This window comes from Streptomyces sp. NPDC088116 (genome assembly GCF_044741745.1).
In the GTDB taxonomy this organism is placed as follows: Bacteria; Actinomycetota; Actinomycetes; order Streptomycetales; family Streptomycetaceae; genus Streptomyces.
The window spans coordinates 1-115,343 of sequence record NZ_JBIUTF010000001.1; the positions used below are offsets into that span (position 1 = coordinate 1).

Genomic DNA, 115,343 nt, shown 5'->3' on the forward strand with positions numbered 1-115,343 from the left:
TCTTGCGTTTCCGACTCTATCAGACTCTTTCGTGTCCGATTCCCCGTCGGAGCGGGGCTTGCTTTCCAGTTCTTCGCTTTCGCGTTTCCCTTTCCGGCGGTTCCGACTTTATCAGAGTTATCTGAGTCGGATTTCCCCCTCTCCGGAGCGCTCCAGGCTTTTGATCAGCCAGGGCTTCCCCGCGAGGTGGAGCCGTAAACGTACTGGAGCGGAGGGCTTCGATGCAAATCGAGAGCCCCCCGCTCCGGACACGGGGTCAGGTGTCCACCGTCAGACGGCAGTTGCCGGCGTCAGACCTCTACGACGACGGGGAGGATCATCGGGCGTCGGCGGTAGGTGTCCGATACCCACTTGCCCACCGAGCGGCGGACGAGTTGCTGGAGCTGGTGCGGTTCGGCGACGCCGTCCGCGGCGGACTTGGCGATGGCGTCCACGACCTTGGGGAGCACGGCGGAGAACGCCGAGTCCTCGATACCGGAGCCGCGGGCCTGGAAGTGCGGGCCTCCGACGACCTTTCCGGTGGTGGAGTCGACCACCACGAAGACCGAGATGATGCCCTCGTCGCCGAGGATGCGGCGGTCCTTCAGGGACGACTCGGTGACATCGCCGACCGAGAGGCCGTCGACATAGACGTAGCCCGCCTGGACCTTGCCCACGATTCTGGCCTTGCCGTCGACGAGGTCGACGACCACGCCGTCCTCCGCGATGACGATGTGGTCCTTGGGGACGCCTGTCAGCGCGCCCAGTTCGGCGTTGGCACGCAGATGGCGCCATTCGCCGTGGACCGGCATCAGGTTCTTCGGCTTGCAGATGTTGTAGAAGTACAGCAGCTCACCCGCCGAGGCATGGCCCGAGACGTGAACCTTGGCGTTGCCCTTGTGGATGACGTTCGCGCCCCACCGGGTCAGGCCGTTGATCACGCGGTAGACCGCGTTCTCGTTGCCCGGGATGAGGGACGACGCCAGGATCACCGTGTCGCCCTGGACGATCCGGATCTGGTGATCGCGGTTGGCCATGCGCGAGAGCGCGGCCATCGGTTCGCCCTGGGAGCCGGTGCAGACGAGGACGACCTCGTGGTCCGGGAGGTCGTCGAGCGTCTTGACGTCGACGACCAGACCCGCCGGCACCTTGAGGTAGCCCAGGTCACGGGCGATACCCATGTTGCGGACCATCGAGCGGCCGACGAAGGCGACTCTGCGGCCGTACTCATGGGCGGCGTCGAGGATCTGCTGGATGCGGTGGACGTGGCTGGCGAAACTCGCCACGATGATCCGCTTCTGGGCGTTGGCGAAGACCTGCCGCAGGACATTGGAGATGTCCCGCTCCGGCGGGACGAAGCCCGGAACCTCGGCATTGGTGGAGTCCGACAACAGCAGGTCGATGCCCTCCTCGCCGAGCTTGGCGAAGGTGGGCAGGTCGGTCAGCCTGCGGTCCAGCGGGAGCTGGTCCATCTTGAAGTCGCCCGTGTGGACCGCCATGCCCGCGGGTGTGCGGATGGCGACGGCCAGGGCGTCCGGGATGGAGTGGTTGACCGCGACGAACTCGCAGTCGAACGGGCCGATCCGCTCGCGGTGCCCCTCGGTGACCTCAAGGGTGTACGGGCGGATGCGGTGCTCCTGGAGCTTCGCCTCGATCAGCGCGAGGGTCAGTTTGGAGCCGATCAGCGGGATGTCCGCCTTCAGCCGGAGCAGGAAGGGGACACCACCGATGTGGTCCTCGTGGCCGTGCGTGAGCACGATGCCGTCGATGTCGTCGAGGCGGTCCCGGATGGTGGTGAAGTCCGGCAGGATCAGGTCGATGCCGGGCTGCTCCTCCTCGGGGAAGAGGACGCCGCAGTCGACGATGAGCAGACGGCCGTTGTACTCGAAGACCGTCATGTTGCGGCCGATCTCGCCCAAGCCGCCGAGCGGTGTGACACGCAGGCCGTTCTTGGGAAGCTTCGGCGGGGCGCCGAGTTCTGGATGCGGATGACTCAAAAGACTCTCCTCACCACACGCGCCACGTACCGCTGAGGCACGTGGCGCGCATGACATTCGTGCACTTGCTGTTGTCTGTGTGGACCGATTTCTCGGTGTTGCTCTGCCTTCTCGTATTCAGTTGTGAAGTCTGTGGTTAGAGCTGTACCCCACCAGCCGAGAGATCGATCTTGAGCTGTGCCGTTTCGTGCTCCGTCAGCTCGACGAGCGGGAGGCGCAGCGGTCCGGCCGGCAGCTTCTGCAGGGCGAGCGCAGCCTTCGAGGTGATGACACCCTGCGTACGGAACATTCCGGTGAAGACCGGGAGCAGCTTCTGGTGGATCTCGGTGGCCTTCTGGACGTCACCGGTGAGGTGGGCGTCGAGGAGCTCACGCAGCTCCGGCGTGACCACATGGCCGACGACGGAGACAAAGCCGACGGCGCCGACCGAGAGCAGCGGGAGGTTGAGCATGTCGTCGCCCGAGTACCACGCGAGGCCGGAATTGGCGATGGCCCAGCTGGCCCGGCCGAGGTCACCCTTGGCGTCCTTGTTGGCGACGATGCGTGGGTGCTGCGCGAGACGGACGATCGTCTCGGTGTCGATGGGGACGCCGCTTCGGCCGGGGATGTCGTAGAGCATGACCGGCAGGCCGGTCGCGTCCGCGATGGCGGAGAAATGCCGGAAGAGGCCTTCCTGTGGCGGCTTGTTGTAGTACGGCGTGACCGCGAGCAGGCCGTGTGCGCCGGCGCGCTCGGCCGCGCGGGCCAGTTCCAGGCTGTGCCGGGTGTCATTGGTGCCGACACCGGCGACGATGTGGGCCCGGTCTCCGACCGCTTCCAGGACAGCCCGTACGAGCTGGTCTTTCTCCGCGTCACTGGTGGTCGGCGACTCACCGGTGGTGCCGTTGAGTACGAGGCCGTCGTTGCCTGCGTTCACCAGATGGACGGCGAGCTGCTGAGCACCGTCGAGGTCGAGTGCGCCGTCCGCCGTGAAGGGCGTGACCATGGCAGTGAGGACCCGGCCGAAGGGGGTCTGCGGAGTGGAGATCGGAGCCATGGGTAACACGCTACTCGCTGCTCAGCCCGCCGCGCCCCTTTGGGGGACTGGACAAAAGGAGCCCGGCACTGCCTGCTCGGGGGTTCAAGCAGTGCCGGGTCCGTTTGATCAGCCTAGATGAACTTCTCGAAACGCCGCAATACGGACACCTGGCTCGGCTGACCGTACATCTGTACCCGAGGGCCGCCCACAGCGGCCCTGAACAGCCCTTGCGAGCAGCCCTGATGCCGCGGCCGGGAGGCGGCTCCGGGGGCTCAGGGAGCGATGCGGCCGTTGGCGTTGAAGGCCGCGTGGGTGAGGGGCATGAGCCCTGCCCAGTGCTCCTCCATCCGCTCCCCGACCATCTCGATCTCCCGCTGCGGGAAGGACGGGACCTTCGCCTGTTCATGCTGGGTGCGCAGGCCGAGGAAGTGCATCAGCGAGCGCGCGTTGCATGTGGCGTACATCGACGAGAAGAGGCCGACCGGCAGGACCGCGCGGGCCACCTCGCGGGCCACGCCCGCGGCCAGCATCTCCTGATAGGCCTCGTACGCCTGTCGGTAGGAGTCCTCCATCGCGCGGCCGGTCAGCTCCTGCTGCTCCGGGGTGCCGTCGACGAACACGTACTTCCCCGGGCGGCCCTCCTGGACGAGCTTGCGCGAGGCGTCGGGCACGTAGAAGACCGGCTGCAACTCACGGTAACGGCCCGATTCCTCGTTGTAGGACCAGCCGGCGCGGTGCCTCATGAACTCGCGGAACACGAAAATCGGGGCGCTGACGAAGAAGGTCATCGAATTGTGCTCGAAGGGACTTCCATGGCGATCCCTCATCAGGAAATTGATGAGGCCCTTCGACCGCTCGGGGTCCTTCGACAGTTCTTCCAGGGACTGCTCGCCTGCGGTGGAGACGCGCGCGGCCCACAGCACATCGGAGTCTCCAGCAGCGTGTTTCACCAGGTCGACGGTGACATCGCTGCGGAAGCTCGGCTTGGTCTCGGTGGGGGTGTCGCTCACCGGCGGGGTCCTTCCATTTCACATCGCTCGGGCGGCGCCCACTCTACGGCGCGGCACTGACAGCACAGGACCGGACAAGCCCACGGCGTTTATCGGTCAGTTCCGGGAATGCGGGCACCGAACGGCGCTGTTGTTCGTCTCACTGAGTAGCAGCTGGCACCCCAGCAGCGTTCCATCACGAGATCGCAAGGAGAGCCGCTCCATGTTCCGCCGGCGAGAGGCCGTCCCGTTCGCATTCGTCGCCGAGGCCGACAGCTTCCGCAGTAACGTCACTCCCCCGCCCAAACACCGCGCCAGCAGGACCGACGTCGTCGGCCGGACGCTGATCGGGCTGGTCATCGCGGCCGGATTCGCGGGCTCGCTCCTCTTCGGGCTGCCGGCACTGGACACGAGCCAGTCGTCCGGTCACGCGCAGCAGTCCGAGGCATCCCAGGACCGCTGACTCGTCCGGCCCCCCTCGGGTGGTCCGGGCGGGGCCTGATCGGTAGCCTCACCGGGCACAGCAATCGAGCGTGCTTGTGAGTGAGGATCAGTCGTGCCCCTGCCCTTCCTGACGGCCGACCGGCCTTTTGACGCGACCACCGATGATGTCGCGTTGCCGTTCGACGATCACGACAATTGGCGGCGTCCGTACCGCCCCGGCCCCTGGCGGGTGGCGGCGGCCGCGCTGCTTCTGCTGCTCGCCTCGTTCATTCTGATCACGGCGATGATCATCGCCTTCGCGGGCGCCCTGCCCGGCGCCGCCGCGTGTCTGACCGCCGCCGTGCTGGCGATCGCCGCCTCGCTGCGGATGCTGCGCATGGGCGCCTGGGTGAGCCGCCACGGAGTCCGGCGGGTGGGACTGCTCCGGACCGGTACCACGCCCTGGGACCGGATCACGGCCGTCCGTACCGTCCAGCAGCCCGTGCGCTGGCTCGGGCTGCCGCGCACCGTACAGGGGCAGGCGCTCGTGCTCGTACTCCGGCAGGGTGAGCCGTTGCCGCTGCTCACCGATCACAACGCGGACTTCCTGTCGCGTGCCGAGGCCTTCGCGCGGGCCGCCGACGCGGTCGAGGTCTGGGGCGACGAGTACCGCACCGACTGACACCCGGCCGGCACATTCGGGTGCCGGTACGTACATGAGTGGGGCCCAGCCGAAGGATGGCTGGGCCCCACTCATGTACGTACCGCTGTCAGACCCGTACGGGCTTGCCGTCGTGGAGCGCGATGGCCCGCTGCATCGCCTTCCGTGCCCGCGGGGTGTCCCGGGCGTCGTGGTACGCGATCGCCAGCCGGAACCAGCAGCGCCAGTCGTCGGGGGAATCCTCCGTCTGCGCCCGGCGCTCGGCGAACACGGCGTCCGCGGAGGCCCGGTCGATGCGGCCGCCGGGTGTACGGGCCAACTCGTCGACCGGCAGGCCGCCTTCGGCGTCCAGTTCTGTGGCGAGCCGGTTGGCACGCTGGACGAATTGGGTGTTCTTCCAGAGGAACCAGACGCCGATGACCGGCAGGATCAGCACGGCGACACCGAACGTGACGGTGAGCGCCGTGCCGTGCTGGATCAGCAGCACGCCCCGGCTGCCGACCAGGACGAAATAGAGGACCAGGACGGCGGCCGTGACACAGTAAGTGATCTTCGCGCGCATGGATGTCAGCTCAGATCGAGGAAGTGTTCCAGGCCGAAGGTGAGGCCGGGGGCGGTGACCACGCGGCGCACACCGAGCAGGATGCCCGGCATGAAGCTGCTGTGGTGCAGGGAGTCGTGGCGGACGGTGAGGGTCTCGCCCTCGCCGCCGAGGATGACTTCCTGGTGGGCGAGGAGGCCTCGAAGGCGTACGGAGTGCACCGGCACGCCGTCGACGTCGGCGCCCCGGGCGCCGTCCAGCGCGGTGACCGTGGCGTCGGGCTGCGGGGCGCTGCCCGCAGCCTCGCGTGCCGCGGCGATCAGTTGGGCGGTGCGGTGGGCGGTCCCGGAAGGCGCGTCGGCCTTGTTCGGGTGGTGCAGTTCGATGATCTCGACCGACTCGAAGTAACGGGCCGCGGTCTCGGCGAACTTCATGGTGAGGACCGCGCCGATGGAGAAGTTCGGTGCGATCAGCACGCCCGTCTGCGGGGAGGCGGCCAGCGAGGTGTGCAGCTGCGCGAGCCGTTCGTCGGTCCAGCCCGTGGTGCCGACGACCGCGTGGATGCCGTGGCGTACGCAGAAGTCGAGGTTGCCCATCACCGAGGCGGGGGTGGTCAGTTCCACCGCGACCTGGGCGCCGGCGTCCACGAGGGTCTCCAGCTTGTCGCCCCGGCCGAGGGTCGCGACCAGTTCCAGGTCGTCGGCGGCCTCGACGGCTCGTACGGCCTCGGAGCCGATACGGCCGCCTGCTCCGAGAACGGCCACGCGCAGCTTGCTCATTGCTCTGTTTCCTTCAGCGTCGGGGTGCGGCGTCGGGGGTGCGGCCCGGTCAGCGGGAGACCGCTTCGTCGAGGCGGGCCGCCTGCTTGTCCTTGAGCGGTCCGATGACTGACAGCGAGGGACGCTGTCCCAGTACATCGCGGGCGACCGCGCGTACGTCGTCCGGGGTGACGGCGGATATCCGCGCCAGCATCTCGTCGACGGACATCTGGGCGCCCCAGCACAGCTCGCTCTTGCCGATCCGGTTCATCAGCGCGCCGGTGTCCTCCAGGCCGAGGACGGTGGAGCCGGAGAGCTGGCCGACGGCGCGGCCGATCTCCTCGTCGCTGAGGCCTTCGGTGGCGGCGCGGTCGAGTTCGTCGCGGCAGATCTTCAGGACGTCGTGGACCTGGCTGGGCCGGCAGCCGGCGTAGACGCCGAAGAGCCCGCAGTCGGCGAAGCCCGAGGTGTACGAGTACACGCTGTAGGCCAGGCCGCGCTTCTCCCGTACCTCCTGGAAGAGCCGGGAGCTCATCCCGCCGCCGAGCGCGGTGTTCAGCACGCCGAGTGCCCAGCGGCGCTCGTCGGTGCGGGCCAGGCCCGGCATGCCGAGGACGACATGCGCCTGCTCGGTCTTGCGGTTGAGCAGTTCGACACGGCCCGCGGCGCGGACGGAGCGGCTGCCCTCGCGGGGCGCGACGGGGGTGGCGTCCGTACGGGAGAGGGCGCCGGCCTTCTCGAAGGCCCGCCGGACCTGGCGTACCACCGTGGCGTGGTCGACGTTGCCCGCGGCCGCGACGATCAGGTGCGTCGGGTCGTAGTGCTTCTTGTAGAAGCGGGCGATCTGGTCACGGTCCAGGGCGTTGATGGTGTCGACGGTGCCGAGGACCGGCCGGCCCAGGGGGGTGTCGCCGAGCATGGTCTCCGCGAACAGGTCGTGCACGCAGTCGCCCGGGTCGTCCTCGGTCATGGCGATCTCTTCGAGGATGACGCCGCGCTCCGCGTCGACGTCCGCGGCCTCGATGAGCGACCCGGTGAGCATGTCGCAGACGACATCGATGGCCAGCGGCAGATCGGTGTCGAGCACCCGGGCGTAGTAGCAGGTGTACTCCTTCGCCGTGAAGGCGTTCATCTCGCCGCCGACCGCGTCGATGGCGGAGGAGATGTCGAGAGCGCTGCGCTGCCGCGTGCCCTTGAAGAGGAGGTGTTCCAGATAGTGGGTGGCGCCGTTGAGGGTGGGCGTCTCGTCACGGGAGCCGACCTGCACCCAGATGCCGAAGGTCGCGGAGCGCACCGACGGCAGGGTCTCCGTGACGACGCGCAGGCCGCCGGGGAGGGTCGTACGGCGTACCGTGCCGATCCCGTTCTCGCCCTTGAGCAGGGTTTGGGTACGGGCGACGGCCCGCGCCTCCGAGGAGGTGCGGGCCGTCGTCCTGGAGCTGGATGTCACTTCGCGGCTTCGTCCTTCGCCTCTTCGGACTCCGAGGCCTCTTCGCCCTCGATCACGGGGATGAGGGAGAGCTTGCCGCGCTGGTCGATCTCGGCGATCTCGACCTGGACCTTCTGGCCCACGCCGAGCACGTCCTCGACGTTCTCCACGCGCTTGCCGCCGGCGAGCTTGCGGATCTGCGAGATGTGCAGCAGTCCGTCCTTGCCCGGGAGCAGCGACACGAACGCACCGAAGGTGGTGGTCTTGACGACCGTACCCAGGTAACGCTCGCCGACCTCCGGCATGGTCGGGTTGGCGATGCCGTTGATCGTGGCGCGGGCGGCCTCGGCGGCCGGTCCGTCGGCGGCACCGATGTAGATGGTGCCGTCGTCCTCGATCGTGATGTCGGCGCCGGTGTCCTCCTGGATCTGGTTGATCATCTTGCCCTTGGGGCCGATGACCTCACCGATCTTGTCCACCGGGATCTTGACGGTGATGATCCGCGGGGCGTTCGGGGACATCTCGTCCGGGACGTCGATGGCCTCGTTCATCACATCGAGGATGTGGAGGCGGGCGTCGCGGGCCTGCTTCAGCGCGGCGGCCAGGACCGAGGCGGGGATGCCGTCGAGCTTGGTGTCGAGCTGGAGCGCGGTGACGAAGGTCTTCGTACCGGCGACCTTGAAGTCCATGTCGCCGTACGCGTCCTCCGCACCGAGGATGTCGGTGAGGGCGACGTAGTGCGTCTTGCCGTCGATCTCCTGGGAGATCAGACCCATGGCGATACCGGCGACGGGGGCCTTGAGCGGCACACCGGCGTTCAGCAGCGACATGGTGGAGGCGCAGACCGAGCCCATGGACGTCGAGCCGTTGGAGCCCAGCGCCTCGGAGACCTGGCGGATGGCGTACGGGAACTCCTCGCGCGTCGGCAGCACCGGCACGATGGCGCGCTCGGCGAGCGCTCCGTGGCCGATCTCGCGGCGCTTCGGCGAACCGACGCGGCCGGTCTCACCGACCGAGTACGGCGGGAAGTTGTAGTTGTGCATGTAGCGCTTGCGGGTCACCGGGGAGAGGGTGTCCAGCTGCTGCTCCATGCGGAGCATGTTGAGGGTGGTGACGCCCAGGATCTGGGTCTCGCCACGCTCGAACAGCGCCGAGCCGTGCACGCGCGGGATGGCCTCGACCTCGGCGGCGAGCGTACGGATGTCCGTGACGCCACGGCCGTCGATGCGGACCTTGTCCTTGATGACGCGCTCGCGGACCAGGGACTTCGTCAGCGCGCGGTACGCGCCGGAGATCTCCTTCTCGCGGCCTTCGAACTGCGGGAGCAGCTTCTCGGCGGCGAGCTCCTTGACGCGGTCCAGCTCGGCCTCGCGGTCCTGCTTGCCGGCGATGGTCAGCGCCTGGGCCAGCTCGGAACGCACGGCAGCGGTCAGCGCCTCCAGGACGTCGTCCTGGTAGTCGAGGAAGACCGGGAACTCGCCGGTGGGCTTGGCGGCCTTGGCGGCGAGGTCGGCCTGGGCCTTGCAGAGCGCCTTGATGAAGGGCTTCGCGGCTTCCAGACCGGCGGCGACGATCTCCTCGGTGGGAGCCTCGGCGCCGTCCTTGACGAGCTGGATGGTCTTCTCGGTGGCCTCGGCCTCGACCATCATGATCGCGACGTCGCCGTCCTCCAGGACGCGGCCCGCGACGACCATGTCGAAGACGGCGTCCTCAAGCTCGGTGTGCGTCGGGAAGCCGACCCACTGGCCCTTGATCAGGGCGACACGGGTGCCGCCGATCGGGCCGGAGAAGGGCAGGCCCGCCAGCTGCGTGGAGCAGGAGGCGGCGTTGATGGCGACCACGTCGTACAGGTGGTCGGGGTTGAGCGCCATGATCGTCTCGACGATCTGGATCTCGTTGCGCAGGCCCTTCTTGAAGGAGGGGCGCAGCGGGCGGTCGATCAGGCGGCAGGTGAGGATCGCGTCCTCGGAGGGCCGGCCCTCACGGCGGAAGAAGGAGCCGGGGATCTTGCCGGCCGCGTACATCCGCTCCTCGACGTCCACCGTCAGGGGGAAGAAGTCGAGCTGGTCCTTGGGCTTCTTGGAAGCGGTGGTGGCCGACAGCACCATGGTGTCGTCGTCCAGGTACGCCACGGCGGAACCGGCGGCCTGCTTGGCCAGCCGGCCCGTCTCGAAGCGGATGGTGCGGGTGCCGAAGGTTCCGTTGTCGATAACGGCCTCGGCGTAGTGGGTCTCGTTCTCCACTAGTGATTTCTCCTCGTCTTCGTCCGGTGCCCGTGTGGCAGGGGACGTGGCGGAGAAGCGCTCCTTGGTGCGGGCCGGTCTTCGATCGAAGCACCCGGGTCGGCCTGCGTGGGCCGCGCCTTTCCGGGCGCCACTACCGAGGACCGGCGGCGGCGGAGGTCGCTCCTCCTCTTCAGTTGTGCTCTTCAGTGCACGTCAGTTGTGCTCTTCAGTTCTTCGCACGTCGGTTGTGCTCTTCAGTTGTCCCTGTGCGACCAGGTTACTGAGCTTCGCCTCAGGATGACATTCCGGTCGTCCCGGGCGGGGCGCCCGATACCCGCATACGCGAAAGGAGCGGCCCCCTGGAGGTGGGAACCGCTCCCTTCACGGTGTCTTACTTGGCACCGCCGGCCGCACCGCGGCGGATGCCCAGGCGGTCGACCAGCGCACGGAAGCGCTGGATGTCCTTCTTGGCCAGGTACTGCAGCAGCCGGCGGCGCTGACCGACCAGGATCAGCAGACCACGACGGGAGTGGTGGTCGTGCTTGTGGGTCTTGAGGTGCTCGGTCAGGTCCGTGATCCGGCGCGACAGCATGGCGACCTGGACCTCGGGGGAGCCGGTGTCACCTTCCTTGGTGCCGAAGTCGGTCATGATCTGCTTCTTCGTAGCGGCGTCGAGCGACACGCGTACTCCTCGTGAGTCTTCTTGGCCACCGAGTGCCCCAGGTCGAATACTCTGGGGAGCTTCCGTTACTCGGGAGGCGGGGATCCGCTGGGCGCTGACCGCAGAGCCGATGGCTCCGGGATCACGTACACAAACGGCCGTCGCCCAGGGTACCAGCCGCCAGGTGGGCGACCGACCGCGCTGAGCGCGGGCACCTAGCTGGTCATCGCGCGGGCCTTGCTGAAGACGTCGAGTACGGCGAGGCAGAGCGGCACCAGGGAGAGCAGCACCGCGCCCTCGGTGAGATCGAGCAGCCTGCCCCAGAAGGGCGAGAGGCCCTTGCGCGGGATGACCAGGCCGATCGCCGTGATCAGGGCCGCACCCGCGGCGATGCTCGCGGCGAGCCAGATCGTACGGATGTCGAGGCCGCCGCGGTCGCCGTAGATCAGGAGTTCCCTGACCAGGTCCGCGGGCGGGTTCAGGGAGAGGCCGAGGATCAGCAGCGCGACCGCGGAGATGCCCGCCACCAGGACGGAGGCGACCTGCGAGGTGTAGCGGAAGAGACGGGCGCGCATCAGCATGGCGAGGCCCGCGGTCAGGGCGAGGATCTGGCCCCAGATGTTGTCCGAGAAGCCGAGGACGGCGGCGGCGCCGATGACGACCGCCGAGCAGCCGGCGACCAGGCCGAGGAGCATCTCGTGGCCGCGGCGTGCCTGCGCGGCGATGCGCTCGGCGTCGACGGGCTCGGCGTCGGGGCCGGCGTTCGGGTCGTCGAAGTCGTCGTACTCGCCGTTCGCGGCGGAGCGCGGGGAGGCGTAGCCGATGGGCAGCCGGGCGAAGCGGGCCGAGAGGCCGGGCAGGAAGGCGACGATGCCGATGGCGACCGGGGCGCAGACGGCGGCGGTGCCGGTGGCCGAGGCCTCCGTGAGGATCATCACGAAGGTCGCGAGGGTGCCGACGGTGGCCAGGAAGGTGGCGGCGACGAAGGGCGCGTCACCGCTCGGGGTGAGGGCGACCAGGGCGACGGACGCGATCAGCACGACGACGCAGCCGAGCAGGAACTGGAGCCGGCCGGGGCCCTGGCCCGCGTCGGGGCCGATGATCCCGGAGCCGCCGATCAGCAGCAGCGGCAGCGCGCCGAGGCCGAGGCCGACGGCGGTGGCGCGGTCCCCGTACACCCGGGCCCGTACTCCCGCGAAGGCCGTCAGCAGCAGACCGCCCGCGCCCGCGATGATGCCGGGCAGGCTGTGCATGTCGTGGCGGACCGGGTCGGCGAACCACAGGACGAAGCCCATGAGGACCAGCAGCAGCACACCGCCGACGAGACCGGCGCCGCGCAGCAGTTCGTCGCTCCACAGGTGACGGTCGCGTTTGACGGCGGAGGCGACGGCGTCCGAGACGTCGTCGAATACCGCGGGCGGCAGGGACTCGGCGAAGGGGCGCAGGCTGAGCACTTCGCCGTCGAGCACCTGCTGGGCGGAGAGCGTACGGGCGCCTTCGAGGACGGTGCCGTCGCGTCGTACCAGGTGGTAGCCGGTGGGTGTGCCCGCCGACTGGGTCTGGCCGGTGAGCCGCAGGATCTCCGGGTAGACGTCGGCTACGGCGATGTCCTCCGGGAGAGCGACATCGATCCTGCTGTCCGGCGCCACGACGGTGACGCGGCAGAAGCCGGTCGCTGCGGTCGTACTCACGTGTCTGGTCCCCCTGATTCGCGGTTGCGCACGATGCGCGCGTCACCCTACCGGGATGCGTGGGGCAGGGCTGCAAGTAGGATCGCCGTCGCGCGGAGGGAGACCGTCGCCACGGGGGCGTCGGTACGGAATTGCCCGTCCGGCTTGAGGGATTGATGCGCCGGTGAGCCAGATTGTCGTCAAACGCCCACCACGGTCCCTTCCGCCGGAAGTGCCCACGGATGCGCTGACCTTGGAGGCCCCGCCCGAACTGCCCCGCGGGCAGCAGGAGGGCATGCTGATGCAGGTCCTGCCGGTTCTCGGCATGGGCTCGTCGGTGGTCTTCTTCTTCTCGCCGACAGCGCCTCCGATCATGCGGATCATGGGCGTGCTGATGCTGGTCTCGACGCTCGCGATGGTCATCGCGCAGGTCGTCAGGTTCCGTCGCGGTACGCAGGGGCAAATTGCCGATGTGCGGCGGGACTACCTCAAGTACCTCGCTCAGTCGCGGCGTACGGTCCGCAGGACGGCGCGTGCGCAGCGCGACGCCCAGCTGTATCTGCACCCCTCGCCCGAGCAGTTGTGGTCGGTGGTGGCCGAGGGCTCGCGGGTGTGGGAACGGCGCGTCGGTGACAAGGACTTCGGTCAGTTGCGGATCGGGCTGGGCGCGCAGCAGCTGGCGACACCGCTGGTCGCTCCGGAAACCGCGCCGGTCGACGAGCTGGAGCCGCTGTGCGCCGGGGCGATGCAGCAGTTCCTGGCGGTGCACGGCTCGTTGGACGGGCTGCCGATGGCCGTGTCGATGCGCGCCTTCTACCACGTGACGGTCTCCGGCGAGCAGGAGTCCGCGCAGTCCGCGGCGCGTGCGATGGTCGCCCAGCTGGTGACGCTGCACTCCCCCGAGGACCTGATGGTCGCGGTGGTGGCGTCGCGGCGCTCGGCCGCGCGCTGGGACTGGACGAAGTGGCTGCCGCACACCCAGGTGCCGGGGCAGGTCGACGGCGCCGGTACGAAGCGGCTGTTCGGGGACGACCTCGGGGAGCTGGAGCTGCTGCTGCACAGCAGGCTGGACGGGCGGCCGCGGTTCGGCCGGGACACCCAGCCGGTGCTGGACCAGCCGCACATCGTCGTCGTACTGGACGGCGGGATGGTGCCGCCGGACTCACTGTTCGCGGCGGCCGAGGGCCTTCAGGGCGTGACGATCGTGGAGGTCGTGTCCGGGGAACTGGACGAGCCGCGGGGCGGTCTGTCGGTGGTCGTCCGGCCGGGCAGGCTGTGGCTGGAGTCCGGTGCGGGCCTGGCGTACGAAGGTGTCCCCGACGGGATCTCCCTGCCGGCCGCCGAGGCGCTCGCGCGGCAGCTGGCGCCGCTGCGGACGGGCGGCGGCGACGAGGACGAACCGCTGCTCGCCAACCTCGACTTCACGGATCTGCTGAATCTGGGCGACGCCGCGGCGGTCGATGTGGCGCGTACCTGGCGGCCGCGGTCGACGGCCGAGCGGCTGCGGGTGCCGATCGGTGTCGGCGAGGACGGCCAGCCGGTGATGCTGGACCTCAAGGAGGCCGCGCAGGAGGGCATGGGGCCGCACGGGCTGTGTGTCGGAGCGACCGGTTCCGGAAAGTCGGAGCTGCTGCGCACCCTGGTGCTCGGGCTCGCGGTCACCCACTCCTCGGAGACGCTGAACTTCGTCCTCGCCGACTTCAAGGGCGGCGCGACCTTCGCCGGCATGTCGCAGATGCCGCACGTGGCGGCGGTCATCACCAACCTCTCGGACGACCTGACCCTGGTCGACCGCATGGGAGACGCGATCCGCGGTGAGCTCCAGCGCCGCCAGGAGCTGCTGCGCTCGGCGGGCAACTACGCCAATGTGCACGACTACGAGAAGGCGCGGGCGGCCGGTGCCGCGCTGGAGCCGCTCGCCTCGCTCGTTCTCGTGATCGACGAGTTCTCCGAACTGCTCACCGCGAAGCCCGACTTCATCGACATGTTCATCCAGATCGGCCGGATCGGCCGTTCCCTGGGTGTGCATCTGCTGCTCGCCTCGCAGCGCCTGGAGGAGGGCAAGCTGCGCGGGCTGGACACGTACCTCTCGTACCGGGTCGGTCTGCGGACGTTCTCGGCGGCGGAGTCGCGCACGGCGCTGGGCGTGCCGGACGCGTACCACCTGCCGTCGGTGCCCGGTTCGGGCTACCTCAAGTTCGGCACGGAGGAGATGACCCGCTTCAAGGCGGCGTACGTCTCGGGCACGTACCGCACAGGCGGTCCCGACCTGTCGATCGGGGCGCTGAACATCGAGCGGCGGCCCGCGCTGTTCACGGCCGTGCCGGTGCCGGTGGTGTACGCGGCGCCGGACCCGCTGGCCGGGGCCGCGCCCCGCCCCTCGGAGGACGACGCGCTCGCGGACACCGTGCTGGATGTCATCGTGCGCCGGCTCGACGGGCAGGGGGTGCCCGCGCACCAGGTGTGGCTGCCGCCGCTGGACGAGGCGCCGACGCTGGACCAGTTGCTGCCCGGTATCGCGATGACCGCGGACCGCGGGCTGAGCGCGACCGAGTACAGCCGTCCCGGCGGGCTCACCGTGCCGCTGGGCCTGATCGACAAGCCCTTCGAGCAGCGCCGTGAGGTGCTGTACCGGGACTTCTCGGGCGCGGCCGGCCATATGCTCGTCGTGGGTGGCCCGCAGTCCGGCAAGTCGACGCTGATGCGGACGCTGATCTCGTCGTTCGCGCTCACCCACACCCCGCACGAAGTGCAGTTCTACGCGCTGGACTTCGGCGGTGGCGGCCTCTCCTCGCTGTCGGACCTGCCGCATGTCGGCGGTGTCGCGTCCCGGCTCGACCCCGAACGGGTGCGGCGCGCGGTCGCGGAGGTGCTGGGGGTGCTGAACCGGCGCGAGGAGTTCTTCCGCGCGAACGGCATCGACTCCATCGGCACCTACCGGCGCAAGCGCGCGGCCGGTGAACTGCCCGGCGAGGCCTGGGGAGATGTCTTCCTGGTCATCGACGGCTGGGGCGGTTTCAAGAACGACTACGACATGCTGGAGCCGGTGATCTCCGACATCGCGGCGCGCGGTCTCGGTTACGGCGTCCATGTCGTCATCACCGCCGCCCGGTACATGGAGGCGCGCGCGGCGCTCAAGGACCAGATGCTCGGCCGGCTCGAACTGCGGCTCGGTGACGTCATGGACTCCGAGTTCGACCGCAAGGTCGCCGCGAACGTCCCGCCGGGTGTGCCGGGCCGCGGCCAGGTGCCCGAGAAGCTGCACTTCATGGGCGCGCTTCCGCGTATCGACTCGGTGAGCCGGGCCGCGGATCTCTCCGACGGTACGGCGTCGTTCGTCGGGGCGGCCAGGGAGAGCTGGACGGGCCCGGCGGCTCCGACCGTACGGCTGCTGCCGCGCAAGCTGCCCTTCGAGCAGCTGCCCAAGGGGTTCGAGTACCCGCAGCACGGCATCGCGATCGGTATCGACGAGACCAACCTGGAGCCGGTGTTCGTCGACTTCGAGACCGACCCGTTCTTCATGATCTTCGGCGAGAGCGAGTCGGGGAAGACGGGGCTGCTGCGCCTCATCGCCAAGCAGATCTCCGAGCGCTACACGCCGGAGCAGGCGCGGATCGTGGTCGGTGACTACCGGCGCTCGATGCTGGAGGCCGTACCGTCCTCGCATCTGCTGGAGTACGCGCCGATGGCGTCGGCCATGCAGATGCACATGGACGCCATCGGCACGGTGATGGAGAAGCGGGCGCCCAAGCCGGACATCACTCCGCAGCAGCTGCGCGACCGCAGCTGGTGGAGCGGTCCGCAGCTGTTCGTGCTCATCGACGACTACGAGCTGGTCGCGACCAACTCCGCGAACCCGCTGGCCGTTCTGGTGGAGAACCTGCCGTTCGCCCGTGATGTCGGTATCCGCTTCATCGTCGCGCGCAACGCGGCCGGTGCCTCGCGTGCGATGTATGAACCGTTCATGCAGAGGATGAAGGAACTCGGTGCACAAGGTGTGATCTTGTCCGGAGATCCCGGAGAGGGTGACATTCTGGGCAACGTCCGGGCCCGCCCGATGCCCCCGGGACGAGGCACATTCGTCTCCCGCAAGCGCGGTGCACCCCTGGTGCAGCTGGGTTGGATGCCGGACCGGTAGACGGCGTACGTACCGATGGCCACGTGGACGACCTGCACGAAGGTCCGCGTGGCCGCGGCGTATGCGCGCTGTGTACGCGCCGTATGAACAACGAGCACGACTGAACGACAACACGCACGGCAGCGGGGAAACATGAACTTCAGCGAGGAGTGGGGGCGGCTGCGCGCCGAATCCACCGAGCGAATAACCAGGGGCGCCGTACCGGCCGCTTCCACCAACGGACCGGCAGCGCCCACGAGGCCACCGGAGCGGGGGACGGGCCCGACAACAACGGGCGCGGGGCCGGAAATGGACGCCGAGGCCGTCGAGGAAGCCCGCGAGGCCGTCCTGGAGCGCCTGGCCCATTTCCGCAGCACGCCGGTGCTGGTGCCGCTGGACGCCGGAGGCGGTCTGTGGACCGCCGACTTCGGCGGGCTCGGCTGGATCTGCGCTTTCGCCGACGAGCCGGCGCTGGCGAGATTCGCCGAGGCGCGGGGCGATACGGAACGGGCGTGGCCGTACCGCACCGTACTGGGGTCGCGGCTGCTCGACGAGGTCGTACCGGCGGTCGCGTTCCCCTGCGGGGTGGCGCTGAACGCCGCGGGTCCGGACGGGGCGGTGTTCCCGCCGGTCCGGGGGATCGTGCCGGACACGGCGGCGGTCGACAGCGACGCGTACCGGGGGTACGCGGCATGACGGGGACGGATCCGGACCTCCAGGCGTCCAAGGACGCACTGGGGCAGATCACCAAGGGCATCACCGGCACCCTGGCCGAGCTCAAGGAACTCGGCATGGTCGGCGAGGCCAGCATGGGACGGGGCTTCTCCGATCTGACGCTCTCCGGCATGGAGACGGGGCACGAAGGGCTGACGTCGACACTGAAGAGCTTCTGCGAGCGCTGGGAGTGGGGTGTGCGGGCGCTGGTGCAGGAGGGCAACGTGTTCGCCGAGGACGTCGGCCTGTCGGCGGGCGTCTTCCACGAACAGGAGCAGTACCTCCAGGGCAGCTTCAAGATTCTGACGAACTCGGCGATGGGCAATCCGTACGCGTCCGAGGACGAGATCCTGAAGAAGGACTGGGGCGAGGTGCTCTCCGACAACGCGTACACGCAGATACGCGACGCCGACTACAGCGCCGAGTCCTTCGAGCAGGCCCGCGACAACAGCCTCCAGGCGTGGAAGAACACCGCGTGGGACGTCAGTACGGCCACCACGTCGCCGGCGTCCAACATCGTCGACGCCGCCGGACTGCGCGATGAGCTGAACGACTCGATGCGTGACACCTTCGGTCCGTCGCCCGAGGAGCAGAAGAAGGCCGCCGAGCGGCAGGGAGGCCAGGGCTGATGGGCCTCGGAGATCTCGTCGACGGCGGCAAGGACCTGCTCAACAAGGGCCTGGGCAAGCTGGAAGAGGGCGTCGACGCCGGAAAGAAGGCGCTCGGCGAGGGCATCGACTGGACCACCGACCGGGTCGGTGACGGGCTGGATCACGTCGGCGCGGACGACTGGGCGGACAGCGTCGAGGACTGGGGCGACGACGCCGCGTCCGACCTCGGTGCCTCGGTGAGCGAACAGCAGTTGGGGCAGACCGAGGAGCCGAACGAGCTCATCCACGGCAAGCCCGACAAGATCCGCGAGAGTGCCGGTCATATGAAGGACTTCTTCACCTCGCTCGACAGTGTCGGACAGGGGATGAAGAAGCTCGACTCGGCGCACTGGAAGGGCGAGTCGGCCGAGGCGTTCCGCGAGAAGTTCGCGATGCACCCTCCCAAGTGGCTGCACGCCGCGGACGCGTGCGAGGCGGCGGGCAAGGCCCTGACGGCCTACGCGTCGACGGTGACCTGGGCCCAGGGCCAGGCCAAGGAGGCGGTCGCCCTGTACAAGAGGGGCGAGGAGGCGTCACGGAAGGCCGCCGACACCTACAACAAGCAGGTCGACACGTACAACGCGGACGTCAGGGCCGACCGGGATCCCGGTCCGAAGCCGGAGCCGTTCAGCGATCCCGGCAAGAAGGACCGCGAGGACGCGCACAACCTCCTCAAAGAGGCCCGCAGGCAGCGTGACGAGGCGGCCGACAGGGCGAAGAAGGCCGTCGACGACGCGATGGCGCACGCGCCGAAGGAGCCGCCGCCGCTGGACCGGGCCGGCGCCATGTACCTGGACGGCATGGGCGCGCTGACCGTGGAGACGGGCCATGTGGTGGGCGGCGTCGTCAAGGGGGCGGCGGGCATCGTCAACTTCGCCCGCGGTCTCAACCCGATGGACATCTACAACATCACGCACCCGGCCCAGTACGCGCAGAACGTCAACATGACGCTGGCCGGACTCGTCTCGACGGCCGCGCATCCGGAGCGCATACCGGCGGCGCTGATCGACAGTTTCAAGAAGGACCCGAGCGAGGGTCTGGGCCGGCTCCTTCCCGAACTGATCGGAACGAAGGGGCTGGGCACCGTACGCGCCGGTGTGCGCGTCGCCGCCAAGGAGGGCGTCGAGGGAGGCCTGGAGAGCGGTCTGCGCAGGAGCGCCGACGATATTCCGCAGCCGCGTGAGCCCGAGGGCACCCCCAGAACGCCTGACGCGCCGGCGGACGCCCACGATCCGTTGCACGTCGCGGCCGACCGGTCCGTGGACGTGTCCCGGCTTCCGGAGGACGCCGTGTGGCGCCGGACGGACGAACCGCTGTGGCGCAACGACGACCGGTCACCGGACGAGATCTTCAGGGACGGCTTCCAGCCCTGGGACACGTCGAGAACGGATCTCGACAGATACGTCCGGTACAACGAGCACTCCTCCTACGTCGGGACCACCCGCGACCCGGACCTGGGATGGGGCTCGAAATACCGGTACGACGTCGACGCACCCGGCGGGATCGACGTCAATCAGTCCATCCCGGACAACCCGTTCGCCCGCGAGCAGGAGATCGCGTTCCCTGGCGGCGTACGCTCGGAGAACATCAAGGGCGTCCAGGAACGACTGCCGGACGGTTCGCTCGGGGAGTACATACCGAATCCCCGCTACCAGCCCGGGGCTCCGCCCGTGCCTTCCGGACCTCCCCCGGCACCGAGCGGCCCCAGCAACTTTCTGCCCCCAGGATGGACACAATGAGTCAAAGGCTTCTCGGAAGCCGCATCGACGCGGTCGCTGTCCGGCGGGAGGAGCGCTCGGCACACGCACGGTGCACGCTGTCCTGGTGGATCGACAGCCCGGCGGCCATGCCCTACGGCGTCCGTACGGAGGGTCCGTGGGGCACGGTGGAGGGGCGCGACCGTGACTTGTACGGCGCGTTGAACGAGGTACGGCGGCAGGTGGAAGCCGCGGGGTGGCTGCTGGCCATCAACGGGGCACGGCCCGATGTGCACCAGAGCGGGATGCTCCGCAGCAGCGGCAGTTCCCGCGCGTACCAGCTGCGGCCGGGCGCTCCCGCCGACGACGACACCATGGTCGACCTCTTCGCGGACGCGCCCGGCGAGACGGTCACGAGCGTCGAGGCGCAGGCCACGGCATACACACAATGGTTGGAGTCACTGTGAACGAGGAGAAGGACGGCCGTCCGGTCCCCGCGCTCACCGAGGAACTGCGCGCACAGGCCCGGCGATCCCCGGGAACCTGGCTCTACTCGATCGACCCCGCGTACGATCCCGCCGGTTCCGTACCGCCCCACGCCGTCATCGGGGCCTGGCAGGTCGACGAGCACGGTGAGCCCGGTGCCTTCCAGCACAACCCCAACTACCGCCCCTCACCGGTGACTCTGGGGCTTCCGGAGCCCACCGACGCGGCCGACGCCGCGTTGCAGCTGGCGGCCACCGGGCACGGGCCGGACGACGCGGTGCTGGACGCGCTGGTCGAGGGCGTGCTGTATCTCGTACCGGACGAGGGGACGGACCTCGCGGTGTACACGGACGCGCAGGGCCCGTTCGTACCGGTGCTGACCGACCCGCGCCACGCGCCGCCCACGGTGCCGCAGCTGCGACCGGTGGGCTGTGCGGATCTGCTGCGGGTCCTCCCGGCCGATATGACGGTCAAGATCAACCCGGGCAGCCGGGTCTCCGTGCGTATTCCCAGCGCCGACCTGCGGGCCGCGCTGGCGCGGCGCGGCTGACGGGCGGAACGGAAGGGAGAGGGCATCGCTGTGCTCTCCAGGAACGACGCTGTCGAGGCGGCCCGCCCGTATCTCACTCAGATTTTCGCCCATGAGTCGTACACGATCGTCGTGCGGCCGGAGACGAACAGGAGCCGGTGAACGGTGTTCGACCCTCAGCAGGCGGCGTGGCGATGGCTCGACGCCACCTACCGCGGTCTCGTCGAGCTGGCCTCCCCCGGCCCGGTCGCCCAGGACGCGCACACCTGGCTCTTCGCCTGCCGGACCCGGCCTCAGCCCGGCTATCCCCGGACACCGATGCTCGCCGCGTCCGTCGCCGTGCCGAAGAACGGCATGCCGCCGTTCCATCCGGCCGCGAACGACCCGTGGGGTGACCTGACCGCGTTCGGTCAGGCGCCCGCGCCGCGTGACCCCGCCGGGCAGTCCCGCCGGCTCAACGCGCGCGGCTGTGCGGTGACCGTGGCGGCCACGCTGAACGGCGCTCCCGCGAGCCCGCTTCCCTGGTCGCCCGCGCACGAGGCACCGGGCTGGTGGGAGCTGCTGCTGAAGCACTATTTCCCCGGTGCCGAGCAGCTGTCCTGCGCGAGCTGGGACGAGGTGATCGTCGCCGCTCGCGAGCCGGGGCCCGGGACCGGGGGTGTGGTGTGGGTACGGCGTGAGATCGCCGGTCAGGAGGTCAGCGGTCATCTGCTGTACGCGCACAACAAGGACGGCCAGGTCGTCCTCCTGGACGGCATGACGGGTGGCCTCGCCCGGCTGGACACCGTGGGCGTACGCTCGCTCGTCTTCGCCCGGACCCGGCCTGTCGGCACAGAGGCCGCCCCCGACCCCGTACAGCGGCCCGCGGAGGACCTCCGTACGGCCGTCGAGAAGGCTCGGGCGTGGGTGCTGCGCACCTATGACGAGCCGGTGGAGCTGGTGGATCCCGATCCGGCCGACGAGATGGCACGGGGGTGGCTGTTCGCCTGCGAGACCCGGGAGTTCCGTCACGGGGGCGACTGGTCGCGGGCCATGCTCGACGCGGCGGTGGTCGTGCCCAAGGACCGGGGCGAGCCGTTCTGTCTGCCCAACTCCGCGCCCTGGTCCTGGCTCGACGCGTGGAACGGCGGCGCTGAGCCGGGCGACGGGTCGCTGTCGCTCCCGCCGCGTCCCGGCGCCGCGTCCTGGCTGACGCCGACCCTGCGTGAGCTGGGGAAGCCGGTCTCGGTCTCGGAACACACCGGCTGGGACACGCTGCTGGAGGAGCTGTCCGCGATGCCTGTCGGGGCCCGCGCCCTGGTCTGGGTGCGCCGGAAGGACGCGCGGGGGCGGGAGTCGGTGGGGCTGCTCCTGACCGGATTCCGCTCGGAGCAGGGAACCGGACTGGTCGACGGCGGGGCGGATCCGATCACCGATCTCCAGGCCGTCGGCGCGCACGGTTTCCGGTTCATCCGTTATCGCTGACACGCCTTCCGGCAGGTCGGCGCCCCAGTACTCTGAGGGCTGTAGCTCGTTCGTAACACCCCGGGAGGGACCGCGCCGATGGCTGACGCAAGCGAGAAGGAACGTCAGAAGGAAGAGTTGTACGCGCTCGACATCAGCGGCGTCGAGTGGCAGGGCGCACCCGGCACGAGCCCGGACGAGGAGCGTGTCGAGATCGCCTATCTGCCGGACGGGGCCGTCGCGATGCGGTCGTCGATCGACAAGGAAACGGTCCTGCGCTACACGAAGGCGGAGTGGGACGCGTTCGTACTGGGCGCGCGGGACGGCGAGTTCGACCTGAAGTAGCCGGGCGGGAGCAGACGTGCCGAAGGGGGTGCCCGCGACTGCGGGCACCCCCTTCGGCATGAACGGACAACAGAACCGACCGGGTCAGCCCATCTGCATGCGGAAGCGCGCGGCGTTGCCCTTGTCGGTGTCGCGGTAGCCGATGACCGACTCGTCGAGCAGCTGGGCGATACGGCTCAGGTCCTGGTTCATGCCCTGCATGTCCCTGGTCAGCCGCTCCTGGCTCTCCAGGTACGCGGTCTTGGCCTCACCGTCCCAGTTCCCGGCGACGTTCTTGACCTGGGTCATCAGGGTTTCCAGGTCGGTGGTGAGGTCCGTGGACGTCTTACGGACGTCACCGGCCGCGGTGGTCACGGTGTCGTAATTGACGGCAGTCGTCATGTGATGCTCCTCAGACGGTGTTCAGCGGAGGGTGGTGGACGGTGGCTCAGGCCATGCCGAGAATGGCGCTCTTGCCCGAAGAGCTGTCGTCCATCTTCCGGAAGGACTGGATGCGCTCCTCCTCCTGCTGGGTGAAGCCGCCGGCGCTCATCCGCATGATCTCCTCGAGCTTGACCAGCTCCACGCGCATGTTGCGAAGGCGCAGGTTCAAGTCGCTCTGAACGCGGTTGAACTCGTTGCTGGCCGCACCCTTCCAGCCCGCCTGGATAGTGTCCACCACTCCGTTGAGGGAGGTGATACGCCTCTGAAGCTCGTCGTGGAAGCCCTGGATCTTTCCAGCGAGACCAACCTGATCATCACTGGTTACATTCAGGTCTGTGTTCGACATCTTGCTCCTTCTTCCTGTCGTGCAGCGTCTGCGTCCCGGGGGACGCGATGGACGGGAAGCATCTGGATGCCGCCCCCGTGTGGGTCCACTCCCATGGTCCCGCTTGTCACTTTAGCCAGTTGGTACGACAGTTCCAACTGCAAAGTCAGCTGGGGAGACTTGATTCACGAGCCTCCCGGCGGACTGCCTTGCGCCGGTTGTCCCGGATGACCGTCGCCGTACCAGCGACAACCGCGACCAGTACTCCCGCGATACCCAGAGCGTAGGTGGCATAGCGCTCCGAGCGCTCCTGCGGAGTCTCGGACATCGCCAGATGCGCGGGCTCGGGAGCCGGCGCTCTGGGCGGGCCCGGGTCGGGGCGCGGGGACTCGGGCGGGGTGCCGTCCTCGCTGAGGGCGCGGACCGGGTCGATCACGCCCCAGCCGACGTAGTTGTCACGGCCGTTGATGCTGCGCTCGGCGGTCTGCTCGATCTGGGCGACGATCTGGTGTGCTTTCCAGGTGGGGTGTTTGGCGCGCAGCAGCGCGGCGACCCCGGCGACGTACGGGGCGGAGAAGCTGGTGCCGTCGTCGGAGCACTGGCCGTTGCCGGGAACGGTGGAGACCATGTCCACGCCCGGGGCGGCCACCCCGACGAACGTCCCGGCCTGGGAGAAGGCGGCGCGTTCGTTGTTCCGGTCGGAGGAGGCGACGGCGAGGACGCCCTCGAAGGCGGCCGGATAGGTGTTCTTCAGCTTGCCGTCCATGCCGTCGTTGCCGGCGGAGGCGACGACGACGATCTGCCGGTCGAGCGCCCGCCGCACAGCCTGGCCCAGGTCGGAGTCCGGTGCCAGGGGCTTCGTCGTGTCCTGGGAGATGTTGATGACGTCGGCGCGCTCGGCGATCGCGTGATCGATCCCGTCGGCCATCGTCCTGTCGTTGCCGCTGTTCTTCTCGTCGTTCTGCCGGATCGGAATGATCGTGGCCTCGGGGGCGATCCCCACGAATCCGGTGCCGGCGCGCGGGCGCGCGGCGATGATCCCGGCGACCTTGGTTCCGTGGCCGACCCTGTCGTCGGTGCCGTCGGCGGGCTTGCCCTTCTCCATCTTCTTGGTCAGGATCTCGGTCCCGGCGGAGGTGTCGACCGCCCCCTTGAGCTGGGGGTTGGCGTTGTCGACCCCGGTGTCGATGACGGCGACACGTACGCCCTTGCCCTTGGTGTCCTGCCACAACTCGTCGAACAGCACACGCTGAAGGGCCCACGGGATGCCCGCTATCTGTTTCTCCATGGGGAAGGTGCACTCGCCGCTGCCGTCCGTCACCAGGGCCGGGACGGGCGACCGGCGCGGCTCGTGGGCGTACGCGGCCGGGGGCAGGGCCGTGAGGGCGGTCAGAGCTGTCGCACAGGCCAGCAGAGTGGTTCCACGGGTCGCGGACCTGCGGGTGATGGCTTTACGGGTCACGGACTTGACGCTCGGCATCATCGCGCTCCCCTACGAACCCTGGGGCTGGCGGGCGCCGTTGGTGTCGAGCCGGGGGCCCTTGGACAGGAACTCCGACCAGGCGATCGGGATCACGCGAGGCGTGACCTTCTCGTAGCCGAGCCGTATCTGTGCGGCGCTGGGCTCGGGACGGCCGTCCTGCTGCTTCTCCTGGTCGCCGGTACCGATGTCCGAACGGGCCGTGTCGCTGTCGCCGTTGGTCTGGACCGCGTACCGCAGTCCGGTGTCCGTGACCAGGAAGAGCGATCCGTCGGGCCTGGACTGATTGCCCTGGACCTGGGTGTAGAGCAGTCCGCTGCCGGGTGTGACATACGTGCTCGTACCGCCGGCGGTGATGTCAGCGGGGTAGGTCGTGCCGGCCCAGGTGGACAGGGTCGTACGGCCCTTGTCGTCGACCTTGCGCAGCACGCTGCACACCGTGTCCCGGGCGCCTTCGCCCTCGATGGCGTTGATCTGGAGCGGCTTCTCCTCGGGCCAGTCGGTCGTCCCGTTGAAGGCGTCCGTCTCGGGCGCGAACGACTGCGCGTCCACCGTGGTCGCTTCGCCCTCCATGTTCAGGACGTCGGTCTGCGGGGAGTTGATCAGCAGCCAGGCGGTGAAGTCCGACACCGGCTGGACCTTGCCCCGCAGGACGACGTAGTGCTGCGGTCCCGATCCCGTCTGGGCGCGCAGGACCATGCCGACGCGGTCCTGCTCCGGGGCGAGGCCGCCGCCGACACCCGCGTCCTCGCCGACCGTGCCGGGGACCGCCGGGAAGTCGACGGGGTCGCCGGTGTGCAGAGTGGCCAGCCAGTCGTCGGTGACCGACTGCGGCTCGGTCTTGACCAGCGCCCGGGTCAGGTTGTCGCTCGACGTGTCGGGCAGCTGGTACTTCTTGCCGTCCGCGTCGACCAGGAAACGGTCGCCCTTCTGGCCCTTGACGTACAGCATGTGGCCACCGGTCAGCCGCTGCTTCCCGTCCGTCTTGGAGAAGTCGCGGTCGGCGAGGACGAAGGCGGCCTTCTGGACGCTGCTGCCCTTGCCTCCGCCCGGCTGCTCGCAGACGGCCCACCGCTTGAACGTGCCGGCGTCCTTGTCGGCGGGCAGCCGGTCGGGAGCGTAGGGAATGCCGAGGATCGGGCCGCGCGGAGGCTTGCCCGCGTCGAGGATCTTGTCCGGGACCTGAATGACCTTGCCCTGCTGCGGAGTCAGCAGCAGCCGGGCGGAGGCGAGGTTCAGCACCGGGTGGAGAAGGGTCTCCTTCTTCTTGCCCTTGCCGGAGGACAGCACGACATAGCGGGTGGTGGAGTCCTTGGCCACGATGACGTTGGTGTTCGGCTTGGCCCACTCCTTGGGCGCGGTGGGCTTGAACATGCCCCAGGCGCCGAAGCCGGCCAGAATGATCGCGCCGACGATCAGACTCGGAACGACCGCGCGCAACGGTCTGGGCGCCCCCTCCTCCGTGCCCGTGGGCGAGGGTTGAAGGAAAGCCGCCACCGTGCGCTTCTTCGCGAAGGTGTACGCGTTGAGCTCATCCCGCCGTGATGCCATGAGTCCCCATCGGTGAAAAAAGGCTCGGTCTCCCCCCAGGGGCAGGGCAGGGTCGTGGCGACCCCCGGGCCCTGCCGACTGTCGGACCGGCCCCCTACTATGCCTGTAGGTCGGGTGCGTTTGTGGGGCGGGTAGGGTGATCCAGCTGCCAAAGCCCTGGCCGGCCAGGGTGATCGGGACAAACTGGGGGGTTCTCCATCATGGCATCCGCGACGCAGACGCGGCCCGCCGCGGCCGCGCCGTCCTCCGCTGCCTCCCGGGCTCCGGCGGCACCCGGACTCACGGCACGCCCAGGGCACTTCGGGCCGTTCCAGATGCAACAACTCGTACTGATCGAGGTCGCCGCGGCTCTGCTGCTGGTGGCATGGGTGATCGACCCGCTGATGCTCGTCCCGGCCGGGATCCTCGCCGCGCTGCTGGTGCTGCTGGCCGTGCTGCGCAGACACCGGCGCTCGCTGCCCGAGTGGCTCTCCAGCCTCCTCGCTCTGCGCGCACGCGTGCGCAGAGCGGCCTCGCTGACGCTTCCCGCCGGTACGGAACCGGGCCTCGCGCCCGTCGTCGAATGCGATCCGGCCTTGCGTACGTACGCGTACAGCGACCGTGACCGGCGCCCGGTCGGGATGATCGGCGACGGTACGTTCCTGACGGCGGTGCTCCAGGTCGAGTCGGAGGGCACGGCGCTGCGTCCCGACCGCTCCACCCGGCCGCTGCCCCTCACGCTCGTACGGGACGCGCTCGACGTGGACGGCATCCGGCTGGAGTCGGCGCAGATCGTGCAGCACACCCAGCCCGCGCCCGCCCCGCACCTGCCGCAGCAGTCGGTGGCCGCGCGCAACTACGCGCCGCTCCAGGCGCAGACCGGGTCGCCCGCCCTCAGGATCACCTGGATCGCGCTCAAGCTCGACCCGGAGCTCTGTCCGGAGGCGGTGGCGGCGCGGGGCGACGGCCTGCTGGGAGCCCAGAAGTGTGTGGTGCGGGCGGCGGACCAGCTGGCGAGCCGGCTGACCGGTGCCGGTTTCCGTACGACGGTCCTGACCGAGGAGGAGCTGACGGCGGCCGTCGCGATCTCGTCCTGCGCCAACCCGATGGCGATCGCCCAGGCGGGACGGGCGGAGACGCAGCACCGGCGCACCAAGGAGACCTCGCGCACCTGGCGCATCGACGACCGCAGGCACACGACGTACTGGGTGGGCCGCTGGCCGCAGTTGGGCGGCGGCGGGGCCTCGATGCCGCAGCTGATAGCGCTGCTGACGTCGATCCCGGCCCTCGCCACCACCTTCAGCCTCACCCTGGGACGCGGCGACCGGCAGGGGGTGACGGTCAGCGGACACGTCCGGATCACGGGGCGCAGCGACGAGGAGCTGGTGACCGCCCGCCATGAACTGGAGCGCGCGGCCCGCGGGGTGAAGACCGGGCTGGTGCGCCTGGACCGCGAACAGGTGCCCGCGATGCTCGCCACTCTGCCGCTCGGGGGTACCCGCTGATGTCCGTACCGACCTCGCACGCCGCCACGCCCGGAGCACCGGTGCAGGGCGGCATGCCACCGGCCACCGGTACGCCGGTGCCCTCGCGTTCGTCCGCGCCCGCGTCCTCGCCGTCCTCCTCGTCGGCGGCGCCGGTCATGAGCGGCGGCAAGCCGCGGATCGGCTTCGGGCTGCGCGGGCCGCGGCGCGAACGCCACTCCCTGTCGGCGGACCAGTTGGAAGCGCTCACACTGCCGGTCGGTGACGACGGCGTGGTGATCGGTGTCGACGCCGGCAACAAACCCGCCGTGCTCGGCATCAACCGGCCCACGCCGTACGACATCACGCTGATCGGCGGCCTGTGGACGGCCCAGGTGCTGGCGCTGCGCGCGGCGGCCACGGGAGCCCGGATCGCCGTCGAGACGGGCCGGGCCCAGGCATGGACCGCGCTCGCGCAGACGGCGGGCGGCGGCCAGCCGTGCGTCACGCTGCACGATGTGGGACGGGTGCCGCCGCAGGGCGCCTCGGCCGGCAGTCCGGTGGTCGTGGTGCGGGACTGCGGAATGCGGCCGCCGCGCGGGCGTGTGGTGTCGGCTCCCTGGCAGTCGGTGATGACGCTGCTGCCGTATCTCAGTCCGGTGGCGCCGCGGTTGATGGAGAAGTCGGGGCTCGTCGGCATCCAGCGGGTGTCGCCCGACGAGGCTCTCCAGATCGGCCGGATCATGAATCTGCCGCAGGCCGAGACCGAGGCGCTGTCCACGCTGTCCGACGGGGTCACCCTGTGGTGCACCGCGCGGGACCGGCAGTTCGTGATGACCCAGGCGACGGACTCCGAGACCGGATTGTTGGGTAGCGCACGCCGGATGGACTGACACCGGACCGACGGGCCGCGCGCGCCCGTCCTGTGTGGATTCTGGCAGGATCTCGTAGCGAGATATGCGGATTTGACCACTCCGCACCCGCACGCTCCGCACTGTCCCGTGCACATGGGGACGGGATGTGTCCTACGGGCGGGCTGTTGACGGACCGTCCCGCCCTGACGTACCCGCGCCGTTGGCGATTAGGGTGGGTGTGGGCGCGGAAGCACAGACCTGCGGGCAAGCTGACCGCGTCGTCAAGGGAAGAGCCGGGCGGACCGGACGTACAGATTCGGTCGCCCCCACCCACCACGGCACAAGGGTGCTCGACCACACCAGGAGGCAAAGTGAACGGCGATCGGGACGAGAACCGCGGAGGCTGGAACCGGCCGCCCGCGGACGATCAGTCCGACGCGGAGCCCGAGATGACGGGTGAGTTCACCATCGACTACACCCCGCCCGCCTGGTACACGCAGAACGCGCCGGGGGACTCGTCCGGTGGTGGTACGCCGGTGCCACCGGCCTTCACGAACGCTCCCCCACCGCCGAACGGCGCGCCTGTCGCCGTGCCGGGTCTGCCCGCGGGCAGTGGTTACGAACCGAACTGGGCGCCTGCGCAGTCCACTCCCCCGTCGTCGTCCGATCAGGCCGACCCGGCCGCTCACGCGCCTCAGGCCCCTCAGGCCGCGCAGACACCTCAAGCTCCTCAGTCGCCTCACCCCGCTCAGGCGCCGGAGACGTATCAGATGGCGCCGCCGGCCGCTCCGGCTCCTTCCCCGGCTCCGCCGGTCACCGGGACCTCGGACACCACGTCCGCAGGACCGCGGCCGTTCGGTGGCGGCGATGTGGAGAGCGGAGCGACCATGCGGTTCTCCCCCGCCGAGCTCAAGCGGGAGATCGAGGAGCGCGAGGCGGCGACGAACAGCGGGACGGGGACAGAGACAACCGGCACCGGTGGCTCCGGCGAGAGCGGGAGCGGCGCCGGCGCGGCGGCGCACGGCACGGGGACCCCGTCCGCACCGCTGCCCCTGTCGACGGACGGCGCGGCGGTGGCCGAGCCGCCCGCGTCCGCCGAACCCGCCCCGTCCGCCGAGCCCGTGACACCCGTCACGTCCGCCGACGGTACGGACACGGACACCGCCGCGGGTGCGGGTACGGCTGAGGACGAGGCACCCGTCACACCGGAGCCCGAGGCCGGTCCGGTCTCCGAGGCCGACGGTCCCGACCGGGCCGAGGACGCCGAAGCCGTCCCGGGCTCGACCGCGACGGTGCGGGGCGACGACGAAGGCGAGGGCGACGAAGCCGCTGCGGGGGCCCCGTCCGACTCCGTACCCGTACAACCGGCCCCGGACGCCGTGCCCCAGGGCAGCACGCCCCAGGACTCCGGGCCCGCCGAGGAGTCCCAGGACGCCGCCCCGGCCCCCGCGCCGGCGCAGCCCTGGTCGCCTCAGCCGCCCGCGCCCCAGAGCCCCGGTCCCGGCTCCGCGCTGCCTCCGTTGCCACCCGCCTACCAGCCGGTCGCGCCGACGCCCGCGCCGCAGTGGCCCGTACAGGCACAGGGGGACGCCGAGCAGTCCGCTCCCCCTCAGGGCGACCCCCAGGCCCAGCCGCCGGTCCAGCACCAGCCGACGCCGCCGAACGCGCCTCAGTCGCCTCAGGCACCTCAGGCACCGAACACCTGGCCGCCGCAGGGCGGCTACGGCTTCCCGCAGCAGCAGGGGCCGCCGCACCAGCAGGGCCCCTCGGCGGGTCCCCTGCCGCCTGTCGCCCCCGGGCCGGGCGCGTCCGCCACACCCCCGGGTTACGGCTTCCCGCACCAGCAGCAGGGCCCCGGCGGGCAGCCGCCCGCCCCTCAGAGCGGTTACGGCTTCCCGCAGCAGGCGCAGCCCGGTCCGTACACACCGGCGCCTCAGCCGCCCGCCCAGCAGGGCGGTTACGGCTTCCCGCAGCAGCAGGGGCTCCAGAACCACCAGGCGCAGCCGGGCCGGCAGGGCCCCGACGCGGCCGCCCCGCTGCCTCCGCAGGCGCCCCATCAGCCCGGTCCCGCCTCCCCCGGTCTCCCCGCGCAGCAGGGCCAGCAGGGGCATCAGCCCCCGCAGGCTCCCCACGCGCCGCAGTCCCCGCAGCAGCCGGGGCCCGCGGGCCCGCCCACGGATCCCCGCACCGGTGCCGCCTGGCCCTCCGCCGTCTCGCACGACCAGCGCGAGCGTTCCGTTCCGGGTGCCCCGCTCGGTTACACGGCCGCCGTGGAGCTGTCCTCCGACCGTCTGCTGCGCAACAACAAGCAGAAGGCCAAGAGCAGCCGCGAGCCGAAGGGCAGCGCGCGCTTCAAGATCGGTGGAAAGGCCGCCGAGGCCGAGCGCCTGCGCAAGCTCGAACTGATCCGTACGCCGGTGCTCTCCTGCTACCGGATCGCGGTCATCAGCCTCAAGGGCGGTGTCGGCAAGACCACGACGACCACCGCGCTGGGGTCCACGCTGGCCACCGAACGTCAGGACAAGATCCTCGCGATCGACGCCAACCCGGACGCCGGTACGCTCGGCCGCCGTGTGCGGCGCGAGACCGGGGCGACCATCCGGGACCTGGTCCAGGCGATCCCGTATCTGCACAGCTACATGGACATCCGCCGGTTCACCTCGCAGGCGCCGTCCGGGCTGGAGATCATCGCCAACGACGTGGACCCGGCCGTCTCCACCTCGTTCAACGACGAGGACTACCGGCGGGCGATCGAGGTCCTGGGCAAGCAGTACCCGATCATCCTCACGGACTCGGGCACCGGCCTGCTCTACAGCGCGATGCGCGGAGTGCTGGACCTCGCCGATCAGCTGATCATCATCTCCACGCCCTCCGTGGACGGCGCGAGCAGTGCGTCGACCACGCTGGACTGGCTGTCCGCGCACGGATACGCCGATCTGGTGCAGCGGTCCCTCACGGTCATCTCCGGGGTCCGCGAGACCGGCAAGATGATCAAGGTCGATGACATCGTGCACCACTTCGAGACCCGCTGCCGCGGAGTGGTCGTCGTACCGTTCGACGAACACCTCGCGGCCGGTGCCGAGGTGGACCTCGACATGATGCGCCCCAAGACACGCGAGGCGTATTTCAACCTGTCCGCGCTGGTGGCCGAGGACTTCGTACGCGCCCAGCAGGCACAGGGGCTGTGGACCGCGGACGGCCAGCAGCAGCCGCCGCACCTCGCGCCGCCGATGCCCGGCCCCGGCCAGCAGCCGGCGCAGGGTCAGCCGCCGTACGGACAACAGCCGTACGGGCAGCCGGGGCAGGGACAGCCGTACCCGCCCCAGCAGCACCAGCCCGGACATCCACAGCAGTACCCGCACCCCGGACACCCGCAGCAGCCCGGTCCGTACCCCTACCCGCCGCAGCAGGCCGGGCCGGGGGCGCACCCCGGACTCCAACAGGGCTGGCAGCAGTCGCCGCCGTCCCAGGCGCAGTCCCCCGCGAGCCCGGCCGGCCCGCCGCCGGGACAGACCGGCCAGGGCGGGTACCCCGGGCAGCCGGGGCCGTACGGTCAGCAGCCAGCGCCGGGGGCGCAGCCGGACCGGCCCGATTCGCAAGGTTCTGTCCCACCCCCCGGATGGCCGCAGCAGCAGCCCCCACCAGCACCGCCAGCGCCTCAGCAGTAGGGCATCAGAGGTAGAGACCAATGAGGGGCCGCACCGTCTTCACGGTGCGGCCCCTCAGCGCATTCCCGCAGACCACAAGCGGTTTGACAACCGTTGACTCGTCCGGCGCGCGCTGATAAACCTTCGCTTCACCGGTTCGTGAATCAGTGTCAACCTGGCTTCTCCGTGCGAGTGATAACACGAGGTCACCGTCCCATGGTCGAAAGAGTCTTCCCGCGCACTCCGAGCCCCCGCCGACAGGCCGCCCGGCAACGCCCTCGCCTCCGGCTGCTCCTGGCCTCCGGAGCCGCCTCCGCCGCGCTCGTGGCGGGAACCGTGGTCCCGCTCGGTCCGCTGCTCCCCGCCCCCCAGGAGGCCCAGGCCGCCGTGGGCAAGGCCGCCGACGGCAAGAGGGTCCTCACCGTCGCGGTCAGCCAGAGCATCGACTCGCTCAGCCCGTTCCTGGCGCAGTCATTGGTCAGTACCAGTGTCCACCGGCTGGCGTACGAATACCTGACCAATTACGACCCCAAGGACGCGCACGCGATCCCCGGCCTCGCCACCGCGTGGAAGCCGTCCCCGGACAAGCTCACCTGGACCTTCACCATCCGCGAGGACTCCACCTGGTCGGACGGCCGGAGGGCGACGGCCGCGGACGCCGCCTGGACCTTCAACAAGATGATGACGGACCCGAACGCCGCCACCGCCAACGGCAGCTTCACCGCCAACTTCAAGAAGGTCACCGCGCCGGACCCGCAGACGCTGGTCGTCGAGCTGAAGAAGCCTCAGGCCACCATGACCGCCCTCGATGTGCCGATCGTGCCCCGGCACATCTGGGAGAAGGTCGGTGACTTCTCCACGTTCAACAACGACAAGAAGTTCCCGATCGTCGGCAACGGGCCGTTCGTCATCACGGACTTCAAGGTCGACCAGTACGTCAAGCTCAAGCCGAACAAGAGCTTCTGGCGTGGTGCGCCCAAGTTCGACGAGCTGGTCCTGAAGTACTACAAGGACGGGGACGCGGCCGTCGCGGCGCTCCAGAAGGGCGAGGTGTCCTTCGCCTCGAACCTCACCCCGGCCCAGGCCGCCGCGTTGAAGAACACCCCCGGCATCAAGGTCAACGACGCGCCGGGCCGGCGCTTCTACGCCCTCGCCCTCAACCCGGGCGCGCGGTCGAAGGACGGCAAGAAGTTCGGCAACGGCAATGCCGCGCTGAAGGACCCCGCCGTACGCAAGGCCCTCTTCCAGGCCGTCGACCGGAAGACCGTCATCGACAAGGTCTTCCAGGGACACGCCGTCGAGGGCCAGGGCTACATCCCGCCGCGTTTCGACTCGTACTTCTGGCAGCCCTCGGACACCCAGCGGATCGCGTACGACCCGGCCGGGGCGGCCCGGACGCTCGACCGGGCCGGCTACCGGAAGAACGGGGGCGGAAAACGCCTCGGCAAGGACGGCAAGCCGCTCGACCTCCGGATCCTCTGCCACGCCACCGACCCGAACGACAAGGCCGTCGGGAAGTACCTCCAGGAATGGTGGGGCAAGCTCGGTATCGGGCTGAAGGTCGAATGCCTCGACAACGTCTCCGATCCCTGGCTCGCTGGCGACTACGACCTGGCCTTCGACGGCTGGTCCGTCAACCCCGACCCCGACTTCGTCCTCTCCCTTCAAACGTGCGGTGCGCTGCCCGCGACACCCAAGGACACCGGCACCACCGACAACTTCATCTGCGACAAGAAGTACGACGACCTGTACGCGCGGCAGTCGCAGGAGTACGACACCGGCAAGCGCGCGGCACTCGTCAAGCGGATGGAATCGCGTCTCTACGACACCGGATACATGAATGTCATGGCCTATCCGAACGCGGTCGAGGCGTACCGTACCGACCAGATCAAGTCGATCACGACGATGCCGCAGGCCGCCGGCAACCTCTGGGGCCAGGACGGCTACTGGAGCTGGTGGTCCGCGGTGCCGGCCGACAGCGACGTCAGATCCGACAGTTCCTCCTCGACCGGTGTGGTGATCGGGATCGGGGCCGCCGTCGTGGTCGTCGCCGCACTCGGCCTCTTCGTCATGATGCGGCGCCGTTCCACCGCGGAAGACCGTGAATAACCCATGAGCACCGCAGACACCCCCGGTGTGGTGCGGGACGCCGTCGACGGCCCGGCGAAATCCGGGCCGTCCGGCGCCACCACCCGTACCGGATCCGGAAACAGAACCGCCTATCTCGTCTATGTGGCGGGCAAGTTGGGCGGCGCGGCCGTCTCGCTGTTCGCCGTCCTCGTCACCAGCTTCTTCCTCTTCCGGATCATCCCCGGTGACCCGGTCAAGGCCATGACCCATGGCGTACCGACATCGGCCGAGCAACTGGCCACACTGCGCAGGCAGTTCGGGCTCGATCTGCCGCTGTGGCAGCAGTTCACCGACTACTGCGGCAAGGCGCTTACCGGTGATCTGGGCACCTCGTACCAGTTCCACGCACCGGTCGGGGAGCTGATCGCCCAGAAGGTGCCGGCAACGCTGCTGCTCACGGGCGCCGCCGTGGTGATCTACTCGGCGCTCGGCCTCTGGCTCGGCACCCGCTCCGCCTGGCACAACGGCGGGCTGGGCGACCGGCTCAGCACCGGTGTGGCGCTGACGCTCTGGTCGGTGCCCGCCTTCTGGCTCGGGCTGCTGCTGATCATCGTCTTCTCGGTGGGCATCGGCCCCATCCCCGGCATGTTCCCCACCGGCGGGATGGAGTCCGGTGATTCGTCGGGCTTCGGCTACGTCATCGATGTGGCGCACCACATGGTGCTGCCGGTGCTGACCCTGGTCGCGGTGGGGTACGCGCAGACGCTGCTCGTCATGCGGTCCTCGCTGCTGGACGAGATGGGCAGCGACTATCTGACGACGGCGCGCGCCAAGGGGCTGCGGGACGACCTCGTACGCCGCCGGCACGCCGTGCCCAACGCGCTGCTGCCCACCGTCACCATGGTCTTCATCAATCTGGGCCATGTGGCGGGCGGTTCGATCCTGGTCGAGACGGTGTTCTCCTGGCCGGGACTCGGCGGTCTGTTCTACCAGGGGCTGAGCGTGCCCGATCTGCCCCTGGTCCAGGGGCTGTTCCTGGTCTTCGCCGGCACGATGATCGTGATGAACCTGCTGGCCGACCTGATCTATCCGCTGCTCGACCCCCGGGTGGGCCGATGACCTTCGCGAAGACCCCGGAATCGCTGCCCGAGAGGCCCGAGGGTCCTGAGGCACCTGAGGGACCCGAGGGGGGACCTGCGGGACCACTGCCAGCAGAGCCACTGTCCGGGAAGCCGCCCCCGTCCGCGTCCTCGTACGCCTGGGCCCGCCGGCGTGGCTCGGTAGCCCGCTTCTGGACGAACTACCGCGCACACCGTGCCGGGCTCTTCGGCCTCGCCTCACTCGGCCTCGTCGCCCTGATGGCCGTCTTCGCGCCGCTGCTCGTCGGCGGCGACGTGCAGAGCGTGACCAACGCGCCGGGCAAGGCCCTTCAGCCGCCCAGCGGCGCGTTCCCGCTCGGTACGGACCAGTTCGGGCGGTCGCTGCTGGGACTGCTGATCTGGGGCTCCCGGATCTCACTGACCGTGGGGCTGCTGGCCGCCGCGCTGTCGGTGGCCATCGGCACGCTGGTCGGCATCATCGCCGGGCACTACGGCGGGTGGTTCGCGACGGTGGTCATGCGGATCACCGACTGGTTCCTGGTGATGCCGACGCTCGTCCTGGCGATCGTGCTCGCGACGGTCATGTCCCGTTCCATCTGGACGGTGATCGTGGCCATCGGTGTCACCAGCTGGCCCACGACGGCACGGCTGGTGCGGGCGCAGACCATCGCCGTGGAGTCCCGCCCGTACATCGAACGGGCGCGGGCGCTCGGCGGCGGCCACGGCCACATCATGGGCCGCCACGTGCTGCCCAACGTGATGCCGCTGGTCCTCGCCCAGACGACGCTCGGTATCTCCAGCGCGATCCTGACCGAGGCGACGCTCGCCTTCCTCGGCCTCGGTGATCCGACCATCGTCTCCTGGGGCGGCATGCTCCAGGACGCGCGCGAGGCGGGCGCGGTGTCCTCCGGGCACTGGTGGTATCTCGCGCCGCCCGGCCTCGCGATCGCGTTCGTCGCGCTCGCCTTCACACTCTGCGGCCGTGCCATCGAGGCCGTGCTCAACCCGAAGCTGGGGGTGTCCCGTTGAGCCGGCAACCGAGCCTGCTGGAGGTCAAGGACCTGCGCGTGACCTACGGCTCCGGGGCATCCGCCGTCCCCGCCGTACGGGGAGTCAGCCTGGCCGTCGAGTCCGGCCGCAAGCTGGGCATCGCCGGCGAGTCGGGCTGCGGCAAGTCCACCCTGGCGCTGGCACTGCTCCGGCTGCTGCCGTCCTCCGCGCGGCTGACCGGCGAGATCCTGCTCGACGGTGAGGACGTCCTCACCATGAAATGGGGCCGGCTGCGCGCCGTACGGTGGGCGGGAGCCTCGATCGTCTTCCAGGGCGCGATGCACTCGCTCAACGCGGTGCACCGGATCGGGGACCAGATCGCCGAACCGGTCCTGCTGCACCGGCGCACCACCCCCGCGGCCGCCCGCGAACGGGCCGGGGAACTCCTGGAACAGGTCGGTCTCCCGGCCGCCCGCGCCGACGCCTATCCGCATGAACTCTCCGGCGGCCAGCGCCAGCGCGTGATGATCGCGATGGCGCTGGCCTGTGATCCCCGACTGATCGTCGCGGACGAGCCGACCACCGCGCTCGATGTGATGATCCAGGCGCAGATCCTGCGGCTCATCGAGCGGCTGGTCGCCGATCAGGGCATCAGCCTGCTGATGATCAGCCACGACCTGGCGGTGCTCTCCGACACCTGCGACCGGCTGGCCGTCATGTACGCCGGCCGGATCGTCGAGGAGGGCCCCGCGCGGGAGGTGTACGACGCGGCGGAACATCCGTACGGCCAGGCGCTGTCCGCCGCCTTCCCCCGCATCGGCGACCTCGCCTCGCGCCGCGCCCCGCGCGGGCTGCCCGGCGACCCGCCGGACCCCTCCGCGCTGCCGCCCGGCTGTACGTTCCACCCGCGCTGCCCGGTCGCGCTGGACGGCTGCTCGCGGGAGGACCAGGAACTACGGGACGCGGGCCCCGGCAGGCGCGCGGCCTGCGTACGGATCGGCCCGACGGTCCTGACGCAACCGGCGCCGGCGGCTTCCCCGGCCGCGGAGCCGCAGCCGTGACGACCGCGCGAGGTACGCACCACAGCCCCGGTACGGCCGACGGCCCGCCACGCCCCAGGAGCCACCCATGACGACCACTCCCCCGGCCCCCCTGCTGTCGGCCGCCGAACTCAACGTCACCTTCCCCGGCCGACGCGGCGGCCCGCCCGCCCGTGCCGTCGACGGCGTCGATCTCGACATCGCCGCCGGGGAGATCGTCGCCCTGGTCGGCGAGTCCGGCTGCGGCAAGACCACACTGGCACGGGCGCTGCTCGGTCTCGTACCGCCCACGGCCGGACGCGTCACCTTCGACGGCGAGCCCCTGGGATACGGCTCCCGCGCCCTCAAGGCGTACCGCAAACGCGTCCAGTTGGTGCTCCAGGATCCCAGCGGCTCCCTCAACCCGCGCCACACCGTGTACGACGCGGTGGCCGAGGGGCTAAGGATCCACGGCTACCGGGGCAACGAGCGCGAGGCCGTCGCGGAAGCCCTGTCCCGCGCCGGACTGCGACCGCCGGAGCGGTTCTTCCTGCGCTACCCGCACGAACTGTCCGGCGGCCAGCGCCAGCGCGTCGTCATCGCGGGCGCGCTCGTCCTCGAACCCGAACTCGTCGTCGCCGACGAGCCGGTGGCCTCCCTGGACGCGTCCGTACGCGGCGAGATCCTGGCGCTGCTGCTGTCCCTGCGGGACGAACTCGGCCTGTCCGCGCTGGTGGTGACGCACGACCTGGGTCTCGCGTGGAACATCGCGGACCGGGTGGCGGTGATGTACCTCGGCCGGATCGTGGAGACGGGCCCGGTCGAGGATGTCCTGATGGCGCCTCAGCATCCCTACACCCAGGCGCTGTTGTCCGTCCTCCCGGAATCCGCCGACTCCCCGGTCGTCCTCACCGGCGAACCCCCGGACCCGTCCCGCATCCCGAGCGGCTGCCGCTTCCACGCGCGATGCCAGGTACTGGCGTCGGGGGAGGCGGAGCGGGCGGGGGTCGCGGAACAGTGCCGTACGGGGGAACTGCCGGTGCTGGGAGGCGGGGCGGGGGCGGGGGTGGCGTGCCATGTCGCGTCGTCGCGGGCGGGCGCCTGAACGATGCGGGGTCGCCGTCCGGCGTGGCGCCGGGTGCGGGTGCGGTGCGTTGGTGGGTGCGGGGGCCGGGGCCTCCGGAGGCGCATGTCCGGACTGCATGATTTACGCCGCGTGCGGGTGTGTTCTTCGAGCGCGGGTCCGTGAGCGGCACACATCACGCTCTACGTCCGGACACGTCACCTCCTGCGACCCCGACCCCCTCCCGCCGGTTCCCCGCCTGCGGCCCGGTGGGGGGGCTGTGGCGGGCAGTGGAGGGGGTCGCGCAGGGGGCGTGTCCGGAACGTAAAGCGTGATTTGTGGCGCACAACAACCAGGACGCCGGGATCCGGTCCGCACGTGCCATAAATCATGCAGTGCAGGACATGGCCCCGGAGCGGCACCCGGCAACAACCCGCACCCGAAAAACCGGCCCCAGCCAACAACGCACCCCCAAGAGGCGCGCTACGCGTCGTACGAGTCCGTCAGAGCCCGCGACCTCTTCACGTCGTCCCCGATCGCTTCCAGCAGCCCCTCGATCGAATCGAACTTCCGCTGCCCCCGCACATACGCCAGGAAATCGACCGTCACATGGAGCCCGTACAGGTCCAGCCCGACCCGGTCGATCGCATACGCCTCAACCGTCCGCTCGACCCCCTCGAACTGCGGGTTCGTGCCGACCGAGATCGCCGACGGCATCCGTTCGCCGTCGGCCGTCAGCCAGCCCGCGTACACGCCGTCCGCCGGGATCGCGGTGTGCGGCAGGGTCTCCACGTTGGCTGTGGGGAAGCCGAGTTCGCGTCCTCGTTGCGCGCCGCGTACCACCACGCCCTCGACGCGGTGCGGCCGGCCGAGGATCTCCGCCGCGCCCGCGACGTCGCCCTCGGCGACCAGCCTGCGGGTCAGGGTGGACGAGAAGGGCTCGCCGCCGCCCGCCTCGCCGGTCACGTACAGGTCGACGACCTCGACCTCGTAGTCGTAGGTGGCACCCAGGTCGGTGAGGACCGCGACATTGCCCGCGGCCTTGTGGCCGAAGCGGAAGTTGGGGCCCTCGATGACCGCGCGGGCGTGCAACTTGTCGACCAGGACCTTCACGATGAAGTCGGCGGGCGACAGCTTCGAGAAGTCGAGGGTGAACGGCAGGATCAGCAGCGCGTCCACGCCCAGGTCCGCCATCAGTTCGGCGCGCCGGTGGTGCGGGGCGAGCAGGGGCGGGTGACTGCCGGGGCGTACCACCTCGCTGGGGTGCGGGTCGAAGGTCACGACGACGGACGGCACGCCCAGTTCCCTCGCCCGGTCCACCGCGCGGCCGATGATCAGCTGGTGTCCGCGGTGCACCCCGTCGTAGGAGCCGATGGTGACGACGCTGCGCCCCCAGTCCTGGGGGATGTCCTCCAAGCCACGCCAGCGCTGCACTGTGACCGCTCCTCGCCCGAAAACTCTGCCTGAATTACTCATATCGTCATCGCCGATGACGCAGCACTAAGACTGCCATGCCCGGCGCTCCGGCTTCGCATCGGCCACCGGGGTCCGGCGTCTCGGTCCGAGGGGGATCGTCTGACGAACGCGCCCCTGCGTCCCTCTGATGGAGGGAAACGTGGAGCGGGCCGGTCCTCCGGCCCGCTCCATGTCTCAGCCGAAGACCGCGAGGCTCTTGGCCTTGCCGTGCTGTTCCTCGACCAGCGCCAGGAAGCGCCCGTCGGGGCCGAACGCGGCGACCGGCCCGGTCGCGTACGCCGGCATGTCCAGCCGTACGCCGTTGAGCAGCAGCTTGCCGCGGCGTTCGTCCACGTCCCAGCGCGCGAAGGCGGCGGCGGCCGCAGCGGCGACCGGCATGACGGTCAGCTCCTGCTGGAGCTGGTCGAGCGTCCGTGCCGCGTCGAGCGCGTACGGACCCACCCGGGTCCTGCGCAGCGCGGTGAGGTGGCCGCCGACGCCGAGGCCGGCGCCGAGGTCACGGGCGAGTGCGCGGATGTACGTGCCGGAGGAGCAGACGACGGAGACGACCAGGTCGAGAACGGGGGTGCCGTCCTCGGCCACGGCCTCGCGGACGTCGTACAGCCGGAAGGACGAGACGGTCACCGGCCGGGCCGGGATCTCGAACTCCTCGCCGCCGCGCACGCGTGCGTACGACCGCTTGCCGTCGATCTTGATGGCGCTGACCTTCGACGGCACCTGCATGATCGCACCGGTCAGGGCGGCGATCCCGGCGTCGACGGCCTCTCGCTTCACCGCGGAGGCGTCGGTGCTGGAGGTGATCTCACCCTCGGCGTCGTCGGTGACGGTGTCCTGCCCCAGCCGGATCGTGCCGAGGTACTCCTTCTCGGTCAGCGCGAGGTGCCCGAGGAGTTTCGTGGCCCGCTCCACACCGAGAACGAGGACGCCCGTCGCCATGGGGTCCAGCGTGCCGGCATGGCCGACCCGCCGGGTCTTGGCGATTCCGCGCATCTTGGCGACTACGTCGTGCGAAGTGAAGCCCGACGGCTTGTCCACGATGACAAGCCCGTCGGGCGTCTTGTTCTGCTGAGTCATTCCGCGGCGGCGCCGTCCTCGTCGTCCTCGTCGTCCTCGTCGTCCTTGCGGTACGGGTCGGCCCCGGCCGCGTAGGTCTTGCCGGTCGACACCTCCCGTACCTCCGCGTCCTTGGCACGCGCCTTGTCGAGGAGGTCCTCGATGGTACGGGCGTTGTCCGGCAGGGCGTCGGGGACGAATGCCAGCGTCGGCGTGAAGCGGACGCCGGTCTGGCGGCCCACCTCGGAGCGCAGGACGCCCTTGGCGCTCTCCAGAGCCGCCGCGGAGGCCGCGCGCTCCTCGTCGTCGCCGTAGACCGTGTAGAAGACCGTGGCCTCCCGCAGGTCGCCGGTGACGCGGGCGTCCGTGATGGTCACGAAGCCCAGTCGCGGGTCCTTGATACGCCGGTCCAGGGTCTCCGCGACCACGACCTGGATGCGATCGGCCAGCTTGCGGGCCCGCGCGTTGTCGGTCACCGGTCCGTCACTCTTCCTTCTGGGTTTTCTTGTCTTACAGGTCAGTCTTCGTCGCCGTGCAGCCGCCGTCTCACCGACAGCAGCTCGACCTCGGGCCGGCCGGCGACCAGGCGTTCGCACCGGTCCAGCACGTCCGTCAGATGGCCCCAGTCACCGGAGACCACCGCCAGGCCGATCTCGGCCCTGCGATGGAGGTCCTGGTCGCCGGTCTCCGCCGCGCTCACCGCGAATTTACGCTGAAGCTCGGCGACGATCGGCCGGACGACGGAGCGTTTCTCCTTCAACGACCGTACGTCGCCGAGGAGCAGATCGAAGGACAGAGTCCCCACATACATGCGGATCCGGATGTCCCGCCGGTACGGGTTCAGACGCCTGCCAGCGCTTGGCAGGGGCGAGAAGAACCGTACACGCAGCGACCGGGGCCGATCGACGGAATATGTTCCCGTCGACCGGCCCCGGACCGCTTGTCACGCGTCAGCCGCGCGGCTTCTCGCGCATCTCGTACGTCGCGATGACGTCGTCGATCTTGATGTCGTTGAAGTTTCCGAGGTTGATACCGCCCTCGAAGCCTTCGCGGATCTCGGTGACGTCGTCCTTGAAGCGGCGCAGACCCTGGATGTTGAGGTCCTCCGCGATGACCTTGCCGTCGCGGACGAGCCGGGCCTTGGTGTTCCGCTTGACCTCGCCGGAGCGGATGAGAACACCCGCGATGTTGCCCAGCTTGGACGAGCGGAAGATCTCGCGGATCTCCGCCGTACCGAGCTCGACCTCTTCGTACTCCGGCTTGAGCATGCCCTTGAGGGCGGACTCGATCTCTTCGATCGCCTGGTAGATGACCGAGTAGTAGCGGACGTCCACACCTTCGCGGTCGGCCATCTGCGCGGCACGCCCGGCGGCGCGCACGTTGAAGCCGATCACGATGGCGTCGGAGCCCATCGCCAGGTCGATGTCCGACTCGGTGACCGCACCCACACCGCGGTGCAGGACGCGGATGTCGACCTCTTCGCCGACGTCGAGCTGGAGCAGCGAGGACTCGAGAGCCTCCACCGAACCGGACGCGTCGCCCTTGATGATGAGGTTGAGTTCCTGCACCAGACCGGCCTTGAGGGCCTCGTCCAGATTCTCCAGGGAGAACCGGACGCCCCTGCGGGCGAAGGCCGCGTTCCGCTCACGAGCGGCACGCTTCTCGGCGATCTGCCGGGCCGTACGGTCCTCGTCGACCACCAGGAAGTTGTCACCGGCACCGGGGACATTGGTGAGCCCCAGGACCAGGACGGGCGTCGCCGGGGAGGCTTCCTCGACGTTGTTGCCGTTGTCGTCGAGCATCGCCCGGACACGGCCGTACGCGTCACCGGCGACCATCGTGTCACCGACGCGCAGCGTGCCGCGCTGGACGAGCACGGTGGCGACGGCGCCTCGACCGCGGTCGAGGTGCGCCTCGATGGCGATACCCTGCGCGTCCTGTTCCGGGTTGGCCCGCAGGTCGAGCGAGGCGTCCGCGGTGAGGACCACGGCCTCCAGCAGGCTGTCGATGTTCTCGCCCTGCTTGGCGGAGATGTCGACGAACATCGTGTCGCCGCCGTACTCCTCGGCCACCAGACCGAACTCGGTGAGCTGACCGCGCACCTTGGTCGGGTCCGCGCCCTCGACGTCGATCTTGTTGACCGCGACCACGATCGGCACGTCGGCCGCCTTGGCGTGGTTCAGCGCCTCGATCGTCTGGGGCATCACACCGTCGTTGGCCGCGACCACCAGGATCGCGATGTCGGTGGACTTGGCACCACGGGCACGCATGGCGGTGAACGCCTCGTGACCCGGGGTGTCGATGAAGGTGATCTTGCGCTCTTCACCGTTGACGTCCGTGGCGACCTGGTACGCACCGATGTGCTGCGTGATCCCGCCGGCCTCGCCCGCGATGACGTTCGTCTTGCGGATCGCGTCCAGCAGCCTGGTCTTACCGTGGTCGACGTGACCCATGACGGTCACGACCGGCGGACGGGACACGAGGAGTTCCTCGCCGCCCTCGTCCTCGCCGAACTCGATGTCGAAGGACTCGAGCAGCTCGCGGTCCTCCTCCTCGGGGCTGACGATCTCCAGCACGTAGTTCATCTCGGTGGCGAGGACCTGAAGGGTCTCGTCGGAGACGGACTGGGTGGCGGTGACCATCTCGCCGAGGTTCATCATCACGGCGACGAGCGACGCCGGGTTGGCGCTGATCTTCTCGGCGAAGTCGGTGAGGGACGCACCGCGCGACAGGCGGACGCTCTGTCCGTTGCCGCGAGGCAGCATCACGCCGCCGACCGACGGGGCCTGCATGGCCTCGTACTCCTGGCGCCTCTGCCGCTTCGACTTGCGGCCACGACGGGCGGGCCCGCCGGGACGGCCGAACGCGCCCTGTGTGCCACCACGGCCGCCGGGACCACCCGGACGTCCGCCGAAGCCGGGACGGCCACCGCCGCCGCCGAAGCCGCCGCCACCGGGACGACCCGGAGCACCGCCGCCACCACCGGGACGACCGGCGAAACCGCCGCCACCGCCGCCACCGGGACGACCGGCGAAACCGCCGCCGCCACCGGGACGACCGCCGCCGCCACCGCCGCCACCGGGACGACCGCCGCCACCGGGACCACGGCCACCGCCGGGGCCACCGCCGGGACGCGGACCGGCCGCGGGACGCTGCGGCATCATGCCCGGGTTCGGGCGGTTGCCACCGGGACCGGCACCGGCGCCGGGACCCGCGGGGCGCGGAGCCTGCGGACGCGGCATGCCACCCGGGGTGGGACGGCCGGACTGCGCACCGGCGCCGCCCTGCGGACGGGGACCGCCCTGGCCGGAGCCCTGCGGACGCGGGCCACCGGGGGCACCGGCACCGCCGGGACGCGGGGCGCCGCCGGGACGGGGCGCCTGCGGGCGCGCCATGCCGGTGGAGCCACCTGAGGTGAAGGGGTTGTTGCCCGGACGCGGGCCCGCGGGGCGGGCACCACCGGGACGCGGGGCCTGGCCGGGGCGCGCACCGCCGGAGCGGCCGCCCTGACGCTGGTCACCCTGTCCGCCACCCTGGCGCTGGTCGTTCTGACCGCCGCCCTGGCGCTGGTCTCCCTGGCCACCCGGACGGGCGGAGGGACGCGGGCCGGGGGTCGCACCGGGCCGCGGGGCGGCCGGAGCCGACGGGGGCGCGGTGAACTCCGGGGCGGCCGGAGCGGCGGGCGCCGGCTTCGGCGGGGCCGCGGCAGGCCGCGGGGCGGCCGGGGCCGGACGCGGGCCGGGGGTCGGCGCACCTGCGGAGGGGCTGCTCTTGGGGGCCTCGGCGGGGGCCGGCTTGGGAGCCGGGACACCGGGCTTGGGGGCAGCGGGACGTGCCACCTGCGCCGGGGAGGGCGCGGCGGGCTTCGCGGGGGTCGCCTTGCGGGGCGCCCCGGGCTTGGCAGCGGACTTGCCGGCGTTACCGGCGGGTCCCTGCAAAGCGTCAGTCAACTTGCGCACGACCGGCGCCTCGATCGTCGAGGACGCCGAACGGACGAATTCACCGAGTTCTTGGAGCTTGGCCATGACGACCTTGCTCTCGACGCCGAACTCCTTGGCGAGTTCGTATACCCGGACCTTAGCCACTTCGCTCCTTTTAGGTCCGGGTTACCGCCGGACCGTCGCTACTTCATGGGCGTACTCATCGCGTACTCATCGAGTGCTCATCGCAATCTCGACCTACTTCCAACTCGCGAGGTACCTGAACCGCACGGGGTTCCGTGCCGTACTTCTTCTTGCTGTGCCGCCTGCTCGAGATACCGGCGCAGTTCCGCGCTGTCGAGCGGTCCCTGAACCCGGAAGGCCCGGGGGAACGCCCGGCGGCGGACCGCCAGATCGAGACAGTTCAAGGCGGGGTGCAGATACGCACCCCGGCCGGGCAGCGTACCGCGTTGATCGGGAACACACTGTTCTTCGATCACCACGATGCGCAGCAGATCGTTCTTGGCCGCTCGTTCCCGACAGCCCACGCAGGTTCGCTCAGGGCAGACGCGGTCACTTGTCCGGCCAGACGCAATCAAGTCTACCTCCCCGCACCGACCTCACTCCCCTGGGGCAAGGCTCGAACACACGCTGTATCAAAAGATCACGTCAGCGTGCGACAGGAACCTCGCCGCGATGCGAACGAGATCCCCGCCGTCGGTCATTCCCGGCGTTGTCGCCGTGTGTCAGCCGCGGTCGCGGTCCCCGCGCGCACGGTCTCCGCCGTCGCGGTCCCGGTCGTCCCGGCCGCCGCGGTCGTCGTCGTCCGTCTGCTCCGTGTCCGGGCGGATGTCGATGCGCCAGCCGGTGAGGCGGGCGGCGAGCCGGGCGTTCTGCCCTTCCTTGCCGATCGCCAGCGACAGCTGGTAGTCCGGCACGGTCACCCGCGCGGAGCGGGTGCCCAGGTCCACGACCTCGACCTTGCTGACCCGGGCGGGCGACAGCGCGTTCGCCACCATCTCGGCCGGGTCGTCCGACCAGTCCACGATGTCGATCTTCTCGCCGAGCAGCTCGGCCATGACATTGCGCACACGGCCGCCCATCGGGCCGATGCACGCGCCCTTGGCGTTGAGGCCCGACCGTGTCGACCGTACGGCGATCTTGGTACGGTGGCCGGCCTCGCGGGCGATCGCGGAGATCTCGACGGAACCGTCCGCGATCTCCGGGACCTCCAGCGCGAAGAGCTTCTTCACCAGGTTCGGGTGGGTACGGGACAGGGTCACCGAAGGACCGCGCACGCCCTTGGCCACCCGCACCACGTACGTACGCAGCCGCAGACCGTGGGTGTACTCCTCGCCCGGCACCTGCTCCTGGACCGGGAGGATGGCCTCCAGCTTGTCGTCCAGCTTGACCAGCACGTTCTTGGGGTCCTTGCCCTGCTGGACCAGGCCGGCGACGACATCGCCCTCACGGCGCGCGTACTCGCCGAAGGTCACGTCGTTCTCGGCGTCCCGCAGGCGCTGCTGGATGACCTGACGGGCCGTGGTCGCGGCGATCCGGCCGAAGTCCGACGGGGTGTCGTCGAACTCCTTGGGCTCCTGGCCCTCCTCCAGATCGGCCGGGTCCTCCTTGGCCCAGACCGTGACATGACCGGTGTCCCGGCTCAGTACGACACGGGCGCGCCGGTGGCTGCCGTCCGTGCGGTGGTAGGCGATGAGGAGTGCCGATTCGATCGCTTCGACCAGCAGATCGAAGGGAATCTCCTTCTCTTGTGCCAAGCCCTTCAGGAGCTTCACATCGATGTCCACGGCTACGCCTCCTCTTCCTTCTTGTCCTTGCGGTTGAACTCGATCTCCACGCGCGCCTTGGCGATCTGCGCGAACTCGACCCGGCGGGCGGTGGGCTTGCGCCCCTTCACGCCCGGCACTTCGAGATCGAGGCCTTCGTCGTCCACGGTGAGGATGCGGGCCACCAGCTCGTCGCCCTCGTGCAGTTGGAACCGGGCCAGCCGGCCGACGGCGCGCAGATAGTGGCGGCGCTCGGTCAGCGGGCGCTCCGCCCCCGGAGAGGTCACTTCGAGCTGGTATTCGTCCTCGCCCATCGCGTCCGTCTCGTCGAGCTTCTCGGAGACGGTGCGGCTCAGCTCGGCACACGCGTCGAGGTCTACGCCCTCGTCGGAATCCACCACGACTCGCAGCACGCGACGCCTGCCTGCCCGGGACACCTCGACCTCTTCCAGATCCAGGTCCTTCGCGCTGACGAGCGGTTCCAGCAGTCCGCGCAGCCTTTCGCTCTCGGTGGTGCTCATCCGGGTGACTCCTCGGCCGCGTGTGCTGTTGTGGGATCGTCGTGCGTCAGATCAAAGGGTATCCGGTCCGAAGGGGTGTTGCCGCCCACCCACGGGTGACCCGCGGGTACGCTCGCCTGCGATGATCATCTCTAAGCCCGAGGAGAGACACGTGGGCCGCACGGGGACGACACGCAGGCGCGTGCTCACGGTCGCGAGTGCCACGGCCGCCGGTCTGTTGACCGCCTGTTCCCCGGACTCCGGCGACGGGCCGGGCTCGCAGGCCGCGGCTCGGGCGGAGAAGGAGCTGCGGATCCGTTCGGCGGGGACCAGCCGGAAGTTACTGGTTCAGTACGACGCGGTGCTGGAGCGGCACCCCGGGCAGAAGACCCGGCTCGCCCCGCTGCGGGCGGCCGTGGCGCGGCAGGTGGCGGCGCTGGATCCCGGGACACGTAAGTCCACGAGCCCGGCCTCCGCCGCGCCGTCCGCCTCCGTCACGGCCGCGGCCCCCGGCTCGTCGGCCGTCGCCGCCGACCCGGCCCAGGCGCTCAAGGCGCTGTCGGCCGCGGAGCGCCGTACCGCCGACGCGCACACCGCCGCCCTCATGGAGGCCCCACCGGAACTGGCCCGGCTGCTGGCCTCCGTCGCGGCGGCGAGCGCCGCCCACGCCTACCTGCTGACGGAAGGACCCCGCTCGTGAGCACCGGTGCGCTGGACGCCGCACAGGCGGCGCTCGCCGCTGAGCATGCCGCCGTGTACGGGTACGGAGTCGTCGGCGGCCGGATCGGCGCCGCCCGCCGTGGTGAGGCCTCCACCGCGTACGACGCGCACCGCGCCCGGCGCGACGCGCTGGTACGGACCGTGCGCGACCTGGGCGGGAAGCCGGCCGCGGCGAAGGCCGCGTACGGCCTGCCGTTCGCGGTACCGGACTCCACCGCCGCCGTGCGCCTCGCCGCCGATCTGGAGGACCGCGTCGCCGCCGTCTACTCGGATCTCGTACGGGCCTCGGAAGGTCCCCTGCGACGGGAGGCGGCGGGCGCGCTGCGCGAGGCGGCGGTACGCGCGGTGCGCTGGCGCGGGACCGGCGTAGCCTTTCCTGGGCTCGCGGAGCGCGGGTGAGCTCATGAGCCGGGAAAGGGAACCACGCACGTATGGCTTTCGAACCGCCGCAGCGTCTGGTGCGCACGCTCGGCGAGAAGTACGGGGACACCGCCGCCGCTGAGTGGCTCGGGAAGCTGCCCGCCCACGCCGAGCAGGCGGTCGCCCGGCGGCGGCTGGAGGTCGAGCGGGTGGTCGTGCCAGGCGGCCGGAGCAGTCTGGTGGTGCTCGTACGGCGGCCCGACGGCTCCCCCGCCACACTCAAGATCGCCCCGCCCTTCGCGGCGCCCGGCCCGGAGCGGGCGGCACTGGCCCACTGGAAGGGCTGGGGCGCGGCGGAGGTCCTCGACAACGGCGACGACGCGATGCTGCTGGAACGCCTGCACCCCGAGATGTCGTTGCGTTCCCTGCCCGAGGCGAAGGCCCTGCTCGAAGCGGCGGGTACGGCACGCCGGCTGTGGGTCGACCCGCCGGTGGGCCACGGCTTCGAGACGGTGACCGAACGAACCGCCCGACAGGCCGGGGCCTTGCGTGCGGCGGCCGCCGACGAGAGTCTCGCGCCCCTCGTCTACGCCGCGCTCGCCGCGCGCGACGAACTCTGCGCGTCGTCCTCCGAGTCGCTGCTCCTGCACGGGGCCTTCCGGCAGGGCAAGGTGCTCGCGGGCGACCGTGCGCCCTGGCTGGCGGTCGGCCCGGAGCCACTGGTCGGCGAGCGCGCCTATGACCTGGCCCGGCTGGTCCGCGACCGGGTGGAAGACCTGGTGGCCGCCGACTCGGGCGCCTCGTCGGCCCGCCGCCGCGTCAACAAGCTGGCCGACTCACTGGACCTGGACCGCGAACGCCTGCACGGCTGGACCCTCTTCCGCGCGGTGGAGTCCGGCGCCCGCGCCTGGGCGGCGGGCCGCCGCCAGAGCGCGGAGTTGCTGCTGGAGTTCGCGAGCTGGCTGTAGGGCTGCCACTGCCGTGCGACAAACGCGGGCCCCGCGCCACCGTGCGCGGGGCCCGCATCGTCGACCACGGCCGCCAAGAGCAGACCGTCAGGCCGTCAGGCGCGCGATCGCCTCCGCGACCGTCAGCTCCTCGCGCTCCCCCGTACGGCGGTCCTTCAGCTCCACGACCCCCTCGGCGGAACGGCGGCCGGCCACCAGGATGTGCGGGACGCCGATCAGCTCGGCGTCGGTGAACTTCACACCCGGGGAGACCCCGGCGCGCTCGTCCACCAGCACCCGCAGACCGGCCGCCGAGAGCTGCTCGGAGACGTCCAGCGCCAGTTCGGTCTGGAGCGCCTTGCCCGCGGCGACGACATGGACGTCGGCCGGGGCGATCTCCTGGGGCCAGCACAGCCCCTGGTCGTCGGCGGTCTGCTCGGCGAGCGCCGCCACGGCGCGCGAGACGCCGATGCCGTACGAGCCCATGGTCACGCGGACCGGCTTGCCCTGCTGGCCCAGGACGTCCAGCTGGAAGGTGTCGGCGTACTTGCGGCCGAGCTGGAAGATGTGGCCGATCTCGATGGCGCGGTCGAGCTTGAGGCCGGCGCCGCACGCGGGGCACGGGTCGCCCTCTTCGACGACGACCACGTCCAGGTAGTCGTCGACCTCGAAGTCCCGTCCGCACACCACGTTGCGCGCGTGGGTGTCGGGCTTGTTTGCGCCGGTGACCCAGGCCGTGCCTGCCGCCACGCGCGGGTCGGCGATGTAGCGGATCTTGAGGCCCTGCGGGCCGACGTAACCCCGTACGAGATCGGGGCGCTCCTCGAAGTCCTCGGCCGTCACCAGCTCCACCACCGCGGGCGCGAGGTGCTCGCCGAGCTTGCCGAGGTCCACCTCGCGGTCGCCCGGGACGCCGACCGCCGTGATCTCGCCGTCGACCTTGACGAGCAGGTTCTTCAGGGTCGCGGAGGCCGGCACCCCGAGGTGCGCGGCGAGCGTCTCGATGGTCGGGGTGTCGGGGGTGTCCAGCTCCTCGACGGGGCCGTGCTCGGCGGTGTCGGCCGCAGGGGCGGCGAAGGTGACCGCCTCCGTGTTGGCGGCGTAGTCACAGTTCGGGCAGTCCACGAAGGTGTCCTCGCCCGCCGCGGCCGGTGCCAGGAACTCCTCCGACGCCGAACCGCCCATCGCGCCGGAGACCGCGGAGACGATCCGGAAGTCGAGGCCGAGGCGGGCGAAGATCTTCTGGTACGCGCCACGGTGCAGCGCGTACGACTCCGCCAGGCCCTCGTCCGTGGTGTCGAAGGAGTACGAGTCCTTCATCTGGAACTCGCGGCCGCGCAGCACGCCGGAGCGCGGCCTGGCCTCGTCGCGGTACTTCGTCTGGATCTGGTAGAGCATCACCGGCAGGTCCTTGTAGGACGTGCACTGGTCCTTGACGACCTGGGTGAAGATCTCCTCGTGCGTCGGGCCCAGCAGGTAGTCGGCGCCCTTGCGGTCCTTGAGGCGGAACAGCAGGTCGCCGTACTCCTCCCAGCGGCCGCTGGCCTCGTACGGCTCCCGGGGCAGCAGCGCGGGCAGCAGTACTTCCTGTCCGCCGATGGCGTCCATCTCCTCGCGGACGACGCGCGAGATGTTGTCGAGCACCTTCTTGCCCAGCGGGAGCCAGCTCCAGATGCCGGCGGACGTACGGCGGACATAGCCCGCGCGGACGAGCAGCTGGTGGCTGAGGGTCTCGGCGTCCGCCGGGCTCTCGCGCAATGTCTTGACCATCAAACGGGACATGCGCTGGACCTGGGACATGGGGAGCACTCCTGCGTTCTCTCGGCTGATGCCTGGAGGTTAGCCGGGGTGTACGGGCAGGCGGAAATCAGTAACGCCGTCCACGGCTCAGCGGGCCCGGCGCAGCGGCAGCGGGGCGCCCATCACGGCGTACGGCTTGGGCGCGCTCGGGAACTGGACCTGGCGGGCGAGGTCCTCGTACCCGAGGCTGCGGTACAGCCGCCGGGCCGGGCTCTCGGTGTCGATCGCGGACAGGATCGACCTCGGCAGTCGGACGGCGTCCGTGATCTCGGTGATCAGGGTGCGGCCGATGCCGCGTGCCTGGTACGCCGGGTGGACGTGCAGTTCGGTGATCACAAAGGATCCGTCGAGCCAGTCGTCGGTGCCGGTGCCGCGCAGATACGGCTCGACGATGGTGGACCACCAGTGGGAACGGTTGTTCGGCATGCCGTACACGAAGGCGACGAGCCGTCCCTCCTCGGTGGTGGCGCCGAGCGCGCGGCAGCCCGCCTGCATCCCGTGCCGGAGCACGATGTGGCGGCGCACCTCCATCTCGTCGTCGCTGAGCCCGAAGGCGAGGGCCTGCACGGCGAGTGCCTCGTCGACGCGTGCGGGGAGATCGAGCGGCCCTACCTGTACGTCGGGGGTCCGGGAGTTGTCTCCGGGGATGCTCAGCATGGCCGAACCCTACTTTCAGAAGAGCACGCTCATGAAAGCGCCCACTTCACGGAAGCCGACCCGGCGGTACGCGGCCCTCGCCGGGGTGTTGTAGTCGTTCACGTACAGGCTCACCACGGGCGCGACTTCGGCGAGCGCGTACCGTACGACCGCCGCCATGCCCGCTTCGGACAGGCCCCGGCCGCGGTGTCCGGGATCGACCCAGACGCCCTGGATCTGGCAGGCCTGCGGGGTGGCCGCGCCGATCTCGGCCTTGAACAGCACCCGGCCGTTCTCGATCCGGGCGAACGACCGTCCCGCGCCGACCAGTTCGGCCACGCGCGCCTGGTAGAGCAGCCCGCCGTCGCCCGCGAGCGGCGAGACGCCGACCTCCTCGGTGAACATCGCCACGCAGGCCGGCATGATCACGTCGAGTTCGTCCTTGCGGACCCGGCGGACGAAGGGGTCGGGGGCGACGGTGGCGGGGCGTTGTTCGGTGACCATCAGCGGCTGGTTGGCGCGGACCTCACGGGCGGGGCCCCAGCTCGGTTCCAGCAGTCGCCACAGCTGCGCCGTGGGCTCGGCGGGGCCGACGATCGAGGAGCAGCGGCGGCCGGTCCTGCGGGCACGGTCGGCGAAGGCGCGCACGGCCTCGGGGGTGGCGCAGATGGGGACCAGGTTGGCGCCGGAGTAGCAGAGCGAGCGCAGCCGCCCGTCCGCGTACCAGCCCCACATCTCGCCGCCGAGGCGCCAGGGGTCGAGCCCGGCGACCTGAACACGGGCTGCCACGAAGGCATTGGCGACGGGCTCGCTCTCCAGGACGGCGAGCGCGGCGCCGAGTTCGCTGGGTTCGAGGACCCGAGTGGTGGTCTGCGTCAACACGAGGGTGCCTCACCATACGGTCTGCTGATTCTCCGCACTGTACCTGTCAGTTCCGCGGTGTGCCGCACACAGCAGCGGGTCCCCCGGCCGGCGCCAGGGGCGCCGGCCGGGGGACCCGTTCACGGATACGCGGCCCCGCGAACTCCTGGAGAGCTCGGTGAGGACCGGGGAGAGCGGAAGGTCTCGGCAGAGCACGCCGCCGAGTCAGCTGATGGAGACCTGGGGCTCGCCCGAGGCGATGCCGTCCTTCTCCATCTGCTCGGCGATCTTCATGGCCTCGTCGATGAGCGTCTCGACGATCTTCGACTCCGGGACGGTCTTGATGACCTCGCCCTTCACGAAGATCTGCCCCTTGCCGTTGCCGGAGGCCACGCCGAGGTCGGCCTCGCGGGCCTCGCCCGGTCCGTTCACGACACAGCCCATGACGGCGACCCGCAGCGGGACCTCCATGCCCTCGAGGCCCGCCGTCACCTCGTCGGCCAGCTTGTAGACGTCCACCTGGGCGCGGCCGCAGGACGGGCAGGAGACGATCTCCAGCCGACGCGGCTTCAGGTTCAGCGACTCCAGGATCTGGAGGCCGACCTTGACCTCCTCGACCGGCGGGGCGGACAGCGAGACCCGGATCGTGTCGCCGATGCCTTCGCTGAGCAGCGCGCCGAAGGCGACCGCGGACTTGATGGTGCCCTGGAACGCCGGACCGGCCTCGGTGACGCCGAGGTGCAGCGGGTAGTCGCTCTGCGCCGCCAGCTGGCGGTACGCGTTGACCATGACCACCGGGTCGTTGTGCTTCACCGAGATCTTGATGTCCCGGAAGCCGTGCTCCTCGAACAGCGACGCCTCCCACAGCGCCGACTCCACGAGCGCCTCGGGGGTGGCCTTGCCGTACTTCGCCAGCAGCCGCGCGTCCAGCGACCCCGCGTTCACCCCGATCCGGATGGGGGTGCCGGTCGCCAGAGCCGCCTTGGCGATCTCCTTCACCTTGTCGTCGAACTGCTTGATGTTGCCCGGGTTCACCCGCACCGCCGCGCAGCCCGCGTCGATCGCCGCGAACACGTACTTCGGCTGGAAGTGGATATCCGCGATCACCGGGATCTGCGACTTGCGCGCGATGGTCGCCAGCGCGTCCGCGTCGTCCTGCGTCGGGCACGCGACCCGTACGATCTGGCAGCCCGACGCGGTCAGTTCCGCGATCTGCTGGAGTGTCGCGCCGATGTCCGACGTACGCGTCGTGGTCATCGACTGCACCGACACCGGCGCGTCCCCGCCGACCGCCACGGTGCCGACCTGGATCTGCCGGCTGACCCGCCGGTCGGCGAGCTTCGTCGGAACGGAGGGCATTCCGAGAGAAATCGCAGTCATCTGCTGTGCAACCCCAAGGTATGGATCAAGGTCCCGAGATCGGCGGGCTTCAGCACCCGAGATTACGCCACGACGCGCGGACCGAGCACATCTCCATCTCAAGTCCTCCGAAAAGTCAGCGGCCGGACACCTGTCGTGTCCGGCCGCATCAAACAGGCCGAATCAGCCGAATCCCCCGAACCGACAGAATCAGCACAATCAACAGAATCAACCGGATTTACGGAATCGGGAGAGCCCGCGGAATCAGCTGATCTTGACGGGGTTGAACACGTCGGCGACCAGGACGAGCAGGGTGAAGCAGATGAAGATCCCCGCCACGACATACGCGACCGGCATCAGCTTCGCCACATCGAAGGGGCCCGGGTCGGGCCGCTTGAAGAGACGTGCCAGCGACCGTCGCAGGGACTCCCACAGCGCGCCCGCGACATGCCCGCCGTCAAGGGGCAGCAGCGGCAGCATGTTGAAGAGGAACAGGGAGAGGTTGAAGCCCGCGAGCAGGAACAGCATCATCGCGATCTGGTTCTGCGCCGGGATGTCCAGCGTCATCACCTCGCCGCCGATGCGGGCCGCGCCGACCACGCCGACCGGCGAGTCGTCCTTGCGCGGACCGTCCCCTATGGCCGCGCTCCAGAGGTCGGGGATCTTGGACGGGAGGGCGATGATCGACTCGACGCCGTCCCCGATCATGGTGCCCATCCGGTCCACGGACTGGGGGAAGGACAGCGGGACGATTTCCGTGGAGGCGGCGAAGCCGAGGTAGCCGGCGGGGACGTACTTGTCCGGGACGACCTCTCCCTTGGAGTCCTTCTGCGCCACCATGTTCTTGGCGAGTTCGGCGTGCAGGACCTTCTGCGTGCCGTCCCGGTCGACAGTGAGAGTGGCGGGGCCGATCGTCTCGCGGATGAGGCCGGAAAGCGTGCTCCAGTCCTCGACGCGCTTGCCGTTGAAGGCGACGATCTTGTCGCCCGCCTTGAGTCCGGCGGCCTGGGCCGGCGAGACGGGGTCGCCCTTCTCGCACTTCTCACGCTTCTCGCTCTGCGAGATCACGCACTTCTGTACACCGGCGACCTGGGTGGTCTGGGTCTGGAAGCCGAAGCTCATCGCCACACCGATGAAGATCACCGCGGCGAGGACCAGATTCATGAACGGACCCGCGAACATCACGATCACGCGCTTCCACGGCTTGCGCGTGTAGAAGAGCCGGTCCTCGTCGCCCGGTTCCAGCTCCTCGAAGGCGGCGGAGCGCGCGTCCTCTATCATTCCGCGCCACGGCGAGGTGGACCGCGCCTCGATCCGTCCGTCGGGTCCCGGCGGGAACATCCCGATCATGCGGATATAGCCGCCGAGCGGGATGGCCTTGAGCCCGTACTCCGTATCGCCCTTCTTCCGCGACCAGATGGTCGGCCCGAAACCGACCATGTACTGGGGCACGCGGATACCGAAGAGCTTGGCCGTGGAGAGATGGCCCAGTTCGTGCCACGCGATGGAGAAGAGCAGCCCGACGGCAAACACAAGGATGCCGAGGACTGTCAACAGAATCGTCATGCGCGAGCCTCCGCTGGCTGTTCTTCGCCGAATTTCTCTGCCGTTTCGCGGGCCCGCGCGCGGGCCCAGGTCTCCGCTTCGAGGACGTCCGCCACGGTGAGCGAGGTTCCCGTACGAGGGCGACCGTCCGGTGCGCCGAGCACCGCGTCGTGTTCCGCGACGACCTCGGTGACCGTATCCATGATGCCGTTGAACGGCAGCCGGCCCGCCAGGAACGCGTCCACGCACTCCTCGTTCGCGGCATTGAACACCGCGGGAGCCGTACCGCCGAGCGCTCCGACGTGCCGGGCGAGGCCCACGGACGGGAACGCCTCCTCGTCGAGCGGGAAGAATTCCCAGGCCGAGGCCTTGGTCCAGTCGAATGCGGGGGCCGCGTCCGGCACCCGCTGCGGCCAGCCGAGACCGATGGCGATCGGCCCGCGCATGTCGGGCGGGGTCGCCTGGGCCAGTGTCGAACCGTCGCTGAATTCCACCATCGAGTGGACATACGACTGAGGGTGTACGACTACCTCAATGCGTTCGAAGGGAATGTCGTACAGCAGATGCGCCTCGATCACTTCCAGCCCCTTGTTGACGAGGGTCGCGGAGTTGATCGTGATCACCGGGCCCATGGCCCAGGTGGGGTGCGCGAGGGCGTCGCGCGGGGTGACACCGGCCAGTTCGGCCTTCGTACGGCCCCGGAACGGGCCGCCGGAGGCGGTCACGACCAGCTTGCGCACATCGGCGCGGGTGCCGGAGGCCAACGCCTGGAAGAGCGCCGCGTGTTCGGAGTCGACGGGGATGATCTGACCGGGCTTGGCCACGGCCTTGACCAGCGGGCCGCCGACGATCAGCGACTCCTTGTTGGCGAGTGCGAGCGTCCGGCCCGCGGTGAGGGCGGCGAGCGTGGGGGCGAGGCCGATGGAACCGGTGATGCCGTTGAGCACGGTGTGGCAGTCGGAGGCGGCGAGTTCGGTGGCGGCGTCGGGACCGGCGAGGATCTCGGGGAGCGGTTCACCCGTCCCGTACCGCTCCCGCAGCGCCTCCCGGAGCGCGGGCACGGCGTCCTCGCGTGCGACCGCGACGGTACGGACCCGTAGCCGCCGCGCCTGCTCGGCGAGGAGCGCCACGCGGCCGCCGGCGGCGGAGAGGGCGGTGACACGGAAGCGGTCGGGGTTGCGCAGGGCCAGGTCGATGGCCTGCGTGCCGATGGACCCGGTGGAACCGAGGACGACGATGTCCCGGCGGCCGTCGATGGGATCGAAGGCGATATGCGGATCGGCGAGAGGGGCTGGGCTGTCGCTCATGCCCCCATTCTTGCCCCATCCGCGAGCGCGCAGGACAGCGCGCCCCTGCGGGTGCGACTGTGCGCGTCCCTGTGCGGGGGTTTGTGCGCCCCCGTGCGGGGGCTCACGAGGGTCGAACGGCGACCGCCCGGGTCTCGGGGCTGTCGTACGGGCCGGTCATGGGGGGGGGCCCGTCCTGGGGGCCGGTCATGGGAGGCCGGTCCCGCCGCTTCCTCCGTTCACGCCGTGCCCGCTCGGAACTTCCGCCACTGGGCCCGGACGATCTCGTCGGGCACTCCCCCGACGTCCTTGGTGCCGGTGATCTCGGCCCGGAAGGAGAGCGTGGTGGAGCCGGACCGTACGACGGTCAGATACTCGTACAGCTTCAGCTTTCCCTTCACGTCGAGGATCGTGAAGCGGTACGCCGTGGCCTCGTCCCCCACGTCCGGTGCCTGGGCGGGTTCCACCTCGAGGTACTTCGCGCGCGCCATCGCCCGCTCCTCGACGAATCCGGCCGCGCAGTCCCGGCCCGCCGTACGCAGGGCCTTCATGACACCGGTCGCACCCTGGGCGGCGTACGACCGCAGCTGCACGGCGACGGTGATCCCGAGCATCTCGTCCTCGACGTCGACCTTGCGGTGGACCTCGGCGGCGGGGTCGAACGTGGTGGCTCCCTCGGCGAGGCTCACGAGCGGCCGGCAGACGGCGGGCTCGGCGGTGTAGTCCTCGCCGAGGGGCGCGCCGAGGACGTAGTCGGAGGCGGTGTATGTGCCGATCCGCTCGCCGTCGGCGAAGGAGACGGCGGTGAGCCGCGCCTTGGAGAGCGGTGCGGGCCCGGTGGCAGAGGGTGCGGCGGTCGCCGAGGCGGAGGGTGCGGCGGTCGCCGAGGCGGACGGCGTGGCGCCGCTCCTGCCGTCCTGGCCGTCCCGGCCGCTCTCGCCGTCGTCGCCGCTGCCGCACCCGGCCGTCCCGACCAGCACGGCACCGCTCACCGCCGCCAGGGCGACCCGCCACCGCCGGTTCTTCTGTCCGGTTCCGAACATCCTTGCCCCCGTGCCGAGTTGGCCGCGCCGAGCCGATCGCGCCCGACGCCTGATTGTGCGGCACGGGGACACGTGAGGTCACGACCGCCGCGTGGCGAGAGCACTTTGCCGCACCCGCCCCTGCCGACTCATTGACACACCCCCCTCCCGGCCCGATTCTGAGAGCGCTCTCAGAACCCCCCACGTTCAGGAGGAAAGCGTGCCCGCCATAAGAAAGTTACTGGCGCCCCTGGCCGCCGCGGTGATCTTCGCAACCGGGTTCACGGCTGCCGTCCCCGCGGCCGCCGCACCCGCCGGTGACGGTGCTCCGGCCCCCGCCCGAGCCGCGGTTCCCGACACCATTCCGCTGACCATCTCGAACTCGTCCGGCCGCACCGACCCGGTGTACATCTACAACATCGGGACCCAGCTCTCGACCGGCCGGCAGGGATGGGCCGACGCGAACGGCACGTTCCACCCCTGGCCCGCCGGAGGCAATCCGCCGACCCCCGCGCCCGACGCGTCGATCGCCGGGCCCGCCAACGGGCAGTCGGTCACGGTCAGGATGCCGAAGTTCTCCGGCCGGGTCTATTTCTCGTACGGGCAGAAGCTCGTCTTCAAGCTCACCACCGGCGGTCTCGTCCAGCCCGCCGTGCAGAACCCGAGCGACCCGAACCGCGACATCCTCTTCAACTGGACCGAGTACACGCTCAACGACGCCGGGCTGTGGATCAACAGCACCCAGGTCGACATGTTCTCGGCTCCGTACGCCGTCGGCGTCAAGCTCGCCAACGGCAGCACCAAGACCACCGGCCACCTCAAGCCGGGCGGCTACAACGGCTTCTTCAACTCTCTCAGGGGTCAGTCGGGCGGCTGGGGCAATCTGATCCAGACCCGCTCCGACGGCACGATCCTGCGGGCTCTCGCGCCGGGTCACGGCATCGCGTCCGGCGCCCTGCCGGCCGGTGTCATGAACGACTACATCAACCGCGTGTGGAGCAAGTACGCGAGCTCCACGCTGACGGTGACACCGTTCGGGGACCAGCCGAACACCAAGTACTTCGGCCGGGTCTCCGGCAACGTCATGAACTTCACCAACAGCGCGGGCGCGGTGGTCACCTCGTTCCAGAAGCCCGACGCCGACAGTGTCTTCGGCTGCTACAAGCTGCTGGACGCGCCCAACGACCTGGTGCGCGGGCCGATCTCGCGCACCCTGTGCGCCGGGTACAACCGTTCCACGCTGCTGGTGAACCCCAACCAGCCCGACACCAGTGCGGCGAGCTTCTACCAGGACGCCGTCACCAACCAGTACGCCCGGAAGATCCACGAGCAGATGGCCGACGGCAAGGCGTACGCCTTCGCCTTCGACGATGTCGGCAACTACGAGTCGCTGGTGCACGACGGCAACCCGCAGCAGGCGTTCATCACGCTCGATCCGTTCAGCTGACGGGGCTGAGACACAGCCCGGACTGACCTTCGGCCCAGTGGTCCACCGACAGCAGATAGTCGGTGGGCCCGCACGAATCCCCGTCGGAGACACGGTATTGGGCCCGGCCGGAGTCGCAGCCCACCGCTTCGATGTCCTGGCCGGGCACCTCCGGGCTGCCCTCCACGCAGTCGCCGACCGAGACCCGGACGGGCTCGTCGTCCCCGGCCAGCAGGCCGATCACCAGGAGGGTGGGAAAGGCGAGCAGCACCAGCGCGATCGGCGTCAGGATCAGCAGGGTCGGCAGTCTGAACAGCAGTCGCTTCCCGGGATCGAGCGGCGGGCGCCACCCTCCGTACGGAGGCGGCAGTTCACGGAACCGGGAGCGCGCCCCCATGACATTGGACAGCACGACGACGGGGGTGATGAAGAACGAGAAGATCCCCCACCAGCCGGCCAGCAGCGTGTCCGAGGTCATCTGTCGGTAGGTGGCGAGTCCGCAGGTGCGGCAGAAGGAACCGCCGCGCTTGAGGAAGCGCATCACGATGATCATGCCCTGGTGGCCGCGCACCGTCGCCCGCGCGGCGGGCTGTGCGCCGCACACGTCACAGACGAAGGCGGCCGGATGCTGTCCTTGCGGGGGCTGTTGGTACTGCGGCTGCCCCGGTGGAAAGCCCGAGAACCGAGGGCTGCTCGCGTGAGGCGGGTACGGGCCCGGCGGAGGCGGCGTCGCCATGATGATCTCTCCCCTGTACGTACGACCGTCGCACTTTAGCCCGTCTCCTGGCCGTGGCCGGACGACGTCCGGACGGCGGCTGGATCACGGCCGGACGACGTCCGGACCAGGGGATGCGGCAGGAACGAACGTCCGCCCCCTGTGGGCCCCGTCGCACGCGGGACGGCCGGGCCACGTCCACCGTACGGACGTGGCCCGGCCGTCATCCGCCGGTCCGGCGACTCACCGGACCGGGCGGTGCACGTTCTCCCTCGCGGACGGCCCCGGTGTCGCGTCCGCGATCCAGGCGCCCTCGCCGCTCGGGTCGACGACTCCCTCCTCCAGCCACTCGTACGCGCCGGCCAGAACGCCCTTCACCACCTTGTGGTCCAGGTCGTCCGTGTTGGACCACAGCCGGCCGAAGAGCTCCTCGACCCGGATACGGGCCTGCCGGCAGAAGACATCGGCCAGTTGGTACGCCTCACGGCCGTGCTCCCCGGTCGTACGCAGCAGTTCGGCCCGTACGCAGGCCGCGCTCATCGCGAACAGCTCAGCGCCGATGTCCACGATCCGGCCCAGGAAGCCCTGTTTGGTCTCCATCCGGCCCTGCCAGCGCGACATCGCGTAGAAGGTCGAGCGGGCGAGCTTGCGCGCGTTCCGTTCGACATACCGCAGGTGCGGTGACAGGTCGGGGTGGCCCGGGTGATGGAACTCGCCGTAGGAACGCGGCAGTTGGCCCGGACCCGCGACCAGCTTCGGCAGCCAGCGCGCGTAGAACTTCCCTGCCTGCGCACCCGCCTTCGCCTTGTCCGAGAAGGACTTGTCCGGATCGATGATGTCTCCGGCCACCGCGAGGTGCGCGTCGACCGCCTCGCGCGCGATCAGCAGATGCATGATCTCGGTCGAGCCCTCGAAGATGCGGTTGATGCGCATGTCACGCAGCATCTGCTCGGCGGGTACGGCTCGTTCGCCGCGGGCCGCCAGGGAATCCGCGGTCTCGAAGCCGCGGCCGCCGCGGATCTGGACCAGTTCGTCGGCCATCAGCCAGCCCATCTCCGAGCCGTACAGCTTGGCCAGGGCCGCTTCGATGCGGATGTCGTTGCGGTCCTCGTCGGCCATCTGGGAGGACAGGTCGACCACCGCCTCCAGCGCGAACGTGGTGGCGGCGATGAAGGAGAGCTTCGCGCCCACGGCCTCGTGGTGGGCGACGGGCTTGCCCCACTGCTCGCGCGCCGACGACCATTCGCGGGCGATCTTCAGACACCACTTGCCCGAGCCCACGCACATGGCGGGCAGGGAGAGGCGGCCGGTGTTGAGGGTGGTGAGGGCGATCTTGAGGCCCGCGCCCTCCGGCCCGATGCGGTTCGCGGCCGGGACGCGGACCTGGTGGAAACGGGTCACGCCGTTCTCCAGACCGCGCAGGCCCATGAACGCGTTGCGGTTCTCCACCGTGATGCCCGGGGAATCGGCCTCGACGACGAACGCCGTGATGCCGCCCTTGCTCCCCTCCGACTTCGGGACGCGGGCCATCACCACCAACAGGTCGGCGACGACGCCGTTGGTCGTCCACAGCTTCACGCCGTCGAGGACATACGCGTCGCCGTCCGGCACGGCGGTCGTGGCCAGCCTGGCGGGGTCGGACCCCACGTCCGGTTCGGTGAGCAGGAACGCGGAGATGTCGGTACGGGCCAGGCGCGGCAGAAACGTGTCCTTCTGCTCCTGGGTGCCGAAAATCTTGAGCGGCTGGGGTACGCCGATCGACTGATGGGCGGAGAGCAGCGCGCCGATGGCGGGATTGGCCGAGCCGACAAGAGCCAGGGCTTTGTTGTAGTACACCTGGGTGAGACCGAGCCCGCCGTACTTGGTGTCGATCTTCATACCGAGCGCGCCCAGTTCCTTGAGGCCGTTGATCACCTCGTCGGGGATCCGGGCCTCGCGCTCGATCAGCGCGCCGTCGATCCTCGTCTCGCAGAAGACACGCAGCTGGGCCAGGAACTCCTCGCCACGCCTGACGTCGTCGGCCGCGGGCAGCGGGTGCGGATGGATGAGGTCGAGCCGGAAGCGGCCGAGGAACATCTCCTTGGCGAAGCTCGGCTTGCGCCAGCCCTGCTCCCGGGCGGCCTCGGCGACCTGGCGCGCTTCGCGCTCGGTGACTTTGGGCGTGCCGTGCGGTTCCTGCGGTACGGATGCTTCGGAAGGTACGGATGGGGCGGACATGAGGAACTCACCTCGCCGCGGAGTCGGGACCAGCGGTGGTTTTACCGGCTGGTGCTACTCGTCCGTATCTACCCGATTCCTGCCGCCCGCACCAGTCGTAGGGCGGTCTGTTCCGGTACGGACGGCGGGTCTGTACCGGTAGGGACAGCGGGGTCTGTTCCAGTAGGGGCCGCCTGTCCGTACGGGTACGGACAGGCGGTCGGGTTCGCCGCATGAGCGAGGGCCGGAGTCCGCGTGGCGGCGGGCTCCGGCCCTCGTGCTTCGTCCATGCCTGCTTCGTCCGTACCCGCTTCGTCGCCCGCTCGTCCAGCAGGGCGCGTGCCTACAGGTCGATGCCCGTGAACACCAGGACGCGCTCGTAGGTGTAGTCGTCCATCGCGAAGCGCACGCCCTCACGGCCGACGCCGGACTGCTTGACTCCGCCGTACGGCATCTGGTCGGCGCGGTACGAGGGGACGTCGCCGACGATCACGCCACCGACCTCCAGGGCGCGGTGGGCGCGGAAGGCCGCCTTCAGGTCGTGCGTGAACACGCCCGCCTGGAGGCCGTACTTGGAGTCGTTGACGGCGTCGAACGCCTCGGTCTCGCCCTCGGCCCTGCGGACCGTGAGGACCGGGCCGAAGACCTCCTCGCGGGCGATGGTGACCTCGGCGGGAACCTCGGCGAGCACGGTGGGCGCGTAGGTCGCGCCCTCCCGCTTGCCGCCCGTGAGCAGCTGGGCGCCGCCCCGCACCGCCTCGTCCACCCACGACTCGACGCGCCTGGCGGCGTCCTCGTTGACGAGCGGGCCCACGTCGGTGGCTTCATCGGCGGGGTCGCCGGTGGCCTGGGCCTCGACGGCGGCGACGATCTTGGGGACGAGGCGTTCGTACACCGAGGCGTCCGCGATCACGCGCTGCACGGAGATGCAGGACTGGCCACCCTGGTAGTTCGAGAAGGTGGCGATCCGGGTCGCCGCCCAGTCCAGGTCCTTCTCGCTCGCGTAGTCCGCGAGGACGACGGCCGCGCCGTTGCCGCCGAGTTCGAGGGTGCAGTGCTTGCGCGGGACGGAGTCCATGATCGCGTAGCCGACCTTGTCGGAGCCGGTGAAGGAGATCACCGGCAGCCGCTGGTCCTGTACGAGCGCGGGCATGCGGTCGTTCGACACGGGCAGAACGGACCAGGCGCCGGCCGGCAGCTCGGTCTCGGCCAGCAGCTCCCCGATGACGAGGCCGGAGAGCGGGGTCGCCGGGGCGGGCTTGAGGATGATCGGGGCACCCACCGCGATGGCGGGGGCGATCTTGTGAGCGCAGAGGTTCAGCGGGAAGTTGAACGGCGCGATACCGAGGACGACGCCACGGGGGAAGCGGCGGGTCAGGGCGAGCCGGCCGGTGCCACCGGCATCGGTGTCGAGACGCTGGGCCTCGCCACCGTTGAAACGGCGGGCCTCCTCGGCGGCGAAACGGAACACGGAGACGGCGCGGCCGACCTCGCCGCGGGCCCACTTGAGCGGCTTGCCGTTCTCGGCCGAGATCAGCCGCGCGATCTCCTCGGTGCGCTCGACGAGCCTGCGCGAGACGTGGTCGAGGGCGGCGGCCCGTACGTGCGCGGGCGTCGCGGCGAACTCGTCGACCACGGCGTGCGCGGCCGCGACGGCCTCTTCGACCTGGTCGTCGGTCGGCACGGAGACGGTGCCGACGAGCCGGCCGTCCCAGGGGGAGGTGACGTCGAAGGTGTCCTCGCCGGTGGCCTGGCGGCCGGCGAGCCAGAAAGCGTGGGTGGAAGTCATGACGAGTCCGGGCCCTTCCGTGCAGATGGGGGTGTCTGGGGGTCTGGTCCCACGGTAGGCGGGTGGGGGCGGGGGCTGTTTGTCCGGGGTGGAGTGGTCAGGACGGTGGCGTGCGCCGGTTTGTCGTACGGGGTGAGGTGTCGCGGTCCGGCGGGGGGTCCGGGGTGCGGTGTCGCCGTCCGGGTGCGGGGGCGGTGCGGTGTGTGGCCGGTGCGGTGTGTGGGCGGTGCGGGGCCGGGGCCTCCTGCCGCCCGGTGGGGTGGCCCGTGGGGACGGCAAAGGGGGCGCGCAGGGGTCGTGTCCGGAACGTAAAGTGCGATGTGTGGCGCACGACGACGCGCCACCCGACAACCGGCCCGCACGCGCCGTACATCGTGCAGTGCAGGACATGACCCCGGAGCGGCCACCGGCAACAACCCGCACCCGATCCACCGGCCCCCGCCGACAACGCACCCCCACCCCGCCTACCCCATTGGTGGCGGTGTCGTCGTTTTCAGGGCCAGCCACAGTTCCATCCGTACGTCCGGGTCGTCCAGCGAGCGGCCCAGGATCTCCTCCACCCTGCGCATGCGGTAGCGCAGTGTGTGGCGGTGGACTCCCAGGTCTGCCGCCGCCGCGTCCCACTGGCCGTGCCGGGACAGCCATGCCCGCAGGGAGGCGACCAGGTCGCCCCGGCCCTTCGCGTCGTGTTCGTGCAGCGCGCGGAGCATGGCGTTCGCGAAGGCGCGTACCGCGTCGTCCGCGAGGAGCGGGAGGATCGAGCCCGTCGCCAGTTCCTCGTGCTCGACCAGTGCCCGGCCGCGCCGCCGCGCCACCGAGAGTGCCTGTTCGGCCTGTTTGTACGCGCTCACCGTGGCGATCGGGCCGGTCGGCGCGGAGAGTCCGATGACCGCTCCGATCTCCTCCGCCTCCAGCGCCGCGTAGCCACCGGCCTCGCGGGCCACCGCCCCGCCGTCCGCCGCGAGCACCGTGAGCCGCCCCTCCCCGTCGGGGACCACCAGCACCGCTTCTCCCGTCCGTGCGGCCGCCGCTTCCAGCGCCTCTGTGAGCACGTGGAGCGGGTGGTCGGCCGCGGCCCCAGGTCCGGCCGCCGGGTCGGGTGCGGATCTCGGCGACTCGGCCGACTCCGCGATCAGCAGCCGGAACGGCGCGTCCAGCAGACCGCCGTACAGATCGCCCGCCACAGCGCGCGCGTGGTCCGGCTGACCGGACAGGAGCATGCGCAGCACCGCCGCGCCGAGCCGTTGTTCCGCTGCCTGGAGGGCACGTGACCGTTCGGTCGTCAGGGTCAGCAGCGCGACCGCCGAGTGGACCGCGTAGCGTTCGGCCGTGCCCAGGGCCGACTCCGTGCCGACGGCCAGGGCGCCCCGTACTCGTCTGCCGGTGCCCAGGGACTGGAGTTCCACCCGGTCGTGCGAGTCCCCGTCGCCCTCGTCGTCCGAGCCCGCGACGACCGCGCTCGCCGGTGCGGTCCGTTCCCGAAGCCGCTCCACGTCGGCCGTCAGCCGGGCCGCCCGCCGCGCCGCCCACTCGGGCGCGACGGCGACGACGGCGCCGGACACGTCGTACAGTGCCGCCCAGCCGTCCACGTGCGCGGCGAGCCGGGCCAGCAGTTCGGCGGGGCCGTCCGTGAGCGCCGCGCGGGTCAGTTCCCGCTGGGCTTCGAACCCGGCGGTCACCGCGCGGTACTGGTCGGCCGCGATCGCCGCCGATACGGCCTTGCTGATCGCCAGGAAGGGGGTGCGCCGGGGCACTCCCAGCAACGGCAGACCGGCCTCCCGCGCCGCCTCGACAAGCGCCTGGGGGATGTCGCCGTAATGGACGCCGATGGCGAAGCCGAGACCGACGACGCCGGCGCCCACCAGCCGCCGTACGTAGCGGGTCATCGACTCGGGGTCCTCGGCGTCCAGCGTCGTCGCCGTGATCAGGAGCAGCTCCCCGCCCTCCATGTACGGCACGGGGTCGACCAGCTCGCTGGCATGGACCCAGCGCACCGGGGTCTGGAGCCGGTCCTCCCCCGCGCGCACGGTGAGTTGGAGCGCCGAATGCTGGATGAGCGAGGCGAGGGTGGGCGGCATGGTGGAACCGTAGGGCCTTCGGGAGCGGAGGGGCAGGGCCGTGGACAGGACCTCGACCAAGTACGCCGTTCCGTATGAACGACATTCCTTAATTCTGCCAGCTTGTACGAAAAAACGTACCCTGTGTCGACCTCGCGCGGCTCAGCCGCCGCCGGCCCATGGTCCGGCGGCGGTCCGGCTCCCGGCCCGGCCGCCGGACCGTTCAGTTCCGCAGGTCCACCAGCAGCGGCGGCGCGTGCTCGCCCCCCACCGTCCGCAGGGACAGCACCGCGTGTCCCGCCGGAACCGAATGCGCCAGCTCGGAGGCCGACCAGCGCTCGCGCTCGACCTTCCGTACCGTCACCGCGTCCGTCGTCACGGCCTTGCCGGTGACCAGTTTCCGGAACGCGTGAATGGCCCGGGTGAGCGGCTGGTCGGCGAAGACCGTGCGCTGGGTGACGTCCCGGGTCTCCACCCACTCCGTGCCCCACGCCTCCGCGAAACGCTTACCGTCCCAGGTCGTGATCCCGGAGAAGGCCATCCGGCAGCCGACGGCCCCGAGCAGGGCCGTATGCAGCGCCTCCGGTACGTCGTCGAGCGTACGCAACGTAAGCACGGCGCCCGCGTTCACCGATCGCAGCCGCTGCACACCGCGCAGCGTCTCCTCGGTGAGCGTGCGGGTCGCGTCGTCCAGGACGAGGCAGGCGAAGAGCGAACGGTCCGCCCGCACGGCCGCGTTCGCCGTGAACTGGGCGAGGACGAGCCGGGCCAGCAGCCGCGAGGCCTCCGCATGCCCACGCTCGGGCAGGTCGATACGGACTCGCAGCGGGTGTTCCAGGGTGCGCAGCGAGAACGGCCGGGTGCGGCCGCTCGTGTCGAAGAAACCGGCGAACGCGGGCCGGTCGAGCAGCGCGACCCGGTCCGCGAGCGCCCGCCCCGGGTCTTGGGCCGCGCCCGACTGCCGTTCGCGCGCGTCGAGTTCACGCCGCATGGAGTAGTGCCCGTCGGTATCGAGGGCCTCCCGCAGAGCGGCCAGCGCGGTGGGCTCGCCGTCGAGCAGTTCGCGCAACTCCGGTATGGCGGGCAGGCGGCCGTGCGCGGCGCGGAACGGGCCGAGCAGTTGGGCGAGCGCGGTGGTGGCCCGCCGGCTGTCGGTGTCCGTGAGGTCGCCGACGAGGCCCTCGGCGAGTACGGCGGCGGCCTCGTCCGGGTCGTTCGTGCCCCCGTACAGATCGAGGTCGTACACCGATTCCGGATGGCCGATCCTGACCACGACGTCATAGGCGTCGTCGGGGCCCAGCTGCGTGCCGGCGGCGCAGACGGCGATGACGGCGGCCTGCCCCGCGAGCGCCTGGAGCGAGAGCGACTCGACGACCGGCCGGACCAGGGCGCGCGTCTTGCCAGCCCCGGGCGGGCCGACGGCCAGCAGCGAGGTCCCCAGCAGGACGGGATCCAGCGCGAGACCGGTCCCCCGCCGCGCATAGGGGTTGCGTTCCCCGTCGTGGACCGTGCCGAGCCGGACCTGCCGGACGAGCAGGTCGTGCCGGGCCGCGCGGACGGGCAGGTCACGCTTGTTCGACGGGTGGACGCAGGCCGCGGCGCCGTTGCCCCGTACGGCCTCGGCGAACGCGGTCAGCCGCGAGGGATCGGCCCGTACGGAGTGCCAGGCGCGGCGGATCCTTGCGTAGTCGACATCGTTCATCCGGCCGTCCCGTACCTCGGACGCGAGCCGCGCTGCGACATCGCCCTGCCCGGCCGCCCGCAGCTCGGGCCACTCGGCGAGGTCGTCCTCGGGTTCCGGGGGCGCGGGGAGCGTCTCCTTCGGCAGGCTTCCCGGGCCGCGTCCCACCACGCGCCCGGCCAGCTCGGCCCAACGGCCGAGACGTCCGAAGACGAACAGCAGCCCGCCGACGACCATCGCGTAGTAGATGTACGAGGAGACGACGGCGGCCATCGTCCCGCGCCAGGAGTCGGGCGTGAACATGTAGAGCGGCCAGAGCCAGAAACCACCGAGGTAGCCGTTCCACAGCAGCGACCAGAGCAACAGGCCCGCGAGGAACGAGATCAGAGCGCCGCTGATCAGCTGCCGCGTCCCGGTGCGCTCCGGCTCTTGTGGAGGCCGCGGCCGGTGCCCGTAGGCCCAGGTCCCGGGCGCGTCCGCGACCCGGGGCACGTGCAGCCATTGGCGGAGCGTGGGCCCGGTGGAGGGCGCGTGCTCCGGCGCGGGAGGCGGGGCGGGCGCCGGTACGGAAGCCGCGGGCGCCTCGAGGGGCGCCGAGGACGGCATGGGAGGCGGTGGCCCTGCCGGGCGCGGCACGGGCGTGGCGCGTGCGTCCCGTGCGTCGTGCGTGCCGTCGGTGTCCATGAATCCCTGCCCCCTGCGCAGTCCGTCCGCCTTGTTGTACCCGCCTAATGTATTGCGCGTGCAATACATCGGCGGGTGGCCCAACCGTCCCGCGCACGCGGGGGTGTTGCCGGCTCCGTACCCACGTCTGCCCGCCCCGGACGGCGCGAGGCGCTTTCGCCGCTATGTCCACCGCGGACAACGACACGCCCCCATCACTCCCCATCGGCGCATGCTCGCTCCCCTTCCCCGCCCCTAGCCTGCGGAGAAAGACCTCGAAACACCCCCAGGAGCCCCGCATGACCGCCATCCCGCAGGAGCGCCGCATCGTCACCGCCATTCCCGGCCCCAAGTCGCGGGAGCTGCAGACCCGCCGCACCGCCACGGTCGCCGGTGGTGTGGGATCCGTGCTGCCCGTCTTCGCCGCCCGCGCCGACGGCGGGGTCATCGAGGACGTGGACGGCAACCGGCTCATCGACTTCGGGTCCGGGATCGCGGTGACCTCGGTCGGCGCCAGCGCCGAGGCCGTCGTACGCCGCGCCTCTGCCCAGCTCGCCGACTTCACCCACACCTGTTTCATGGTCACTCCGTACGAGGGGTACGTCGAGGTCTGTGAGCGGCTCGCCGAGCTGACGCCGGGCGACCACGCCAAGAAGTCCGCCCTGTTCAACTCGGGCGCCGAGGCCGTCGAGAACGCCGTGAAGATCGCGCGTGCGTACACCAAGCGCCAGGCGGTCGTCGTGTTCGACCACGGCTATCACGGCCGTACGAACCTCACCATGGCGCTGACCTCGAAGAACATGCCGTACAAGAACGGCTTCGGACCGTTCGCCCCGGAGGTCTACCGCGTGCCGGTCGCCTATGGCTACCGCTGGCCGACCGGCCCCGAGAACTGCGGCCCCGAGGCGTCCGCCCAGGCCATCGACCAGATCAGCAAGCAGATCGGCGCCGAGAACGTCGCCGCGATCATCATCGAGCCGGTGCTCGGCGAGGGCGGTTTCATCGAACCGGCGAAGGGCTTCCTGCCCGCGCTGGCGAAGTTCGCGAACGACAACGGGATCGTGTTCGTGGCGGACGAGATCCAGTCCGGCTTCTGCCGCACCGGCCAGTGGTTCGCGTGCGAGGACGAGGGTGTCGTCCCGGACCTGATCACCACGGCCAAGGGCATCGCGGGCGGCCTGCCGCTCGCCGCCGTCACCGGCCGCGCCGCGATCATGGACGCCGCGCACGCGGGCGGGCTCGGCGGCACCTACGGCGGCAACCCGGTGGCCTGCGCCGCCGCGCTCGGCTCCATCGAGACGATGAAGGAGCTGGATCTCGCTTCGAAGGCCCGTCGCATCGAGACGGTCATGAAGGGCCGGCTCTCGGCGCTTCAGGAGAAGTACGAGATCATCGGCGACATCCGCGGCCGCGGCGCGATGATCGCGGTCGAGCTGGTGAAGGACCGGGACAGCAAGGAGCCGAACGCCGAGGCGACCGCCGCTCTCGCCAAGGCGTGCCACGCGGAGGGGCTGCTGGTCCTCACCTGCGGTACGTACGGCAATGTGCTGCGCTTCCTGCCGCCGCTGGTGATCGGCGAGGACCTGCTGAACGAGGGCCTGGACATCATCGAGCAGGCGCTCGCGGGTATCTGAGCCGGTGGCGGGGCGCCTCCGGTACCGGTCCTGCGCTCCGCTCCGGACGGGCGACCGCGGCCGGGCGTCCCTTCTCCGGGACCCGGCCGCACCGCCGCCCAACACCCCACCGTCAGCCCACTGTTGACGGATGGTCAGCTCGCCGGCCCACCGTCCCCACGATCGTCCGGCCGACCGGACACCCTTCTGACCTGGCCATCTGCCCTGCCGTCGGGCAGGGCGTGTGAAGAAGGTGTGCGAGGGCGATGACGGGTCGCGTTTCCGGCTGTCGGCCCCCGCGACCCTGGCGTACGGTTTCGCCGGATGAGAGAAACACCCCGCTCGCAGGAGACTGCGGGCGACGCCGGAGTGGAGCGTCCCCAGCTCCCCTTTGGTCGTGCCTTCGCGCACACCGCCGGAGCTTCGGGCTCCGGAACTCCTCACCGATCGGATGGCCGCCCGCCCCAAACCCCCCGGGGCGTGCGGTACACCGGTCCTGTCGGCCGCCCCGGAACCACCCCCCCTGTTCCCGGGCGGCCGACTCCTCTTTCCCCTCGTGGTGACTCCTCCTGGGTCTGGGCGTTCGCGCTGTGCGCGGTCCTCTTCGCACTCATCACCTGGCAGGCCGCCGCGGGCGGTCCGCTCCGTTCGGCGGACGAGCGACTCGAAGCCTCCCTCGCCGGACTCGGCCCCCGGCCCCTGACGCAGTTCCTCTCCGATCTCGGCGGCATGCCGGTCGCCCTGCCCGTGGTGGCCGCGGCGATCGGCTACGCGCTCTGGCGCGGACAGCGCGCCCAGGCGCTGGCGGCCACGCTCACCGTGGCCGCCGTCCCCGCCCTGGTCATTCCGCTCAAGATGTGGATCGACCGGCCGGGCCCGCTCACCGAGGCCACCGGCTACTACCCGTCCGGCCATACGGCCACGGCGATGGTCGCGTACGGCGGCGCGGCGCTGCTCCTCGCCCCGTACGCCGGACGGAGCCGGACGGTGCCGGTCGCCGTCCTGCTCACCCTGGGGACGGGCGCCGGTCTCCTCCTGCGTGGCTACCACTGGCCGCTGGACGTCCTCGGCAGCCTGGCGCTCTGCGGGATGCTGCTCCTGCTTCTGGCTCGGGCCCCGCGCGTACGTCCGGAGCGGGCGCCGCACGAGCGCGAAGAACCGGCACTCCCCCGCGAGAGCGGCGCGCGCGGGGGAGAGTGACGCCCGCCGCCCTCAGCTCGGTGCGGGCGGCCAGGGATCGCGCGGTGGCTCCTGCGCGTCGTGTGCCCGCCCCGCGTTCGCCATGTTCGCCGCCGCTTCGTGCATCGCCAGCTCCAGCAGCGTCGGGTCGCTCAGTGTGCCCGAGCCGTCCGGCGGAATCAGCCAGCGCATCCCTCCGCTCGGCCGCCCCGGGTACGGCACGACGATCCAGGTGCCGCGACCGGCCCCCCGCACCCCCGTGCCTAACCAGCGCTCGGCCGTGCCCGACGGTACGAAGAAGCCCATCCGGGATTCGCCGAAGTCGGCGAGCACCGGTCCCGGCCGGTCGACGAGCCTGGTCAGCACGTCGAGCGTCGGATAGCCCAGCTCCCCGGGAAGGATGAGAACGTCCCAGCGCCTGCCCGCCGGAAGGAGAGCCACGCCGACCGGGCTGCGCTCCCATTCCCGCCGGCACGCATCCGGGTCCGGTGCCACCGACACCAGCCACTCCACCGCGTCTTTCGCCCCCGGGTCAGTCATGTCCCCGGCCTCCGATCCGTGTTGTTGGACAGTCCGTCCATAAGGGAGACACGGAGGGTGCCGGTCGATGACGCGGGTTCGGCCCTCCACCTGCCGGACCTTCCGGTGATCTGGATCACATGACGCGGGCCCGCGAGTCACCGGACGGGCTCGGGCCCGGCTCAGCTGTCGAAGCCGAGTCCCAGCCTGTCCATGGTCCGCAGCCACACGTTGCGCCGGCCGCCCCGGGCATCCGCGCGCGCCAGGGACCACTGGGTGATCCCGATCCCGGCCCAGGCGGCGGGCTCGGGCGGGAAGGGCAGCGGCTTGGCGCGGACCATCGCCAGTTCCGTACGCTCGGTCCGCTCCCCCGCCAGCAGATCGAGCATCACGTCCCCGCCGAAGCGGGTCGCGCCGACACCGAGGCCGGTGTACCCGGCGGCGTACGCGACCCGGCCGCCGTACGCCGTACCGAAGAACGCCGCGAACCGCGTACACGTGTCGATCGCACCGCCCCAGGCATGGCTGAAGCGCACCCCCTCCCACTGCGGGAAGCAGCGGAAGAAGTGGGAGGCGAGCCTGCGGTAGGTCTCCGGGCGGTGCTCCAGACCCGCGCCGAGCCGGCCACCGTACGGATAGACCGCGTCGTAACCGCCCCACAGGACGCGGCGGTCGGCGGTGATCCGGAAGTAGTGGAACCGGTTGCCGCCGTCCGCGAGTCCCTGACGGCGCCGCCAGCCGACCGCGCTCAGCTGCTCCGGCGTCAGCGGCTCGGTCATCAGAGCGTAGTCGTAGACCGGGACGGTGTACGGGCGCACCCGTTTGACCAGGGACGGGAAGACATTGGTACCGAGCGCGACCTGCCGCGCGAAGACTCGTCCGTGCGGTGTGCGGACGGCCATCGAGGCGCCGGAGCGGGCCAGTTCCAGGCCCGGGGTGTGTTCGTGGATGCGCACGCCGAGGTTCAGGCAGACCCGCTTGAGTCCCCACGCCAGCCTCGCCGGGTGCAGCATGGCGACCCCGCGCCGGTCCCACAGTCCGCCCAGGAACGTCGGCGAGTCCACCTCGGCGCGCACCGCGTCCCGGTCGAGCGGTTCCAGACCGGTGAGACCGAGCCGGGTCGCCTGCTCGTAGCGCTCGCGCAGGTCGTCGAGCTGGTACGGCTCGGTGGCGACGTCGATCTCGCCGGTGCGCTCGAAAGCGCAGTCGATGGCGTGGCGGGCGACGGTCGACTCGATGGCGTCGAGGTTGCGTTCGCCCAGGGCCTCCAAGTTGCGCAGTTCGTGCGGCCAGCGCGCGAGGCCGTTGCCGAAGCCGTGGGTGAGGGACGCGGCGCAGAAGCCGCCGTTGCGGCCCGAGGCGGCCCAGCCGGCCTCACGGGCCTCGATCAGGACGACCTCCCGGCCAGGGTCGCGTTCTTTGGCGAGAAGCGCGGTCCACAGCCCGCTGTAGCCGCCGCCGACGACGAGGAGGTCACAGCGCTCGTCGCCGGTGAGGGCGGGCAGCGCGCCGGGCCTGCCCGGGTCGTCCAGCCAGTACGGGACCGGCCGGGCGTCCCGGAGTGCCGCCGTGACCCTGCGCAGGACAGCCGGGTCCATGACATCCATGACTTCCCCTTTCCGCTCCCGCCTCCCGGCGCTCAGTCTGTGGTGGCGCTCTTCCTCCGCCGGTTGCTCACCAGCTGTCCCGCGACCACCAGCACGACGGCGATGAGGAACATCCCCGTACCGACCACATTGATCTGCACCGGTGTGCCGCGCTGCGCCGAGCCCCAGACGAACATGGGGAAGGTCACCGTCGAACCGGCGTTGAAGTTGGTGATGATGAAGTCGTCGAAGGAGAGCGCGAAGGCGAGCAGCGCGCCCGCCGCGATACCGGGGGCGGCGATCGGCAGCGTCACCCGCGCGAAGGTCTGCACCGGCCCCGCGTAGAGGTCGCGCGCCGCTTCTTCGAGCCGTGGGTCCATGGACATGACCCGCGCCTTGACGGCCGTCACCACGAAGCTGAGGCAGAACATGATGTGGGCGATGAGCACGGTCCAGAAGCCCAGCCGCGCGCCCAGGTTGAGGAAGAGCGTGAGCAGCGAGGCGGCCATCACGACCTCGGGCATCGCCATCGGCAGGAAGATCAGCGAGTTGACCATGCCGCGCGCCCGGAAGCGGTAGCGGACCAGCGCGAACGCGATCATCGTGCCGAGGACCGTGGCACCGAGCGTCGCCCAGAGGGCGATCTGGAGCGACAGGGCCAGCGAACCGCACAGGTCGGCGACCGAGCACGGGTCCTTCCAGGCGTCGAGCGAGAAGCGCTGCCAGGCGTAGTTGAACCGGCCGTTGGGCTTGTTGAAGGAGTAGACCATCACGACGAGGTTGGGCACGAGCAGGTAGCCGAGCGTCAGCACGCCCGCGATGGCGACAAGACCGTGTCGGATCCGGCGCATCAGACCAGGTCCTCCGTCCCCGCTCGGCGGATGTAGACGGTGACCATGACCAGGACGACCGCCATCAGGATGAAGGAGAGCGCGGCGGCCGTCGGATAGTCGAGGACCCGCAGGAACTGCGTCTGGATGACGCTGCCGACCATCTTCGTGTCGGTGGATCCGAGCAGCTCGGCGTTGACGTAGTCGCCGCTCGCCGGGATGAAGGTGAGCAGCGTGCCGGAGACGACCCCCGGCATGGAGAGCGGGAAGGTCACCTTCCGGAAGACCGTCCACGGCTTCGCGTAGAGATCGCCCGCGGCCTCGTGGAGCCGGCCGTCGATACGTTCCAGCGAGGTGTAGAGCGGCAGGATCATGAACGGCAGGAAGTTGTACGTCAGACCGCAGACGACCGCCATGGGCGTGGCCAGGACACGGTCGCCCTCGGTCCAGCCGAGCCAACCGGTCACATCGAGGACGTGCAGGGTGTCCAGGAGAGCGACGACCGTGCCGTCGTCGGCGAGGATCGTCTTCCAGGCCAGCGTACGGATCAGGAAGCTGGTGAAGAACGGAGCGATGACCAGCACCAGCAGCGGATTGCGCCAGCGGCCGGCCTTGAAGGCGATCAGATACGCGAGCGGGTACCCGAGCAGCAGGCACAGCAGCGTCGCGGTGCCCGCGTACAGCAGGGAGCGCACGAACTGCGGGTAGTAGTCCCGGAGCGCGTCGGCGTAGGTACGCAGGTGCCAGGTGACCCGGAAGCCTTCCTCCAGGGAGCCTGTCTGTACGGAGGTCGAGGCCTGGTAGACCATCGGCAGCGCGAAGAAGACCAGCAGCCAGAGGACGCCGGGCAGAAGCAGCCAGTACGGGACGAGCCGCTTGCGCGTGGCGGCTCCGCGGACCGGAGGTGTCGGCGGGGGCGCGGTCTCGGCGGGTGGCGCTTCTGTGCTGGTCACGAGCCCTCCTCGGCCGCCGTCGTGGTTCCGGCTGTGCCCGGGGGCCTCGCGCGTCCCGTGGTCCCGGCGGCACCGGCGGTCCCGGCGTCGATGGCCTGCGTGGCGTCAAGGCCGAAGGTGTGCGCGGGGTTCCAGTGCAGGACGACGTCGGCGCCGGGGCGCAGGCGGCTGTCGCGCTCGATGTTCTGCGCGTACACCTCCAGTCGGGGACAGACCGGGCTGTCGATCACATACTGCGTCGAGACACCGATGAAGCTGGAGTCCGCTATGCGCCCCGTTATTCGGTTACGGCCGTCGGGGATCGAGCCCGCGTCGTCCGCGTGCGCCGGCGTGATCTTCTCGGGGCGCACGCCGACCAGCAGCTTGCCGCCCCTCCTGGCCGGGGCGGGACAACGGCCGGCGGGCAGGCGCAGTTCGCCGCCACCGGCGGTGACCACGATCTCGTCGCCGTGGATCCCCGCAATATCGGCCTCGATGAGGTTGGAGGTGCCGAGGAAGTTGGCGACGAAGGTGGTCCCCGGGTTCTCGTAGAGGTCGGCGGGGCTGCCCAGTTGCTCGACCCGGCCCGCGTTCATCACCGCGACCGTGTCGGCCATCGTCATGGCCTCCTCCTGGTCGTGGGTGACATGGACGAAGGTGATGCCGACCTCGGTCTGGATGCGCTTGAGTTCCAGCTGCATCCGGCGGCGCAGCTTGAGGTCGAGGGCGCCCAGCGGCTCGTCCAGCAGCAGCACCCGGGGATGGTTGATCAACGCGCGGGCCACGGCGACGCGTTGCTGCTGGCCTCCGGAGAGCTGGTGCGGCTTGCGCTTCGCGTGGTCGCCGAGCTGGACGAGATCGAGCATGTCGCCGACCTGTCTGCGTACGGACCTGATGCCGCGCCGGCGCAGTCCGAAGGCGACGTTCTCGTAGATGTCGAGGTGCGGGAAGAGTGCGTAGCTCTGGAAGACGGTGTTGACCGGGCGCTTGTACGGGGGCAGGCCGGTGACGTCCTTGTCGCCCAGGAAGACCGTGCCGGTGGTGGGGTCCTCCAGGCCGGCGATCATCCGCAGGGTGGTGGTCTTGCCGCAGCCCGACGCGCCGAGGAGCGCGAAGAAGGAGCCCTGCCGCACGGTGAGATCGAGTGGCCGGACGGCGTGGAAGGAGCCGTACGTCTTGCTGATCCCGGTGAGGCGGATGTCGCCGCCGTCATGGCCGGTGGATGCGGTCTCTGTCATGGGTCACGGTCCCGGGGAGGAGAGGGAGAAGAGGAGTGGGCAGGGGGCGGCCGTCCGGCGGTCGAGGACGCGGGGTGGGAACGCGGGTCGTGCGCACCGGAGCACGGGACCACACACCGCACCATGTGCCGGACCACGCACCCGACCACGACGCACCGGACTACGCACCGGACTACGCACCGATGAGCTTGGCGAACTTCTCCTCGTACGCCGTCTCTTCCTCACTGCTGAGCGAGCGGAAGGCGTGCGAGGAGGCGGCCATCGCCGCGTCCGGAAGGATCAGTGTGTTCTCGGCCATCGACTTGTCGATCTTCGCGAGTTCGGCGCGTACCCCGTCGACCGGGCAGACGTAGTTGATGTACGCGGCGAGCCGGGCGGCGACCGGCGGCCGGTAGTAGTGGTCGATGAGCCGCTCGGCGTTGGTCTTGTGCCGCGCTTCGGCCGGGACCAGCAGGTTGTCGCTGGAGACGATGTATCCGGTATCGGGGACGGTGAACTTGATGTCCGGGTTGTCGCTCCGGAGCTGGACGACGTCACCGGCCCAGGCGACGCAGGCCGCGATGTCGCCCTTGTCGAGGTCCGCGGTGTAGTCGTTGCCCGTGAAGCGGCGGATCTGCTTGCGGTCGGCGGCCTCCTGGAGCCTGGCGACGGCCGCGTCGAAGTCGTCGTCGGTGAACGCCCCCGGGTCCTTGCCCAGGTCGAGCAGGGTCATCCCGACGCTGTCGCGCATCTCGGAGAGGAAGGCGACCCGCCCCTTGAGCTTCGGGTCGTCCAGCAGTTGGGAGACGGAGTCGACGGTACGTCCGCCGGTCGCCCTGGCGTTGTAGGCGATGACCGTGGGAATCCCGGTCCAGGGATAGCTGTGGGCGCGGCCCGGATCCCAGTCGGGCGAGCGGAACTGCTGGGAGAGGTTCGCGAACGCGTGCGGCAGATTCGACGCGTCGAGCCGTTGTGCCCAGCCGAGCCGGATCAGGCGGGCGGCGAGCCAGTCGGTGACGCAGATGAGGTCGCGCCCGGTGTCCTGCCCGGCCGCCAACTGCGGCTTGATCTTCCCGAAGAACTCGACGTTGTCGTTGATGTCCGCCGTGTACGTGACCTTGATCCCGGTGCGCCCGGTGAACGCCTCCAGGGTCGGATGGTGCTTCTCGTCCTCACTGACGTCCATGTATTCGGTCCAGTTCGAGAAGACGAGCCGCTTCTCCGCCGCCGAGTGGTCGGTGGCCGCGAGGCCCTCGCCCTCCCGTTTCGCGGGAGGGATACCGCAGCCGCTCAGACCGGCGAGACCGCCGAGCCCGAGCGCGCCGACGCCGGTGGCACGCAGCATGGAGCGCCGGGTGAGGGCGCCCCGGCCACTGGTCATACTGCGGCGCGTCGCGGCCAGTTGGACCGCGGAGAGACGGTCGGGCTCGTACTGCTCCATGCGCGGTCCGCCCTTCCCAGCCACCGCATCACTGTGGCTCCGGCTCGAATTGAGTGCCGATCCTGACAGAGCAGCTTTACGCCAACAAGGGATTCCGTTGTTGCCTTTTGATTACGCGACGGAATCGGTCGCCCGGCGCCCTATGAGTCCGCCGGCCCTCGTACGGGTTGTCAGTGCCGACTGCGAAACTCGGACGCATGGGGATGAACACGGGCAGGAAGGCATGGAAGTGGCGCCGAAGGCGGTACGGGGCAGGGTCGGTACACGGACTGCGGCCGAGCCGGGACGGATGATCCGCGATGGCGACCGGGCCGTCCTCGGACGCTCGTCGAGGCCGGCCCGATGGACCGCCTCGGGCGCATCGGACCGGCCTCGTACGAGGAGAGGGGGAGAACAGCCGAGCAGGGCGGCACGGGTGGAACAGGTGGGACACGAGCGTTGGGGGAACGGCCGGACGGAACAGACGGGTGTCAGCGGCCGACGCCGACCACGAGCGACGTGGCGAACGGATCCTCGCTCGTGGGGCCATCGCTCGACCCGCCGTTGGCGATTCCCCAGATCAGGAGAGCGAGGAACGCGGCACCGATCGCCACGCCTATCGCGCCGAGGATGATGCCCGCCAGCGCCATGCCGCCGTTCGTCGCCTCGCCCCGTTGGGCGCGGCGACGGCCGATTATCCCGAAGATCAGCGCGAGGACGCCGAGGATGACACCGAGACCCCACATGCAGAAGCCGACGACGCCGATGATCCCGAGCACCAGCGCGGCGACGCCCATACCGTTCGACGGAGCCTGCTGCCAGCCGGGCTGGCCGTAGCCCGGGTAGCCGGCGGCGGGATAGCCGGGATAGCCGTAGGCCGCTCCCGGCGCGGCACCGTACGGCGGCGCGGCACCGTACGGAGCGGTGGGATGCTGGGCTACCGGCGGCGGCTGCTGGACGGGCGGGGCGGCCGGGTAGCCGTACGGCCCCGGGGTGGGCCTGGCCGGTCCCCCGGGAGCGGTGGGCGGCGGCGGTACGGAGCCGGGCCCGGCGCCCGGCATGCCGAGGACCGTCGGCATGTCGTGCACGGACGCGGGCTGCTGCGGCGGCTGGGAATCCTGCGGTGCGGCCGGCTTGTTCAGCGGCACTCCGCCCGCCGGCGGAGCCCAGGGGTCGCTCGGCTCGGAGCGGCCCGGCGGCTGCTCGCTGTTCTCTGACATGGGCCTCCCCCATCGTGATCCCGTCATGCTACGGCCTCCTCCGCGCGCGGAACCGGCCCGGCCTACGATGATCCGTGACCGGAGCGGACCCGGCCGGAGGCGGGCCTCCTGTACCACGTGTCCCGCCCCTCGTCGCGCTCCGCCGACACCGTACGTTCGACAACAGCCCCAGTACCCGGAGGATCTTGATGACCGATCTGCACCCCTTCATCGCGGGGCTGCCCAAGGCCGAACTGCATGTCCACCACGTCGGATCGGCCTCGCCGCGGATCGTCGCCGAGCTGTCAGCGCGGCACCCGGACTCCAAGGTACCCACCGACCCCGAGGCCATCGCCGACTACTTCACCTTCACCGACTTCGCGCACTTCATCGATGTCTATCTCTCGGTCGTCGATCTGGTCCGTACGCCCGAGGACGTGCGGCTGCTGACCTTCGAGATCGCCCGTGACATGGCCCGGCAGAACATCCGCTACGCCGAGTTGACGATCACGCCGTTCAGCTCGACCAGTCGCAACATTCCCGAGCAGGCCTTCATGGAGGCGATAGAGGACGCCAGGAAGGCCGCCGAGACGGAGCTGGGCGTCGTGCTGCGCTGGTGCTTCGACATTCCCGGCGAGGCGGGGCTGAAGGCGGCGGAGGAGACCGCGCGGCTCGCGGTGGACCTGCGGCCCGAGGGTCTGGTCTCCTTCGGGCTCGGCGGCCCCGAAATCGGTGTGCCCCGGCCGCAGTTCAAGCCGTACTTCGACCGCGCGATCGCCGCGGGCCTGCACTCCGTACCGCACGCGGGTGAGACGACGGGGCCCGAGACCATCTGGGACGCGCTGCGCGAGCTGGGCGCGGAGCGCATCGGCCATGGCGTCAGCGCCGTCCAGGACCCGGAGTTGCTGGCATACCTCGCGGAGCACCGCGTCCCGCTGGAGGTGTGCCCCACCTCCAACATCGCCACCCGCGCCGTCGCCGATCTCGACGAGCACCCGATCAAGGCGATGGTCGCGGCCGGAGTGCTGGTGACGATCAACAGTGACGATCCGCCGATGTTCGGCACCGACCTGAACCAGGAGTACGCGGTCGCGGCCCGCCTCCTCGGCCTGGACGAACGAGGCGTGGCCGACCTCGCGAAGAACGCGGTCGGGGCGTCGTTCCTCGACCACGACGGCAAGCGGCGGATCTCCGAGGAGATCGACACGTACACCGCCAAGTGGCTCGCGCGGTAAGGACGATGACAACTCCCGAACGCCCCGGCTCGCCGGCCCCGGCGCGTACCGTCGTCGCCGTGGGCCATCGCGGCGATCCGTACCGCGTCCGGGAGAACACCCTTGCCTCGGTCCGCTCCGCTCTCCAGCGCGGAGCGGACTCGGTCGAGATCGATGTACGGCTGACCCGCGACGGCGTGCCCGTGCTGCTGCACGACTCCTCGCTCAAGCGGCTCTGGGGCCATGACCGACGTCTCGCGCGGGTGACCCATGACGAACTGCGCGAGCTGACCGGCTCCGGGGACGGCGGCGACGGCGGGGACACCGGGAACGGCGCGGCCGACGGTGTGCCGACGCTGCGGGAGGCCCTCCTGGCGACGGACGGCCACCGGCTCATGATCGATCTCCCGGGCGCCTCCGAGGAGTCGGTACGTACGGTCGTCTCCACGGTGCGCGAGTGCGGCGCCGCGGAGCGGGTCTACTACTGCGCGGGCCCGAGCACGATGCTCGCCGTGCGGGCCGCCGACGCCGCCGCCGAGATCGCGATGACCTGGACGACCCTCGCACCGCCGCGGCCCGCCCTGCTCGCGGCGGTGCGGCCGCGCTGGCTCAACTACCGCTTCGGGCTGGTCAGTCAGGAGCTGGCCGACCGCAACCACCGGGACGGGCTGCTGGTCTCCGCGTGGACCGTGGACACCCGGCGCACCATGCGGCGGCTGATCGCGCGGGGCGTCGACTCCGTCACCACCAACCGGATCGATGTCCTGTCCGGCCTGCTGAACGCGGCCGGGCCCGCCCGGGGGTGAGGGAGCGGCAGACCCTACCGGTCGGCGCCGGGGTCCTCTCTGGCCGGGCCCGGCTCCTCGGCCCTGAGCACCTCCACCTCCTCTTCCTTGGCCCGCCCCGTGAGCACCCTTCCGATGAACAGGTCGTACAGAAGGATTCCGACCAGCCCCCCGACCAGGGGCCCGACGATGGGGATCCAGACGTAGTTGCTGAACCATTGGAAATTGCCCGGCAGTGCGATGTCCCCCCAGCCGAGGAAGTACGTCCACAACCGCGGGCCGAAGTCGCGCGCGGGGTTGATCGCGTAACCGGCGTTCGTGCCGATGCTGAGGCCGATCGCGACGACGACGAGACCGATCAGGAACGGGGCGAGATTGGACAGGGGACCGCTGTTGCGCGTGTCGATGAGCGCGCAGACGAGCACGAGGAGAATCGCGGTGCCGATGATCTGATCCAGCAATGGACCCCACCACGAACTACCGAAGTACTCCGCCGGGAACGTCGCGAAAATCGAGAAGGTGGAAAGCGATTTGTCCCGCGCGAGTCCGGCCTTGTCGTTGAACGAGTTGATGGCCCAGCTGTAGGAGTAGAAGACAACAGCGGCCGCGAGAAAGGCTCCCAGGAGCTGTGCGCCCCAGTACGGGAGAACCTTTCTCCAGGGAAAACCCCGGCGGACGGCGAAGGCCAGAGTCACCGCGGGGTTGATGTGCCCTCCGCTGACGCCCCCGGACACGTACACGCCGAAGACGACGGCGAGACCCCAGCCCCACGCGATGATCAGCCAGTTCGACGGACCGAAGGCGACAGCCTGCCGTCCCGATCCGGGAAGTCCGGCGACGGCTACCGCGACCGACCCGCACCCGAGCAGAATCAGGACGAACGTTCCCAGGAATTCGGCGAGCATTTCGCCACCGAGTCCCTGCGGATGGCCGCGACGCTTCGCAGTCGTAGTCGCCATTGTTCCTCCTGCCTCAGACGGATCGGACGGGTCTGGATCGGACGGGTCTGGATCGGACGGCCCGTACGGGCAGGCGAGCCGGACGGATTCGGCCGGCGGCGCGCAGGCCCCGAACTCCGGGCCGCAATCCCACGGAGACAGCCCCGGGCGGGCTTTGATAAAGCGACTGTAGAACCGCCCGATGGAATGCGCCTGGCGAGTTCGAGGCGCCCGGGAGCCGGTTCCGGGAAATCCCTCAGGACAGCGAAGGCGCCGTGGGAGGGGAAAGCACCTGTTCGGCCCAGATGGTCTTGCCGGTGGCCGTCTGGCGGGTTCCCCAGCTCTCGGTGAGCTGGGCGACCAGGAGCAGACCCCGGCCGCCCTCGTCGAAGGCGTGGGCGCGGCGCAGGTGCGGGGCGGTGCTGCTGCCGTCGGAGACCTCGCAGATGAGCGTGCGGTCACGGATCAGCCTGAGCCGGATGGGTTCGGCTCCGTAGCGGATGGCGTTGGTGACCAGTTCGCTCACCACGAGTTCGGTCACGAACGCGGCGTCCTCCAGCCCCCACGCGGCAAGCCGCGCCGAGACCTTCAGCCGGGCGTCGGCCACCTGCGCCGGGTCGCCGGTCAGTTCCCAGGAAGCCACCTGGTCGGAGTGCAGCGCACGGGTACGGGTGACGAGGAGGGCGGCGTCGTCGGTGGGAAGGTCGGGGAGCAGCGCCTTGATCAGGCTGTCGCAGACGGCCTCCGGCGAGGAGGGCGCCCGCACAGCGGCCAGCGTCGCGCACAACCGGTCCAGGCCCAGGTCGATGTCCCGCTCCCGGCCCTCGATCAGTCCGTCGGTGTAGAGCACCAGCGTGCTGCCCTCGGGCAGTTCCCGTTCGGTGACCTCGAAGGGCACTCCCCCGATGCCCAGTGGTGGGCCGGTGGCGATGTCGATGAGTTCGACCGTGCCGTCGGGGAAGCGGACCGCGGGCGGTGGGTGTCCCGCGGCGGCGATGGCGCAGCGGCGGGAGACGGGGTCGTAGACGGCGTACAGGCAGGTGGCACCGAACTCGCCCGTGGCCTCGGCGGCCGAGACCGCCGCGTCGTTGCCCTCGGCGATGAGGTGGCTGACCAGGTCGTCGAGGTGGGTGAGGAGTTCGTCGGGGGGCAGGTCCACGTCGGCGAGGGTGCGTACGGCGGTGCGCAGCCGTCCCATGGCGGCGGAGGCGTGGATGCCGTGGCCGACGACGTCGCCGACGACCAGCGCGACGCGGGTCCCGGACAGCGGGATGACGTCGAACCAGTCGCCGCCGACCCCGGCGCGGGAACCCGCGGGCTGATAGCGCGAAGCGATCTCCACCGCGGCCTGACCGGGCATCCGCTGGGTGAGCAGGCTGCGTTGCAGAGCGAGCGCCGTGGTGTGTTCGCGGGTGTAGCGGCGGGCGTTGTCGATACAGACGGCGGCCCGGCCGGCTAGTTCCTCGGCGAGGACCGCGTCGTCGTCCTCGAAGGGGTCGGGGCGGGTTCCCCGGGTGAAGACGGCCACTCCGAGTGTGATTCCGCGGGCCCGCAGGGGCACGGCCAGCAGAGAGTGCACCCCGAGGTCGTCGACCATCACCTGCCGGATGTCGTTGGCCGCGGCCCATACGGTGAACTCGGGATCGCCTCTCCTGCTGAGCGCGGGCCGGCCGGTGGTCAGGCAGCGGGCGGGCGGCGAGGAGTCCGGATAGGTTTCGAGGCCGCCGAGTTCGACGGCCCCGGAGGTCACGAGCGGGTTCGCGGCCAGGTGCGCCACCCGCCGCAGCGTCACGGCCGTGTCCACCGGTCCCTCGACCGGCTCCTCACCTCGCAGGACGGAGTCCAGCAGATCCACGGTGCTGAAGTCGGCGAGTATCGGTACGACCAGTCCGGCGAGCTCTTCGGCGGTGCGTACGACGTCGAGCGTGGTCCCGATGGCGGTGCCGGCCTCGTTGAGCAGGATCAGGCGCTGCCGGGCCCAGTACTGCTCGCTGCTGTCGAACGCGAGCATGGCGACGCCGCGCGACCGCCGGTCCCTGTCCCGCACCGGCCACATATGGATGTTCCACGCGTGTTCGCGGGGCGAGGCCAGCGCCCGGGTGTGGCTCTCGTAGTGCAGCGGTTTCCCGGTCCGGGTCACCTCGCGCAGATGCTCCAGGAAGTCCTGGCTCTCGTAGTCGTCGAGCGTGATGGTGTCGGAGAAGAACCGTCCGCGCAGTTCCGTTTCCGGGGTGCCCAGGATCTCGCAGGCGGCCTCGTTCAGCCGGATGTAGCGGAACTGGTTGTCGAAGGCCGACATGGCGACCGGTGCCTGGGCCACCGATGCCTCCACCGTCAGCGGGGCACCGTCCGGCGGTTCGGGTTCCGCCAGGGCGGTCGCCACGGATCCGAGGGAGCGGCCCTCGTCGTCCAGCACCGGGCAGATCAGTACCGCGACATCCAGCCGGTGGCCGTCGCGGTGCCGCAGGGCGCCGGTCCCGTACCAGTCGTCCCCGCGTCCGAGCGTCTCCACGGCCGCCCGAGCGGCGTCCGACGCGAGCAGGCCGGCCGCCGGATGTCCGACGATCTGCTCCGGCGAGTAACCGAGGAGACGTTCGGCCCCCTTGCTCCATCCGGTGACCAGTCCGTGCGCGTCCACGACGACGACGGCCGCGGAATCCGGCTCCCGGCCGCCCTGCCCGTCGCGAGAGGTGTTGCCACCGGTGCTCATCGCTCTCGATTCGCGTCTGCGGTCCCCGCTCATCCTCAGGATGCCCGCTTCGCGTATCGCCAACAAACGCACGGATCCGGGCCGCCGGACGGGCGCTGGACGTAGGGATCCGAAGTCCCGTCCACCGCCCGCCACCGCGAGCCGGTCGTACGGTCACCGCATCGGCTCCGTCAGCCGTCGAGCGAGGTCATGACGTGCTTGATGCGCGTGTAGTCGTCGAAGCCGTACGACGACAGGTCCTTGCCGTAGCCGGACTTCTTGAAGCCGCCGTGCGGCATCTCCGCGACCAGCGGGATGTGCGTGTTGATCCACACACATCCGAAGTCCAGCGCCTTCGACATCCGCATGGCCCGGCCGTGGTCCTTCGTCCACACCGAGGAGGCAAGCGCGTACTCGACGTCGTTCGCGAACGCCAGCGCCTGCGCCTCGTCCGTGAAGGACTGGACGCTGATGACCGGACCGAACACCTCGTTCTGGATGATCTCGTCGTCCTGCTTGAGCCCGGAGACGACGGTCGGGGCGTAGAAGTACCCGGCGTCACCGACCCGGTGGCCACCCGCCTCGACCTTCGCGTGCGCGGGCAGCCGCTCGATGAATCCGGAGACGTGCTCCAACTGGCGGGCGTTGTTGAGCGGCCCGTACAGCACGTCCTCGTCGTCCGGCGCGCCGGTCTTCGTGTCCGCGGCGGCCTTCGCCAGTGCCGTCACGAACTCGTCGTGGATCGATTCGTGTACGAGGACCCGTGTGGCGGCCGTACAGTCCTGGCCCGCGTTGAAGAAGCCCGCCACGGCGATGTCCTCGACCGCCTTCGCGATGTCGACGTCCTCGAAGACCACGACCGGGGCCTTGCCGCCCAGTTCCAGGTGGACCCGCTTGACGTCCTTGGCCGCCGTCTCCGCGACCTGCATGCCCGCCCGTACGGAACCGGTGATGGAGGCCATCGCGGGGGTCGGGTGCTCGATCATCGCCCGGCCGCTGTCCCGGTCGCCGCAGATGACGTTGAAGACGCCCTTGGGCACGATCGCACCGATGATCTCGGCCATCAGCAGTGTCGAGGCCGGGGTCGTGTCGGACGGCTTCAGCACCACGGTGTTGCCCGCGGCGAGCGCCGGAGCGAACTTCCATACGGCCATCATCATCGGGTAGTTCCACGGCGCGACCTGCGCGCAGACACCCACCGGCTCGCGACGGACGATGGAGGTGAGGCCCTCCATGTACTCCCCGGCCGAACGGCCTTCGAGCATCCGGGCGGCGCCCGCGAAGAAACGGATCTGGTCCACCATCGGCGGGATCTCTTCGCTGCGCGTGAGGCCGGTCGGCTTGCCGGTGTTCTCGACCTCGGCCGCGATCAGCTCCTCGGCACGCTCCTCGAAGGCGTCCGCGATCTTCAGCAGCACCTTCTGGCGCTCGGCCGGAATCGCGTCGCGCCAGGCCGGGAACGCCGCGGCGGCGGCCTCCATGGCGGCGTCGACATCCGCCTGTCCCGAGAGCGGGGACGTGGCGTAGGCCTCGCCGGTGGCCGGGTTGACCACCTCGATGGTCCGCCCGTCGGCGGCGTCCCGGAACTCTCCGTTGATGTAGTTACGCAGACGGCGCAGCTCGGTGGTCACTGCCACCCCTCCTGTCAGAAGTCACGTACAGATGCCACGTACAACCAGATGCCACGTACGGCACTCACCCGCAACACCCGCTTACCACAGATGTCACTGATCAGCCGGCCGCATGGTCAGGACGCTCCACCCTAGTCGTTCGGCCTGCGCTTTCGACAGCCCCGACGCTCTGCAACTTCGGATTCAGTGAGATTGGCACCCGACAACAACGGATTTCATCGATAGAGGGTTGCGGGACGGACGAGCCGCAGTGCACAGTGAAGTGCGTGGCCAGTCGCAACACAGACCCCAGAACCGGGAACGGATCGGCGCCGTCGCCCGATGCCGTGTCCCTCGCCATCATCGAACAGCTCCAGGAGGACGGCCGGCGCCCGTACGCGGCGATCGGCAAGGCGGTCGGCCTCTCGGAAGCTGCCGTGCGCCAGCGCGTGCAGAAGCTGCTCGACCAGGGCGTGATGCAGATCGTCGCCGTCACCGACCCGCTGACCGTCGGATTCCGGCGGCAGGCGATGGTCGGTATCCATGTCGAGGGCGACGTGGACACGGTCGCGGACGCGGTCTCGGCCATGGCCGAGTGCGAGTACGTGGTGATGACCGCGGGCTCGTTCGACCTGATGGTGGAGATCGTCTGCGAGGACGACGACCACCTGCTGGAAGTGATCAACAAACGGATCCGCGCGCTCCCCGGCGTGCGTTCCACCGAGAGCTTCGTCTATCTGAAGCTGAAGAAACAGACCTATATGTGGGGAACCCGATAGCCGTGAGCGCCGTGAGCAAGGACCAGTCCCAGAAGGACCTCTCCAGGACCGCGTACGACCACCTGTGGATGCACTTCACCCGCATGTCGTCGTACGAGAACGCGCCCGTGCCCACCATCGTGCGTGGCGAGGGCACCTACATCTACGACGACCGGGGCAAGCGCTACCTGGACGGCCTGTCCGGTCTGTTCGTGGTCAACGCCGGCCACGGCCGCCGCGAACTGGCCGAGACCGCCTACCGGCAGGGCCAGGAGCTGGCCTTCTTCCCGGTGTGGTCCTACGCGCACCCGAAGGCCGTCGAGCTGGCCGAGCGGCTCGCGCACTACGCGCCCGGCGACCTCAACAAGGTCTTCTTCACCACCGGCGGCGGCGAGGCGGTCGAGACCGCCTGGAAGCTCGCCAAGCAGTACTTCAAGCTGACCGGCAAGCCGACCAAGTACAAGGTCATCTCACGCGCCGTCGCCTACCACGGCACCCCGCAGGGAGCCCTGTCCATCACCGGCCTGCCGGCCCTCAAGGCGCCGTTCGAGCCGCTGGTCCCGGGCGCGCACAAGGTCCCGAACACGAATATCTACCGCGCGCCGGTCCACGGCGACGACCCGGAGGCCTTCGGCCGCTGGGCCGCCGACCAGATCGAGCAGCAGATCCTCTTCGAGGGCCCGGAGACGGTCGCGGCGGTCTTCCTCGAACCGGTGCAGAACGCGGGCGGCTGCTTCCCGCCGCCGCCCGGGTACTTCCGCCGGGTGCGCGAGATCTGCGACCAGTACGACGTCCTGCTCGTCTCCGACGAGGTCATCTGCGCCTTCGGCCGGCTCGGCACGATGTTCGCCTGCGACAAGTTCGGCTACGTACCGGACATGATCACGTGCGCCAAGGGCATGACATCGGGCTACTCCCCGATCGGCGCCTGTGTCATCTCCGACCGGCTCGCCGAGCCGTTCTACCAGGGCGACAACACCTTCCTGCACGGCTACACCTTCGGCGGCCACCCGGTCTCGGCGGCGGTCGGCCTCGCCAACCTCGACATCTTCGAGCGCGAGGGCCTCAACCAGCATGTGCTCGACCACGAGGGCGCGTTCTTCGACACGTTGAAGAAGCTGCGCGACCTGCCGATCGTCGGTGACGTCCGCGGCAACGGCTTCTTCTACGGCATCGAACTGGTGAAGGACAAGGTCACCAAGGAGACGTTCACGGATGAGGAGACCGAGCGCGTCCTGTACGGCTTCCTCTCCAAGAGGCTGTACGAGAGCGGGCTGTACTGCCGGGCCGACGACCGGGGCGATCCGGTCGTACAGCTGGCGCCGCCGCTGATCTCCGACCAGTCGACGTTCAACGAGATCGAGACGATCCTGCGGGCAGTGCTCACGGAGGCGTGGACAAAGCTCTGATCCGCCGAACCACCCGGGGCGACCGAGCCCCGGGTACCGCCGAGCGCGCGACGGCCCGGGTGCCGCCTTTCGAGTGAGAAGGGCCGTACCCGGGCCGTGTGCTGTCCGTACTCCCGGTTCCGCGTACCTACCGTGCCCAGTGACCTGTGAGCGATCGTCGCCGCCGTCGTACCCCCGGACGGTGACGGAAAAAGACGGTAAGTCTGATCAGAACCGAGGTGTACGCCATGGTGGCTCCGCCGGACAACGACGTGCTCTGGGCGCGTTCCCTGCACTATTTCCACAACGGCTCGCCCGCCCTCGACGGGGTCTCGCTCGGCGTGCGCGAGGGCGAGATCCTGGCCGTGACCGGCCCGCGCGGCAGTGGCAAGACAACCCTGCTGCGGTGCCTGTCCGGCCAGTTGGTCCCACGGCGGGGCGAGGTCTGGTTCAACAGCTCCCCGGTCCACTCCATGAACCGGCTGATGCGCGAACGGCTCCGCCGCGACCGCTTCGGCTGGATCGGCCCCGAGCCCTCGCTGGTCCCCGAGCTGAACGCCTGGGAGAACGCGGCGCTGCCGCTGCTGATGCGCGGCTCGTCCCATCGCGCGGCCAAGACCACCGCGATGGAGTGGCTGGAGCGCCTCGACGTCGGCACGTGCGCCCGTAAACGCCCCTACGCCCTGCTCCAGGCCCAGCGCCAGCGGGTCGCCGTCGCGCGGGCCCTGGTCACCACCCCCTCGGTGCTCTTCGCCGACGAACCGACGGCGCCGCTGCACCGCACCGACCGGGCGCAGGTGCTCCGTACGCTGACCACCGCGGCGCGTTCGCACGACATCACCGTCGTCCTCGCCACACTGGACGCGGAGGTCGCGACGCTCGCCGACCGTACGGTCTCACTGGTCGACGGACGCCGCGTCAACTCGCTCCAGCCGTCCGAGGCGGAAGGCCGGGACGCGTGCTCGCTCTCCGTCTAAGCCGCGGCACCCACCTCCTGGTCGTGCTGCGCCGACTTCTGGTCGCGACGGCCTCCGCGGGGGTCGGTTTCCTCATGCTGTGCACGCTCGGCTGGGCGATGGGCCATCCGGCCGGGTCCGTGTCGCGCCTGCTCTGGTGTCTCGTACCGGTCGCGGCCGCGGTGCAGTTCGCGGTGGCGGTGGCCCGTACGGACGCGGGCACCCGGCCACGCTCCGGACTGTCGGCGGTGGGCCTCGGCCCGGCCCGGCTCACGGTGCTGGCCGCCGTGTCGACCGCCGTGGCCTGCACGCTGGGCAGCGCGGTGGCGCTGCTCTTCTTCCTGCATCTGCGGGGCGACCTGACGGGCATGCCCTTCGACGGAGAGGCGGCGGATCTGCTCGCCGCGAAGCAGGCGCTGCCCCTGGGGGCGGTGCTCACGCTGCTGGCGGTGGTACCGGTCCTGGCGACGGCGGCGACGGGGTTGTCGCTGCGCAGACGTGGCCGTGGCGACGAGAGTGCCGCCGAGGGGCCCGCTCCGGCGCCCTCTCCCGCGCCCTCCCCCGTTTCCGTGTCCGGTCCGTCTTCCTCCGGCGGTTCCGGGTCCGGGTCCGGTGTCGCCGTCGCGGTCGAGGACGAGACGGAACAGGCCATCGAGCCGATCTCCGTCCCCGCTTCGCTGCCCACCGCCCCGCCCGCTCCGGCCGGACTGCCGTGGGGCGTCGCCGTCACGGCGGCGGGCCTCGCGATCGAGACGTACGCGAGCCGGGGCGGAGGCGGCTCCGCGCTGCCGCTGCCCGGTCAGTTCGACGGCAGCCCCGCCGGTGTCCTGGCCGGCTGGTCGCTGACCGCCGTCGGCCTCGCCCTGGCCGGTCCCGGCATCACCCATCTCTGCGGCCTCCTGCTCCAGGCCCTGCGCCCCGGCGCGATCCGCCTGCTGGCGGGCCGCACGCTGATGGCCGAGGCCCGCCGCATCGGCCGCCCGCTGGGTGTGCTGTGCGCGGTGCTCTCCGGCACGTTCGCCGCGTCGTCCCTGTACGGCCCCGGCGACGAACGCCCCTTCGGCCCGCTCACGGGCCTCGGCGCGGTCCTGGTCATCGGCTGCACGGTGGCGACGGTCCTGACGGCGACTCTGGAAGCCCGGCAGGTCCGCGCCTCCACGACCCGTTCGCTCCACCGCCTGGGCGCCCCCGCCGCTCTCCTCCGCACGGCGGCGGCGCTGCGAGCGGCGGTGATCGTGGCCGTGTTCACCCCGCTGACCTGGTCCGTCGCGGCTTTGGCGGCCGTACCCCTGACCAGGTGACGGGACCGGACGGGCCGCATGCCGGCCCGTCCGGCCGTACGGCCGGGGCGGGGCCAGCGCCTCGCATCCGGTGAGGGGCGGGAACCATGGGCCTCCCCGCGGCACCCGCCGGACCACGTCCTATCGTGAGCCCATGGTGAATGGCGAGCAGCCCCAGGCGCAGGCACAGGACCTCGAGATCGAGTCCCTCGACGAGTTCGACCGGACCGTCCACGGCGGGACCCTCGACGGGTACCGGTTGCAGTCCGTCGATCTGACGGACCGTACGGACGACCTCCTGCGTACCGACACCTCCGGCGCCATCTTCCTCGGCTGCCCCATGGAATCCGCCGCCGCGGACAAGGTGCGGGCCGACGGTGCCATGGTCTTCCCGCCGGTGCCGAACCTCCCCTTCGACCCCTACCGGGGACTCCTCTACTCGCCCGACCAGCTCTTCGAGGGCCTCACGGAGGGCGGTTACGAGACCACGCCCGACGCCCGCGCCTACGAATGGTTCCAGCGGACCAAGGCCGACGGCGACATATTCGCCTCCATGCTGCGCTCGGTGCACGACGACGCGATCTCCGACGCCCTGGACGAACTGCTCGTCGGCACCCGGGTCGTGGGCGTCATGGGCGGGCACGCGATGGCCCGTGGCACCGACGCGTACGCGGGCGCCGCCCGGCTCGGGCGCTCCCTCACCCGTACCGGACTGACCGTCGCCACCGGTGGCGGGCCGGGCGCCATGGAGGCCGCGAACCTCGGCGCGTACGCCGCCTGCCACCCCGACGGCATGCTGGACGAAGCGCTCGAACTCCTCGCCGCGGCGCCGTCGTTCGACCCCTCCATCTCCCACTGGGCGCGGGCCGCCTTCGACGTACGGGCCCGCTGGCCGAAGGGCGACGCGTCCGTGGGCGTCCCCACCTGGTTCTACGGCCATGAACCGCCCAACGCCTTCGCCTCCCACATCGCCAAGTACTTCGCCAACGCCACCCGCGAGGACGGCCTGCTGGCCCGCTCCAACGCGGGGGTGATCTTCCTGCCCGGCGCGGCCGGCACGGTCCAGGAGATCTTTGACAACGCGACACCGAACTACTACGAGTCGCGGGGCGAGCCGACCCCGATGGTCCTGGTCGACCGTGCCCACTGGACAGAGCGTCTCCCCACCTGGCCACTGCTCCAGGCGCTGGCGAGGGAACGGTCCATGGAGTCCCGTATCGCGCTCGTCGACTCCGTGGACGAGGCACCGGAGGCGCTCGCCCGGCTCACGGCGGCCTGACCGGACCACGTGGCGGGGCCCGTCACACCGTCGGCAGTACGGTCGGCGCCGGGCCCCGGATCAACCCGTGGTCTGACGCGGCTCCCTGGCGCGATGTCCAAGAATCGGACCATGAGCCGCCTCCTCAGGACGTCACGCACCGTGCGGGAACACCTGCGCCGTACGGTCGCCTCCCCGGCCTATCCCTGGGTCACCGGGGCCGTGCTGGCCGGCTGCGCGGCGTCGGAGCTACTGCTGGTTCCGGACAGTCCCACGGTCTCGACGGGCGTGTTCTTCTCGGCCATGGAGCTGGTCTCGGCGGCGTCCCTGATGTGGCGCCGGGCTCTGCCCGCCGTGGCGATCCTGACAGTGGCGTCGGTACTGATCAGCTTCGCCGCCAGTCCTCACTCCAACGTCTCCTGCACAGCTTTGGTGAGCGGGCTGACCGGCTTCTACACACTCGGCAGACACCGGGTCCAGCATCCCGCGCTGATCGTAGGCGGTGGCTTCCTGGCGTCCCTGGCCGCGAATCTGTTCCATATCCGTACCTGGGCGACCATCGCCCCGGAGCTCGTCCCGCCGGTGAGGCTGGGCAACTCGCTCTCCCTGGGGCTGTTCGCCGAGACCTTCGTACTGACCGCGGTGATCCTGGGAGCGGTCAGTGCCGGGGACGCCGTACGGGCGCGCGCGGAGACCCGGCGAGAACGGAGCGCCGCGCAGGAGCAGTTGATCGCGATGGAGCGCCGTCAGGCGGCGGAGGCGGAGCGCGCGGCGATCGCGCGCGAACTGCACGACGTGGTCTCGCACTCGGTCTCGATGATCGCGGTCCAGGCGGAAAGCGCCGCGTACACCACGCCCGGTCTCTCCCCGCAGGCCCAGGCCGCCTTCCAGGACATCGCGGGGACGGCGCGCACCTCGATGGCCGAACTGCGGCGTCTGCTCGGTGTCCTGCGCACCCGGTTCGACGGGAGGGCGGCGACCGCGCCCCAGCCGACGCTCGACCGGCTGGACGAACTGCTGGAACAGCACCGCGCGGTGGGCGGCGACGCGGAGCTGCGCGTCACCGGGGAGCGGGCCGGCACCGCCGAGCGGACCGGACCGGCCGCCTCCTGGGAGCTGTCGGCGTACCGCATCGTGCAGGAGGCGTTGACCAACGCCCGTCGGCATGCCCCCGGCGCCCGTACGCTGGTGGAGATCGGCTACCGCGCCGACCTGCTGACGATCCGGATCGGCGACGACGGCCCCGGCCCCGCCGCCGACCGCCCCTGGGGGCACGGTCTGGCGGGGATGCGCGAACGGGCCGCCCTGCTCGGCGGGCGGCTCACGGCCGGTCCTGGCCCTGACGGCGGTTTTCTCGTGGAGGCTGAACTCCCTTGGTGATCAAGGCGATCGTCGCCGACGACCAGTCGGTGGTGCGGACCGGCTTCGTCAATCTGCTGTCCACCCAGCACGACATCAGGGTCGTGGGCGAGGCGGAGGACGGCGTCCAGGCCGTGCGTGTCGCCGCCGAGCAACGGCCCGACCTGGCCCTTCTCGATATCCGGATGCCGCACAAGAACGGCATAGAGGCGGCCCGCGAGATCCTCGCCGCCTCCGAGGGAGCGACGAAGGTGCTGATCCTGACCACCTTCGACCTGGACGAGTACGTGTACGACGCGCTGGCCGCCGGGGCCGGAGGCTTCCTCCTCAAGGACGCGACCTTTCCCGAACTGCTCCATGCCGTACGGGTCGTGGCCCGCGGCGACGCGCTGCTGGCGCCGGAGATCACCAAGCGGCTGATCGCGGAATTCGCGCGCCAGCGTGCGTCGGCGGCGCCGGCGCGCACGCTGGAGGGGCTCACCGCCCGCGAGGCGGAAGTGCTCGTCCTGATCGCGCGGGGCCTGTCCAACGCCGAGATCGCCGGGCGCCTCACCATCTCGGACCACACCGTCAAGACCCATATCAACCGGCTGTTCGCGAAGATGCGGCTCAGGGACCGGGCGCAGGCGGTGATCCTGGCGTACGAACTGGGGCTGGTCCGGGCGGGGTCCTCCGCCACGACGGCAGTTCCACAGCAGGTCGACCGGTTCGACGACAGGGCCTAGGCCCTGTCCGGCAGCACCACCACATCCTCGGCGGCGAAGGTGACCCCCACCGTCGCCCCCTCGCCCGGCGCGTCCCCCAGCCCGCACTCGGCCTCCAGGAGCGGCCCGCTGCCGCGTTCGTCGGGCCGCAGCAGTACGGCGACCTTGCCACCCCGGAACGTACGGGCCTCGACCGTGCGGCGCAGTCCCTCGGCGGGGTCGACCAGGCGCACCCCGGCGGGCCGGACCAGTACCGTCCGCTCGCCCTGCGCGGAGCCTTCGGGCACCGGGATCTTGCCCCAGACGGTGTCGGCGGCCTCGCCGCTCACCGTCGCGGCCACGACGTTCTCGAAGCCGAGGAACCGCGCCACGAACGCGGAGGCCGGCCGCTGCCAGACCTCCAGCGGGGTGCCGGTCTGTGCGATGTGCCCGTCCCGCATCACCACGACACGGTCGGCGAGCGCGAAGGCCTCGCCCTGATCATGGGTGACGGCGAGCACGGTCGTACCCAACCGCCCGAAGAGACCGCGCAGTTCGACCACGAGCCGCTCCCGCAGACTGCGGTCCAGCTGGCCGAGCGGCTCGTCCAGCATCAGCAGCCGGGGCCGCGGGGCCAGAGCCCGTGCCAGGGCGACGCGCTGCTGCTCGCCGCCGGACAGCTCGGCGACGGCCCGTCGGCCGGAGCCCGGCAGCCCGACGAGATCGAGCAACTCCGAGACACGGACCGCCCGTTCCTCCCGGGACACGCCGCGCATCCGCAGCCCGAAGGCGACATTGCCGCCCACGTCGCGCTGCGGGAAGAGCTGATGATCCTGGAACATCAGCCCGACCCCGCGCCGGTGCGCCGGCACACCCGCCTGGTCGACGCCGTCCAGCGACACCCGCCCGCCGTCCAGGTCCTGGAGTCCGGCGACCACCCGCAGCAGTGTCGACTTGCCGCTGCCGCTCGGCCCCAGCACACAGACGATCTCGTGCTCGGCCACCTCCAGATCGACCGCGTCGAGCGCCGTGCGCGGCGCCGGTGCCGTGCGCGAAACCGTACGCGGACCCTTACGGCTGCCGAACCGTACGGTCACGTCAGACAGGGTCAGCAAGGCCATCAGAACTCTCCGGAGCGGTCGGTACGGATACGTTCGAGCACCAGCAGGGACACGGCGCACACCACCATCAGGACCGTGGACAGAGCCATCGCCTGCCCGTAGTTGAGCTCGCCGGGCCGCCCCAGCAGGCGGGCGACGGCGACCGGCAGCGTGGGCCGGTCGGGTCGCGCGATGAACACCGTCGCGCCGAACTCACCGAGCGAGACGGCGAACGCGAAACCGGCCGCGATCAGCAACGCCCGCCGCACCAGCGGCAGATCGACCTCCCGCCAGGCGCGCAGCGGGGACGCGCCGAGAACCGCCGCCGCCTCGCGCAGCCGCCCGTCCACCGCCCGCAGCACCGGCAGCATGGTCCGTACGACGAAGGGGACGCCGACCAGCGCCTGGGCGAGCGGTACGAGGATCCAGGAGGCCCGCAGATCCAGCGGCGGCTTGTCGAGTGTGATCAGGAAGCCGAAGCCGACGGTCACGGCCGAGACGCCGAGCGGCAGCATCAGCAGCGCGTCGAAACCCCGGACGAACCGGCCCGCGCGCCGGGTCAGCGCGGCCGCCGCCAGCCCGCCCACGACGAGCGCGACGGCCGTGGCGACCAGGGCGTACAGCAGCGAGTTCCCGACCGCCTCCAACGGCGGCACGAGGAACGTACCGCCGGTCGCGTCCACCGACGCGAGCGCCCGGTAGAAGGCGAAACCGTAGCCTCCGGGGCCGTCGAGGGAGCGCTCGATCAGCACCCCGATCGGCAGCAGGATCAGCGGCAGTACGGTGCCGATGACCCCGCCGAGCAGTGCCCACTGGCCGGTGCCCCGCGGCCTGCGCGAGGTCTGCGCGGCGTCGACGAGCTTCAGCGCCGTCTCCCGCCTCCGTACGGTCCACGCGTGCACCGCCAGGATCGCGCCGACCGCCGCGAACTGCACCAGGGTCAGCACGGCGGCGGTGGGCAGGTCGAGCAGCTCCGCGGTCTGCCGGTAGATCTCCACCTCCAGGGTGGAGAAGGCGGGTCCGCCCAGGATCTGCACGACCCCGAAGGAGGTGAAGGTGAAGAGGAAGACCATCAGGGCGGCGGCCGCGACGGCGGGCGCGAGAGCCGGCAGCGTCACCCGCCACCAGGCCGCGAGCCGGCCCGCGCCCAGCACGCGCGCGGCCTCTTCCTGGCGGGGGTCGAGCTGCGACCACAGACCGCCCACGGTCCGTACGACCACGGCGTAGTTGAAGAAGACATGCGCGAGGAGGATCGCCCACACGGTGGTGTCGAGCCGTACGCCCCACAGGTCGTCGAGCAGCCCGCCGCGCCCGAGCAGCGCCAGGAAGGCCGTACCGACGACGACGGTCGGCAGCACGAACGGCACGGTGACCACCGCGCGCAGCACCTGCTTGCCGGGGAAGTCGAAACGTGCGAAGACGTAGGCGGCGGGCAGCGCGATCAGCAGGGTGAGCGCGGTGGAGGCGAGGGCCTGCCAGGTGGTGAACCACAGGACGTCAAGGATGCCGGGACGGCTCAGTACGTCCCCGACCCGGCCGAACCGCCAGCCGCCGCCCGCCTTGAGCCCGCGTCCGACGATCGCGGTCACGGGGTAGGCGAAGAAGACCGCGAAGAACGCGACGGGCACGGCCATGAGGGCGAGCCGCGTCACGTTCCCACGCCCGGCCCGCCCCGCTCGCCTCGACAGCCCCGGCTGCCGCCCGACCGGCGCCTTGGCGTCGGCTACTTCACGACGAGTGAGGACCACGACTGGATCCACCGCTCACGGTTGGCGGCGATCCTGTCGGGCGCCACGGTCTTCGGCTTGTCGACGGTCGCGCCGAACCTGGTGAACAGCTCGGGCAGCGGAACGTCCTCGACCACCGGGTTCACGAACATGTTCAGCGGCATGTCCGCCTGGAACCTCTTACTGATCAGGAAGTCCAGCAGGGCCTTGCCACCGGCCTCGTTCTTCGCGCCGTCCAGCAGCCCGGCGAACTCGGTCTGCCGGAAGCACGTTCCGGTCGACACTCCGGTCGGGGCCTCCTTCGGACGTGGCTTCGCGTAGAGCACCTCGACCGGGGGGCTGGAGGCGTACGAGACGACGAGCGGCCGGTCCGCCTTGGCCTTCCTGCCGCCCGCGGAGCCGGAGAAGCTCTCGTTGTAGGCCTGCTCCCAGCTGTCGACGACCTGGACGCCGTTGGCCTTCAGCTTCTTCCAGTACGCCTGCCAGCCGTCGTCGCCGTACCGCGCGACCGTACCGAGGAGGAAACCGAGGCCCGGTGAGGACGTGGCGGCGTTCTCGGTGACGAGCAGGTTCTTGTACTGGGGCTTGACCAGGTCGTCGAAGGACCGCGGCGGCGCGAGCTTCTTGTCCGCGAAATATTTCTTGTCGTAGTTGACGCAGAGGTCGCCGGTGTCGATCGGGGTGACCCGGTGCTTGTCCTTGTCGAGTTGCGCACCGGCGTCGACCTGGTCGAGGCCCTTCGCCCGGTACGGAGTGAAGAGACCGTTGTCGAGGGCGCGCGAGAGCAGGGTGTTGTCGACGCCGAACAAGACGTCGCCCTGCGGCGAACCCTTGGTCAGGATCTCCTTGTTGAGCGCCGCCCCGGCGTCGCCGCTCTTGAGCACCTTGACCTTGTAGCCGGTCTGCTGGGTGAACGCCTTCAGTACGGAGGGGGAGGCCGCGAACGAGTCATGGCTGACGAGGGTGACGGTCCTGGACCCGGAACCGCTGTCGTCGGACGCCCCAAAACCGCCGGAGCCGCCGCAGGCGGCGAGCGTCGAGACACCGAGCGCGGCGGCCACCGCGCCGACCGCCATCCGTCTGATGCTGGTGGTGCTCACTGATTTCCTCCTGGGATGTCCAGGAGAAGACGCGGCCCTGCCCGGGGTCCGTACGGAACGGGCCGCGGGCAGGGCGCAACAGCTTGAGTGATGACCGAACTTCCTACCCAGAATGACCTGGGCAAGGTTCAGAGGGTCTGCGGCCGCTGCCCGCTCTCACGGACATGTGCCGCACTCTCAGCGCTGTGGCGCTCCCCTGTCGGAAATATGTAATGCGTTCGAACCCAGGGTACATGGAGGGCTTTTTTCGGCCTCTCCCCGTCAGCGTCCCGGCCTTCGGCCCGCCCTCAGCGCTCGGACGCCGCCAGCTGTCCGCACGCTCCGTCGATCTCCTGGCCCCGGGTGTCCCGTACGGTCACCGGCACGCCGTGCGCCGCGATCGCGTCCACGAACGCCTTCTCGTCCTCAGGACGCGAGGCGGTCCACTTCGAGCCGGGCGTCGGGTTGAGCGGGATCAGATTGACGTGCACCCGCTTGCCCTTGAGCAGCCGGCCCAGCCGGTCGCCGCGCCAGGCCTGGTCGTTGATGTCCCGGATCAGGGCGTACTCGATGGAGACCCGGCGGCCGGACTTCTCCGCGTACTCCCAGGCGGCGTCCAGCACTTCCCGGACCTTCCAGCGCGTGTTGACCGGGACCAGCGTGTCGCGCAGCTCGTCGTCGGGCGCGTGCAGGGAGACCGCGAGCCGGCACTTGAACCCCTCGTCCGCGAAGCGCAGCATCGCCGGCACCAGACCGACCGTCGAGACGGTGATCCCTCGCTGCGAGAGGCCCAGGCCGTCGGGCTCGGGGTCGGTGAGCCGGCGGATCGCCCCGACCACCCGGTTGTAGTTGGCGAGCGGCTCGCCCATGCCCATGAAGACGATGTTGGACAGCCGCGAGGTACCGCCCGGGACCTCGCCGTCGCGCAGGGCGCGCATGCTGTCGACGATCTGGTGCACGATCTCGGCGGTGGACAGATTACGGTCCAGACCGGCCTGCCCGGTGGCGCAGAACGGGCAGTTCATCCCGCAGCCCGCCTGGGACGAGATGCACATCGTGACCCGGTCCGGATAGCGCATCAGCACGGACTCGACCAGCGTGCCGTCGTGCAGCCGCCAGAGCGTCTTACGGGTGGCGTCGTCGTCGCACGAGATGTGCCGCACCACCGACATCAGCTCGGGCAGCAGCTCCGTCGCGAGCTTCTGGCGCGCGGCGGCCGGGATGTCGGTCCACTGCTCGGGGTCGTGTGCGTAGCGCGCGAAGTAGTGCTGCGACAGCTGCTTGGCGCGGAACGCCTTCTCGCCGATCGCGGCGACGGCCTCGCGGCGTTCGGCGGGCGTGAGGTCGGCGAGATGGCGCGGGGGCTTCTTGGCTCCGCGGGGCGCGACGAAAGTGAGTTCTCCGGGTACAGGCATGGTCCGTCCAGTGTCGCAGACCCCGCGCGGTGACCAGCTTGGCAGCAGATCCTCAGGGGTCGTCGGTGGTCGTAGGCGGTCGTCATTGGTCATCGTTGGCCCCGTCGGACGGCCCACGGACGGCCCACGGACGGCCCGGCCGACATCGCCGCTCAGAACGAATGAGCTGCGGATCACTCCGTGATCAGGTCCCGGATCGCCTGTTCCGACCAATGTCCGGCGGCCCCCCGCGAGGCGGCGACGTAGGCCGCCACGGCGTCCACGTCCCAGGCCCCCGCATCAAGCAGGCCGGAGGCGAGGAAACGCACGTACGCGCGAGAGGGCGGGACCGGGGCCACCTCGTCCGCTCTCCACGGGGCCGTGAAGGTGAGGACGGGCAGTCCGTCCATCCGCCCTGCGCACACGAGCGTCTCGTACCGTCCGCTCCCCAGCCTTGCCACGCCTGACGTGAGCACCTCGCTGAGATCGAGGTCTTCACCCGGGCTCCTGTACATCTCCTGAGCCGCGATGTCCGCGAACTGCGCCGACGAAACAAGGTGGGCACGGGCACAGACCCGCCCTTCCTGTTCCGGGTCGTAGAAGGCTCGCCCGCCGTGCCAGACCGGCGACTCCGTGGCGAAGTAGAGGGCGCCCCTCAGTTCCACAGGAACGGACCGACTGGGCATACGCGGGTCCCGGCACCCCGGGTACGTCTTGTCGGCACCGGGCGGCTGACCGCCCTTGATGTAGCAGGCAAGCCGGTCGAGGTGCGTGTTGGAGCCGTACGAGGTGTACCAGACACGCTGTGGTGCGGACTCCCTCATGGTTCCTGGCTCGATCGGATGGGCACCGACCATGTGACGCCTCGCTTCCTGGCTCCGCTGCGTACCGAACCTGGATCGTACGGAGGGGGCCCGCCGCCCTGTGGACAACGAACCCCCGCGCGACACATCGGCTGGTCAGGAGCCTACGAAGACCACCAGCAGCAGCCAGACCACCGGAGCCGTGGGCAGCAGGGAGTCCAGCCGGTCCATGATGCCGCCGTGGCCCGGCAGGAGCGTGCCCATGTCCTTGATGCCGAGGTCCCGCTTGATCATGGACTCGCCGAGGTCACCGAGCGTGGCGCTGGCCGCGACCGCGAGGCCGAGCAGCAGTCCCTGCCACCAGGCCCCGTCCTCGATCAGGAATTCCATGCAGAGCGCGCCGGCCACCATCGCGAAGGCGATGGCTCCGCCCAGCCCTTCGCGGGTCTTGCCGGGGCTGATGCGCGGCGCGAGCTTGTGCGTGCCGAAGCGCCAGCCGACCGCGTACGCGCCGGTGTCGCTGACCACCGTCAGCAGGAGGAACATCAGCACCCGCTCCGGACCGTCGTGCGCGGTGAGCATCATCGCGACGAAGGTGGCCAGGAACGGCACGTAGAACGCGGCGAAGACACCGGCGGTGACGTCCTTGAGGTATCCCTCGGGTGGTTCCGTCATCCGCCAGATCAGCACCGCGAGCGCGGTGAGGGCCATCGCGACCCAGGCGCCCTCCGCGCCCCGCGCGTATCCGGCGACGACCATCGCGGCCCCGCCGACGGCCAGCGGCACGAGCGGGGCCTTGATGCCCTTCTTCTCGTAGAGCCGCGAGGTCAGCTCCCACAGTCCGATCACCACGGCGACCGCTATGACACCGATGAACACGGCCTTGACGATGAAGAGCGAAGCCGCGACCACCGCGCCGAGACCCACCCCGACCCCTATGGCCGCGGGCAGGTCACGGCCGGCCCGCTTCTTCGGCGGGGGTGGCGGAGGGGCGGCCATGGGCTCCTGCGGAGTCTCGTCGCGGGACAGGGGGCCGCCCGGCCGAGCAGCCCCCCGGTCGTCGTCCTGGTCCCCGCCGTCGGCGGGTCCGTCGGGCACGATGGGCATGGGGCGAGTCTGCTGTGCGGCATGCCCATCGTAGGCAGGACCCGCCGGGGCAGCCCCCTGGTCGTACGGTCCCCAGTAACCGGCTGTCGGCGGGGCCGCCCGGGAAGAGTCGTTCATCAGACCTCGAGCAGCTCGGCTTCCTTGTGCTTGAGCAGCTCGTCGACCTGCGCGACATACTTCGCGGTGGTGTCGTCGAGCTCCTTCTCCGCGCGGCGGCCCTCGTCCTCGCCGACCTCGCCGTCCTTGACCAGCTTGTCGATGGTCTCCTTGGCCTTGCGGCGGACGGCGCGGATCGAGATCTTCGAGTCCTCGGCCTTGGTCTTGGCGACCTTGATGAACTCCTTGCGGCGGTCCTGGGTCAGCTCCGGGAAAACCACCCGGATGATGTTGCCGTCGTTGCTCGGGTTGACGCCGAGGTCGGAGTCCCGGATGGCCTGTTCGATATTGCGCAGCGCGCTCTTGTCGAACGGGGTCACCACGGCCATCCGCGCCTCGGGCACGGAGAACGACGCCAGCTGGTTGATCGGGGTCAGGGCTCCGTAGTAGTCCGCCACGATCTTGTTGAACATCGCCGGGTGCGCGCGTCCGGTACGGATCGCGGCGAAGTCGTCTTTGGCGACCAGGACGGCCTTCTCCATCTTCTCCTCGGCCTCGAGGAGGGTCTCTTCGATCACCACTTGCTCCTGCGTGTCTTGAGTGGGCCCGGCGTGCTCATAGGCCGGCGGATCCTGCGTCGCGTCTTCTCCTGCACGGTGTCCGACCGGCAGGCCTTTGTCCATCCCCGTACGGGGCCACCCCGGATCGGTTCCGGGGGCACCGGATCAGTCCGGGATCACCGGATCAGTTCCGGGTGCCCTGGTCGCTCACGAGCGTGCCGATCTTCTCACCATTGACCGCGCGGGCGATATTGCCCTCGGTCAGCAATTCGAAGACGAGGATCGGCAGCTTGTTGTCCTGGCACAGCGTGATGGCGGTCATGTCGGCGACGCGCAGGTCGCGGCCGATCACCTCGCTGTACTCCAGAGCGTCGAACTTGACCGCTTCGGGGTTGGTCTTGGGGTCGGAGTCGTAGACCCCGTCCACACCGTTCTTCCCCATCAGCAGGACCTCGGCGTCGATCTCCAGGGCACGCTGGGCGGCGGTGGTGTCGGTGGAGAAGTACGGCATGCCCATGCCGGCGCCGAAGATGACGACGCGGCCCTTCTCCAGGTGGCGCACGGCGCGCAGCGGGATGTAGGGCTCCGCGACCTGGCCCATGGTGATGGCGGTCTGGACGCGGGAGTCGATGCCTTCCTTCTCCAGGAAGTCCTGGAGGGCCAGGCAGTTCATGACCGTACCGAGCATGCCCATGTAGTCGGAGCGCGCCCGGTCCATGCCGCGCTGCTGGAGTTCGGCGCCGCGGAAGAAGTTGCCGCCGCCGATCACGACCGCGATCTGGGCGCCGTCCCGGACGACGGCGGCGATCTCGCGGGCGATGGCGTGGACGACGTCGGGGTCGACTCCGAGCGCGCCCCGGCCGGCGAACGCCTCACCGGACAGCTTCAGCATGACGCGACCGTGCTTCTTGGCGTCGTCGGCCCGCAGGTCGACGGGCTTCCTGCCGTCGTCGCTTGTATCGGCCTGTTCCATGGAGATCTCCTCGTGCACATACGAAGAAGGCCATTGCCGGGGGTCCTTGCGGTTCCCAGTGCGGCAATGGCCTCCTCGTCAGATCTGCGATCGCCCGGCGCGTACGCGGACGACTGCGTCAGACCCTATCGGGGTCTTTGGTTGATCGCGTACGGACTCAGACGCCGACCTTGATGCGCGCGAAGCGCGTCAGGGCGACACCAGCCTCGTCCAGGACCTTCTGGACGGACTTCTTGTTGTCCTTGGCGAACGCCTGCTCCGTGACGACGACGTCCTTGAAGAAGCCGTTGACGCGACCCTCGACGATCTTCGGAAGGGCGGCCTCGGGCTTGCCCTCCTCGCGGGAGGTCGCCTCGGCGACGCGGCGCTCGTTCTCGACCGTCTCGGCCGGGACCTCGTCGCGGTTGAGGTACTTCGGGGCGAAGGCGGCGATGTGCTGCGCGACGTCCTTGGCGACCTCGGCGCTCTCCTTGTCCAGCTCGACCAGGACGCCGACCTGCGGCGGGAGGTCGGGCATGGTGCGGTGCATGTACGCGGCCACGTAACCGCCGGTGAACTGCGCGAAGCGGTCCAGGACGATCTTCTCGCCGAGGTTGGCGTTCGCCTCGTCGACGTACGCCTGCACGGTCTTGCCGGCCTCGATCTCGGAGGCGAGCAGCGCCTGGAGGTCGGCCGGGGAGGTCGCTGCGACGTGCGCGGCGAGGGTGTTGGCGACGGCCTGGAACTTGTCACCCTTGGCGACGAAGTCCGTCTCGCACTTCAGCTCCAGCAGCACGCCGGAGGTCTTGTCCTCGGAGATGAGGGAGACGACAGCGCCGTTCTCGGCCGAACGGCCTTCGCGCTTGGCGACGCCCTTCTGGCCCTTGACGCGGAGCAGCTCGACGGCCTTGTCGACGTTGCCGTCGGCCTCGTCCAGCGCCTTCTTGCAGTCCATCATGCCGGCGCCGGTGAGCTCACGGAGCTTCTTGACGTCAGCGGCGGTGTAGTTCGCCATGATCTGTAATTCTCTCTCGACGGTCTGAGGGATCTACGGGTGAACGGCGGGGGCCGGTGGGCCCCCGCCGTCAACTACCGGACCTGTGAAGGTCAGGCCTGCTCGGTGTCCGCGGCCGGCGCAGCGGCCTCGGCCGGCGCCTCGGCCTGCTCGGCGTCGGCAACCTTCTCCGTCTCGGCGGAGGTCTGGACGTCGGCCTCGGCAGGCGCCTCGGTCTGGGCCTCGGCGGGCTTCTCGGCCTCGGCGTCGTCCTTCTTCTCGCCCTCGAGCAGGTCGCGCTCCCACTCGGCGAGGGGCTCGCCGGCGGCCTTCTCGCCCGGCTTCGAGTCACCGGTGGCGACACCGGAACGGGCGATGAGGCCCTCGGCGACGGCGTCGGCGATCACGCGGGTGAGCAGGGTGACGGAGCGGATCGCGTCGTCGTTGCCCGGGATCTTGTAGTCGACCTCGTCGGGGTCGCAGTTGGTGTCGAGGATCGCGACGACCGGGATGTGGAGCTTGCGCGCCTCACCGACGGCGATGTGCTCCTTCTTGGTGTCGACGATCCAGACGGCGCTGGGCACCTTCTGCATCTCGCGGATACCACCGAGGGTCTTCTCCAGCTTGGCCTTCTCGCGGGAGAGGACCAGGAGCTCCTTCTTGGTGAGGCCGGAGGCGGCCACGTCCTCGAAGTCGATGAGCTCGAGCTCCTTCAGACGCTGAAGGCGCTTGTAGACGGTGGAGAAGTTGGTGAGCATGCCGCCCAGCCAGCGCTGGTTGACGTAGGGCATGCCCACGCGCGTCGCCTGCTCGGCGATCGCTTCCTGGGCCTGCTTCTTCGTACCGACGAACATGATGGAGCCGCCGTGGGCGACGGTCTCCTTGACGAACTCGTAGGCGCGGTCGATGTACGACAGCGACTGGAGCAGGTCGATGATGTAAATGCCGTTGCGCTCGGTGAAGATGAAGCGCTTCATCTTCGGGTTCCAGCGACGGGTCTGGTGACCGAAGTGGACGCCGCTTTCCAGCAGCTCCCGCATCGTGACGACGGCCATGGCCGTACTCCTTGAGGTACTCGGTTGTCGCGTCCGCCGGACGGCAGTCGCGCCTGACGCCCCGATGCGCTGTGCCACGAAGGACCGAGAAGCGCGAGCATCGGCTCGAAGGGGCCGATGGCGGGGCGTGCGAAGTCGACCCGGTGACCCGGATCGCCACAAGAAGTGTACGGGACCTTCGCACCCCCGGGTGACGGCGTTGTCCACAACCGGTCGGTACTCCACAGAACCGGGTCATGATCAGCGCGGTTGGGTCGATCCGCGCGACGCTGTACGCATGATCACTGTCCGTATCGCTTCGCTCACCTTTTTCGCGTCGTTGTTCCGATCGTTTTTCCAACGCACCGGAAGCGTCCCCGCTCCCCTCTTCGCACTCGTTCCGCTCGCCCTGACGCTGTTCGGTACATCCGCCGCCGGGGCGGTGGAGGAGGCCGGTGGCCGGGACGGCCGCCGGGTCTGGCCGGTGGGTGTCCGCCCGGTGGTGCTGCGCGGCTGGGAGCCACCGCTCTCGGCGTACGGTCCTGGCCACCGCGGCGTGGATCTCGCCGCCGCCCCGGGCACGGCGGTACGGGCCGCGGCCGCGGGCCGGGTCTCCCACGCGGGCCGGGTGGCGGGCCGCGGCGTGCTGTCGATCACGCTGCCGGGTACCGGAGCCCCGCCGTTGCGGATCACCTACGAGCCGGTGGAGCCGCTGGTGTCGAAGGGCGACGAGGTGACAGCGGGGCAGGTGGTGGGGACGCGGGAGCCGTCCGCCTCGTCCCACTGTCCGGCGAGCTGTCTGCACTGGGGCCTGCTGCGGGGCGAGACCTATCTGGATCCGCTGTCCCTGCTGCCCCCGGAACTGCTCCGCCGAGGTCCGTCCCGGCTCCTCCCGGTCCACGGCGTACCGGAGCCGGCCGCGGTCAGGACGCCGTCGGCCAGGCCGCCGTCGCCACCGCCCGCACCGACGCCGGCCATCGCATCGGCGGCCGGTACCGCGCTGCACGCACTGGCCCTGTTGACGGTGGCGGTCCGGGCGCACCGGACCGGGCGCCGTCGGGCCCGCGGCGTACGCCGGGTGCGTGTGTGGCGACGCGCGCGCGACCGGAGCCCGTCGGCCACCTGGCTCACCCGGCGCGGGCGCGGGCAGCGCGGGGACCGGGAACTGCGCGGGCTCAGCCCCGTACGCCTCGCAGCGCCATCGACACCGCTGCCTCGGCGATCTCCGGCGGTGCCTCGGCCGCGCCGAGTTCGATGCGCCGGACCGCCGCGTCGACGACGCCCTGGAGCAGCATCGCGGCGAGCCGGGGCTGCTCGTGGCCCAGTTCGGCGAGAGCTTCCACGATCATGGCGATCAGCCCGCCGTGCGCGGCGCGGATCTTCTCGCGGGCGCCGGCGTCCAACTCACCGGCGGAGATGGCCACGACGGCGCGGTGCCGCCGGTCGCCGACCAGCGCGAGCTGCTGCCGTACATAGGCCTCGACCTTGGCCTCGGGCGTATCGGCCCCGGCCATGGCCGCCTCGACCTCCGCCGCCCAGACCGGGAAGTCGACGACGCACAACTCCTCGACCACGGCGGCGCGCGAGCGGAAATACTCGTACACGGACGATCTGGCGAGGCCCGTGCGTTCGGCGAGCGCGGGGAACGTCAGCGCTTCCGTACCGCCTTCGGACAGCAGGGAGCGCGCGGCGTCCAGCAGAGCGCCGCGTTGCATGGTCCGGTGCTCGGCCACGGAGGCCGCTCGAATCCTGGGCACGCCTCCACTCTACGGACGAGGCGGCCCGAACACAGCGTCAGCGTCCGACGTCGGCCAGCTTGGCCCGCAGCTGGAGCACTGACTTTGTGTGGATCTGACTGACCCGGCTCTCCGTCACGCCAAGGACATTGCCGATCTCGGCGAGGGTGAGTCCTTCGTAGTAGTACAGCGTGACGACGGTCTTCTCGCGGTCCGGGAGTGTGTTGATGGCGCGGGCCAGCAGCCGCCGCAGCTCGCGGTCCTCGGCCACCTCGACCGGATTGTCGGCGGCGGTGTCCTCCAGGGTGTCCATCAGGCTGAGCCGGTCGCCGCCCTCGCCGCCGACATGCAGCAACTCCTCCAGCGCCACCACGTTCGCCAAGGACAACTGGCTGAAAACCGCGTGCAGTTCCTCCAGCCCGATGCCCATCTCGGCGGCGACCTCCCCCTCCGAGGGCGAGCGCCGTAACTGCGCTTCCAGCGTGGCGTAGGCGCGCTCGACGGCCCGTGCCTTCTGCCGCACCGAGCGCGGGATCCAGTCCAGGGCGCGGAGTTCGTCGATCATCGCGCCGCGGATACGGGTGATCGCGTACGTCTCGAACTTGATCGACCGCGCGATGTCGAACTTCTCGATCGCGTCGATCAGGCCGAAAACCCCGGAGGAGACGAAGTCCGCCTGCTCGACGTTGGACGGCAGTCCCACACTCACCCGGCCCGCGACGTACTTCACCAGCGGCGAGTAGTGCAGGATCAACTGCTCGCGCAACCGCTCGTCGCCCGTGGTCTTGTACGACCGCCACAGCTCGTCGAGCGACGAGGGCGCGGCGGGCCGCACGGCGCCCCGGGCAGCGGGGGGCGCCGCCGCGCGGTCGGACCCGGAGGTGTGCTGGGGCATGCGTCGCCTTGAGCCGTTCTGCTGTGAAGGTGCGGGAGGACGTCTGGCTGGGCCGGAATGCAGGTGAGCGTAGCGTGACTGGAGCGTCGCGGTACGCGAGGACCAGGCGCCCGCGCCCGCTCGGCCGGACACCGTCGGCCGCCCCCGGCGTCCGGGGCCGACGCGGCCCACGCCGGCCCCCGAGGTGTCGCCGAGAGGGACACGAAGGTCATCGGCATCACCTTTTCACCCGAATGCCCCAGGTCAAGTACCGCCTCGCCGCGCGCTACCCGCCGGTGTCGCCCGGGACGTCAACTGCCAGCCGTCGCCGAGCCGTTCGACGAACCCCAACGAGTGGAGTTCGTACAGCTTGCCGAGTGCCTCGTCCGTCGTCGTACCGGCGCCCCGCGCGATCTGCCCGCCGTCGGCGGCGCCCCGGGCGGGCAGCGCTTCCAGCACCCGTGCGCTGACCGGATCGAGCAGGTCCCTGGGCAGCACGGGACCGCGCCGGAGCGGGGCGAGGTCACCGATGTCGCCCACCAGCTCGATCACTTCGGCGGCGTCCGTGACCAGCGCGCCTTCGCCGCGCAGCAGTTCGTGGACCCCGGCCGAGAGTCCGCTGGTGGCCGGCCCCGGAACACCCATGGTGAAGCGGCCCAGCCGCTGGGCGGCGCGCGCCGTGACCAGCGATCCGCTGCGGTACTCCGCCTCCACCACGACCGTTCCCCTGGTGAGCGCGGCGATGACGCGGTTACGGAGGACGAATCTGCTGCGGGTGGGGTGATCGCCCGGTGGCAATTCGCCGATGACCAGCCCCTGTTCGGCGATGCGTCCGATCAACTCGGCATGACCGCGCGGATAGACCACATCGACACCGCAGGCGAGCACGGCCACAGTGGCTCCGCCCGCCGCCAGCGCGCCGCGGTGCGCCGCGCCGTCCACCCCGAACGCCCCGCCGGACGTCACCACCCAGCCGCGCTCGGCGAGACCGGAGCCGAGACCCGCCGCCATATGTGCCCCATACGAGGTACACGCCCTGGCCCCGACGACGGCGACGGAGCGCAGTGACCAGATCCGCAGATCCGGGCGGCCCCGCACCCAGAGCCCGATGGGCCGGGCCGCTCCCAGGTCGTCGAGCTGGCTGGGCCACTCCTGGTCACCGGGGCAGACGAACCGGCCGCCGGCCTCGGCCACCGCCGCCAGATCACGCTCGGGAACGGCCGCCACCGCCCGTATCCGATAACCGCCGAGCCGCTGCTCACGGACATCGGTGAGCTGCTCCCGTCCGGCGTCCGGCGAGGTGAGCAGCGCCATCAGCCGCACGGCGCCGAACCGCCGCAGCCACTCTCCGCCCCGCTCGTCACCCGGTTCGAGGACCCGGGTGAGCGCGGCCCGCGCCAGCCGCTCCTCCGGGCTGACGCCCGGTGTCATGAGACTCCTCCCGCCGGGGCCCTGGCGCCGCGCGCGATACCGGTGCGCAGCTCCAGCGCCAGCGCCACGTCCCGCGCTTGGGGCCGCTCGCGCCCGGCGAGATCCGCGACGGTCCAGGCCACCCGCAGCACCCGGTCCAACCCTCGCGCGGTGAGCAGGCCCCGCTCCAGGTCACGCTCGGCCGCCGCGAGCGCCCCGGGGGCGACCAGCCAGCGGGTCCGCAGCTCATGCCCCGGCACCTCGCTGTTGACCGACCACGGCGTGCCCACCAGCCGGGCCGCCGACCGCTGCCTGGCCTCCCGTACCCGCGCGGCGACCTCCGCCGTCGACTCGCCTCTGCCGCCCTGTCCCAGCAGATCACCACGGTCGACGGGCCGGACGTCGACCCGCAGGTCGACCCGGTCGAGCAGCGGCCCGGAGAGCCGCGACTGGTAGCGCCGGATCGCCGAGGGCGGGCACTCGCACCCCGCGCCGCGCAGGGTGTGCCGTCCGCAGGGACAGGGATTGGCCGCCAGGATCATCAGGAAGCTCGCCGGGAGCCGCACCACCCCCGCGCTGCGGGCCACCACCACGTGCCCCGACTCCAGTGGCTGCCGCAAGGCGTCCAGCGCCCGGCCGGAGAACTCGGGAGCCTCGTCGAGAAAAAGCACGCCGCGATGTGCCAACGACACCGCGCCCGGTCGCGGGATCCCGTTCCCACCGCCGACCAGTGACTGCATGGTCGCCGAGTGGTGCGGCGCGCAGTAGGGCGGGGTACGGACGAGCGGCTGGCCCGGCGGCAGCATGCCCGCCACCGAGTGCACCGCCGTGACCTCCAGGGATTCCTGTCTGGTCAGTGTGGGCAGGACCGCCGGAAGCCGCTCCGCCAGCATGGTCTTGCCCGCGCCCGGCGGGCCGTGGAGCAGCAGGTGGTGCCCGCCCGCGGCAGCCACCTCCAGGGCCGTACGAGCCGCCGCCTGCCCGGCCACGTCGGCCAGGTCCGGCCGGTGTCCGCCGCCCTGGGCACCGGCGGCCAGTCCGGTGCCCACCCCCGCACCCGGCACCATCAGCCCCGCCAGCATCGCGTCCGGCCGCCCCGTCTCGGGCTCCGGCGGCTCCTCGGGCACCGGCTCGTCGCTCAGGACGGCGATGAGCTGCCGCAGACTGCGCACCCCGAGAACCGACACCCCGGGCACCAGGGACGCCTCGCCCGCGGTCTGCTCGGGGACGACGACCTGGTGATAGCCCGCCTCGGCCGCCGCGAGCACCGCCGGCAGCACCCCGCGCACCGGCCGGACCCGCCCGTCCAGGCCCAGCTCCCCGATCAGCACCAGATCGGCGATCTTTCCGGGGTCGATACGCTCCGCCGCGCCGAGCACGGCGGTGGCCACGGCGAGATCGAACCCACTGCCGCCCTTGGGTACGGAAGCGGGGCTCAGACCCACAGTGAGCTTCTTCTGCGGCCACTCCGCGCCGGAGTTCACCACGGCCGCCCTGACCCGGTCCCGGCTCTCCACCAGGCTCTTGTCCGGCAGTCCCACCAGCGTGAAGGCGGCCACACCCGGCTCCAGGTCCGCCTGGACCTCGACCACCACACCCTCGACGCCCACCAGCGCCACCGAGCACGCACGCGCGAACCCCATCAGGCCACCCCCCGGGCGTGCTCGACCACGGGCGCGCCCCGCCGGGGCAGCAGCACTCCGATCAGATCGATGCGCACCCCGCCGGGCGGCGGACCGCCGCACCGCTCCAGCCAGCAGCCGGCGAGCCGTCTCAGCCGGTCCGCCTTCTCCGGTGTGACCGCTGCCATCGGATGCTCGAACGAACCGGCTCTGCGGGTCTTCACCTCGCAGACGACCAGCATGTCCCAGCCCCGGGCATCTCGGTCCCGGGCCACGATGTCGATCTCACCGGTCCTGCCGCACCGCCAGTTACGGGCCAGTACGGTCAGTCCCGCCTCGGCCAGCAGTCGTGCGGCGAGATCCTCGCCGTACTGCCCCAGTGCCCCCGTCGCGTTCATCTCGGCACCACCTCCGGTACCGACTCTGACGCGTATGCCCACAACTAGTGGATCTTGGTGGACAACTCACCGGTTGTGGACAACCCGGTCACCCTTCCGGGGAACACCTGCGCCTCACCCCGGGAACACCGGCCACCCGCCCGGGGAACACCCGCTCACGCCCCTCAGCCGCCGGGCAGTTCGAGATCGCTCTTGTTCAGCTCCTCGATATTCACGTCCTTGAACGTGAGCACCCGCACCTGCTTGACGAACCTGGCCGGCCTGTACATGTCCCAGACCCATGCGTCCGCCATGGTGACCTCGAAGAAAACCTCACCTTGCACGGAATGCACCTGCATCTCGTAGTCATTGGTGAGATAGAAGCGACGCTCGGTCTCGATCACATATTTGAACAGACCGACGACATCGCGGTACTCCCGGTAGAGCTTCAGCTCCATCTCGGTCTCGTACTTCTCGAGGTCCTCGGCGCTCATGGCAATGTTCCCCTTCAGCCGTACGTCCCCCCATTGTGCTCCGGCCTCCCGCGCCCCTGGACGTTTTCGGGGGCGAGGAGCACCGGTGCGTCCGGAGGACCCTCGTCGAGCAGCGTGCGCAGCAGCTCGGCGAGCCTGGTCGGATATACCGTCTCACGCGCCGCCGACAGTTCGGCGGAGGTCCACCACCTCATCCCCGCGACACTGCGCAGCTCAAGCTCGGTGAGCCCGCCGGGAGAGGTACCGGTCTGGCTCGTACGCGCCAGGAAGTACCACTCGTCCTGGTCCCAGCGCCGCCCGTCGAACGGGAAGGAGCAGGTCCGGCGCCACAGCACGGGCCCCAGCTCCACCTGTGTGATCCCCGTCTCCTCCACGAGCTCGCGGAGCGCGGCCTCCGCCCGGCTCTCCCCGTCCTCCAGACCACCGCCCGGCGTGAACCACCAGGTGACTTCCGGGTCCTCCGGCTCGTACCCGTGCAACAGCAGAATCCGGTCCTCGGGGTCCAGCAGCACCACCCGCGCGACCTTTCGCAGCGCGCCTCCGCCCGGCCCCGGCAGCGCGCCTTCAGCTCCGGCGTTCACCCGCGGACCTCCTCGCCGGCCTCTCGCCGCGCCCGGGGCCGCCGCGACAGCCGTCCCGCGACCGGTCCGTACGCGGCCCCGCCCAGGATCAGCAGCGCTCCGAGCACCACCGCCGCGGTCAGCAGCCGCAGCGGACCAGGACCGGACACTCCGCCCGGCAGCGCGGCGAAGCCCTCCGGCCGCTCGATCATGGTGCCAAGCGGCCAGGCCAGGGCGTCCACCCGCGCGTCCACGGCCGAGCGCGGCACCGCGCCCTGCGCCTGATCCGCAAGGTGCGTGCGCGAGTCGAGCGAACCGCTGCGTTCGTCACCGAGCATGAACAGCTGCCCCTGGGGCACGGTCGCGTCGAAGTCCTCCGTGGAGGCCCGCCCGCCGATCATCCCCTTCACGTACGGCTCGTCGACGGCCTTGCCGTTGACGGTGAGCCGGCCGTCCGCGTCACAGCAGGCGACCTTGTCGCCGCCGACCCCGACCACCCGCTTCACCATCGGCATGTCGGCCCATTGCTTGTCGGAGAAGACCACCACGTCCCCGCGCCGTACATCGCCGCCGGATATCCGCTGCGCCAGCACCCGGTCGCCCGCCTTTACCGTCGGGGACATCGAGTTGGTCGGCACCGCGTACGGCCGGTACTCGACGGCCGCCCAGGCGAAGCCCCCGAGGAAGAGCAGACAACCGACGGCCACGGCCAGCCCCGACAAGACATTGCCGAGGCGGCCGCGGCCGCCGTCCGTACCTTCGGTCCCGTTCCCGGTCCCGCCTTCAGTCCCGTTTCCGGTCCCGCTCATCCCAGTACTCCCCCACTCCGGAGAAAGACCCTCGGAGGTCGACGATCTGGGACGGCACCCTACCCGGCGGTACGCCGCCGGGTCAGCCTCCTCCTGCGCCACAGCACGAGCGGCAGCGCCCCGGCCACACCGAGGGCGCCCGGTGCCACCGCGGCGGCACCCGAGACCGCCGAGGCGGCGGTGCTCAGCCCGGACTGGTCGAAGGTGCCGGGCACCGGCAGCGTGGACCAGCGGGTGACCGGCCAGGCCACGACGATCGCGCGTCCGACGACCTTGTCCGCGGGGAACGTGCCGTGATCGGCAAGCTCCTGGTGGTAGCGGGAGTCCAGCGAGTTCTGCCGGTGGTCGCCCATCACCCAGAGATTGCCCTTGGGCACGGTGATCGGCCCGAAGGGCTCGTCGTCGCAGGGAGTGTTGCCCGGGTAGATGTAGTCGGTCTCGTTCAACGCGTGCCCGTTGACCTGGACCTTTCCGCCCTTCTTGCACTCCACCGTGTCGCCGCCGACCGCGATGACCCGCTTGATCAGATCCTTGTCCTCGGCGGACGGCATCAGTCCGATGGTGCTGAGGACCGTCTGCAACGCGTTCGGCTGGGGGGTCGGGGTGCCCTCCAGCCAGCCGCCGGGATCCTCGAAGACCACGACCTCGCCGCGCTTCGGCTCGGCGCCGAACCAGGGCGTGAGCTTGTCCACCAGCACCCGGTCGCCCTGCTGCAAGGTGTTCTGCATCGAGTCCGAGGGAATCGAGAACGCCTGCACCAGGAAAGCCTTGATCAAGAACGCGAGAACAAGCGCGATCAGGATCAGGAGAGGCAGCTCCTTCCAGAAGGAGCGCGGCTTCTTCGCCCCCGATCCGGTCTCGGACCCATCGTCGCCCCGGCCCTCGCCCCGGGAATCACTCATCTCGTCCGTCACGGCTTCGGGCGACTCGGCGAGCTGCTCGCGTCCCTCCTCGGGATCGTCGTGTCCGGATCGTGCGCCGACCGCCACATCCCCCACATCCACTCCTCAGTCCGTGCGAATACTCCGTGCGATCGCCCGTCCCGGATTCGGAACAGGCCCACCACTCCCATAACGAGCGGGAGTTCCGCAGGGCTCGGGAGCGGGATCAATCCATTCAGATCCTGATCCTGAGAGGACACACTATTCGACCGTCCGCCCGCCGTCGCCGGGGCGCCGATCGGGTCGGGGATCGAGGCGTAGGTCTGCCGCTGCTCCAGCGTGGTCCAGTGGTCGAACGGCCAGGCGATGACGACCGCGCGGCCCACGACGCTGCCCTCCGCGACCGTACCCTGGTCCTTCTCCCGCAGGTGGAAGCGGGAGTCGGCCGAATTGGCCCGGTGGTCGCCCATCACGAAGATCCGCCCGGCCGGTACCCGCACCTCGAAGGGGATGGTGGAGGGCACGTTCCCCGGGTTCAGGTAGGGCTCGGTGAGGGGTACGCCGTTGACGGAGACTTTGCCGTTCGCGTCACAGCATTTGACGGTGTCACCGCCGACCGCGACGACCCGCTTGATCAGATCCTGCTCGTCGGCGGACGGCAGCAGCCCGATGGCCGTCAGCCCGGTCTTGATCTGCTTGACGACAGCGGGGGAATTGTCCGGCTTGGGCTGCTCGTCCTCCAGCCAGCCGCCGGGGTCCTCGAAGACCACGACATCGCCGCGCTGAGGCTTCGAGCCGAACCAGGGCGTCAGCTTGTCCACCAGGACCCGGTCGCTGATCCTGATCGTCTGCTCCATCGACCCCGAGGGGATCACGAACGCCTGCACCAGGAACGTCTTGAGGACCAGCGCGATCAGCACCGCCACGGTGATGAGAAGCGGGATCTCCTTCGCGGCGGACCGCTGACGGCGCCGCTTGACCCTGCGGGCGAGCTTGCGCCGCTCCGCCCGGCCCGGCAGCGACCGGCCGGTGGTGGGCCGGCTGCCGGTAGGCAGTCTGGTGTCCGAACCATGACTCGCTTGACGTCCGCGCTTACCCATGGGCGCCCTCCGGGCTTCGTACGTCCCGGAAGGCACCGGTGGGCTCCACCGTGGACCAGCGGCCCAGCGGCCAGCCGATCCAGTCCGCCCTTCCGATGACCTTGTCGACGGGTACCATGCCGCCGCCGGGCTCCCCGAGATGGTCCCGGGAATCTCGCGAGTTACCGCGATGATCGCCCATCACCCACAGGGTTCCCTGGGGCACGACGATGTCGAAGGGGACACGGGAAGGCGCGTCCCCTTCATACAGATAACGTTCCCGCACCGCCCGGCCGTTCAGTGTGAGCCTGCCCCCCTTGTCGCAGCAGGCCACACGATCGCCCCCCACGCCGATCACACGCTTCACGTAGTCGGTCTCGGCGGGCTCCGCGAGCCCCAGGGCCGCTGCCGCCGCCCGCAGCAGCCCGGTCACGGGATTCTCCCGGGGCGGCTCCTGGACGAAGGATCCGGTGCCGTCGAAGACGACCACGTCGCCGCGGGCCGGCTCGGCCCCGAAACGGTAGGCCGGCTTGTTGACCAGCACCCGGTCCCCGACCTGGAGCGTGGGCTCCATCGAGCCGCTGGGGATCAGGAACGGCTGCACCACGAACGTGCTGACCAGAAAGAGGAAGAGGGCGCAGGCCGCACCGATCTGTCCCGTCCGGCGCCAGGACGGCCCCAGGCCCTGCGCGGACCGGCGTCCGGGGGCGGCTCGGGGAAAACGCACAGAGCGCGACCGTTCGTCCGACCCGGCAAGGGATTCGGAGGAACGGTCGCGCTCGGTGTGCTGTGCTTCGGTGTCCATCGGAGCCAGAGCTTATCCGGCGGCCCTGTGGACCCGGGTGCGACGCCGAGACTCCGCTCGGGCCGCGAGGTCGCGCGGACCGACTAGTCGCGCTTCTCCTTGATCTTCGCGGCCTTGCCGCGCAGCTCACGGAGGTAGTAGAGCTTGGCGCGACGGACGTCGCCGCGGCTCACGAGCTCGATCTTCTCGAAGATCGGGCTGTGGACCGGGAAGGTGCGCTCGACACCGACGGAGAAGGAGACCTTGCGGACCGTGAAGGTCTCACGGACGCCCGAGCCCTGGCGGCGGATGACGACGCCCTTGAACTGCTGGATACGCGAGCGGTTGCCCTCGATGACACGC

The 115,343-nt window shown here is 70.4% G+C and carries 97 protein-coding genes, 2 pseudogenes and 1 riboswitch (1 of these 100 running past the window's edge); of the genes and pseudogenes, 34 read left to right on the forward strand and 65 right to left on the reverse strand.

Annotation, left to right across the window (positions count from 1 at the left end):
• Positions 1-290 precede the first annotated feature (290 nt).
• The 3 genes from ACIOJD_RS00005 to thyX all read right to left on the reverse strand — a co-directional run bounded on the left by ACIOJD_RS00005 (position 291) and on the right by thyX (position 4,004).
• Positions 291-1,976 carry a ribonuclease J gene (locus ACIOJD_RS00005; protein WP_401890790.1) on the reverse strand — a complete coding sequence of 562 codons (1,686 nt, stop codon included), beginning with the start codon at positions 1,974-1,976 and terminating at the stop codon, positions 291-293.
• Positions 1,977-2,112: 136 nt separating this feature from the next.
• Positions 2,113-3,012, reverse strand: coding sequence for a 4-hydroxy-tetrahydrodipicolinate synthase (dapA, locus tag ACIOJD_RS00010; RefSeq protein ID WP_401907340.1), 900 nt, complete (start codon positions 3,010-3,012; stop codon positions 2,113-2,115).
• 254 nt (positions 3,013-3,266) lie between these two features.
• Positions 3,267-4,004 (reverse strand): FAD-dependent thymidylate synthase, encoded by a 738-nt coding sequence (gene thyX, locus ACIOJD_RS00015; protein WP_401907342.1) that lies wholly within the window; start codon positions 4,002-4,004, stop codon positions 3,267-3,269.
• 202 nt (positions 4,005-4,206) lie between these two features.
• On the opposite strand from thyX, the gene ACIOJD_RS00020 reads away from it, so the two are divergent.
• Together ACIOJD_RS00020 and ACIOJD_RS00025 are read left to right on the forward strand one after the other, a co-directional pair.
• Positions 4,207-4,446 (forward strand): hypothetical protein, encoded by a 240-nt coding sequence (locus ACIOJD_RS00020; protein WP_401890782.1) that lies wholly within the window; start codon positions 4,207-4,209, stop codon positions 4,444-4,446.
• 93 nt (positions 4,447-4,539) lie between these two features.
• Positions 4,540-5,088, forward strand: a complete 549-nt coding sequence (locus tag ACIOJD_RS00025) for a PH domain-containing protein (RefSeq protein ID WP_401907344.1) — start codon at positions 4,540-4,542, stop codon at positions 5,086-5,088.
• 88 nt (positions 5,089-5,176) lie between these two features.
• Here the strand turns inward: ACIOJD_RS00025 and ACIOJD_RS00030 are convergent, their stop codons facing one another.
• The 6 genes from ACIOJD_RS00030 to eccD form a co-directional block, all read right to left on the reverse strand.
• The gene (locus tag ACIOJD_RS00030) at positions 5,177-5,629 is read right to left on the reverse strand and encodes a hypothetical protein (protein WP_401907346.1); all 453 of its coding nucleotides are present in this window, start codon (positions 5,627-5,629) and stop codon (positions 5,177-5,179) included.
• A 5-nt stretch (positions 5,630-5,634) separates the two neighbouring features.
• On the reverse strand, positions 5,635-6,387 hold the full coding sequence (gene dapB, locus ACIOJD_RS00035) for a 4-hydroxy-tetrahydrodipicolinate reductase (protein WP_401907347.1): 753 nt from the start codon (positions 6,385-6,387) through the stop codon (positions 5,635-5,637).
• Positions 6,388-6,436: 49 nt separating this feature from the next.
• Positions 6,437-7,816, reverse strand: coding sequence for a M16 family metallopeptidase (locus ACIOJD_RS00040; protein WP_401890772.1), 1,380 nt, complete (start codon positions 7,814-7,816; stop codon positions 6,437-6,439).
• Positions 7,813-10,038: a polyribonucleotide nucleotidyltransferase gene (locus tag ACIOJD_RS00045; RefSeq protein WP_401907349.1), complete on the reverse strand. Its 2,226-nt coding sequence runs from the start codon at positions 10,036-10,038 to the stop codon at positions 7,813-7,815. Before ACIOJD_RS00045 ends, ACIOJD_RS00040 begins: the two co-directional genes overlap by 4 nt.
• 373 nt (positions 10,039-10,411) lie before the next feature.
• Complete coding sequence (rpsO, locus tag ACIOJD_RS00050) at positions 10,412-10,702, reverse strand: 30S ribosomal protein S15 (protein ID WP_401907351.1); 291 nt, start codon at positions 10,700-10,702, stop codon at positions 10,412-10,414.
• A 194-nt stretch (positions 10,703-10,896) separates the two neighbouring features.
• Positions 10,897-12,372 carry a type VII secretion integral membrane protein EccD gene (gene eccD / locus ACIOJD_RS00055; RefSeq protein ID WP_401907352.1) on the reverse strand — a complete coding sequence of 492 codons (1,476 nt, stop codon included), beginning with the start codon at positions 12,370-12,372 and terminating at the stop codon, positions 10,897-10,899.
• Positions 12,373-12,535: 163 nt separating this feature from the next.
• Between eccD and eccCa the strand changes: the two genes are divergently transcribed.
• The 8 genes from eccCa to ACIOJD_RS00095 all read left to right on the forward strand — a co-directional run bounded on the left by eccCa (position 12,536) and on the right by ACIOJD_RS00095 (position 22,332).
• A complete protein-coding gene (gene eccCa, locus ACIOJD_RS00060) occupies positions 12,536-16,489 on the forward strand; it encodes a type VII secretion protein EccCa (RefSeq protein ID WP_401907353.1) in 3,954 nt (1,317 codons plus the stop codon).
• 132 nt (positions 16,490-16,621) lie between these two features.
• Entirely contained in the window at positions 16,622-17,164 is a 543-nt protein-coding gene (locus ACIOJD_RS00065) for a hypothetical protein (RefSeq protein ID WP_401907354.1), read from the forward strand.
• Positions 17,161-17,811, forward strand: coding sequence for a hypothetical protein (locus ACIOJD_RS00070; RefSeq protein WP_401907355.1), 651 nt, complete (start codon positions 17,161-17,163; stop codon positions 17,809-17,811). The genes ACIOJD_RS00065 and ACIOJD_RS00070 overlap by 4 nt, the downstream gene beginning before the upstream one ends.
• Positions 17,811-19,571 carry a putative T7SS-secreted protein gene (locus ACIOJD_RS00075; RefSeq protein ID WP_401907357.1) on the forward strand — a complete coding sequence of 587 codons (1,761 nt, stop codon included), beginning with the start codon at positions 17,811-17,813 and terminating at the stop codon, positions 19,569-19,571. Before ACIOJD_RS00070 ends, ACIOJD_RS00075 begins: the two co-directional genes overlap by 1 nt.
• Positions 19,568-19,996, forward strand: coding sequence for a hypothetical protein (locus ACIOJD_RS00080; RefSeq protein ID WP_401907358.1), 429 nt, complete (start codon positions 19,568-19,570; stop codon positions 19,994-19,996). The genes ACIOJD_RS00075 and ACIOJD_RS00080 overlap by 4 nt, the downstream gene beginning before the upstream one ends.
• Positions 19,993-20,565 carry a type VII secretion system-associated protein gene (locus ACIOJD_RS00085; RefSeq protein ID WP_401907360.1) on the forward strand — a complete coding sequence of 191 codons (573 nt, stop codon included), beginning with the start codon at positions 19,993-19,995 and terminating at the stop codon, positions 20,563-20,565. Before ACIOJD_RS00080 ends, ACIOJD_RS00085 begins: the two co-directional genes overlap by 4 nt.
• A gap of 144 nt (positions 20,566-20,709) precedes the next feature.
• Complete coding sequence (locus ACIOJD_RS00090; RefSeq protein ID WP_401907361.1) at positions 20,710-22,008, forward strand: YrhB domain-containing protein; 1,299 nt, start codon at positions 20,710-20,712, stop codon at positions 22,006-22,008.
• A gap of 78 nt (positions 22,009-22,086) precedes the next feature.
• Positions 22,087-22,332, forward strand: a complete 246-nt coding sequence (locus tag ACIOJD_RS00095; RefSeq protein ID WP_401907363.1) for a DUF397 domain-containing protein — start codon at positions 22,087-22,089, stop codon at positions 22,330-22,332.
• An 84-nt stretch (positions 22,333-22,416) separates the two neighbouring features.
• On the opposite strand, the gene ACIOJD_RS00100 is transcribed toward ACIOJD_RS00095, so the two are convergent.
• From ACIOJD_RS00100 to eccB, 4 genes are all read right to left on the reverse strand, one after another.
• The gene (locus tag ACIOJD_RS00100; protein ID WP_401907364.1) at positions 22,417-22,713 is read right to left on the reverse strand and encodes a WXG100 family type VII secretion target; all 297 of its coding nucleotides are present in this window, start codon (positions 22,711-22,713) and stop codon (positions 22,417-22,419) included.
• Between the two features lie 46 nt (positions 22,714-22,759).
• Positions 22,760-23,101 (reverse strand): WXG100 family type VII secretion target, encoded by a 342-nt coding sequence (locus ACIOJD_RS00105; protein ID WP_401907366.1) that lies wholly within the window; start codon positions 23,099-23,101, stop codon positions 22,760-22,762.
• 145 nt (positions 23,102-23,246) lie between these two features.
• Entirely contained in the window at positions 23,247-24,560 is a 1,314-nt protein-coding gene (mycP, locus tag ACIOJD_RS00110; protein WP_401907367.1) for a type VII secretion-associated serine protease mycosin, read from the reverse strand.
• Between the two features lie 12 nt (positions 24,561-24,572).
• On the reverse strand, positions 24,573-26,111 hold the full coding sequence (gene eccB / locus ACIOJD_RS00115; RefSeq protein ID WP_401907369.1) for a type VII secretion protein EccB: 1,539 nt from the start codon (positions 26,109-26,111) through the stop codon (positions 24,573-24,575).
• A gap of 200 nt (positions 26,112-26,311) precedes the next feature.
• Between eccB and eccE the strand changes: the two genes are divergently transcribed.
• From eccE to ACIOJD_RS00155, 8 genes are all read left to right on the forward strand, one after another.
• Positions 26,312-27,595 carry a type VII secretion protein EccE gene (eccE, locus tag ACIOJD_RS00120; protein ID WP_401907370.1) on the forward strand — a complete coding sequence of 428 codons (1,284 nt, stop codon included), beginning with the start codon at positions 26,312-26,314 and terminating at the stop codon, positions 27,593-27,595.
• A gap of 137 nt (positions 27,596-27,732) precedes the next feature.
• On the forward strand, positions 27,733-28,446 hold the full coding sequence (locus tag ACIOJD_RS00125) for a hypothetical protein (protein ID WP_401908811.1): 714 nt from the start codon (positions 27,733-27,735) through the stop codon (positions 28,444-28,446).
• Between the two features lie 332 nt (positions 28,447-28,778).
• Positions 28,779-32,075, forward strand: coding sequence for an SCO5717 family growth-regulating ATPase (locus ACIOJD_RS00130; RefSeq protein ID WP_401907372.1), 3,297 nt, complete (start codon positions 28,779-28,781; stop codon positions 32,073-32,075).
• Positions 32,076-32,270: 195 nt separating this feature from the next.
• Complete coding sequence (locus ACIOJD_RS00135) at positions 32,271-34,163, forward strand: ABC transporter substrate-binding protein (protein ID WP_401907374.1); 1,893 nt, start codon at positions 32,271-32,273, stop codon at positions 34,161-34,163.
• Positions 34,164-34,166: 3 nt separating this feature from the next.
• On the forward strand, positions 34,167-35,243 hold the full coding sequence (locus ACIOJD_RS00140; RefSeq protein ID WP_401907375.1) for an ABC transporter permease: 1,077 nt from the start codon (positions 34,167-34,169) through the stop codon (positions 35,241-35,243).
• The gene (locus ACIOJD_RS00145) at positions 35,240-36,253 is read left to right on the forward strand and encodes an ABC transporter permease (protein WP_401907376.1); all 1,014 of its coding nucleotides are present in this window, start codon (positions 35,240-35,242) and stop codon (positions 36,251-36,253) included. Before ACIOJD_RS00140 ends, ACIOJD_RS00145 begins: the two co-directional genes overlap by 4 nt.
• The gene (locus tag ACIOJD_RS00150) at positions 36,250-37,275 is read left to right on the forward strand and encodes an ABC transporter ATP-binding protein (RefSeq protein ID WP_401907377.1); all 1,026 of its coding nucleotides are present in this window, start codon (positions 36,250-36,252) and stop codon (positions 37,273-37,275) included. Before ACIOJD_RS00145 ends, ACIOJD_RS00150 begins: the two co-directional genes overlap by 4 nt.
• Positions 37,276-37,342: 67 nt before the next feature.
• Entirely contained in the window at positions 37,343-38,338 is a 996-nt protein-coding gene (locus ACIOJD_RS00155; protein WP_401907378.1) for an ABC transporter ATP-binding protein, read from the forward strand.
• A gap of 441 nt (positions 38,339-38,779) precedes the next feature.
• On the opposite strand, the gene ACIOJD_RS00160 is transcribed toward ACIOJD_RS00155, so the two are convergent.
• From ACIOJD_RS00160 to rimP, 8 genes are all read right to left on the reverse strand, one after another.
• Positions 38,780-39,730, reverse strand: a complete 951-nt coding sequence (locus ACIOJD_RS00160; protein WP_401907379.1) for a bifunctional riboflavin kinase/FAD synthetase — start codon at positions 39,728-39,730, stop codon at positions 38,780-38,782.
• 216 nt (positions 39,731-39,946) lie between these two features.
• Positions 39,947-40,846, reverse strand: coding sequence for a tRNA pseudouridine(55) synthase TruB (gene truB, locus ACIOJD_RS00165; protein WP_401907380.1), 900 nt, complete (start codon positions 40,844-40,846; stop codon positions 39,947-39,949).
• A complete protein-coding gene (gene rbfA / locus ACIOJD_RS00170; protein ID WP_401907381.1) occupies positions 40,843-41,301 on the reverse strand; it encodes a 30S ribosome-binding factor RbfA in 459 nt (152 codons plus the stop codon). Before rbfA ends, truB begins: the two co-directional genes overlap by 4 nt.
• A gap of 41 nt (positions 41,302-41,342) precedes the next feature.
• On the reverse strand, positions 41,343-41,636 hold the full coding sequence (locus ACIOJD_RS00175) for a DUF503 domain-containing protein (protein ID WP_401890707.1): 294 nt from the start codon (positions 41,634-41,636) through the stop codon (positions 41,343-41,345).
• Between the two features lie 139 nt (positions 41,637-41,775).
• Complete coding sequence (gene infB / locus ACIOJD_RS00180; protein WP_401907382.1) at positions 41,776-44,910, reverse strand: translation initiation factor IF-2; 3,135 nt, start codon at positions 44,908-44,910, stop codon at positions 41,776-41,778.
• A 77-nt stretch (positions 44,911-44,987) separates the two neighbouring features.
• Complete coding sequence (locus ACIOJD_RS00185) at positions 44,988-45,341, reverse strand: YlxR family protein (RefSeq protein ID WP_401908813.1); 354 nt, start codon at positions 45,339-45,341, stop codon at positions 44,988-44,990.
• Between the two features lie 150 nt (positions 45,342-45,491).
• Positions 45,492-46,553: a transcription termination factor NusA gene (gene nusA / locus ACIOJD_RS00190; RefSeq protein WP_401907384.1), complete on the reverse strand. Its 1,062-nt coding sequence runs from the start codon at positions 46,551-46,553 to the stop codon at positions 45,492-45,494.
• Positions 46,554-46,555: 2 nt separating this feature from the next.
• Positions 46,556-47,053 (reverse strand): ribosome maturation factor RimP, encoded by a 498-nt coding sequence (gene rimP, locus ACIOJD_RS00195; RefSeq protein ID WP_401907386.1) that lies wholly within the window; start codon positions 47,051-47,053, stop codon positions 46,556-46,558.
• A gap of 121 nt (positions 47,054-47,174) precedes the next feature.
• Here rimP and ACIOJD_RS00200 point away from each other — a divergent pair, with 121 nt between their 5' ends.
• Genes ACIOJD_RS00200 through ACIOJD_RS00210 form a run of 3 tightly spaced genes read left to right on the forward strand, consistent with a single transcriptional unit; the run spans position 47,175 to position 49,080 of the window.
• On the forward strand, positions 47,175-47,732 hold the full coding sequence (locus tag ACIOJD_RS00200; protein WP_401907387.1) for a hypothetical protein: 558 nt from the start codon (positions 47,175-47,177) through the stop codon (positions 47,730-47,732).
• On the forward strand, positions 47,729-48,151 hold the full coding sequence (locus ACIOJD_RS00205; RefSeq protein ID WP_401907388.1) for a ferritin-like domain-containing protein: 423 nt from the start codon (positions 47,729-47,731) through the stop codon (positions 48,149-48,151). Before ACIOJD_RS00200 ends, ACIOJD_RS00205 begins: the two co-directional genes overlap by 4 nt.
• Positions 48,152-48,183: 32 nt before the next feature.
• Positions 48,184-49,080, forward strand: coding sequence for an aminoglycoside phosphotransferase family protein (locus ACIOJD_RS00210; protein ID WP_401907389.1), 897 nt, complete (start codon positions 48,184-48,186; stop codon positions 49,078-49,080).
• Positions 49,081-49,167: 87 nt separating this feature from the next.
• On the opposite strand, the gene ACIOJD_RS00215 is transcribed toward ACIOJD_RS00210, so the two are convergent.
• The 7 genes from ACIOJD_RS00215 to ACIOJD_RS00245 form a co-directional block, all read right to left on the reverse strand.
• The gene (locus ACIOJD_RS00215) at positions 49,168-50,859 is read right to left on the reverse strand and encodes a proline--tRNA ligase (RefSeq protein ID WP_401907390.1); all 1,692 of its coding nucleotides are present in this window, start codon (positions 50,857-50,859) and stop codon (positions 49,168-49,170) included.
• A gap of 87 nt (positions 50,860-50,946) precedes the next feature.
• Positions 50,947-51,516: a GNAT family N-acetyltransferase gene (locus ACIOJD_RS00220; protein ID WP_401907391.1), complete on the reverse strand. Its 570-nt coding sequence runs from the start codon at positions 51,514-51,516 to the stop codon at positions 50,947-50,949.
• Between the two features lie 15 nt (positions 51,517-51,531).
• Complete coding sequence (locus ACIOJD_RS00225; protein ID WP_401907392.1) at positions 51,532-52,377, reverse strand: GNAT family N-acetyltransferase; 846 nt, start codon at positions 52,375-52,377, stop codon at positions 51,532-51,534.
• 204 nt (positions 52,378-52,581) lie between these two features.
• Complete coding sequence (gene ispG / locus ACIOJD_RS00230; RefSeq protein WP_401890682.1) at positions 52,582-53,736, reverse strand: flavodoxin-dependent (E)-4-hydroxy-3-methylbut-2-enyl-diphosphate synthase; 1,155 nt, start codon at positions 53,734-53,736, stop codon at positions 52,582-52,584.
• 243 nt (positions 53,737-53,979) lie between these two features.
• Positions 53,980-55,281, reverse strand: a complete 1,302-nt coding sequence (locus tag ACIOJD_RS00235; RefSeq protein WP_401907393.1) for a M50 family metallopeptidase — start codon at positions 55,279-55,281, stop codon at positions 53,980-53,982.
• Entirely contained in the window at positions 55,278-56,567 is a 1,290-nt protein-coding gene (gene dxr / locus ACIOJD_RS00240; RefSeq protein ID WP_401907395.1) for a 1-deoxy-D-xylulose-5-phosphate reductoisomerase, read from the reverse strand. Before dxr ends, ACIOJD_RS00235 begins: the two co-directional genes overlap by 4 nt.
• 218 nt (positions 56,568-56,785) lie before the next feature.
• Positions 56,786-57,589: a hypothetical protein gene (locus tag ACIOJD_RS00245; RefSeq protein WP_401907397.1), complete on the reverse strand. Its 804-nt coding sequence runs from the start codon at positions 57,587-57,589 to the stop codon at positions 56,786-56,788.
• A 199-nt stretch (positions 57,590-57,788) separates the two neighbouring features.
• On the opposite strand from ACIOJD_RS00245, the gene ACIOJD_RS00250 reads away from it, so the two are divergent.
• Positions 57,789-59,015 carry a glycoside hydrolase family 64 protein gene (locus tag ACIOJD_RS00250; RefSeq protein ID WP_401907399.1) on the forward strand — a complete coding sequence of 409 codons (1,227 nt, stop codon included), beginning with the start codon at positions 57,789-57,791 and terminating at the stop codon, positions 59,013-59,015.
• Here the strand turns inward: ACIOJD_RS00250 and ACIOJD_RS00255 are convergent.
• From ACIOJD_RS00255 to ACIOJD_RS00275, 5 genes are all read right to left on the reverse strand, one after another.
• Complete coding sequence (locus ACIOJD_RS00255; RefSeq protein WP_401907401.1) at positions 59,008-59,730, reverse strand: hypothetical protein; 723 nt, start codon at positions 59,728-59,730, stop codon at positions 59,008-59,010. The genes ACIOJD_RS00250 and ACIOJD_RS00255 overlap by 8 nt on opposite strands.
• A 222-nt stretch (positions 59,731-59,952) precedes the next feature.
• A complete protein-coding gene (locus tag ACIOJD_RS00260) occupies positions 59,953-61,926 on the reverse strand; it encodes an acyl-CoA dehydrogenase family protein (protein WP_401907403.1) in 1,974 nt (657 codons plus the stop codon).
• 322 nt (positions 61,927-62,248) lie between these two features.
• The gene (locus ACIOJD_RS00265; RefSeq protein ID WP_401907405.1) at positions 62,249-63,694 is read right to left on the reverse strand and encodes an aldehyde dehydrogenase family protein; all 1,446 of its coding nucleotides are present in this window, start codon (positions 63,692-63,694) and stop codon (positions 62,249-62,251) included.
• Between the two features lie 464 nt (positions 63,695-64,158).
• Positions 64,159-65,772 carry a PucR family transcriptional regulator gene (locus ACIOJD_RS00270; protein WP_401907406.1) on the reverse strand — a complete coding sequence of 538 codons (1,614 nt, stop codon included), beginning with the start codon at positions 65,770-65,772 and terminating at the stop codon, positions 64,159-64,161.
• 202 nt (positions 65,773-65,974) lie between these two features.
• Positions 65,975-68,116, reverse strand: coding sequence for an ATP-binding protein (locus ACIOJD_RS00275; protein ID WP_401907408.1), 2,142 nt, complete (start codon positions 68,114-68,116; stop codon positions 65,975-65,977).
• A 278-nt stretch (positions 68,117-68,394) separates the two neighbouring features.
• On the opposite strand from ACIOJD_RS00275, the gene gabT reads away from it, so the two are divergent.
• Positions 68,395-69,729, forward strand: a complete 1,335-nt coding sequence (gene gabT, locus ACIOJD_RS00280; RefSeq protein ID WP_401907409.1) for a 4-aminobutyrate--2-oxoglutarate transaminase — start codon at positions 68,395-68,397, stop codon at positions 69,727-69,729.
• Positions 69,730-70,188: 459 nt separating this feature from the next.
• Positions 70,189-70,908 (forward strand): phosphatase PAP2 family protein, encoded by a 720-nt coding sequence (locus ACIOJD_RS00285; RefSeq protein WP_401907410.1) that lies wholly within the window; start codon positions 70,189-70,191, stop codon positions 70,906-70,908.
• Positions 70,909-70,920: 12 nt separating this feature from the next.
• Here ACIOJD_RS00285 and ACIOJD_RS00290 read toward each other — a convergent pair whose 3' ends face one another.
• The 7 genes from ACIOJD_RS00290 to ACIOJD_RS00320 form a co-directional block, all read right to left on the reverse strand.
• Positions 70,921-71,427 (reverse strand): hypothetical protein, encoded by a 507-nt coding sequence (locus tag ACIOJD_RS00290; RefSeq protein ID WP_401907412.1) that lies wholly within the window; start codon positions 71,425-71,427, stop codon positions 70,921-70,923.
• Positions 71,428-71,588: 161 nt separating this feature from the next.
• A complete protein-coding gene (locus tag ACIOJD_RS00295) occupies positions 71,589-73,013 on the reverse strand; it encodes an NAD(P)/FAD-dependent oxidoreductase (RefSeq protein WP_401907414.1) in 1,425 nt (474 codons plus the stop codon).
• Positions 73,014-73,045: 32 nt separating this feature from the next.
• Positions 73,046-73,843, reverse strand: a complete 798-nt coding sequence (locus ACIOJD_RS00300) for an ABC transporter permease (protein ID WP_401907415.1) — start codon at positions 73,841-73,843, stop codon at positions 73,046-73,048.
• Positions 73,843-74,775 (reverse strand): ABC transporter permease, encoded by a 933-nt coding sequence (locus ACIOJD_RS00305; RefSeq protein WP_401907417.1) that lies wholly within the window; start codon positions 74,773-74,775, stop codon positions 73,843-73,845. Before ACIOJD_RS00305 ends, ACIOJD_RS00300 begins: the two co-directional genes overlap by 1 nt.
• The gene (locus ACIOJD_RS00310; protein WP_401907419.1) at positions 74,772-75,992 is read right to left on the reverse strand and encodes an ABC transporter ATP-binding protein; all 1,221 of its coding nucleotides are present in this window, start codon (positions 75,990-75,992) and stop codon (positions 74,772-74,774) included. The genes ACIOJD_RS00305 and ACIOJD_RS00310 overlap by 4 nt, the downstream gene beginning before the upstream one ends.
• 172 nt (positions 75,993-76,164) lie before the next feature.
• Positions 76,165-77,412 (reverse strand): PotD/PotF family extracellular solute-binding protein, encoded by a 1,248-nt coding sequence (locus ACIOJD_RS00315; RefSeq protein ID WP_401908815.1) that lies wholly within the window; start codon positions 77,410-77,412, stop codon positions 76,165-76,167.
• Between the two features lie 470 nt (positions 77,413-77,882).
• Positions 77,883-78,611 carry a DUF4190 domain-containing protein gene (locus tag ACIOJD_RS00320; RefSeq protein WP_401907420.1) on the reverse strand — a complete coding sequence of 243 codons (729 nt, stop codon included), beginning with the start codon at positions 78,609-78,611 and terminating at the stop codon, positions 77,883-77,885.
• A 188-nt stretch (positions 78,612-78,799) separates the two neighbouring features.
• Here ACIOJD_RS00320 and ACIOJD_RS00325 point away from each other — a divergent pair, with 188 nt between their 5' ends.
• Complete coding sequence (locus ACIOJD_RS00325; protein WP_401907422.1) at positions 78,800-79,825, forward strand: adenosine deaminase; 1,026 nt, start codon at positions 78,800-78,802, stop codon at positions 79,823-79,825.
• 5 nt (positions 79,826-79,830) lie between these two features.
• On the forward strand, positions 79,831-80,610 hold the full coding sequence (locus ACIOJD_RS00330) for a glycerophosphodiester phosphodiesterase (RefSeq protein ID WP_401907424.1): 780 nt from the start codon (positions 79,831-79,833) through the stop codon (positions 80,608-80,610).
• A gap of 14 nt (positions 80,611-80,624) precedes the next feature.
• On the opposite strand, the gene ACIOJD_RS00335 is transcribed toward ACIOJD_RS00330, so the two are convergent.
• The 3 genes from ACIOJD_RS00335 to ACIOJD_RS00345 form a co-directional block, all read right to left on the reverse strand.
• Positions 80,625-81,548 carry an MIP/aquaporin family protein gene (locus tag ACIOJD_RS00335; protein ID WP_401907426.1) on the reverse strand — a complete coding sequence of 308 codons (924 nt, stop codon included), beginning with the start codon at positions 81,546-81,548 and terminating at the stop codon, positions 80,625-80,627.
• A gap of 235 nt (positions 81,549-81,783) precedes the next feature.
• Entirely contained in the window at positions 81,784-84,237 is a 2,454-nt protein-coding gene (locus tag ACIOJD_RS00340) for a SpoIIE family protein phosphatase (RefSeq protein WP_401907427.1), read from the reverse strand.
• A 170-nt stretch (positions 84,238-84,407) separates the two neighbouring features.
• Positions 84,408-85,847, reverse strand: coding sequence for a gamma-aminobutyraldehyde dehydrogenase (locus tag ACIOJD_RS00345; protein WP_401907428.1), 1,440 nt, complete (start codon positions 85,845-85,847; stop codon positions 84,408-84,410).
• A 266-nt stretch (positions 85,848-86,113) separates the two neighbouring features.
• Here ACIOJD_RS00345 and ACIOJD_RS00350 point away from each other — a divergent pair, with 266 nt between their 5' ends.
• From ACIOJD_RS00350 to ACIOJD_RS00380, 7 genes are all read left to right on the forward strand, one after another.
• Complete coding sequence (locus ACIOJD_RS00350) at positions 86,114-86,605, forward strand: Lrp/AsnC family transcriptional regulator (protein ID WP_401907429.1); 492 nt, start codon at positions 86,114-86,116, stop codon at positions 86,603-86,605.
• Positions 86,590-87,993, forward strand: coding sequence for an aspartate aminotransferase family protein (locus ACIOJD_RS00355; protein WP_401907430.1), 1,404 nt, complete (start codon positions 86,590-86,592; stop codon positions 87,991-87,993). Before ACIOJD_RS00350 ends, ACIOJD_RS00355 begins: the two co-directional genes overlap by 16 nt.
• A 227-nt stretch (positions 87,994-88,220) precedes the next feature.
• Complete coding sequence (locus ACIOJD_RS00360; protein ID WP_401907431.1) at positions 88,221-88,949, forward strand: ABC transporter ATP-binding protein; 729 nt, start codon at positions 88,221-88,223, stop codon at positions 88,947-88,949.
• Positions 88,931-90,229 carry a hypothetical protein gene (locus tag ACIOJD_RS00365; RefSeq protein ID WP_401907432.1) on the forward strand — a complete coding sequence of 433 codons (1,299 nt, stop codon included), beginning with the start codon at positions 88,931-88,933 and terminating at the stop codon, positions 90,227-90,229. Before ACIOJD_RS00360 ends, ACIOJD_RS00365 begins: the two co-directional genes overlap by 19 nt.
• Before the next feature lie 133 nt (positions 90,230-90,362).
• Complete coding sequence (locus ACIOJD_RS00370; RefSeq protein WP_401907433.1) at positions 90,363-91,487, forward strand: LOG family protein; 1,125 nt, start codon at positions 90,363-90,365, stop codon at positions 91,485-91,487.
• A 111-nt stretch (positions 91,488-91,598) separates the two neighbouring features.
• Positions 91,599-92,846: a sensor histidine kinase gene (locus tag ACIOJD_RS00375; RefSeq protein WP_401907434.1), complete on the forward strand. Its 1,248-nt coding sequence runs from the start codon at positions 91,599-91,601 to the stop codon at positions 92,844-92,846.
• Positions 92,840-93,550, forward strand: coding sequence for a response regulator (locus tag ACIOJD_RS00380; protein WP_401907436.1), 711 nt, complete (start codon positions 92,840-92,842; stop codon positions 93,548-93,550). Before ACIOJD_RS00375 ends, ACIOJD_RS00380 begins: the two co-directional genes overlap by 7 nt.
• Here the strand turns inward: ACIOJD_RS00380 and ACIOJD_RS00385 are convergent.
• The 10 genes from ACIOJD_RS00385 to rpsB all read right to left on the reverse strand — a co-directional run bounded on the left by ACIOJD_RS00385 (position 93,547) and on the right by rpsB (position 104,375).
• A complete protein-coding gene (locus ACIOJD_RS00385; RefSeq protein ID WP_401907437.1) occupies positions 93,547-94,629 on the reverse strand; it encodes an ABC transporter ATP-binding protein in 1,083 nt (360 codons plus the stop codon). The two genes, ACIOJD_RS00380 and ACIOJD_RS00385, sit on opposite strands and share 4 nt — an antisense overlap.
• Entirely contained in the window at positions 94,629-96,242 is a 1,614-nt protein-coding gene (locus ACIOJD_RS00390; protein ID WP_401908817.1) for an ABC transporter permease, read from the reverse strand. Before ACIOJD_RS00390 ends, ACIOJD_RS00385 begins: the two co-directional genes overlap by 1 nt.
• A gap of 89 nt (positions 96,243-96,331) precedes the next feature.
• Positions 96,332-97,411: a thiamine ABC transporter substrate binding subunit gene (locus tag ACIOJD_RS00395; protein WP_401908819.1), complete on the reverse strand. Its 1,080-nt coding sequence runs from the start codon at positions 97,409-97,411 to the stop codon at positions 96,332-96,334.
• A gap of 106 nt (positions 97,412-97,517) precedes the next feature.
• Positions 97,518-97,643, reverse strand: a riboswitch (TPP riboswitch).
• Between the two features lie 79 nt (positions 97,644-97,722).
• Positions 97,723-98,829, reverse strand: a complete 1,107-nt coding sequence (rlmN, locus tag ACIOJD_RS00400) for a 23S rRNA (adenine(2503)-C(2))-methyltransferase RlmN (protein WP_401907438.1) — start codon at positions 98,827-98,829, stop codon at positions 97,723-97,725.
• Between the two features lie 173 nt (positions 98,830-99,002).
• Entirely contained in the window at positions 99,003-99,632 is a 630-nt protein-coding gene (locus tag ACIOJD_RS00405; protein WP_401907439.1) for a histone deacetylase, read from the reverse strand.
• Between the two features lie 135 nt (positions 99,633-99,767).
• Positions 99,768-100,835, reverse strand: a complete 1,068-nt coding sequence (locus ACIOJD_RS00410; protein WP_401907440.1) for a phosphatidate cytidylyltransferase — start codon at positions 100,833-100,835, stop codon at positions 99,768-99,770.
• The gene (gene frr, locus ACIOJD_RS00415; protein WP_401907442.1) at positions 100,835-101,392 is read right to left on the reverse strand and encodes a ribosome recycling factor; all 558 of its coding nucleotides are present in this window, start codon (positions 101,390-101,392) and stop codon (positions 100,835-100,837) included. Before frr ends, ACIOJD_RS00410 begins: the two co-directional genes overlap by 1 nt.
• A 166-nt stretch (positions 101,393-101,558) precedes the next feature.
• A complete protein-coding gene (gene pyrH / locus ACIOJD_RS00420) occupies positions 101,559-102,347 on the reverse strand; it encodes a UMP kinase (protein ID WP_401907443.1) in 789 nt (262 codons plus the stop codon).
• A 157-nt stretch (positions 102,348-102,504) separates the two neighbouring features.
• A complete protein-coding gene (gene tsf / locus ACIOJD_RS00425; protein ID WP_401907444.1) occupies positions 102,505-103,341 on the reverse strand; it encodes a translation elongation factor Ts in 837 nt (278 codons plus the stop codon).
• 92 nt (positions 103,342-103,433) lie between these two features.
• Positions 103,434-104,375 carry a 30S ribosomal protein S2 gene (gene rpsB, locus ACIOJD_RS00430; RefSeq protein ID WP_401907445.1) on the reverse strand — a complete coding sequence of 314 codons (942 nt, stop codon included), beginning with the start codon at positions 104,373-104,375 and terminating at the stop codon, positions 103,434-103,436.
• A gap of 277 nt (positions 104,376-104,652) precedes the next feature.
• On the opposite strand from rpsB, the pseudogene ACIOJD_RS00435 reads away from it, so the two are divergent.
• Positions 104,653-105,183: pseudogene (locus ACIOJD_RS00435) on the forward strand (peptidoglycan DD-metalloendopeptidase family protein); the annotation flags it as partial.
• 346 nt (positions 105,184-105,529) lie between these two features.
• Here the strand turns inward: ACIOJD_RS00435 and ACIOJD_RS00440 are convergent.
• The 12 genes and pseudogenes from ACIOJD_RS00440 to rplS form a co-directional block, all read right to left on the reverse strand.
• Entirely contained in the window at positions 105,530-106,069 is a 540-nt protein-coding gene (locus ACIOJD_RS00440; RefSeq protein ID WP_401908821.1) for a TetR/AcrR family transcriptional regulator, read from the reverse strand.
• A gap of 79 nt (positions 106,070-106,148) precedes the next feature.
• On the reverse strand, positions 106,149-106,985 hold the full coding sequence (gene whiG / locus ACIOJD_RS00445; protein WP_401907446.1) for an RNA polymerase sigma factor WhiG: 837 nt from the start codon (positions 106,983-106,985) through the stop codon (positions 106,149-106,151).
• 243 nt (positions 106,986-107,228) lie between these two features.
• A complete protein-coding gene (dprA, locus tag ACIOJD_RS00450; RefSeq protein ID WP_401907447.1) occupies positions 107,229-108,395 on the reverse strand; it encodes a DNA-processing protein DprA in 1,167 nt (388 codons plus the stop codon).
• Entirely contained in the window at positions 108,392-110,017 is a 1,626-nt protein-coding gene (locus ACIOJD_RS00455; RefSeq protein ID WP_401907449.1) for a YifB family Mg chelatase-like AAA ATPase, read from the reverse strand. The genes dprA and ACIOJD_RS00455 overlap by 4 nt, the downstream gene beginning before the upstream one ends.
• Positions 110,017-110,394 carry a YraN family protein gene (locus ACIOJD_RS00460; RefSeq protein ID WP_401907451.1) on the reverse strand — a complete coding sequence of 126 codons (378 nt, stop codon included), beginning with the start codon at positions 110,392-110,394 and terminating at the stop codon, positions 110,017-110,019. The genes ACIOJD_RS00455 and ACIOJD_RS00460 overlap by 1 nt, the downstream gene beginning before the upstream one ends.
• Positions 110,395-110,558: 164 nt before the next feature.
• Positions 110,559-110,867, reverse strand: a complete 309-nt coding sequence (locus tag ACIOJD_RS00465; RefSeq protein WP_014675276.1) for a DUF2469 domain-containing protein — start codon at positions 110,865-110,867, stop codon at positions 110,559-110,561.
• 14 nt (positions 110,868-110,881) lie between these two features.
• Positions 110,882-111,448 carry an NUDIX hydrolase gene (locus tag ACIOJD_RS00470; protein ID WP_401907452.1) on the reverse strand — a complete coding sequence of 189 codons (567 nt, stop codon included), beginning with the start codon at positions 111,446-111,448 and terminating at the stop codon, positions 110,882-110,884.
• Entirely contained in the window at positions 111,445-112,236 is a 792-nt protein-coding gene (gene lepB / locus ACIOJD_RS00475) for a signal peptidase I (protein WP_401907454.1), read from the reverse strand. The genes ACIOJD_RS00470 and lepB (ACIOJD_RS00475) overlap by 4 nt, the downstream gene beginning before the upstream one ends.
• Positions 112,237-112,295: 59 nt before the next feature.
• Complete coding sequence (lepB, locus tag ACIOJD_RS00480; RefSeq protein ID WP_401908823.1) at positions 112,296-113,225, reverse strand: signal peptidase I; 930 nt, start codon at positions 113,223-113,225, stop codon at positions 112,296-112,298.
• A pseudogene (gene lepB, locus ACIOJD_RS00485) lies at positions 113,131-114,217 on the reverse strand (signal peptidase I). The gene lepB (ACIOJD_RS00480) and the pseudogene lepB (ACIOJD_RS00485) overlap by 95 nt, the downstream one beginning before the upstream one ends.
• Entirely contained in the window at positions 114,210-115,001 is a 792-nt protein-coding gene (lepB, locus tag ACIOJD_RS00490; protein ID WP_401907456.1) for a signal peptidase I, read from the reverse strand. Before lepB (ACIOJD_RS00490) ends, lepB (ACIOJD_RS00485) begins: the two are co-directional and overlap by 8 nt.
• A gap of 83 nt (positions 115,002-115,084) precedes the next feature.
• Positions 115,085-115,343 carry the 3' portion of a 50S ribosomal protein L19 gene (gene rplS, locus ACIOJD_RS00495; protein ID WP_401907457.1) on the reverse strand. It continues 89 nt past the right edge of the window, so the window shows 259 of its 348 coding nt (coding positions 90-348); its start codon lies beyond the right edge, outside the window; its stop codon occupies positions 115,085-115,087.

Bases quoted from the DNA above. Each gene is read 5' to 3' on its own strand.
- dapA (WP_401907340.1), bottom strand. From the start codon at position 3,012: ATGGCTCCGATCTCCACTCCGCAGACCCCCTTCGGCCGGGTCCTCACT.
- ACIOJD_RS00020 (WP_401890782.1), top strand. From the start codon at position 4,207: ATGTTCCGCCGGCGAGAGGCCGTCCCGTTCGCATTCGTCGCCGAGGCC.
- ACIOJD_RS00030 (WP_401907346.1), bottom strand. From the start codon at position 5,629: ATGCGCGCGAAGATCACTTACTGTGTCACGGCCGCCGTCCTGGTCCTC.
- dapB (WP_401907347.1), bottom strand. From the start codon at position 6,387: ATGAGCAAGCTGCGCGTGGCCGTTCTCGGAGCAGGCGGCCGTATCGGC.
- ACIOJD_RS00065 (WP_401907354.1), top strand. From the start codon at position 16,622: ATGAACTTCAGCGAGGAGTGGGGGCGGCTGCGCGCCGAATCCACCGAG.
- ACIOJD_RS00070 (WP_401907355.1), top strand. From the start codon at position 17,161: ATGACGGGGACGGATCCGGACCTCCAGGCGTCCAAGGACGCACTGGGG.
- ACIOJD_RS00075 (WP_401907357.1), top strand. From the start codon at position 17,811: ATGGGCCTCGGAGATCTCGTCGACGGCGGCAAGGACCTGCTCAACAAG.
- ACIOJD_RS00080 (WP_401907358.1), top strand. From the start codon at position 19,568: ATGAGTCAAAGGCTTCTCGGAAGCCGCATCGACGCGGTCGCTGTCCGG.
- ACIOJD_RS00095 (WP_401907363.1), top strand. From the start codon at position 22,087: ATGGCTGACGCAAGCGAGAAGGAACGTCAGAAGGAAGAGTTGTACGCG.
- ACIOJD_RS00100 (WP_401907364.1), bottom strand. From the start codon at position 22,713: ATGACGACTGCCGTCAATTACGACACCGTGACCACCGCGGCCGGTGAC.
- ACIOJD_RS00105 (WP_401907366.1), bottom strand. From the start codon at position 23,101: ATGTCGAACACAGACCTGAATGTAACCAGTGATGATCAGGTTGGTCTC.
- mycP (WP_401907367.1), bottom strand. From the start codon at position 24,560: ATGCCGAGCGTCAAGTCCGTGACCCGTAAAGCCATCACCCGCAGGTCC.
- eccB (WP_401907369.1), bottom strand. From the start codon at position 26,111: ATGGCATCACGGCGGGATGAGCTCAACGCGTACACCTTCGCGAAGAAG.
- eccE (WP_401907370.1), top strand. From the start codon at position 26,312: ATGGCATCCGCGACGCAGACGCGGCCCGCCGCGGCCGCGCCGTCCTCC.
- ACIOJD_RS00125 (WP_401908811.1), top strand. From the start codon at position 27,733: ATGAGCGGCGGCAAGCCGCGGATCGGCTTCGGGCTGCGCGGGCCGCGG.
- ACIOJD_RS00135 (WP_401907374.1), top strand. From the start codon at position 32,271: ATGGTCGAAAGAGTCTTCCCGCGCACTCCGAGCCCCCGCCGACAGGCC.
- ACIOJD_RS00140 (WP_401907375.1), top strand. From the start codon at position 34,167: ATGAGCACCGCAGACACCCCCGGTGTGGTGCGGGACGCCGTCGACGGC.
- ACIOJD_RS00145 (WP_401907376.1), top strand. From the start codon at position 35,240: ATGACCTTCGCGAAGACCCCGGAATCGCTGCCCGAGAGGCCCGAGGGT.
- ACIOJD_RS00155 (WP_401907378.1), top strand. From the start codon at position 37,343: ATGACGACCACTCCCCCGGCCCCCCTGCTGTCGGCCGCCGAACTCAAC.
- truB (WP_401907380.1), bottom strand. From the start codon at position 40,846: ATGACTCAGCAGAACAAGACGCCCGACGGGCTTGTCATCGTGGACAAG.
- ACIOJD_RS00175 (WP_401890707.1), bottom strand. From the start codon at position 41,636: ATGTATGTGGGGACTCTGTCCTTCGATCTGCTCCTCGGCGACGTACGG.
- rimP (WP_401907386.1), bottom strand. From the start codon at position 47,053: ATGAGCACCACCGAGAGCGAAAGGCTGCGCGGACTGCTGGAACCGCTC.
- ACIOJD_RS00200 (WP_401907387.1), top strand. From the start codon at position 47,175: ATGATCATCTCTAAGCCCGAGGAGAGACACGTGGGCCGCACGGGGACG.
- ACIOJD_RS00210 (WP_401907389.1), top strand. From the start codon at position 48,184: ATGGCTTTCGAACCGCCGCAGCGTCTGGTGCGCACGCTCGGCGAGAAG.
- ACIOJD_RS00215 (WP_401907390.1), bottom strand. From the start codon at position 50,859: ATGTCCCAGGTCCAGCGCATGTCCCGTTTGATGGTCAAGACATTGCGC.
- ACIOJD_RS00220 (WP_401907391.1), bottom strand. From the start codon at position 51,516: ATGCTGAGCATCCCCGGAGACAACTCCCGGACCCCCGACGTACAGGTA.
- ispG (WP_401890682.1), bottom strand. From the start codon at position 53,736: ATGACTGCGATTTCTCTCGGAATGCCCTCCGTTCCGACGAAGCTCGCC.
- ACIOJD_RS00235 (WP_401907393.1), bottom strand. From the start codon at position 55,281: ATGACGATTCTGTTGACAGTCCTCGGCATCCTTGTGTTTGCCGTCGGG.
- dxr (WP_401907395.1), bottom strand. From the start codon at position 56,567: ATGAGCGACAGCCCAGCCCCTCTCGCCGATCCGCATATCGCCTTCGAT.
- ACIOJD_RS00245 (WP_401907397.1), bottom strand. From the start codon at position 57,589: ATGTTCGGAACCGGACAGAAGAACCGGCGGTGGCGGGTCGCCCTGGCG.
- ACIOJD_RS00255 (WP_401907401.1), bottom strand. From the start codon at position 59,730: ATGGCGACGCCGCCTCCGCCGGGCCCGTACCCGCCTCACGCGAGCAGC.
- ACIOJD_RS00260 (WP_401907403.1), bottom strand. From the start codon at position 61,926: ATGTCCGCCCCATCCGTACCTTCCGAAGCATCCGTACCGCAGGAACCG.
- ACIOJD_RS00265 (WP_401907405.1), bottom strand. From the start codon at position 63,694: ATGACTTCCACCCACGCTTTCTGGCTCGCCGGCCGCCAGGCCACCGGC.
- ACIOJD_RS00270 (WP_401907406.1), bottom strand. From the start codon at position 65,772: ATGCCGCCCACCCTCGCCTCGCTCATCCAGCATTCGGCGCTCCAACTC.
- ACIOJD_RS00275 (WP_401907408.1), bottom strand. From the start codon at position 68,116: ATGGACACCGACGGCACGCACGACGCACGGGACGCACGCGCCACGCCC.
- gabT (WP_401907409.1), top strand. From the start codon at position 68,395: ATGACCGCCATCCCGCAGGAGCGCCGCATCGTCACCGCCATTCCCGGC.
- ACIOJD_RS00290 (WP_401907412.1), bottom strand. From the start codon at position 71,427: ATGACTGACCCGGGGGCGAAAGACGCGGTGGAGTGGCTGGTGTCGGTG.
- ACIOJD_RS00295 (WP_401907414.1), bottom strand. From the start codon at position 73,013: ATGGATGTCATGGACCCGGCTGTCCTGCGCAGGGTCACGGCGGCACTC.
- ACIOJD_RS00300 (WP_401907415.1), bottom strand. From the start codon at position 73,843: ATGCGCCGGATCCGACACGGTCTTGTCGCCATCGCGGGCGTGCTGACG.
- ACIOJD_RS00310 (WP_401907419.1), bottom strand. From the start codon at position 75,992: ATGACAGAGACCGCATCCACCGGCCATGACGGCGGCGACATCCGCCTC.
- ACIOJD_RS00315 (WP_401908815.1), bottom strand. From the start codon at position 77,412: ATGGAGCAGTACGAGCCCGACCGTCTCTCCGCGGTCCAACTGGCCGCG.
- ACIOJD_RS00320 (WP_401907420.1), bottom strand. From the start codon at position 78,611: ATGTCAGAGAACAGCGAGCAGCCGCCGGGCCGCTCCGAGCCGAGCGAC.
- ACIOJD_RS00325 (WP_401907422.1), top strand. From the start codon at position 78,800: ATGACCGATCTGCACCCCTTCATCGCGGGGCTGCCCAAGGCCGAACTG.
- ACIOJD_RS00330 (WP_401907424.1), top strand. From the start codon at position 79,831: ATGACAACTCCCGAACGCCCCGGCTCGCCGGCCCCGGCGCGTACCGTC.
- ACIOJD_RS00335 (WP_401907426.1), bottom strand. From the start codon at position 81,548: ATGGCGACTACGACTGCGAAGCGTCGCGGCCATCCGCAGGGACTCGGT.
- ACIOJD_RS00340 (WP_401907427.1), bottom strand. From the start codon at position 84,237: ATGAGCACCGGTGGCAACACCTCTCGCGACGGGCAGGGCGGCCGGGAG.
- ACIOJD_RS00360 (WP_401907431.1), top strand. From the start codon at position 88,221: ATGGTGGCTCCGCCGGACAACGACGTGCTCTGGGCGCGTTCCCTGCAC.
- ACIOJD_RS00370 (WP_401907433.1), top strand. From the start codon at position 90,363: ATGGTGAATGGCGAGCAGCCCCAGGCGCAGGCACAGGACCTCGAGATC.
- ACIOJD_RS00375 (WP_401907434.1), top strand. From the start codon at position 91,599: ATGAGCCGCCTCCTCAGGACGTCACGCACCGTGCGGGAACACCTGCGC.
- ACIOJD_RS00385 (WP_401907437.1), bottom strand. From the start codon at position 94,629: ATGGCCTTGCTGACCCTGTCTGACGTGACCGTACGGTTCGGCAGCCGT.
- ACIOJD_RS00390 (WP_401908817.1), bottom strand. From the start codon at position 96,242: ATGGCCGTGCCCGTCGCGTTCTTCGCGGTCTTCTTCGCCTACCCCGTG.
- ACIOJD_RS00395 (WP_401908819.1), bottom strand. From the start codon at position 97,411: ATGGCGGTCGGCGCGGTGGCCGCCGCGCTCGGTGTCTCGACGCTCGCC.
- rlmN (WP_401907438.1), bottom strand. From the start codon at position 98,829: ATGCCTGTACCCGGAGAACTCACTTTCGTCGCGCCCCGCGGAGCCAAG.
- ACIOJD_RS00405 (WP_401907439.1), bottom strand. From the start codon at position 99,632: ATGAGGGAGTCCGCACCACAGCGTGTCTGGTACACCTCGTACGGCTCC.
- ACIOJD_RS00410 (WP_401907440.1), bottom strand. From the start codon at position 100,835: ATGAACGACTCTTCCCGGGCGGCCCCGCCGACAGCCGGTTACTGGGGA.
- pyrH (WP_401907443.1), bottom strand. From the start codon at position 102,347: ATGGAACAGGCCGATACAAGCGACGACGGCAGGAAGCCCGTCGACCTG.
- tsf (WP_401907444.1), bottom strand. From the start codon at position 103,341: ATGGCGAACTACACCGCCGCTGACGTCAAGAAGCTCCGTGAGCTCACC.
- rpsB (WP_401907445.1), bottom strand. From the start codon at position 104,375: ATGGCCGTCGTCACGATGCGGGAGCTGCTGGAAAGCGGCGTCCACTTC.
- ACIOJD_RS00440 (WP_401908821.1), bottom strand. From the start codon at position 106,069: ATGCAACGCGGCGCTCTGCTGGACGCCGCGCGCTCCCTGCTGTCCGAA.
- whiG (WP_401907446.1), bottom strand. From the start codon at position 106,985: ATGCCCCAGCACACCTCCGGGTCCGACCGCGCGGCGGCGCCCCCCGCT.
- dprA (WP_401907447.1), bottom strand. From the start codon at position 108,395: ATGACACCGGGCGTCAGCCCGGAGGAGCGGCTGGCGCGGGCCGCGCTC.
- ACIOJD_RS00455 (WP_401907449.1), bottom strand. From the start codon at position 110,017: ATGGGGTTCGCGCGTGCGTGCTCGGTGGCGCTGGTGGGCGTCGAGGGT.
- ACIOJD_RS00460 (WP_401907451.1), bottom strand. From the start codon at position 110,394: ATGAACGCGACGGGGGCACTGGGGCAGTACGGCGAGGATCTCGCCGCA.
- ACIOJD_RS00465 (WP_014675276.1), bottom strand. From the start codon at position 110,867: ATGAGCGCCGAGGACCTCGAGAAGTACGAGACCGAGATGGAGCTGAAG.
- lepB (WP_401907454.1), bottom strand. From the start codon at position 112,236: ATGAGCGGGACCGGAAACGGGACTGAAGGCGGGACCGGGAACGGGACC.
- lepB (WP_401907456.1), bottom strand. From the start codon at position 115,001: ATGGACACCGAAGCACAGCACACCGAGCGCGACCGTTCCTCCGAATCC.